The 115343-nt window shown below is 71.9% G+C and carries 93 protein-coding genes (2 of these 93 cut by a window edge); 38 read left to right on the top strand and 55 right to left on the bottom strand.

The features are described from left to right. Nucleotides 1-236, top strand: partial view of a hypothetical protein gene (locus tag BCD48_RS26220; RefSeq protein ID WP_083419207.1) — the 3' end only. It extends 535 nt beyond the left edge of the window; only the last 236 of its 771 coding nucleotides appear in the window; the start codon falls outside the window, past its left edge; its stop codon occupies nucleotides 234-236. A 147-nt stretch (nucleotides 237-383) separates the two neighbouring features. On the opposite strand, the gene BCD48_RS26215 is transcribed toward BCD48_RS26220, so the two are convergent. Then, on the bottom strand, nucleotides 384-1268 hold the full coding sequence (locus BCD48_RS26215) for a DUF1353 domain-containing protein (protein WP_198543389.1): 885 nt from the start codon (nucleotides 1266-1268) through the stop codon (nucleotides 384-386). Nucleotides 1269-1535: 267 nt separating this feature from the next. Between BCD48_RS26215 and BCD48_RS26210 the strand changes: the two genes are divergently transcribed. Then, nucleotides 1536-3113, top strand: coding sequence for a class I adenylate-forming enzyme family protein (locus BCD48_RS26210; RefSeq protein WP_071051020.1), 1578 nt, complete (start codon nucleotides 1536-1538; stop codon nucleotides 3111-3113). Nucleotides 3114-3210: 97 nt separating this feature from the next. Here BCD48_RS26210 and BCD48_RS26205 read toward each other — a convergent pair whose 3' ends face one another. From BCD48_RS26205 to BCD48_RS26195, 4 genes are all read right to left on the bottom strand, one after another. Beyond that, entirely contained in the window at nucleotides 3211-5682 is a 2472-nt protein-coding gene (locus tag BCD48_RS26205) for a protein kinase domain-containing protein (protein WP_071051019.1), read from the bottom strand. Between the two features lie 648 nt (nucleotides 5683-6330). After that, nucleotides 6331-7734, bottom strand: a complete 1404-nt coding sequence (locus tag BCD48_RS26200) for a fibronectin type III domain-containing protein (RefSeq protein WP_071051018.1) — start codon at nucleotides 7732-7734, stop codon at nucleotides 6331-6333. A 404-nt stretch (nucleotides 7735-8138) separates the two neighbouring features. Continuing rightward, on the bottom strand, nucleotides 8139-8303 hold the full coding sequence (locus BCD48_RS51560) for a hypothetical protein (protein ID WP_157910564.1): 165 nt from the start codon (nucleotides 8301-8303) through the stop codon (nucleotides 8139-8141). A 149-nt stretch (nucleotides 8304-8452) separates the two neighbouring features. Then, a complete protein-coding gene (locus BCD48_RS26195; RefSeq protein ID WP_071051017.1) occupies nucleotides 8453-11242 on the bottom strand; it encodes a helix-turn-helix transcriptional regulator in 2790 nt (929 codons plus the stop codon). 407 nt (nucleotides 11243-11649) lie between these two features. Here BCD48_RS26195 and BCD48_RS49665 point away from each other — a divergent pair, with 407 nt between their 5' ends. Both BCD48_RS49665 and purL read left to right on the top strand, forming a co-directional pair. Beyond that, nucleotides 11650-12300 (top strand): FHA domain-containing protein, encoded by a 651-nt coding sequence (locus BCD48_RS49665; protein ID WP_157910563.1) that lies wholly within the window; start codon nucleotides 11650-11652, stop codon nucleotides 12298-12300. A gap of 380 nt (nucleotides 12301-12680) precedes the next feature. Beyond that, nucleotides 12681-16592 (top strand): phosphoribosylformylglycinamidine synthase, encoded by a 3912-nt coding sequence (purL, locus tag BCD48_RS26185; protein ID WP_071051015.1) that lies wholly within the window; start codon nucleotides 12681-12683, stop codon nucleotides 16590-16592. 24 nt (nucleotides 16593-16616) lie between these two features. On the opposite strand, the gene BCD48_RS26180 is transcribed toward purL, so the two are convergent. From BCD48_RS26180 to BCD48_RS50810, 5 genes are all read right to left on the bottom strand, one after another. Then, nucleotides 16617-18962: a LuxR family transcriptional regulator gene (locus tag BCD48_RS26180; RefSeq protein WP_241841994.1), complete on the bottom strand. Its 2346-nt coding sequence runs from the start codon at nucleotides 18960-18962 to the stop codon at nucleotides 16617-16619. 126 nt (nucleotides 18963-19088) lie between these two features. Next, on the bottom strand, nucleotides 19089-20309 hold the full coding sequence (locus tag BCD48_RS26175; RefSeq protein WP_071051014.1) for an MFS transporter: 1221 nt from the start codon (nucleotides 20307-20309) through the stop codon (nucleotides 19089-19091). Continuing rightward, on the bottom strand, nucleotides 20309-20704 hold the full coding sequence (locus BCD48_RS26170) for an MAPEG family protein (protein ID WP_071051013.1): 396 nt from the start codon (nucleotides 20702-20704) through the stop codon (nucleotides 20309-20311). The genes BCD48_RS26175 and BCD48_RS26170 overlap by 1 nt, the downstream gene beginning before the upstream one ends. Then, entirely contained in the window at nucleotides 20701-21672 is a 972-nt protein-coding gene (gshB, locus tag BCD48_RS26165; protein ID WP_071051012.1) for a glutathione synthase, read from the bottom strand. The genes BCD48_RS26170 and gshB overlap by 4 nt, the downstream gene beginning before the upstream one ends. Next, nucleotides 21669-21869, bottom strand: a complete 201-nt coding sequence (locus BCD48_RS50810) for a hypothetical protein (protein WP_131804106.1) — start codon at nucleotides 21867-21869, stop codon at nucleotides 21669-21671. Before BCD48_RS50810 ends, gshB begins: the two co-directional genes overlap by 4 nt. 453 nt (nucleotides 21870-22322) lie before the next feature. Here BCD48_RS50810 and BCD48_RS26160 point away from each other — a divergent pair, with 453 nt between their 5' ends. Beyond that, entirely contained in the window at nucleotides 22323-22781 is a 459-nt protein-coding gene (locus BCD48_RS26160) for a VOC family protein (RefSeq protein WP_071051011.1), read from the top strand. Nucleotides 22782-23186: 405 nt separating this feature from the next. Then, on the top strand, nucleotides 23187-23981 hold the full coding sequence (locus tag BCD48_RS26155; protein WP_071051010.1) for a hypothetical protein: 795 nt from the start codon (nucleotides 23187-23189) through the stop codon (nucleotides 23979-23981). Between the two features lie 60 nt (nucleotides 23982-24041). Here the strand turns inward: BCD48_RS26155 and BCD48_RS54090 are convergent, their stop codons facing one another. From BCD48_RS54090 to BCD48_RS54080, 3 genes are read right to left on the bottom strand one after another with little or no spacing between them, the layout of a single operon-like run. Next, the gene (locus BCD48_RS54090; RefSeq protein WP_241841993.1) at nucleotides 24042-24866 is read right to left on the bottom strand and encodes a helix-turn-helix transcriptional regulator; all 825 of its coding nucleotides are present in this window, start codon (nucleotides 24864-24866) and stop codon (nucleotides 24042-24044) included. Next, entirely contained in the window at nucleotides 24802-25839 is a 1038-nt protein-coding gene (locus BCD48_RS54085; protein WP_241841992.1) for a hypothetical protein, read from the bottom strand. The genes BCD48_RS54090 and BCD48_RS54085 overlap by 65 nt, the downstream gene beginning before the upstream one ends. Beyond that, nucleotides 25793-26290, bottom strand: coding sequence for an ATP-binding protein (locus tag BCD48_RS54080; protein ID WP_241841991.1), 498 nt, complete (start codon nucleotides 26288-26290; stop codon nucleotides 25793-25795). The genes BCD48_RS54085 and BCD48_RS54080 overlap by 47 nt, the downstream gene beginning before the upstream one ends. A gap of 225 nt (nucleotides 26291-26515) precedes the next feature. Between BCD48_RS54080 and BCD48_RS26135 the strand changes: the two genes are divergently transcribed. Then, a complete protein-coding gene (locus BCD48_RS26135; RefSeq protein WP_071051006.1) occupies nucleotides 26516-27655 on the top strand; it encodes a hypothetical protein in 1140 nt (379 codons plus the stop codon). A gap of 40 nt (nucleotides 27656-27695) precedes the next feature. On the opposite strand, the gene BCD48_RS26130 is transcribed toward BCD48_RS26135, so the two are convergent. The 3 genes from BCD48_RS26130 to BCD48_RS26120 form a co-directional block, all read right to left on the bottom strand. After that, entirely contained in the window at nucleotides 27696-29765 is a 2070-nt protein-coding gene (locus BCD48_RS26130) for a SpoIIE family protein phosphatase (RefSeq protein ID WP_071051005.1), read from the bottom strand. A 158-nt stretch (nucleotides 29766-29923) separates the two neighbouring features. Beyond that, nucleotides 29924-31624 carry a GntT/GntP/DsdX family permease gene (locus BCD48_RS26125; RefSeq protein ID WP_241841990.1) on the bottom strand — a complete coding sequence of 567 codons (1701 nt, stop codon included), beginning with the start codon at nucleotides 31622-31624 and terminating at the stop codon, nucleotides 29924-29926. Further along, nucleotides 31621-32226: a gluconokinase gene (locus BCD48_RS26120; RefSeq protein WP_071051004.1), complete on the bottom strand. Its 606-nt coding sequence runs from the start codon at nucleotides 32224-32226 to the stop codon at nucleotides 31621-31623. The genes BCD48_RS26125 and BCD48_RS26120 overlap by 4 nt, the downstream gene beginning before the upstream one ends. 920 nt (nucleotides 32227-33146) lie before the next feature. Between BCD48_RS26120 and BCD48_RS26115 the strand changes: the two genes are divergently transcribed. Beyond that, nucleotides 33147-33845, top strand: coding sequence for a MerR family DNA-binding transcriptional regulator (locus BCD48_RS26115; RefSeq protein WP_071051003.1), 699 nt, complete (start codon nucleotides 33147-33149; stop codon nucleotides 33843-33845). Nucleotides 33846-34296: 451 nt separating this feature from the next. Here the strand turns inward: BCD48_RS26115 and BCD48_RS26110 are convergent, their stop codons facing one another. The 4 genes from BCD48_RS26110 to BCD48_RS49660 form a co-directional block, all read right to left on the bottom strand. Further along, nucleotides 34297-37248 (bottom strand): ATP-binding cassette domain-containing protein, encoded by a 2952-nt coding sequence (locus BCD48_RS26110; protein ID WP_071051002.1) that lies wholly within the window; start codon nucleotides 37246-37248, stop codon nucleotides 34297-34299. 420 nt (nucleotides 37249-37668) lie between these two features. After that, entirely contained in the window at nucleotides 37669-38532 is an 864-nt protein-coding gene (locus tag BCD48_RS26105) for an enoyl-CoA hydratase/isomerase family protein (protein WP_083419205.1), read from the bottom strand. A 215-nt stretch (nucleotides 38533-38747) separates the two neighbouring features. Further along, on the bottom strand, nucleotides 38748-40064 hold the full coding sequence (locus BCD48_RS26100; protein WP_071051001.1) for an ATP-binding protein: 1317 nt from the start codon (nucleotides 40062-40064) through the stop codon (nucleotides 38748-38750). A 331-nt stretch (nucleotides 40065-40395) separates the two neighbouring features. After that, complete coding sequence (locus BCD48_RS49660; RefSeq protein WP_071051000.1) at nucleotides 40396-40914, bottom strand: hypothetical protein; 519 nt, start codon at nucleotides 40912-40914, stop codon at nucleotides 40396-40398. Here BCD48_RS49660 and BCD48_RS49655 point away from each other — a divergent pair. Beyond that, nucleotides 40898-41452, top strand: coding sequence for a hypothetical protein (locus BCD48_RS49655; protein WP_131804105.1), 555 nt, complete (start codon nucleotides 40898-40900; stop codon nucleotides 41450-41452). The genes BCD48_RS49660 and BCD48_RS49655 overlap by 17 nt on opposite strands. A gap of 131 nt (nucleotides 41453-41583) precedes the next feature. Here the strand turns inward: BCD48_RS49655 and BCD48_RS26085 are convergent, their stop codons facing one another. The 11 genes from BCD48_RS26085 to BCD48_RS26040 all read right to left on the bottom strand — a co-directional run bounded on the left by BCD48_RS26085 (nucleotide 41584) and on the right by BCD48_RS26040 (nucleotide 55382). Continuing rightward, complete coding sequence (locus BCD48_RS26085; protein WP_491677172.1) at nucleotides 41584-44412, bottom strand: FHA domain-containing protein; 2829 nt, start codon at nucleotides 44410-44412, stop codon at nucleotides 41584-41586. A 223-nt stretch (nucleotides 44413-44635) separates the two neighbouring features. Next, nucleotides 44636-45760, bottom strand: a complete 1125-nt coding sequence (locus tag BCD48_RS26080; protein ID WP_071050997.1) for an NDMA-dependent alcohol dehydrogenase — start codon at nucleotides 45758-45760, stop codon at nucleotides 44636-44638. 51 nt (nucleotides 45761-45811) lie between these two features. Next, nucleotides 45812-46936 carry an ABC transporter substrate-binding protein gene (locus BCD48_RS26075; RefSeq protein WP_071050996.1) on the bottom strand — a complete coding sequence of 375 codons (1125 nt, stop codon included), beginning with the start codon at nucleotides 46934-46936 and terminating at the stop codon, nucleotides 45812-45814. After that, nucleotides 46933-47094 carry a hypothetical protein gene (locus BCD48_RS51555; RefSeq protein ID WP_157910562.1) on the bottom strand — a complete coding sequence of 54 codons (162 nt, stop codon included), beginning with the start codon at nucleotides 47092-47094 and terminating at the stop codon, nucleotides 46933-46935. The genes BCD48_RS26075 and BCD48_RS51555 overlap by 4 nt, the downstream gene beginning before the upstream one ends. Continuing rightward, nucleotides 47091-48104, bottom strand: coding sequence for an LLM class flavin-dependent oxidoreductase (locus BCD48_RS26070; RefSeq protein WP_116271661.1), 1014 nt, complete (start codon nucleotides 48102-48104; stop codon nucleotides 47091-47093). The genes BCD48_RS51555 and BCD48_RS26070 overlap by 4 nt, the downstream gene beginning before the upstream one ends. Nucleotides 48105-48233: 129 nt before the next feature. After that, nucleotides 48234-49601: an ABC transporter substrate-binding protein gene (locus BCD48_RS26065; RefSeq protein ID WP_071050995.1), complete on the bottom strand. Its 1368-nt coding sequence runs from the start codon at nucleotides 49599-49601 to the stop codon at nucleotides 48234-48236. Between the two features lie 313 nt (nucleotides 49602-49914). Continuing rightward, nucleotides 49915-51129, bottom strand: a complete 1215-nt coding sequence (locus BCD48_RS26060; RefSeq protein WP_071050994.1) for a CaiB/BaiF CoA transferase family protein — start codon at nucleotides 51127-51129, stop codon at nucleotides 49915-49917. Between the two features lie 145 nt (nucleotides 51130-51274). Further along, nucleotides 51275-52429, bottom strand: coding sequence for an amidohydrolase family protein (locus tag BCD48_RS26055; protein WP_071051053.1), 1155 nt, complete (start codon nucleotides 52427-52429; stop codon nucleotides 51275-51277). 37 nt (nucleotides 52430-52466) lie between these two features. Beyond that, complete coding sequence (locus BCD48_RS26050) at nucleotides 52467-53627, bottom strand: thiolase family protein (protein ID WP_071050993.1); 1161 nt, start codon at nucleotides 53625-53627, stop codon at nucleotides 52467-52469. Continuing rightward, the gene (locus BCD48_RS52525) at nucleotides 53614-54126 is read right to left on the bottom strand and encodes a Zn-ribbon domain-containing OB-fold protein (protein ID WP_071050992.1); all 513 of its coding nucleotides are present in this window, start codon (nucleotides 54124-54126) and stop codon (nucleotides 53614-53616) included. Before BCD48_RS52525 ends, BCD48_RS26050 begins: the two co-directional genes overlap by 14 nt. Further along, a complete protein-coding gene (locus BCD48_RS26040; RefSeq protein ID WP_071050991.1) occupies nucleotides 54123-55382 on the bottom strand; it encodes a cytochrome P450 in 1260 nt (419 codons plus the stop codon). The genes BCD48_RS52525 and BCD48_RS26040 overlap by 4 nt, the downstream gene beginning before the upstream one ends. A gap of 371 nt (nucleotides 55383-55753) precedes the next feature. On the opposite strand from BCD48_RS26040, the gene BCD48_RS26035 reads away from it, so the two are divergent. Beyond that, entirely contained in the window at nucleotides 55754-56434 is a 681-nt protein-coding gene (locus BCD48_RS26035; RefSeq protein ID WP_071050990.1) for a TetR/AcrR family transcriptional regulator, read from the top strand. A gap of 29 nt (nucleotides 56435-56463) precedes the next feature. Here BCD48_RS26035 and BCD48_RS26030 read toward each other — a convergent pair whose 3' ends face one another. Then, on the bottom strand, nucleotides 56464-56793 hold the full coding sequence (locus tag BCD48_RS26030; RefSeq protein ID WP_241841989.1) for a hypothetical protein: 330 nt from the start codon (nucleotides 56791-56793) through the stop codon (nucleotides 56464-56466). 89 nt (nucleotides 56794-56882) lie between these two features. After that, the gene (locus BCD48_RS26025; protein WP_071051052.1) at nucleotides 56883-57164 is read right to left on the bottom strand and encodes a CopG family transcriptional regulator; all 282 of its coding nucleotides are present in this window, start codon (nucleotides 57162-57164) and stop codon (nucleotides 56883-56885) included. 277 nt (nucleotides 57165-57441) lie between these two features. Here BCD48_RS26025 and BCD48_RS56855 point away from each other — a divergent pair, with 277 nt between their 5' ends. The 5 genes from BCD48_RS56855 to BCD48_RS26005 all read left to right on the top strand — a co-directional run bounded on the left by BCD48_RS56855 (nucleotide 57442) and on the right by BCD48_RS26005 (nucleotide 62791). Then, nucleotides 57442-57738, top strand: coding sequence for a hypothetical protein (locus BCD48_RS56855; protein WP_157910561.1), 297 nt, complete (start codon nucleotides 57442-57444; stop codon nucleotides 57736-57738). Between the two features lie 56 nt (nucleotides 57739-57794). Beyond that, nucleotides 57795-59330 carry an acyl-CoA carboxylase subunit beta gene (locus tag BCD48_RS26020; protein ID WP_071050988.1) on the top strand — a complete coding sequence of 512 codons (1536 nt, stop codon included), beginning with the start codon at nucleotides 57795-57797 and terminating at the stop codon, nucleotides 59328-59330. Nucleotides 59331-59332: 2 nt separating this feature from the next. Further along, nucleotides 59333-60451 (top strand): LLM class F420-dependent oxidoreductase, encoded by a 1119-nt coding sequence (locus BCD48_RS26015; RefSeq protein ID WP_241841999.1) that lies wholly within the window; start codon nucleotides 59333-59335, stop codon nucleotides 60449-60451. After that, the gene (locus BCD48_RS26010; RefSeq protein WP_083419200.1) at nucleotides 60448-61332 is read left to right on the top strand and encodes an enoyl-CoA hydratase-related protein; all 885 of its coding nucleotides are present in this window, start codon (nucleotides 60448-60450) and stop codon (nucleotides 61330-61332) included. Before BCD48_RS26015 ends, BCD48_RS26010 begins: the two co-directional genes overlap by 4 nt. Before the next feature lie 94 nt (nucleotides 61333-61426). Next, nucleotides 61427-62791 carry an ABC transporter substrate-binding protein gene (locus BCD48_RS26005; RefSeq protein ID WP_071050987.1) on the top strand — a complete coding sequence of 455 codons (1365 nt, stop codon included), beginning with the start codon at nucleotides 61427-61429 and terminating at the stop codon, nucleotides 62789-62791. Nucleotides 62792-62948: 157 nt separating this feature from the next. On the opposite strand, the gene BCD48_RS26000 is transcribed toward BCD48_RS26005, so the two are convergent. The 3 genes from BCD48_RS26000 to BCD48_RS25990 form a co-directional block, all read right to left on the bottom strand. After that, complete coding sequence (locus BCD48_RS26000) at nucleotides 62949-63884, bottom strand: TolB family protein (protein ID WP_071050986.1); 936 nt, start codon at nucleotides 63882-63884, stop codon at nucleotides 62949-62951. A 239-nt stretch (nucleotides 63885-64123) separates the two neighbouring features. Further along, complete coding sequence (locus BCD48_RS25995; protein ID WP_071050985.1) at nucleotides 64124-65410, bottom strand: PD40 domain-containing protein; 1287 nt, start codon at nucleotides 65408-65410, stop codon at nucleotides 64124-64126. Next, nucleotides 65407-66021 carry an RNA polymerase sigma factor gene (locus BCD48_RS25990; protein ID WP_241841988.1) on the bottom strand — a complete coding sequence of 205 codons (615 nt, stop codon included), beginning with the start codon at nucleotides 66019-66021 and terminating at the stop codon, nucleotides 65407-65409. The genes BCD48_RS25995 and BCD48_RS25990 overlap by 4 nt, the downstream gene beginning before the upstream one ends. A 319-nt stretch (nucleotides 66022-66340) precedes the next feature. Here BCD48_RS25990 and BCD48_RS25985 point away from each other — a divergent pair, with 319 nt between their 5' ends. Beyond that, nucleotides 66341-66862 (top strand): MarR family winged helix-turn-helix transcriptional regulator, encoded by a 522-nt coding sequence (locus BCD48_RS25985; RefSeq protein WP_071050984.1) that lies wholly within the window; start codon nucleotides 66341-66343, stop codon nucleotides 66860-66862. Here BCD48_RS25985 and BCD48_RS25980 read toward each other — a convergent pair whose 3' ends face one another. The 9 genes from BCD48_RS25980 to BCD48_RS25940 form a co-directional block, all read right to left on the bottom strand. Continuing rightward, on the bottom strand, nucleotides 66863-67636 hold the full coding sequence (locus tag BCD48_RS25980) for an SDR family NAD(P)-dependent oxidoreductase (RefSeq protein WP_071050983.1): 774 nt from the start codon (nucleotides 67634-67636) through the stop codon (nucleotides 66863-66865). 279 nt (nucleotides 67637-67915) lie between these two features. Then, nucleotides 67916-68449: a nuclear transport factor 2 family protein gene (locus tag BCD48_RS25975; protein WP_083419199.1), complete on the bottom strand. Its 534-nt coding sequence runs from the start codon at nucleotides 68447-68449 to the stop codon at nucleotides 67916-67918. After that, nucleotides 68440-69366: a TIGR03619 family F420-dependent LLM class oxidoreductase gene (locus BCD48_RS25970; protein ID WP_071050982.1), complete on the bottom strand. Its 927-nt coding sequence runs from the start codon at nucleotides 69364-69366 to the stop codon at nucleotides 68440-68442. The genes BCD48_RS25975 and BCD48_RS25970 overlap by 10 nt, the downstream gene beginning before the upstream one ends. A gap of 400 nt (nucleotides 69367-69766) precedes the next feature. Next, on the bottom strand, nucleotides 69767-71050 hold the full coding sequence (locus BCD48_RS25965; RefSeq protein WP_071050981.1) for an ABC transporter substrate-binding protein: 1284 nt from the start codon (nucleotides 71048-71050) through the stop codon (nucleotides 69767-69769). A 367-nt stretch (nucleotides 71051-71417) separates the two neighbouring features. Further along, complete coding sequence (locus BCD48_RS25960) at nucleotides 71418-72089, bottom strand: TetR/AcrR family transcriptional regulator (protein ID WP_071050980.1); 672 nt, start codon at nucleotides 72087-72089, stop codon at nucleotides 71418-71420. A gap of 187 nt (nucleotides 72090-72276) precedes the next feature. Beyond that, nucleotides 72277-72654: a hypothetical protein gene (locus BCD48_RS25955; protein WP_071050979.1), complete on the bottom strand. Its 378-nt coding sequence runs from the start codon at nucleotides 72652-72654 to the stop codon at nucleotides 72277-72279. Between the two features lie 413 nt (nucleotides 72655-73067). Then, the gene (locus BCD48_RS25950; RefSeq protein WP_071050978.1) at nucleotides 73068-74333 is read right to left on the bottom strand and encodes an ABC transporter substrate-binding protein; all 1266 of its coding nucleotides are present in this window, start codon (nucleotides 74331-74333) and stop codon (nucleotides 73068-73070) included. A 198-nt stretch (nucleotides 74334-74531) separates the two neighbouring features. Next, nucleotides 74532-76382, bottom strand: a complete 1851-nt coding sequence (locus BCD48_RS25945; protein WP_071050977.1) for an ATP-binding cassette domain-containing protein — start codon at nucleotides 76380-76382, stop codon at nucleotides 74532-74534. Continuing rightward, nucleotides 76379-78445 (bottom strand): ABC transporter permease subunit, encoded by a 2067-nt coding sequence (locus BCD48_RS25940; RefSeq protein WP_083419196.1) that lies wholly within the window; start codon nucleotides 78443-78445, stop codon nucleotides 76379-76381. Before BCD48_RS25940 ends, BCD48_RS25945 begins: the two co-directional genes overlap by 4 nt. Before the next feature lie 868 nt (nucleotides 78446-79313). Between BCD48_RS25940 and BCD48_RS25935 the strand changes: the two genes are divergently transcribed. From BCD48_RS25935 to BCD48_RS25920, 4 genes are all read left to right on the top strand, one after another. Continuing rightward, nucleotides 79314-80390 (top strand): beta-ketoacyl-ACP synthase 3, encoded by a 1077-nt coding sequence (locus tag BCD48_RS25935; RefSeq protein ID WP_083419195.1) that lies wholly within the window; start codon nucleotides 79314-79316, stop codon nucleotides 80388-80390. 176 nt (nucleotides 80391-80566) lie between these two features. Beyond that, nucleotides 80567-81430: a mycofactocin-coupled SDR family oxidoreductase gene (locus BCD48_RS25930; protein ID WP_071050976.1), complete on the top strand. Its 864-nt coding sequence runs from the start codon at nucleotides 80567-80569 to the stop codon at nucleotides 81428-81430. 217 nt (nucleotides 81431-81647) lie between these two features. After that, the gene (locus BCD48_RS25925; RefSeq protein ID WP_071050975.1) at nucleotides 81648-82481 is read left to right on the top strand and encodes an SDR family NAD(P)-dependent oxidoreductase; all 834 of its coding nucleotides are present in this window, start codon (nucleotides 81648-81650) and stop codon (nucleotides 82479-82481) included. Between the two features lie 62 nt (nucleotides 82482-82543). Continuing rightward, on the top strand, nucleotides 82544-83422 hold the full coding sequence (locus BCD48_RS25920) for an enoyl-CoA hydratase-related protein (protein ID WP_241841987.1): 879 nt from the start codon (nucleotides 82544-82546) through the stop codon (nucleotides 83420-83422). A 26-nt stretch (nucleotides 83423-83448) separates the two neighbouring features. Here BCD48_RS25920 and BCD48_RS25915 read toward each other — a convergent pair whose 3' ends face one another. Further along, nucleotides 83449-84555: an acyl-CoA dehydrogenase family protein gene (locus tag BCD48_RS25915; protein WP_071050974.1), complete on the bottom strand. Its 1107-nt coding sequence runs from the start codon at nucleotides 84553-84555 to the stop codon at nucleotides 83449-83451. Between the two features lie 213 nt (nucleotides 84556-84768). After that, nucleotides 84769-85533, bottom strand: a complete 765-nt coding sequence (locus tag BCD48_RS25910; protein ID WP_071050973.1) for an NIPSNAP family containing protein — start codon at nucleotides 85531-85533, stop codon at nucleotides 84769-84771. 53 nt (nucleotides 85534-85586) lie between these two features. On the opposite strand from BCD48_RS25910, the gene BCD48_RS25905 reads away from it, so the two are divergent. The 5 genes from BCD48_RS25905 to BCD48_RS25885 all read left to right on the top strand — a co-directional run bounded on the left by BCD48_RS25905 (nucleotide 85587) and on the right by BCD48_RS25885 (nucleotide 92410). Further along, on the top strand, nucleotides 85587-86948 hold the full coding sequence (locus BCD48_RS25905; protein WP_071050972.1) for a thiamine pyrophosphate-binding protein: 1362 nt from the start codon (nucleotides 85587-85589) through the stop codon (nucleotides 86946-86948). Between the two features lie 96 nt (nucleotides 86949-87044). Next, nucleotides 87045-88328 carry an amidohydrolase family protein gene (locus BCD48_RS25900; RefSeq protein ID WP_071050971.1) on the top strand — a complete coding sequence of 428 codons (1284 nt, stop codon included), beginning with the start codon at nucleotides 87045-87047 and terminating at the stop codon, nucleotides 88326-88328. 157 nt (nucleotides 88329-88485) lie between these two features. Further along, a complete protein-coding gene (locus BCD48_RS25895; protein WP_198543388.1) occupies nucleotides 88486-90165 on the top strand; it encodes an AMP-binding protein in 1680 nt (559 codons plus the stop codon). 183 nt (nucleotides 90166-90348) lie between these two features. Then, nucleotides 90349-91842: an AlkA N-terminal domain-containing protein gene (locus tag BCD48_RS25890; protein WP_274536576.1), complete on the top strand. Its 1494-nt coding sequence runs from the start codon at nucleotides 90349-90351 to the stop codon at nucleotides 91840-91842. Nucleotides 91843-91870: 28 nt separating this feature from the next. Next, complete coding sequence (locus BCD48_RS25885; protein WP_071050969.1) at nucleotides 91871-92410, top strand: methylated-DNA--[protein]-cysteine S-methyltransferase; 540 nt, start codon at nucleotides 91871-91873, stop codon at nucleotides 92408-92410. A gap of 116 nt (nucleotides 92411-92526) precedes the next feature. Here BCD48_RS25885 and cysN read toward each other — a convergent pair whose 3' ends face one another. The 4 genes from cysN to BCD48_RS25865 all read right to left on the bottom strand — a co-directional run bounded on the left by cysN (nucleotide 92527) and on the right by BCD48_RS25865 (nucleotide 97804). Beyond that, the gene (cysN, locus tag BCD48_RS25880; RefSeq protein WP_071050968.1) at nucleotides 92527-94449 is read right to left on the bottom strand and encodes a sulfate adenylyltransferase subunit CysN; all 1923 of its coding nucleotides are present in this window, start codon (nucleotides 94447-94449) and stop codon (nucleotides 92527-92529) included. 130 nt (nucleotides 94450-94579) lie between these two features. After that, nucleotides 94580-95527 (bottom strand): sulfate adenylyltransferase subunit CysD, encoded by a 948-nt coding sequence (cysD, locus tag BCD48_RS25875; RefSeq protein ID WP_071050967.1) that lies wholly within the window; start codon nucleotides 95525-95527, stop codon nucleotides 94580-94582. Beyond that, the gene (locus BCD48_RS25870; protein ID WP_071050966.1) at nucleotides 95524-96561 is read right to left on the bottom strand and encodes a DUF7064 domain-containing protein; all 1038 of its coding nucleotides are present in this window, start codon (nucleotides 96559-96561) and stop codon (nucleotides 95524-95526) included. Before BCD48_RS25870 ends, cysD begins: the two co-directional genes overlap by 4 nt. A 16-nt stretch (nucleotides 96562-96577) precedes the next feature. Further along, the gene (locus tag BCD48_RS25865) at nucleotides 96578-97804 is read right to left on the bottom strand and encodes a sulfotransferase family protein (RefSeq protein WP_071050965.1); all 1227 of its coding nucleotides are present in this window, start codon (nucleotides 97802-97804) and stop codon (nucleotides 96578-96580) included. Nucleotides 97805-97932: 128 nt separating this feature from the next. Here BCD48_RS25865 and BCD48_RS25860 point away from each other — a divergent pair, with 128 nt between their 5' ends. After that, nucleotides 97933-98730, top strand: a complete 798-nt coding sequence (locus BCD48_RS25860; RefSeq protein ID WP_083419194.1) for a TetR/AcrR family transcriptional regulator — start codon at nucleotides 97933-97935, stop codon at nucleotides 98728-98730. Nucleotides 98731-98746: 16 nt separating this feature from the next. Here BCD48_RS25860 and BCD48_RS25855 read toward each other — a convergent pair whose 3' ends face one another. Then, nucleotides 98747-99517, bottom strand: a complete 771-nt coding sequence (locus BCD48_RS25855) for an SDR family NAD(P)-dependent oxidoreductase (protein WP_071050964.1) — start codon at nucleotides 99515-99517, stop codon at nucleotides 98747-98749. A gap of 335 nt (nucleotides 99518-99852) precedes the next feature. On the opposite strand from BCD48_RS25855, the gene BCD48_RS25850 reads away from it, so the two are divergent. Together BCD48_RS25850 and BCD48_RS25845 are read left to right on the top strand one after the other, a co-directional pair. Further along, the gene (locus tag BCD48_RS25850) at nucleotides 99853-100644 is read left to right on the top strand and encodes an enoyl-CoA hydratase/isomerase family protein (protein ID WP_071050963.1); all 792 of its coding nucleotides are present in this window, start codon (nucleotides 99853-99855) and stop codon (nucleotides 100642-100644) included. 269 nt (nucleotides 100645-100913) lie between these two features. Continuing rightward, a complete protein-coding gene (locus tag BCD48_RS25845) occupies nucleotides 100914-102611 on the top strand; it encodes a FadR/GntR family transcriptional regulator (protein ID WP_071050962.1) in 1698 nt (565 codons plus the stop codon). On the opposite strand, the gene BCD48_RS25840 is transcribed toward BCD48_RS25845, so the two are convergent. Next, the gene (locus BCD48_RS25840; RefSeq protein ID WP_071050961.1) at nucleotides 102559-103170 is read right to left on the bottom strand and encodes a TetR/AcrR family transcriptional regulator; all 612 of its coding nucleotides are present in this window, start codon (nucleotides 103168-103170) and stop codon (nucleotides 102559-102561) included. The two genes, BCD48_RS25845 and BCD48_RS25840, sit on opposite strands and share 53 nt — an antisense overlap. A 226-nt stretch (nucleotides 103171-103396) precedes the next feature. Between BCD48_RS25840 and BCD48_RS25835 the strand changes: the two genes are divergently transcribed. The 9 genes from BCD48_RS25835 (at nucleotide 103397) to BCD48_RS25795 (ending at nucleotide 112981) form a co-directional block, all read left to right on the top strand. Beyond that, nucleotides 103397-105721 carry a xanthine dehydrogenase family protein molybdopterin-binding subunit gene (locus BCD48_RS25835; RefSeq protein ID WP_071050960.1) on the top strand — a complete coding sequence of 775 codons (2325 nt, stop codon included), beginning with the start codon at nucleotides 103397-103399 and terminating at the stop codon, nucleotides 105719-105721. Continuing rightward, a complete protein-coding gene (locus tag BCD48_RS25830) occupies nucleotides 105721-106695 on the top strand; it encodes an SRPBCC family protein (RefSeq protein WP_071050959.1) in 975 nt (324 codons plus the stop codon). Before BCD48_RS25835 ends, BCD48_RS25830 begins: the two co-directional genes overlap by 1 nt. 131 nt (nucleotides 106696-106826) lie before the next feature. Beyond that, nucleotides 106827-107750, top strand: coding sequence for an FAD binding domain-containing protein (locus BCD48_RS25825; protein WP_071050958.1), 924 nt, complete (start codon nucleotides 106827-106829; stop codon nucleotides 107748-107750). Beyond that, nucleotides 107743-108213 (top strand): (2Fe-2S)-binding protein, encoded by a 471-nt coding sequence (locus BCD48_RS25820; RefSeq protein ID WP_071050957.1) that lies wholly within the window; start codon nucleotides 107743-107745, stop codon nucleotides 108211-108213. The genes BCD48_RS25825 and BCD48_RS25820 overlap by 8 nt, the downstream gene beginning before the upstream one ends. 512 nt (nucleotides 108214-108725) lie before the next feature. Continuing rightward, entirely contained in the window at nucleotides 108726-110009 is a 1284-nt protein-coding gene (locus BCD48_RS25815; protein ID WP_071050956.1) for an aromatic ring-hydroxylating oxygenase subunit alpha, read from the top strand. Nucleotides 110010-110046: 37 nt separating this feature from the next. Then, on the top strand, nucleotides 110047-110373 hold the full coding sequence (locus BCD48_RS25810) for a hypothetical protein (RefSeq protein ID WP_083419193.1): 327 nt from the start codon (nucleotides 110047-110049) through the stop codon (nucleotides 110371-110373). A 285-nt stretch (nucleotides 110374-110658) separates the two neighbouring features. Further along, nucleotides 110659-111252, top strand: coding sequence for a carboxymuconolactone decarboxylase family protein (locus tag BCD48_RS25805; protein ID WP_071050954.1), 594 nt, complete (start codon nucleotides 110659-110661; stop codon nucleotides 111250-111252). Nucleotides 111253-111297: 45 nt separating this feature from the next. Next, the gene (locus BCD48_RS25800) at nucleotides 111298-112131 is read left to right on the top strand and encodes a TauD/TfdA dioxygenase family protein (protein WP_071050953.1); all 834 of its coding nucleotides are present in this window, start codon (nucleotides 111298-111300) and stop codon (nucleotides 112129-112131) included. Between the two features lie 58 nt (nucleotides 112132-112189). Further along, entirely contained in the window at nucleotides 112190-112981 is a 792-nt protein-coding gene (locus BCD48_RS25795; protein ID WP_071050952.1) for an SDR family NAD(P)-dependent oxidoreductase, read from the top strand. Nucleotides 112982-113192: 211 nt separating this feature from the next. Here the strand turns inward: BCD48_RS25795 and BCD48_RS25790 are convergent, their stop codons facing one another. Continuing rightward, on the bottom strand, nucleotides 113193-114125 hold the full coding sequence (locus BCD48_RS25790) for an NAD(P)-dependent alcohol dehydrogenase (RefSeq protein WP_274536577.1): 933 nt from the start codon (nucleotides 114123-114125) through the stop codon (nucleotides 113193-113195). A gap of 351 nt (nucleotides 114126-114476) precedes the next feature. Here BCD48_RS25790 and BCD48_RS25785 point away from each other — a divergent pair, with 351 nt between their 5' ends. Then, nucleotides 114477-115085, top strand: a complete 609-nt coding sequence (locus BCD48_RS25785; protein ID WP_083419215.1) for a TetR/AcrR family transcriptional regulator C-terminal domain-containing protein — start codon at nucleotides 114477-114479, stop codon at nucleotides 115083-115085. A gap of 58 nt (nucleotides 115086-115143) precedes the next feature. On the opposite strand, the gene BCD48_RS25780 is transcribed toward BCD48_RS25785, so the two are convergent. After that, a protein-coding gene (locus BCD48_RS25780) for an MFS transporter (protein WP_241841985.1) crosses the window boundary here: on the bottom strand, nucleotides 115144-115343 show its 3' portion. The gene runs 688 nt beyond the window's last position; the window shows 200 of its 888 coding nt (coding positions 689-888); the start codon falls outside the window, past its right edge; its stop codon occupies nucleotides 115144-115146.

Here is a 115343-nt window from a genome sequence, read left to right as displayed (position 1 = left end):
ACGAGATCGTCGCGGTCGAGACGCCCGCCCCGCCGCGTGGCGCCACGGCGTTCGTCCGGACCTCGATGGGCGTCACCGACGCGAACGGCACCTACGGCTACGTCCTGGACACGGTGTATTTCTACGCCGGCCAGGTGGCCGTGGAGCTGCAGGTCACCAACGTCCAGGACGTCCCTCCTCCCACCACCGAGCAGGGCCTGATCGACCAGATCGCCGGGAAGCTCACCGACCAGTAGCACCTCTGCCGAACCGCCAGAAGGCCCGTGGCATCGCCTCCGCCGGCGCCGCGGGCCATCTGGTGTTCGCCGTCCTCGCTCTCCTCGCCGGCCTCGCCCTCCTCGCCGGCCTCGCCGGCCGAGTGGCTGATCCCCGTCGTTGGGTCATCAGGAAGGCGACGACTCCGAGGACTCCGCCGGCCGTTCCGGCCGGGCCGAGAAGGTGAGAGCGACGTCGGTCGTGTTCGGCGGCTCACCGGCGTCGTGCGCTCCATCGGGCACGTTGGCGAGGTTCTTGGCGACGCTGGGGGCGAGGCCCTCGGGCCAGGAGACGAGCTTCTCCAGAACCCAGTAGACGCCCGAGAGCAGGATCACCGCCAGGGTCACATGCAGCAACACCGCCATCGCGATGCCGGTGATGGCCGCGGCCCGCCAGTAACGCGCCCAGAAGGCCGACAGCACCACCGGCACCGCGACCGCGGCCACCGCGCCGAACAGCAGCTCCTCCCACCACGGACGGTTTCCCATCCAGGGCAACACGTTCCAGACGTCGAACAGGTCGAGCGTCGCGAGGCTGCCGAGCGCGACCACGGCGGTGACCGTGAGCGCGGCAAGGACCCGCCACCACCAGCGGTGCCGCCGGGTGACCCACACCGTCCCCAGCTCCGCGCCCGTCCAGATCAGCCAGCGCCGGATGACCGGCGTGCCGAGCTCCTTCATGGCGCCCCGCAGGATCCGGTCCGCCTCCTCGCGGGTGACCGGCGGGCCGAGGTGGGTGGGGAGCTCGCCATCGGCGATCACCAGGCCGTCGTGCAGCAGGACGGCGGGCAGGTGGGAGCCCAGGCCGGGCACGAGCCAGGCGAACACCGAGGGAATCGAGGCCAGATCGGTCAGGAACGTCTCCGGGTCGGCGGGTACGACGAAGGGTTCGTCGTACCTCGGGTCCCAGTAGCCGAACTGGCGGATGACCTGGAACTCGTTCCCGTAGCGCCGCAGCACCAGCACCATCTCGCCGCCGGTCTCCACGTCGAAGAATCCCACCCGCCCGGCCACCTGACACTCCCCCTGACGAACCAGACGACGTTTTCCGGCTTCCTGGCGATCGTGGCACGCTCCGTCGACGCGCGCGGCCCGACCTCGGCGGCCGGCCCCAGGCGGCACGAGACCGTGCACCGGAGCCGTTCCCTGTGGTTCGCTGCTGGACGGTGTCGAGCCTCGGATCGACCGGGCGCGACGAAAGCGGGCCGGGGCCGAAGGCCGCGCGGCGACGGCGGGGCCTCGCGCCCGGAGCACTGCTCCAGACATGGGGAGAGTGGTCGCATGGTGTCATCGGGGCCGCCGCCGCGGCCGACCATTCCCGAGCTGCTCGGGCGCGCGGTGCGCGAGTTCGGCGAGACGCCGTACGTCGTCACGCCGACCGACCGCCTCACCTACGCCGAGGCGGATCGGCGTTCCGCGCTCGCCGCGCGCCGGCTGCTCGCCGCCGGGATGGGCAAGGGCTCGCGGGTCGGCCTGTTCTTCACCAACGACACCGAGTGGGTCACCTGGTGGCTCGCCGCCTCCCGCATAGGCGCGGTCGCCGTGCCGCTCAGCACGCTGTACACCCCGGCCGAGATCGGGAAGGTGCTGCGCCTGGCCGACGTCGGCCTGCTGGTCGCGCCCACCCAGGTGCTCAGGATCGACGTGGCCGAACGGCTTGAGGCGGCGCTTCCCGGCCTGTCCGGGCAGGAGCCCGGGCGCCTTCAAATGCCTTCGGCGCCCTACCTGCGCCGTATCGTGCTCACCTCGGCGTCCGACCGGCCGTGGGCAGATGCCTGGGACGCGGACTCCTGGGGTGAGGAGGGCCCGACCCTGGTCGGCCCCGAGATTCTCTCGGCTGTCGAGGCCGAGGTCACCCCGGCGGATCTGGCAATCATGATCCACACCTCGGGCTCGACCGCGGACCCGAAAGGCGTGCTGCATACCCACGGCACGGTCGTCCGCCAGACCTCCACCTGGTCCGCCGCCATCCGCGGCCTCACTGGCATCGACTGGGCGCCGAAGGTCCTCTGCGCGATGCCGTTCTTCTGGATAGGCGGCGTGCTGGCCGCGACCGGCGCGCTGCACGAGCCGGCCACCCTGCTGGTGCTCCCGCGGCTGGAAGCCGGGGCCGCGCTCGACCTGGCCGAGCGCGAACGGGCCAACGGAATCGTCGGCTGGCCGGCTTTCACCCAGCAGCTGCGTGAACACCCGACGTTCCCAGACCGGGACCTGAGCAGCGCCCCCATGCTGACGAGCGGCCCGCTGGACCTCGCGATGAACAACGTTCCGGACGGTTTCCCGACCCACCGCAGCCTCACCGAGACCGCCGGCAGCTTCGCGTTCACCGAAACCCGAATCGTCCTCGACGACGGCGGCCCGGCGCCGACAGGCACCATGGGCGAGCTGCTCATCCGTGGCATCGGTGTGATGGCCGGCTACAACAAGCGCGAACGCGCCGACGTCTTCGACGCGGACGGCTGGTACCACACCGGCGACAAGGTCTACCGCAAGAACGGCGACCCGCGCCTGTTCTACGTCGGCCGGACCAGCGAGCTCATCAAGGCCGCCGGCGCCAACGTCTCGCCGCTGGAGGTCCAGGCCGTGATCGAGACCTTCGACGACGTCGCGCAGTGCGTCGTCCTCGGCGTCGACCACCCGTCCCGCGGCGAGGAGGTGTGTGCCGTCGTCGTCTCGGCGTCCGAGGCCGTCGATGTCGACGTGGAGTCGCTCGCGGCCCGCGCCCGCGAGCAGCTCTCCAGCTACAAGGTCCCCACCCGTTGGATCCTCGCGACCAGCGCCGAGATCCCCACGCTGCCCTCCGGCAAGCTCAACCGCCGCGGCCTGCACGCCCTGATCGCCGACGGCTCCCTGAAATAGCGCCGTCGGTACCCGCGGTGCGCCATGGGATTCACGGCTCCAGACCGCGCGGTCCTCGGCGAGCAGGCCGGCCGACAGCCATTTATGGGGCTGGTCGTCAGGTCTTGGACGTCGATGGTGCTGGAGCCGACGTCGACGGGTCGGGCGGAGTAGTGCTGGGGTCTGGCGAAGGTTCCCTATAGGCGGTGACCTCCGCGCTCTGCCCGGCTGGGTTACGCGTCGCGATCGTGACCTTGTTAAGGACGTTGCCGGCGTTGTATTCAAACGTATAACTCGTCCCCGTCATGATGATTTCGCTCACCCAACTCGACATGCTGTGCGAGAGGTAGATCCGGACAACATAGTCGACGACCACCCCGGTGCCGCCGGTCCGAGCCGCCGGGCTCCATCTGGCGGTGTACGACTTGTATGAGTCGGCGCGGATCGTGACGTTACTTGGGGCGGAGGGAGTAACACATCCAAGGGCCGCGGCCGTCGCGGTGGGAGACGTGCCTGCGGCGTTGCTGGCGCGGGCGCTGACCGTGGAACGGGCGCAGCCGTCGACCTGGATGGTGACAGTTCCGGGGGAAGGCAGCGACTTGGTGCCACCCGGGTCGGCGGTGATGACGTAGGTCGTCGGCGCGCCGCCACTGGTGGGCGCCCTGATCGTCACCTGCACACCGCCGGACACCGATACGACCCGCATACCCGGCGTGCCGGGTGGTTGTAGCGTCGGTGCATCGCCTTGCGGGGCGGTGCTCGTGCCGCCCGTGTTCCCGGTGCCTCCGCCCGGCTGGACGCCATTTGACTGGCCTGAGTCGTTTGACTGGTCCGAGCCATCTGACTGGCCCGCGCTGCCGCCTGAGGACGGGGCACCGCCTCGGCCTGAGGTGGTCCCGCCGGCCGGCCGGCTCTGTCCCGTGCGTACCGGGCCCCGCCCCGCGGCGCCGATCGCGTCCACACCGCCCGGCGACGAGACGTCGCCGCCTCCGGTCGTGCCCCCGTCGCCCCCGGCGTTCCTGTCCTTGCCCGACGGCGCGTCGACGGTCGCGCCGTTGGTGACGTCCTGCCCGTCGGACGTCAGGTAGGTGTCGCGGTCGGAGGCGCGCAGGGCGAGCGGGACGGTGATGCCGGCCAGCGCCACCATCGCGACAAGCGCGACGATCGCCGGCGCGAGGCGCTTCGACCGGTCCGCCGACCTCTGGGCGGCTCCCCGGCGTGGCAGGACGCGTGACCCACGCCGTCTCGTAAGAGATGGCGGCTCCCCGCCTCCGGGCAGCGCGACGACTGGCTCCAGCCCGGACAGGTCGCCGGCCGGATCGTCGTACGGCGCCGCGGCGCCAGACGCGCCGGACGGCGCGGACCCGGCGACCAACGTCGGGTAGTCGGACAGGGTCGCGCCCGTGCCCACGCCGGCCGGCGCGTCGGCCGAGACCGCCCGTCGCGCGGTCCCCGGCCCCGTCGCGGGCTTCGTGAGCCGTATGCCCCCAGGCGCCGCCGCGGCGGAGCCGGCGCCGACCGCCATCGCGGTGTCACCAGAACCGCCCATGCTCTGGCCGACGCCGACGCCGACGCCGACGCCCGCCGCGCCGGCGTGCCAGCCGTCGAGGGCGCGAGCGACGGCCGAGCGCTGGTCGGCTATGGGTTCCGCGTCGCCGAGCAGGCGCAGCAGCAGGCCGGTCGCGGTGGGGCGTTCGTCGGGGTTCTTGCGGAACGCCTGGCGCACCAACTCGACGATGCCGTCCGGCACGCCGGTCAGGTCCGGGTCGTCATGGATGACCCGGTAGAGCAGCGCGATTGGCTCGGCCTCGCCGAACGGGGGCCGGCCGGTGGCGGCGTAGAGCATCACGCCGGCCCACGCGAAGATGTCGGCGGCCGCTCCCACCTTGCCGCCACGGATCTGCTCGGGGGCCATGTAGGCGGGGGTGCCGATCCGGGTCACGTCCTGGCTGACCATCGTCGTCGCGCCGAGCGTCGAGGCGATGCCGAAGTCGATGACCCGTGGCCCGGACGGCCCGAGTAGCACGTTCGACGGCTTCAGGTCGCGGTGCGCGATGCCGGCCGCGTGGATCGCGGTCAACGCCGCGGCCATGCTGACGCCGAGGCGCTCCAGGTCGCTCTCGGCCAGCGGGCCGTCCGCGGCGACGGCCTCCCCCAGAGTCGGCCCGGGGATGAACTCGGTGACCAGGTAGGGGAGGTTCGCGTCCGGGTCGGCGTCGACCACCTCCGCGGTGCAGAACTTGGCCACCCGCCGCACGTGCGCCGTCTCCCGGCCGAACCGCGTCCGGAACTCGGGCACCCGCGCGTAGTCGGAGCGGATCACCTTCACCGCGACCCGGCGCCCCTCGGGCGACTCGCCCAGGAACACCGACCCCATCCCGCCCTCGCCGAGCAGCCGCAGAACGCGGTACCTGCCGATCAGCTCCGGATCCCCGCCACGCAGCGAAAACCCAGGCTCGGCGGAGGTCTCGGCGTCATCTATAACAGGACCGGCGCTGTCCGCGGGGACGGGTTCCGCCTCCGCGGCGGCCGCCTTCTCGAAAACCGCGTCCGACAGGACCACGTCTGTGTCGGCGGTTTCCGCCTTCATAGAGGCGGCATCCGCCTGGTCGGAGCCCGCGCCCGTGGCGGCGACGTCCGCGGCGGCGTCCGTGCTTGTCGCGGCTTCGGACTGGATCTCGTTAATCTTGCCCCCCGTGCAACCAGACCGCCGGCTCCATGTGGCGCCTCCTGCGTGCGCCACCCACCGGCACTGGAAAAGTATGTTTACGGACGAAGAATGCGGCGTCCGGCAAACGCGACCCCCGTCGCCCCCGTTTCCAGCCAAGATGGTGTCCGCACCCCGACGCGCTCGGATCTCAGTGTGCAGCACGGAACGGCGCAGGAACGGCGCACCACGGGGCGCTCACGGCCATGTTGGCAACGCGGAAACAACAATCCAAGAAAACAGCAACTCGAGATGGGTGTTCGCCTGTGTCCAGGCCGACGGCCGCCGGTGGCCCCGGGACCGGCCGCGGGCGGCCGACAGGTGCAGCCCGGCGGGTGGCCTCCGTCCGGGGACGGCGAGGTTACTGCCGTTCGCCTGTGCGCGCAGGTCGATCCAGGGCACGGTGTTGATCGACGTCATGGCGGGCTGGTGGGCGATCCGCGCCGGGTCGTTGACAGCCGCGGTCGGCGCCGGGCTCCGCGACAGCGGCGTCGGTGCTGGGCGATCACAACGGATTGGATGTTCGGTATCTCAGGCTTCGGGTGGGCCCGGAGTCAGGGGCGTCACGCTGGTGACGTCCGTGGGGCCGCTGCCGCGGTAAACGACTACCTCAGCGCTTTCACCAGCGGGATTGCGCGCCGCGACGGTGATCTTGATGTATGGGTCGCGACCGGACGCGTTGCTCCGCAGATAGCTGGTACCCGTCACCGTATAGCTACTCACGGAGGTGACGTTTTCCGACGATATGTAGACCCGGACGATGTAGTCGACCGCCACACCCGTGCCGCCCGTCTCCGTCGGAGCGGTCCAGGACACCAGGTTGTGCCCGGTGGGATCGCTCGCCTGTGGCGGCAGCTTGGTCAGAGTGACGTTGCGAGGCACTGAGGGCGCGACGCAGCCGACGAGCGTGCGACTGGCCGCGGCCGACGTGCCGGCGGCATTGGTGGCGCGTGCGCTGACAGCCGTCTGCGCGCAGCTGTCGACCTGAATGGTGACCGTGCCCGGAGCTGACAGCGACGTGGTGCCGCCCGGGTCGGCCGTGACGACGTAGCTCGACGCGATCCCGCCACCCGTCGGCTCGGTGATCGTCACCTCGACGCCGCCCGGCACCGGGCGGGCCTGCATCCCTGGCGCACCGGGCACCTGCGGCGCCGGGGCGCCCGCGTTGCTCTGGGGGTTGGCGCCCACGCCCGAGCCGTCAGAGCCGCCGTTGCCACCGGGCTGCTGGGTACCCGGGCCGTTCGGCTGGCGCGTGCCGCCACCGGACGGCGAGGTGCCGCTTCCCCGGACGGTGGCCCCGGTGCTGGGCGGGCTCTGGCCGGACCGTGCAGAACTCTGTCCCGGGAGGGTGACCGACCCGCCGGCCGCGTCCTCGGCCCTGCCCGGCGGAGCTGCCACGGTCGCGCCGCCATCGGTGACGTCAGGTCCGCTGGATGTCAGATAGGCGTTCCGGTCGGCGGTGCGCAGGGCGAGGGGAACCGTGACGCCGGCCAGTGTCACCAGAACGACAAGCGTGATGATCGCCGGCACCGGCAGCACAGGGCGCTTCGACCGGCCAGACGCGAACCATGCCGTGCCGCGGCGCGGGCCGCGCCGTCCGGCGAAGGGTGGGGAGGAGCCACTGCCCTGCCACGCGGCGATCGGCTCCAGCCCGGACAGATCGGTGGCCAGGTCCTCGCTCGGCGCCGGTACTTCGGCGTCATCGACAACTGGGCTGGCCCCGTCCGCGAGGACAGGCTCCGCCTCAGCCACGACCGCCTTCGCGGAAACCGCTCCCGCGACGTCCGCGTCCGTCTGAGCGGACTCGCCGCCTGGAGTCACCGCCTCGGCGGCGGCAGGCTCCTCCTGAGCGGTGTCCTGGCCCGTGGAAGCGGAGTCGAGGTCCCCGGCGGCGGCGTCCGCGATCGTCGTGGCTTCGGACTGGGTCTCGCTCATGGTGCCCCCCGTGCGACGAGGCCGCCGGCTCTCGCGCGGCGTGGTCTGCGGGCGCCGCGCCCACCGGCGCCGGCGAAAGTATTCGTGCGGACGGAGAATGCGACGTCCGGTGGACGCGGTACTGCCGACCCTCGTTTCCGTCGACTCTCGCTACCGGTCAAGATGGCGTCCACCCCGACGCGCCCTGATCCTACTGTGTAGCACAGAACGGCACGCGACCGGCGAACCTCGAATCGACCGCGACCGTGCCAGCAACACGAAAACAAAATTCCAGGAACATAGCAACTCGCGGCGGCTGTCCGGCCGCCGGTGGGAAAGCAGCCACCGGTCGCTCGTGAGTCGACGTCGTGCCGCGACCGCGTCGTTCGCCGCCCGCGGCGCGACCACCGGCGCGGACCGTCCCGTCAACCGGCGGTGCCAGGGGGCGGTGCCGGCGCGGCTGCCTGCTCGAGGAGCTGGAGGAGCTCCATCCACCCGGAGAACGGGTGGGTGTCCTGGTCGCCGTCGAGCTGGACGTCGCCATGGGGGCGGCCGTCGGCGGCGCGGTGCAGCGTGACGATGACCCGCATCGTGAGGTTCCTTCTGGCAGGGCACGGAGGTCGACCTGTGCCGCGAGGCCGACGGGAAGGTCTGACGGTAGCCCCGTGGACCCGCCGCCGGCACCGGGATTTGCACGGGCTTTTCCACGGGGCCGCGCCCCGAGCACACGCCCGGACGCTCAGCCGGCCGGCGGCCGCTGCAGAAGCGCGGTGGCGAGCTGGGCGCGGCGCAGGCCGAGCTTCGCGTAGACGTTGCTGAGGTGGAACTCGATGGTGCGTACGGACAGCACCATCTGGTCGGCTATCTCGTTGTTCGACAGGCCCTCGGCGGCCAGCCGGGCGACGTTGAGCTCCTGGGCGGTGAGGCGGCTGGTCGGGAGGGTGGACCGGGCCGGCGCGGGCGCGCCGGGCGCGTCGCGGTCGGCCAGCCGGGCCTCGCAGCGCGTCAGGTGGGGAACGGCGCCGAGGCCGGCGAACCGCTCGCGGGCGGCGCGCAGCGCGGCGACGGCTTCGGCCGACCGGCCCTCGGCGAGCAGGAACGTCCCGTGGTCGTACTCCAGCAGGGCGCGTTCGAAGGGCAGCGGCAGGCCGGCGGCCAGCTCGGCGGCCTGCCGGTAGGCGCGGGCGGCGGCCGCGCGGTCGCCCCGGGCCCGCCAGACGGCGGCGCGGACCCGCAGGCCGGCGAGCCGGGCGGAGCGGTGCCGTCGGGCCGCGGCCGCGTTCTCCCACGGGACGAGGACCCGGTGGGCCTCGTCGGGGCGGCCGAGATGGGCGAGAGCCTCGGCGTACAGCGGTCGCCACGGCAGCGCGCTCGGCTCGATCGGGTCCTGGCCGCCGGCGGGCGCGCCGTCGAACCAGGCGAGGGCGGCCACCATCGCGGCATGGTCGTCGGCGGCGTGCGCGATCCGCGCCCGCGTGATCGCCAGCGTCTCCGCCGGCGCGTCGATGCTCGCCGCGAAGACGGTCTCCGCCTGCCGCAGGTAGGTGGCCGTCTCGGCGGCCCCGCGCCCCGCGAGCGGTATCACGGTCCAGCAGAGCAGCGGGCCGGCGAGCCAGCCCTGCTCGCTGTCGAGGGCGATGGACGCGCCGAGCGCGCCGTGCGCGACCGAGTCGTCCCAGTGGCCCAGCTGGTACTCCGCGATCGACAGGCTGAGCAGCGCGGACAGTCCGATGCCGAGGGTGGGCTGGCCGCGGCGCAGCAGGGCCGCGGCCGCCCGCAGCTCGCCCAGAGCCGCGACCGGCTGGTCCAGGGCCAGCAGGAGGTTGCCGCGCATCAGGCGGACCGCGCCGGCGGCCTCGCCGTCGGCCTGGCCCGGGCCGAGCCGCGCCGCGGCGGCGTCGACCAGGGCGCGGGCCTGGTCGATGCGACCGCAGCTCAGGTTGGCGGTGACGGCCAGATGGCCGAGCACGTACGGGGGGTGCAGCGCCGCGCCCTCGTCGGCGTCGGCGGCCCGCTCGGCCCAGGTGGCGGCCGCGTCGTAGCTGCCGTGCCGGATCATGGCGATCACCAGGGACTCGGCGACGAGCCGGGCCAGCGGCGCCCGCGGGGTCTGCTCGAGCTCGGCCCAGGCACGCCGCAGCGCGGCGGTGCCGCTGGGGAAGTCGCCGTGGACCAGCGCGAGCGCCCCGGACACGAAGTGCCGGCGGGCCGGGTCCGCGGGCGGGCCCGCGGCGGCGACCGCGCGGGTCACCGCCTCGACCTGCCCGCCGTAGACGCCGACCATGACCGCGTTCGTCAGGTACTCGTCGCGGCCGGCCCCGTCGGCCGTCAGCCGCGTGGCGGCGAGCCACAGCTCGGCGGCCGCCGCCCACCTGCCCGCCCGCGCCTGGCCGGCGGCCTCGGCGGCCACATCGGCGGCGAGCTCCTCGTCGGCCAGCGGCGACGCCTCGATCCGGTGGCGCAGCCGGGYCGGGGGATCCTCGACGACCCGCGCGGCCTCGCGGTGCATCGCGCCGCGCCGCGCCGGCCCGAGGTCGTGGTAGATCGCCGCACGGACCAGCGGGTGCCCGAACGTGACCCGCGTGCCCGCGCCGTCGGGCAGCTCGGTCAGCAGACCGGCGACGACCGCTGGCTCCAGGGCCGTCAGCGGGTCGTCGACCTCGCCCAGGCGGGCCGCGTCGGCGAGCTGGCAGGAACGGCCCAGCACCGCCGCGGCGACGACCAGGCGCTGTGTCTCTGGCGGGCAGCCGGCGAGCCGTCCCAGCACCACCAGGCCGAAGGAGCGCGGCGCGGGCAACCGGTCGCCGTGGCCGGCGAGCGCCTCCGCCGGCAGTTCCTCGATCAGCGTCCGGGCGTGCAGTGGGTTGCCGCCGGTGAGGTCGTGCACCCGCTCGGCCAGCCTGGCCGAGATCGGGCCGGCCCCCACCGCCGCGGCGAGCGCCCGGATCGCCTCGACCGGCAGCCCCGCCAGGCGCAGCCGCCGGCCGGCTTCGGCGGACAGCCTGCGCAGGCTGTCCGACATCACTGCCGCCACGCCGGTGGGAACCGTGCACAGGCACAGCACCGGGTCCGCGCGCAGCCGCCGCAGCGCGAACGCCAGCACCTGCTGCGACGGGGTGTCCGCCCACGGGACATCATCGACCACGACGACCGTGAGCCGCCCGGCCGCGCCCCATCGGCCGACCAGCGACACCAACGCGCTGCCGACCCGCATGGGGTCGGCCGTGTCGGTGCCCGCCCGTGCCAGCTGGTCCAGCGGCGGCGGCGCCTCGTCGGTGAGCCCCGCGACGAGCTGCCCCACCACTCCCAGCGGCACCGACTGCTCGGCTTCGTCGCCGCTGGCGTGGAGCACCCGCGGGTCTGTGTCGGCGCCGTCGCCCAGGCCGTCGAGGAAGCGTCGGACCAGGGCGGTCTTGCCGGCCCCGGGCTCGCCCTCCACCATCACCACCCGCAGCCGGCCGGGGCGGGCCCGAGCCAGCTCGCCCGCGAGAAATGCCAGCTCCGCCTCGCGCCCCACGAAGTCGTCCACCGAGCGCCGCCCGCCTTCTCACGCCGCGCGAACCCGACGGCCGCCGGTCGTGACCGCGATGTTTCTAGAACGCCGCGGCCCGAGACACGCCGCACGGCGGCGCCGGCACGACAAATGCCGCCACGGAGCCACCGTCAACCCTCACCCTGGAATACACGGTATGCGCGCGGGCGGGTCCCCGCGAGATGTTTCCGCCAGTGGACGGGGGCGTTCCGGGGCGTGCAATGCCCGTGGCCGACGGTGTGCCCGTGGAAATACCGGACCCTGAATCCCCGTGGTCGGCGCCGTCCTCGGCGGGCTTTCGTCTTCCTACCATCGTGATCGGCCGAGGTCCAGCTCGTCCGAGCATGCCGTCCGGGTCCGGTTACCGGAGGCCACCGGACCTCGCCAGCGCGGAGGGAGGACGCATGAGGGGGCGTTTGGCGCCGTCTGGCCCTACGAACGGCGCCGCCGGCCACCCGGGGCCCGGTGGGCGCGCGGCCCCCGCCGCGCGCGGTGACGCAGCCCGCGGTGACGCAGCCCGCGGTGACGTGGCCGGGGGCGACGTAGCCGGGGGCGTGGCTGTCCGCCTCGGCTGGAACACCGCCGGCTGGGACGCGCGCGGTGAGGCCGACAGTGTCTCCATGCCGCCGGGGCGGACCCTGGTCGTCGGCCGCGGCGCGGAGTGCGACCTGCGCGTGCCCGGCGGCCAGGTCTCGCGCCGTCACCTGAGGCTCGTTGCGTCGAACGAGGGCTGGACCGCCGTGGACGTCAGCCGCAACGGGACCTGGCACGCGGGCGAGCGGGTGCGCCGGGTCGAGATCCGCGCGGAGTGCCGGTTGCGGCTCGGCGCGGCCGACGGACCCGAGATCGTCGTGACTCCGCTCGCCCTGCCAGCCGCCGCTCGGCCGCCGGTGCCGCCGGTGCCGCGGGCGTCGAGCGTTGCCTCTCCCGTCCGCCTCGACCCCGGCGCCGTCTCGCCCGGGGAGCTGGCCGCCTTGACCGTGCCGGGTCTGCTCCTATGCCGTCTCGAGCCCGGGCCCGGCCGCGCGCGCCGCCGGCCTGGCCGGTCCCGCTGACCGGTCCGCAACCATCTCGGGGGACTACATGCTCATCGACCGGGCGCGGTTCGCGGCGATATGTCGTCGGGCAGCCCGCAGGGCGTGGCCAGCCTGGGTGCCCACCCGCCGTCAGCGCCGTGGATCAAGGAGGAGATGGCTCGGAGGTCGCTGGGTAGGATGGTCGGCCGCGGGGTCCTCCGCGACGCCGCGGGCGGCAGACCGGCACAGTTCGGGCAGGCACAGTTCGGGCAGGCACAGTTCGGGCAGGCAGTTCGGGCAGGCAGTTCGGGCAGGCACAGCCTGGGCAGGCACAGCCTGGGCAGGCACAGTTCGGGCAAGCAAGGTCTGGCCGGCACAGGCTGGGCACACAGGCCGGCGACCCTCGACGAACGGCGGATATGAAGACCTACGCAGACATCGCGGCGCTCACCGGCCCGGGCCGGCGGCGGCTGCTGGCCCGGCTGCGCGCGGTCGAGCCGGCCGTCACGGACGTGGCCGCGGAGTACGTCCACTTCGTGGACCTTGCCGGCTCGGCCGACGGTGTCGAAGCGGCTGGCGGCGCTGACGGGGTCGCTGGCGCGGACGGGCTCACGGCCGAGGACGAGACGCGGCTGCGGGGTCTGCTCACCTACGGCGAGCCGTTCACGGGTGAGCGTGCCGGGGCGGCCCGGGCCCTGGTCGTGCTGCCTCGCCTCGGGACGATCTCGACATGGTCGTCGAAGGCGTCGGACATCGCCGCCGCCGCGGGGCTCGCGGCGGTCCGCCGGGTCGAGCGGGGCACCGTCTACTACCTGTACGGTCCCGGCTCGCTCGACGAGAAGGCCGTCGCGCCGCTGCTGCACGACCGGATGACCGAGATCGTGGCGGGCTCCCTCGAGGCCGCCGGCGCGCTGTTCGCCGCGGGGCGGCCCCGGCCGCAGACCGAGGTCGACCTGCTCGGCGCGGGCCTCGCCGCGCTCGAGGAGGCGAACCGGGCGTTCGGCCTCGCGCTTGCCCCGGGAGACATGGCCTACCTCGCCGAGCAGTACCGCCGGCTCGGGCGCAACCCGACCGACGTCGAGCTGATGATGTTCGCGCAGGTCAACAGTGAGCACTGCCGGCACAAGGTCTTCAACGCGAGCTGGGTGATCGACGGCGAGCCGCGCCCGAAGAGCCTCTTCTCGATGATCAAGAACACGCATGAGAAGTCCGGCGAGAACGTGCTGTCGGCTTACTCCGACAACTCCGCCGTGCTGCGCGGCGCCGTCGCCCCCTGGTTCTTCCCCGACCCCGAGACGCACGAGTACCGGCGGCACGAGGAATCCGCGCACATTCTCGTGAAGGTCGAGACGCATAACCACCCCACCGCGATCGCCCCCGGCCCCGGCTCGGCGACCGGCGTCGGCGGCGAGATCCGCGACGAGGGCGCCACCGGTCGCGGCGCCACCCCCAAGATGGGCCTGGCCGGCTACACCGTCTCGAACCTGCGCATCCCCGGCGAGGAGCTGCCCTGGGAGGGCCCGGAGCGGCGCCCCGGCCGCATCTCCTCCCCCCTGGAGATCATGATCGAGGCGCCGCTCGGCGCGGCCGGCTACAACAACGAGTTCGGCCGGCCGAACCTCGTCGGCTACTTCCGCGCGTACGAGACGGACGGTGGCCCGGGTGGCCGCTGGGGCTACCACAAACCGATCATGATCGCGGGTGGCATCGGCAACGTCCGCGACGCGTTGGTCCGCAAGGACCGACTCGCGCCGGGCGACCTAGTCGTCGTCCTCGGTGGCCCGGCGATGCTCATCGGCCTCGGCGGCGGCGCCGCCTCCAGCATGCAGACCGGCGCCGGCGACGAGGATCTCGACTTCGCCTCCGTGCAGCGCGGCAACGCCGAGATGCAGCGGCGCGCCCAGGAGGTCATCAACGCCTGCTGGGCTCGCGGCGACGCCAACCCGATCGTCTCCATCCACGACGTCGGCGCCGGCGGCTGGTCGAACGCGCTGCCCGAGCTGGTCCACGACGCGGGCCGGGGTGCCGTCTTCGAGCTGCGCGACCTGCCGAACGCCGACGCCGGCATGTCGAGCCTGGAGATCTGGTGCAACGAGGCGCAGGAACGCTACGTCCTCGGGATCGCCGCGGCCGACCTGGACACGTTCCGTGAGCTCTGCGAGCGCGAGCGCTGCCCGTTCGCCGTCGTCGGCACGGTGACCGACGAGCCACGGCTCATCGTGGGCGACCAGCAGTTCGACTGCGCGCCCGTCGACGTCCCGATGTCGCTGCTGTTCGGCGAGGCGTCCCGGCAGACCCGCGAGGCGCACAGCCGCCCCGTCGCCGCGGCGCCGTTCGACGAGACCGGCATCGACGTCGCCGAGGCCGTCGACCGTGTCCTGCGGGTCCCGGCCGTTGGCAGCAAGAAGTTCCTCATCACGATCGGCGACCGGACCGTCGGCGGCCACACCGTGCGCGACCAGCTGGTCGGCCCGTGGCAGGTCCCGGTCAGCGACGTCGCCGTCACCGCCTCGGCATACGGCAGCCGTGTCGGCGAGGCGCTCGCGATGGGCGAGCGCACCCCGCTGGCGACCGTCAGCGCGCCGGCGGCCGCGCGGATGGCGGTCGGCGAGGCGGTCACCAACCTCGCCGGCGCCGCCGTCGCCGACCTCTCGGACGTGGCGCTGTCGGCCAACTGGATGGCGGCCGTCCAGGTCGACGACCAGCAGGCCGCGCTGTTCGACGCGGTCCACGCGCTGGGGGAGGAGTTCTGCCCGGCGCTCGGCGTGCCGATCCCGGTCGGCAAGGACTCGACGAGCATGCGCACCGTCTGGTCGGACGGCGGCGGCGAGGCGGCGGTCACCTCGCCGGTGTCGCTGATCGTCACCGCCGCGGCGCCGGTCGCCGACGTCTCCCGGGTGCTCACCCCGGCGCTCGCGCGGGACGAGGCCAGTTCGCTGGTGTTCGTCGACCTGTCGGCCGGCCAGGCCCGGCTCGGCGGCTCGGCGCTCGCCCTGGCCTACGGCCGGGCCGGCGACGCCGCCGTCGTCCCGGACGCGGACGCGGCCCGGCTGCGGGCCTTCTTCGCCGCCACCCGGCCGCTGGTCCACGACCCGGCCATCCTCGCCTACCACGACCGGTCCGACGGCGGCCTGCTCACGACCCTCACCGAGATGGCGCTCGCGGGCAGGGCGGGCGTCGACGTCGACCTGGCGGCGCTGCCTGGGACCCTGCTCGGCAAGCTGTTCAGCGAGGAGCTGGGCGCCGTCCTGCAGGTCGCCGACGCGGCGGTCGGGCGCGTGGTGGCGGGCCTGGCCGCGGCGGTCGGAGCCGGGAACGTGCATGTGATCGGCGGGGTGACCCGGCGTCAGCGCGTCGTCCTGCGCGACGGCGGCGCCGTCGTCCTCGACCGCGGCCGCGCCGAGCTGGAGCGCACCTGGGCGACGACCAGCTACCTGATCCAGCGCCTGCGTGACAACCCGGACGCGGCCGACCAGGAGTTCGACGCGATCCTGGACGACGACGACCCCGGCATCTCGGAGCGGTTCACCTTCACCCTCGCCCGCCAGGCACACCCGTCCAGGCCGCGGGTCGCCGTGGTGCGCGACGAGGGTGTCAACGGCCAGGTGGAGATGGCGGCGGCGTTCGACGCCGCCGGCTTCGACGCGTTCGACGTCCACATGACCGACCTGCTGGCCGGGCGGGTGACACTGGACGGCTTCTCGGTGCTCGCCGCCTGCGGCGGCTTCTCCTACGGAGACGTGCTCGGCGCGGGCGCCGGCTGGGCGAAGTCGATCCTCGCGCACGCCGAGCTCGCCGCCGCCTTCCGCGCGTTCTTCCACCGGCCGGACACGCTGACGCTCGGCATCTGCAACGGCTGCCAGATGGTCGCCTCCCTCGGTTCCCTCATCCCCGGGGCGACGGGCTGGCCGGCGCTGCTGCCGAACGCGTCCGAGCGGTTCGAGGCCCGGGTGTCGAGCGTGCTCATCGAGGACTCGCCGTCGGTGCTGCTCGCCGGCATGGCGGGCTCGGTGCTCGCCGTGCCCGTCGCGCACGCGGAGGGCCGGATGGAGTTCGGCCCGTCCGGCCCCGGCGCGGTCGTCGCCCGCTACGTCGACAACCACGGCAAGCCGACGCAGGACTACCCGGCCAACCCGAACGGCACCGCGGGCGCCGTCGCCGCCCTCACCTCCGACGACGGCCGGGTGACGCTGATGATGCCGCACCCGGAGCGCGCGTTCCTCACCCAGCAGCGTTCCTGGCTGCCCGTCGGTGCCGGCGCGGCCGGCGGCGACGGCGAGCACGGCCCGTGGCTGCGCCTCTTCCAGAACGCCCGAGCCTGGCTCGGCTGACGCACGGCCGTCCGGCCGGCCGGGTCAGGCGGGCCGCCAGCGGGCGATGAGCTCGGCGCGGTTGGCGTAACCGAGCTTGCCGAGGATCGAGCGGACGTGGCTTTCGACGGTGCGCTCGGAGAGCACCAGCCGGGACGCGATCTCGCGGTTGGACAGCGCCGCCGCGACGAGCGTGGCCACCTCACGCTCGCGGGTGGTCAGCGGGTCGCCCGCGCGGCGGGCGGCGTCGAGCTCGGCGAGCAGTCGGTCCGCGCGGGCGAGCGGGCCGGGCATGTCCAGGCGGCGAGCCTCGGCGGCCGCCTCGGCCGCGAGCGCCCTGGCCTCGGCCGCGAGCGTCCTGGCTTTGGCGGCACTGCCCGCGACGTCCGCCGCGCCCTCGACGCGTCCGGCGCCCGTCGCGTGGGCGCCGTCCGCGCGGCGGCGCAGCACACCGACGAGGGCGAGGCGGTTCAGGACGATGTGGGGGCGGGCGCCGAGCGCCAGGTCGGCCTCGATCGCGGCGTGCAGCGCCGTCTCGGCGGCGGCGAGCTCTCCCGCGCACGCCAGCGCCCGGCCGTAGTGGCCCTGGCCGCACCCGACGAAGAAGACGGTGGCGATGCCGAGGGCACCGGGGTAGGCGGCCCATGGCCGCAGGTGCTCGGCCAGCGCCGCGCCGGCTTCGGCGTCGCCGAACGCCTCGACCAGGTAGATGAACTGCGTCAGGACCCCGCCCCACCGGGCGTCGACGACCGGCCGGTCGAGCATGCGACGCAGCCGTTCGTAGCCGCCGCGTGCCTCGTCGAGCTGGCCGAGGAGCAGGTGGTTGTTCGCGCGGAACGTGTCGAGCAGCGGGTTGCGCGGGGTGGCGTCCAGGACCGTCCAGTAGTCGTCCGGCAGCTCGGCCGCGTCCCAGCGCAGCATGGCCAGGTGCTGACGGAAGGCATAGCTGAGCCCGACGCCCTGCAGGTCGCCCGAACGCCTGGCGAGCTGGTGAGCCGCGAGGTCCGCTTCCCGGGCGGCGGCGAACCGGCCCTCCAGCTCCGCGCGGGCCGCCACGGCGCGCCGCTGGTGCCAGCGCACCAGCGGCAGCTGGCAGCGGTCGGCGAGCGCGGCGGCGGCGGTCATCGCGTCGTCGACGGCGTCGAGGCGGCCCAGCTGGTAGGCCGCGCGGATCCGCCACTGCTGCCCGAGGACCGCCGCCAGCGGCTGGTTGAGCCGGTCGGCCTGCAGTGCGACGACGTCGGCCAGCCGCAGCCGTTCCTCGGAGTCATCCGGGCCGACGAGCGTCATCTCCCGGGCGCGCGCGGCGTCCAGCAGCGTCTGGCCGTCGCCGGCCTGTTCGGCCAGCGCCAGCGCCTCATCGCTGTGCTCGCGCGCCTCCGCCACGGCCCCGGTGTTGCCGACGACGGTCGCCAGCTGTGACAGCAGCTGGGAGCGGACCAGCGGAGGCTGGTCGCTGGCCAGCGCCATCCGGCACAGCCGGGTGATCACCTCGATGGCCTCGGGATAGGTGACCCAGCGCGGCAGCAACGCGGCGGCCGCGACTAGGTCCGGCCGGGCCGTCCGCGCGGCGGCGGCGGCGACCTCGTCGCACAGCCGCAACGCCTCGCTCACCTGGCCGGCGTCGTAGCGGGCCCTGGCCAGTTCGAGGGTCATCTGCGCGAACGTCGCGTCGTCCGCGCCCGCGGACACGGCCAGGTACTCCTGGGCGGCGGCGGCGCCGAGCGGGGGGAGCCCCAGCAACTGGACGGTGTCCAGGCGGGCAAGGACACCCATGGTCTCGTCGGGTACGGCGAAGGCCGCCCCCGGGGCTTCCTGCGTGCGCAGCGTCGCCACCAGCAGCAGCCGGCTGTCGCGGATCCCGCCCGCCACCTGGCGTACCAGCTCGACCGTGTGCGCGTCCGCCCACTGTAGGTCCTCGAGCACGACCACCGCCGGCGCGGCCGTCGCCGTGGCCAGCATCTTGTCCGCCACCTCGGCCAGTGTCGCGAACCGCGCGTCCGCCGCGCCGGCCGCGTGTGCCGCTTCCACCGAGGAAGCGGCGCACGTCCGCGCCGCCTCGTCGAGCAGCGCGCCGATCTCGCCAAGCCCGGCGGCCGGCAAGGCGGCGCGGGCGAGTGCCCGAAGCGCCTGCCGCCACGGCCACAGCGGAGGTGCCGCCCGCTCGGCCAGGCAGTAGCCCCGTCCGACGGGGACGCGGCCATTGTCCGTGCCGGCCGGGGCCGGTTCGGCGCGCAGCGCCTCCTCGACCAGGCGGGTCTTCCCGATCCCCGCCGGGCCGGTCACCAGGACGACGCCACCACCCTGGCCGCGCGCCGCCGCCGACGCGGCGGCGCGCAGCAGCGCCATCTCCTCCCGCCGGCCGACGAACGGCCGGACCAGATTGTGCACCCCTCCAGCATGGCCCCTGATCGTTCACGCGGGATGGCCGGCCGGCATGCGGACCTGGCTTTCCGACCGCCACCGGGCGCCGCTCGGTAGCCGGCCCGTCAACGCGCCTTTGGGGAGGGCGCGGCACTATCCGGCGTCGACGGCCGTCACGTGCCGGCTGGCGCGGTCAGCGGAGCTGGCGGCGTGTCGCCAGGAGATGGCGACGGCCACCGCCGCGGCGGTCGCTCCCAGGACGAACGGCGCACGTACTCCCGCAACCGTGGTCAGGGCTGAGGCGATCGGACCGCCGAGGGCGGTGCCCCCGAGCAGGACGAGAGCGAACAGCGACATGACCCGGCCCATCATCGCGGGTTCGGCGGTCTGCAGAATGGTGATCACAGACGTGAGGAAGAACGACCAGGCGATGCCGATGCCGGCCAGGCCGATGAGCGCGATCGGCACGGTGGGAGCCGTCGCGGTCACGGTCATCGCGGCTGCCATGGCCAGGTTCGTTCGCGCCAGGGTGTGCCGGCCGGGCATACCCCGAGCGGCCGCGACGAGCGTGCCGACGAGGCTGCCCGCGGTCACCGCCGTGAAGGCGGTGCCGATGAGGGATGCTCCCCCGTCGAAGGTCGCGCGGATGAAGATCGGCACGGCGACCTGAAAGGTGAAGGCGAAGGTCGCGACCACGGCCAGAGCGAGCAACGGCGTCCGCAGGTGCGGCGTATGCCACAGATAGCGGAACCCGTCGCGGATCTGCCGGGGTGCCCGCGCGAGCCGGGGCGAGGGCCCGACCCGGATCGTGGCGAGCAGGGCGACGTCGGCCAGGAAGGAGACGGCGTTCAGGGTGAACGTGGCCGCCACGCCGACGTGGGCCAACGCCAGCGCGCCGAGTCCTGACCCGGCCGTCATGCCGACCAACATGACGGTTCCACTCAGCGCTGAGGCGCCCGGCGCGTGGGCCGGCGGCACGAGCATCGGCACCAGGGCCCGCCGGGCCGGCGTGTCCAGCGCGTTGACCACGCCCCAGATCGCGCTGAGCAGACAGACGACGGGCAGCGTCAGAACGTCCGCAATGGACGCGGCGGCGTACGCCAGCGCCACCAGGCCGAGGCCGGCCTCGGCGGCCATCAGCAGCCGGCGGCGGTCGTACCGGTCGGCGACCGCGCCGAACCACGGTCCGAGGAGCAGGCTGGGCAGAAACTGCAGGGTCACCACCCATCCCATGGCCGCCGGGGCGAGATCCACCACCACCCAGGCGAGCGCGACGACCTGCGCCCAGGAACAGGGCACCGACGCCAGCTGGCCGAGCAGGTAGCGCCGGAACGCGGACGAGCGCAGCGGGAGCAGCGCGGACGGTCCGCCCATCAGAGGGTGAAGAGGGCCGCGACGGCGAGGGCGACGCCGAAGACATAGGTACCGATCGCGGAAGCCAGGTGAAGCGGCGTGAGGCGCCCGGTGCCCTTGGCCGTCAGCATGTTGTAGGCATGCAGCACTCGCACGACGGTGGCGCCGATGATCAGTGGAACGGCCACGGCGGCCGAGCCGCGGGCGCCGACGAGCAGAAACAACACGATCAGGGTCGGTACGTACTCGGCCTGGTTGGCGTGCGACCGGACCGCGATGAAGAGCGGGTTCGCCGGGTCGCTTGGCCACTGTGAGCCGCCGGCCTTCCCGGTCGCGCCCCGCAGGCGGGAGACGTTGAATCCGAGGACGAACACCATCGCGCCCAGGATCGCCGTACAGATGATTGCGGTGGTCATGCGACTCCCCTTTGCTTGCGCGTGCCCAGCACGCTGTCGACGAGGTCGGCGCAGAGGCTCCAGCCGAGCAGGGTGTCGGCCTTGCGCAGCGCGCCTACGCTGGTGACGTTCACCTCGATGAGGTGCGGTCCGATCACGTCCAGGCCAGCGAGATGAATGCCGTGTCGCCGCAGGTCCGGCGCGAGCCGGGCGCAGATCTCCCGGTCGCGGTCGGTGACCGGCGCTTCGGCGGTCGGATCGCCGATCCGGAAGTCGCCGGATGCCGGGTAGCGGTAGACCGCGCCGACGGGTTCCCCCGCCACCACGAAGATCCGCTTGTTGCCGGCCGAGACCCCGGGGAGAAACCGCTGCGCGATGACGGCCCGGCGGCCGTCCTGGGTGGACGTCTCCAGCAGGGAGGCGAGATTGGGATCATGGCGGTGCAGTCGCAGGACGCCGCGGCCGCCGAAGCCGTCCACCGGCTTGACCACGACGGCGTCGTGGTCGGCGAGGAACGACCGGATGGCGCGCGGGTCGGCGGTGATGATCGTCGGCGGGACCAGGTCCGGGAAGTGCAACGGCAGGACGTGCTCGCCGCAGGCCCGCAGTCCGCGAGGATCGTTGACCATGACGGTCCCGGCCGGATCGACGAGGTCCAGGATGAGGGTCGCGGTGAGGTATGTCTGGTCGAGCGGCGGCTCGGTGCGCATGAAGACAGCAGCCATGTCGTCGAGCCAGACGCGCCGCGGCTCGCCGGCTGTGTACCAGGTGCTCGCGACCGTCGATGGATGACCATTGCGTGGTTGGGACGCAGGGAGCCGAAGCCGGCGGGCCAGCGCCCGAGCCCGACCGTTCTCGGCCTCGAGCAGGTGCGCCTCGGTGACCCACACCTCCGCATCTCTGTCCTGCACTGCCTGCATCAGGCCGATGCTGGTGTCCGTGGGCACGCCGAGGGATTCGAGCGGATCGGTGACGAACGCGACCTTCACGGCGCCCCTCCGGCGAAAGCGGCCACTGCGTTCACAAACGATGGCGCGGCCGTGTGAGCGATCGAGAACAATGCCTCGGATTCGGGTGAGTGGCCGATAGCTGCCTCGTTCCATGCCCGTTCCTGATCCCCTATCCGGGGCAGGAGCAGGTCGCCTGCCGGGGCGAACACTGCCTCGACGGCTGCCTTCAGATCCATGCCGTCACGCTCGCGCGGCCGCGGCTCCGCGGCATCAGTACGAGTACGTAGTCGAAGTACTGGAATCCGCGGCGAAAGACGGCGACGACGGATCGGCGCCCCGGTGGCCCTGGCCAACCGCACCCAGGCCGCGGTCTGGGCACTGAGAACCGGTTAGGTACCGATCTCCGTACAAGTACTGATGTGCCGGTGGCCCGCATGGCCGATCGTCTCCATGACGACCACTCACCGCAATCGGGGGGGTGGGGGTGGCGAGGGCACCTCGCCACCCCCACAGAGCCGCGGCGACCGTGGCCGGCCGTTCGATCTGGCGGTCTGCTCGCGATGCCCATCTCCGCCGGGCAGTTTCCGGGTCGCCCCCGCCTCACCACGCCTTGTTTCACTCCAAGCCCTCGATGGAGGTCTGACAATGAAGTTCGAGGAGCACCCGGAAAAGTCGACGGAAGGCCGGGGATGTTGCTGAACGGCGTGAACCATGTGGCACTCCTTACGGGTGACGGTGAGCGGCTGCACGCCTTCTACCACGAGGTGTTCGACGCCACCGTCGCCGGGGAGGTGCCAGGACCCGGCGGAGGTCGACTGTCCTTTGTCCAGATCGGCCTGGCCACCGAACTCAATGTCTTCGAGATTCCCGGCAACACCGAAGCGCGGCGTCAGACGCCGATGTTCGGCCGGGGCCGTATCGATCACCTGGGTTTGCAGGCCGCCTCCCTGGAGGCGTTCGACCTGATTAGGGAACGGCTCGTCGCTCGCGGCGCGTCCGACGGCTTCGTCACCGATTTCGGTCCGACCCTCAGCCTGTTCTTCCGTGACCCAGACGGGCTGGAGGGAGAGATCTGTGTCCCAAACCCGGCAGGTCGGCCGGGCGTCTACAACCCTCCCGGCACACCAGCACCGGGCTACCAGACGTAAGCCGGGAAAGGTCTGCCTACGTCGTTCGGCGCGAGTAACCGAGATCACCTGACCAGGGTGCCCGCGCGGTCGTCACCCAGAACCAGCGCCCCACCACCCGCCGACCGCGGACCTTACCACCCCTGAATCTGAATCCGCGGCATACAGATTGCAGATCGTCGCGGGCCGGACGGAATCGAAATACACCTCGCAGCAACGAAGCGCGCGGCATCGGATCGGACCGGTCGACGCGGTTATGGCCGACCAGTCCAACCGGTACCGACGCGGCGGCGAGCGAGCGTTGGTGTCGCGGTCGAGACGACATCAACCGTTGACCTGCCGCGACGGGAAAGAGCGAGAACCACCGCCGCGAAGCATCTCCAGATCCGACACGCCCACCGTCCCACCATTCCCAGGAGTGAACCCGTGCTGTCACCCTCCGCCGGCCGTCGTGGCGCGGCTGCCGTGCTCGCCGCCGCGACCCTCGCCGCGGCCACCGCCTGCTCCTCGTCCTCCGACGGGGCGAATGCCACCGCGACCGCCAGCTCGGCCGCCGCGGCGGCGACCGGGGGCGACGTGCAGGCCGCCTGCACCGCCGAACTCGCGATCAACGGCCTCGACCTCCCGGGGTTCGACCCCGACGCACCGACCCCGACCGCCCAGGAGCTGCAGGCCTTCGCGGCGACCGCCGAACCGCTGGCCACGACGCTGCGCGCGAACATCCCCGCCGAACTGACAAGCAAGGTCGACGTCCTGGTCTCGGTAGTGAACACTGCCAAGCAGGGCAAGCCCATCGACTACGAGGGCAGCGGGCTGATCGCCGCGGGCCAGGCCGTCGACGCCTGGATGGTCGACAACTGCGGCTACCCCAAGCTCGCCGTGACCAACAACGCCGGGACACTCACCGGCCTGCCGGCGTCCGTTCCCGCCGGACCGGTCGCCATCACGTTCACCAACGCCGGCGACCCGGCGAAGGCCGGCTTCGTCCTGCTGCTCGCCAAGGTCAAGGACGGGGCGACCGCGACCGCGGCCGGCGTCGCGGCCGGAACGACCGACCTGGACACGACCACCGACATCATCGCCGGGGTTCAACCGCAGCCTGGCACGCCTGGCTATGGCGTGGCGAAGCTGCCCACCGGTCACTACATCGTCGCCAGCCCACTCGGCACCCCGCCGCAGTTCGCCGGCGGCGTCGTCGCCATCGAGTTCGACGTCCAATAACGCGACGCCCCTTCCCGCCCGCACATGCGCATGGTGCTGGGCGGCCGCCTCGACTCCTGTTTACGACCGCCAGCGTGCGACCAGCTCGGTTCGGTTGGTGCAGCCGAACTTGGCGAGGATAGAGCGGACGTGGTTTTCGATGGTGCGCTCGCTGAGTACCAGCCGCGCCGCGATCTCCCGGTTGGACATGGCCTGGACGACGAGCGCGGCCACCTCGTGTTCGCGGGGGGTCAATGGGTCGGTCTCCCGCCGGACGGAGGCCAGGTCGGCGAGCAGCCGGTCGGTGCGGGCCAGCGACCCGGGCATGTCCAGCCGGCGAGCCTCGGCCGCCGCCGCGGCTGCGAGGGTCGCCGCGGCGTCAGGATCGTCGAGGCGGCGCAGCACCTCGGCAAGGGCCAGCCTGCCCAGCACGATGTGGGGGCGCGCGCCGAGCGCGGTGTCATGCATGATCGCCGCCCGCAGCGCTGCCTCGGCATCGCGCAGCTGCCCCGCGTGGCCCAGCGCGCGTCCGTACGGGCCCTGCATGGAGCCAGCGAAGAAGGCCGTCGGTGTTCCGACCGCCCCGGGGTAGGCGGCGTAGGGCTTCAGCTGGGTGGCGAGGGCCTCCCCGGCCCGCGGGTCCCCGAATGCCTCGACCAGGTCGATCAGCAGCATCAGTACCCCGAGCCACCGGATATCCACCACCGGGTCGTCGAGCATCGAGCGCAGTCGCTCGTACCAGACCCTGGCTTCCTCACGGCGCCCCTCGAGTAGAAGGGTGTTGGCCCGGAACACCGTCATCAGCGGTGACGGCGGGAATGCTTCCAACGCCGGCCAGTAGTCATCCGGGAGCTCGACGGCGTCCCCTCGCAGCATGGCCAGGTGGGCGGCGAAGGCGTAGCTCATGCCGGCTGACTGCGCGTCTCCGGCACGCGAGCCCAGCCGGTGGGCCTCGAGGTTGGCCGACCGCGCGGCGGCGAACCTGCCTTCCAACGCGGCCTGGGCTGCCACACCGCGCAACCGATGCCAGCTCGCCAGCGGGAGGCCGCTGCGGTCCGCCAGCGTCGCGACGGCGGCCATCGCCTCGTCCACGACGTCGAGCCGACCGAGCTGATAGGCGGCTCTGATCCGCCACTGCTGCCCCAGGACGGCGGACAGCCGCCGGCCCGGCGCCAGTGACCAGCGACCTCGGCGGCGAGCCCGGGAACCGTCGCCGGTCGCGCCTGCAACGTGACGGCGGCCCGCCGGTGGATCTCGCGCCGCTCGACCGGGTCGAGAAGGCCCCCAGCCCTTCGGCCAGCAGGCCGTGGGTGAACTCGAGCCCCTGTCCCTCGATGCCGGTCCATGAGGTCGTCCGGGTCAGCAGGCCGGCACGGCACGCGGCGTCCAGCGCCAGCCCGGCCGTCGACCCGTCGACCTCCGCAACCTGGCCGACGAGTTCGGTGTCCACCGGCGGGCGCAGCAGCGCGGCGACCTGGACGACGCGCCGTGCCGGCTTCGGAAGCTGAGCCAGCAGCGCTTCGACGAGATCGCGTACCGCGACCGTCCCAGGGGTGCCGGTGTCGGAGGCCGCGGCGTCGAGCAGGAGGGGCAGCCCGCCGCTGCGCCGCGCCACCTCCTCGGCACGCGCGGCGGAGGAGCCTGCCGGGTCGAGCGCGGTGAGGTACTCCCGGATCGCGTCGGCCGTCAGTGGTCGCAACGGCATGGCGTGGACGCTGTCCAGCCGGGAGAACTCACGCACGGCATCGCCAGGCTCGCCCGGCAGGGCGCGCAGCGTCGCGATCAGCAGCAGGTGGCTGTCGACGATCCCGCCGGCGACCTGCCGCAGCAGTTCAACGCTGTTCGTGTCGGCCCAGTGCAGGTCCTCCAGCACGATCACCAGCGGGTTCGGCGGCGGCGGTCAGCACCGCATCGGCGACCCCGGCCAGGGCGGCGAACCGCGCCGCGGCGGCACTCGCCGCGTCGCCAGGCGCATGGCGGATTCGGGCCCCCTCGAGCAAGTCGAGCGTCGAGGCGATTCCCGCCGGTCGCCCGCTGTGCCGGGCGAGGGCGCGCAGCGCCTGCTGCCAGGGCCACAGCGCCGGCGCGGCATGGTCGGCGAGGCAGTAGCCACGGCCAACCGGCACCCGTGCCGACGCGCCCGCCGGCAGGCTGGCCGGGGACCTCGCGCCCGGCCTCAACGCCTCCTCGACCAGCCGGGTCTTGCCGATCCCCGCGGGGCCGGTCACCAGCACGACACCGCCCCGGCCTTCCGCCGCCGTCCGCGAACGCGAACGCAGCAGCACCATCTCCTCCTGCCGCCCGACAAACGGGCGGTCCTGATTCCGCACAGCCCAAGGATGAAGCAACGCCGGCCGGTTCAGTGCCGCGCCCACGAGAGCCGTCGGCCACGGCTGGCCATGTTCACCCGTTCCGGGGCCGTTGTCCGTGGACGATGCGGCCGTTGTTCGCTATACAGCAGGTCACGACAAAGCGTCGCTTCCATGCCAGGAGGTCGGCCTGATGCATTGCCCCGCGCTGTCATCCGTCGCGCCACCGTTCGTCGGAGCCCGGTCATGACGGCCGTGACGACCGCGCGGGTCGCTCCCCAACTGCCCGCCTCCCGCCGCCCGCGCTGGATCCGGTCGGCTGGCTACGACCTGACCGTCGCGGCCCTGTGGGTGCCGTTCGCGCTCGCCGCGTGGGCGGTCTCCGGCAACGCGCCGGCCGTGCGCTGGCTGGTCGCGGCGACGCTGATGTTCTCGGTCATGCACCAGCCGCTGACGCTCCTGCTGGTCTACGGAGACCGCCGGCAGTTCGCCACCCGGAGGGCCGTGTTCGTCGTCAGCCCGTTCGTCCTCGCCGGGCTGGTGCTGTTCGGGCTGTATGTCAGCCTGGCGCTCCTCGCCGTCATCGCGGCGACGTGGAACGCCGTGCACACCCTGCAGCAGCGCTACGGCCTCACCCGGATCTACGGCCGCAAGGCTGGCGACAGCCACGGCAACCTCGAGCGCATGGTGCTCTACGGCGCCCTGGTGACCGCCGTCCTCGCCGCGGCCGCCGCCGACGGGACCGCGGACAAGATCGCCGCCGCCGACCTCGGCGGCGCCAACCGGCGCGCCCTGGACCTGCTCACCGACGCGGCGCCCGTCGCCCGGGTCCTGCTGCCGTTCGCCGCGCTGTTCGCGCTGGTCGCGCTCGCGCGCTGGGTGCTCGCCGAGCGCCGCCACGCCACCGCCAACCCGGCAAAGTGGATCTATGTCGGCTCCACCCTCGCGCTGATCGCGCTGATCGCCGTCAACCCGCTGCTCGGCTTCGTCGCCTACGTCGGCGCACACGCCGCCGAGTACTTCCTGATCGTCCACCACCATCTGGAGGGCCGTTACCGGCCGCGGGCCAAGCCCGGCGCGCCCGCCCCCGACACCGCGGACCTGCGCACGGGGCCTGTCTCGGCGGTGGTGCGCTCCAGGGCCGGCCGCACCGGCTTCCTGGCCGCCTACCTGGCGGGCATCGGCGCGGTCCTGGCCGGCCTGACCTCGGTCGGCTATCCGTACTTCACGCTGTTCGTGCTCATCGCCGGCGGGCTGCACCTGTTCTACGACGGCCTGATCTGGAAGCTGCGCCGCCCCGACGTCGGCCGCGGCTTCGGCCTGCCCGGCGGCACGGCTGGGGCCACACCCGCCCCCACGGCCGCTCCCGGCGCCGGCCCCGCCTGATCTGCCCGGCACGCTGAGCCACCGGAGCCCGCCGGTGGCGTCAGCTCGTGGCGACGACGAGCAGGCACAGGTCGTCCTCACGCTCCCGCGGGGCGACCGCGCGCAGGATGTGGTCGCAGAGGGCGCCGGGATCCTCAGGGGGCCGCAGCGCGGCCGCCGCGGCCGCGGCGAGCGCCGCGAGCTGATCTGTCAGCGATCGGCCCCGGCGCTCGACCAGGCCGTCGCTGTAAAGCAGGAGCCCCGCTCCCGGCGGGAGCTGCACGCTGCTCTGGCCGTAGGTGGCCGAGGTGTCGACGCCGAGGATCGGGCCGTGCACGTCCTCCAGGTACCGCGTCGCCCCGACTCCTCCCGCCTCGCCCGCTTCGGGTTCGGCGGCCAGGAGAAGCGGTGGCGGGTGCCCGGCGCATGACCAGGTCAGCCAGCCCGTCTCGGGATCCAGATGGGCGACCACGGCGGTCGCGAGCGCCTCGTCCGTCCGTTCGCCGAGGTTGGCCGACAGCTGGGTGGTGATGTCCGCCGGCGGCTGCAGCTGCAGCGCATAGGCCCGGGCGGCGTGCCGCAGCTCGGCCATGGTCGAGACCGCCAGCAGGCCGTGGCCGCCGACGTCGCCGACCACGAGGCTCACCGTTCCGTCGGAGAGCACCGTCGCGTCGTACCAGTCGCCGCCGATCCCGATGTCGCGGGCGGCCGGCAGGTAGCGGGCGGCCAGCCGTACGTGGTCGAGGTCGGGAAGCGTCCGAGGCAGGACGGCGCGCTGCAGCGTCTCGACGGTGGACATCTGCCGTTCGTAGAGGCGGGCCCGTTCGATCGCCTGGGCGAACGGGCCGACGAGGGTGAGCAGGAAACGGCGCTCGTCCTCGTCGAAGACCCGCGGGGTCGGCCAGCCCAGCAGCATCACGCCGATCGGGCGCCCTGACACGATCAACGGCAGGCTGGCCATCGCGTCGATGCTCATCGCGTCAAGGTTCGGCGCCCGGTCCGGGAAGTCGCGCAGGTAGCCCGCCCGGCTCTCGTCGAACCGGGGCTGACCGGTATGTAGCAGCTGGGCGGTGACGGCCGGGCCGAAATCGGGCATCCGCGCCCAGGCTCGGGTGAGGAAGTCCGAGTGCGGCCGGGTGATGACCCGCGGCGGGCCGTCATCCTCCAGCAGCACGACGCCGGTGAAGTGCACGCCGAGGTTGGATGTGCTCGTCCGGGTGGCGACGTCACACAGCTCGTCCACCGTCAGGGCCTGGCCGAGCTCGACCGTGACGTCGAGCAACTGCCGGGAGCGGCGCAGAGCCGACGACAGCGACCCGATCAGCTCCGCCCGCTCCGCGTCGGCGCGGTGGCGCGCGTCGGCGTTGCGCATCGTGACGACCAGGCCGTCGGGGATCGTGAACATGCGGACCGCCCACCACACGCCGGCCGCGTCGGTCTCCTCGACCTCGAGCACCGTGGCCGAGTTCGACTCCCCTGGCGCGACCGGGTCGGCGCGTCGGCGGCGCAGCTCCGCTACGTGGTCGCGGACCGGGGAGAGGGGCAGGTCCGCGGCCGCCCGGCCCACGATGTCCTGGCGAGCCATGCCGAACTGCCGCACCGCCTCGATGTTCGCGTAGACGATCGTGTCGTCCTCGTCGAGCACGAGCACGATGTCGCTCACGTGGTCGAGCGCCCGGGCGACCCGTTCCCGCACCGTGCGGGCCGAGGTCCGGTCGGTCGTGAAGCCGATGACGCGCAGCGTGTCGTCCGCCGCGTCGACGAGCACCCCGGCGCGTGTCTGCACCCAGGTCACCGCGCCGTCCGGGTGTATCACCCGGTACTCCTCCAGGAAGGTGCTTCTCGCGCGCAGTGCCACATCCCGGGCACGCAGGAACGTCGCCCGCTCGTCGGGATGCACCCTCGCCAGGACGTCGTCTATCGACACCGGCCCCGCGTCCTTACCCAGGCCGAGCAGCCGGGCGGCGGCACAGTCGGCGAGCACCCGCCCGCTGCCGACATCCCAGTCCCACAGCCCGATGCCGACACCCGAGACGGCCCGGTGCAGGCGGGCCGCATCGAGGTCGGCCGGGTCCCAGCCGACGGCACCCTGGCCCGCCTGGAACGTCCGCGTGTCCGGCCCTTCGTCCATCGCAGCCCATGTACCCGGCGTATCGCCACGCAAGCGGTTGGTAGCCACCGATCGTGGTCCCGCGCGGCGATGCCGCCGGGCCGACATTGGCTGCGGCGGCACCACCACTAGGTGCGGATGAGGCGACGGGGGCCGGAGCGGTCCCAGCCAAGCGCGCGTCAGGTGATCGCGTAGAGGAGGGCGACGAAGCCGAAGCCGACGGCGGAGACCAGGGTCTCCATGACGGACCAGGTCTTGATGGTCTGCTGGACGGTGAGGCCGAACAGCTCCTTGACGAGCCAGAAGCCGGCGTCGTTGACGTGGGAGAAGAACAGCGAGCCGGTGCCGATCGCGAGGGCGAGCAGGGCGGCGTGGGTGGGGCTCAGGCCGGCGGCCAGCGGCGCGACGATGCCCGCGGCGGTGACCGTGGCGACGGTCGCCGAACCGGTCGCCAGCCGCAGTGCGACCGCGACCAGGTAGCCCAGGACCAGTACCGAGATGTGCGCGCTGTTCGCCCACGTGGCCACCGAGTCGCCGACGCCGGCGCCGATGAGCGACTGCTTGAACCCGCCGCCCGCACCGACGATGAGGATCACCGCCGCGACCGGACCCACGCTGGCACCGATCTTGGATGACACGTCCTTGCCGCTGAACCCGACCGCGTACCCGAAGGTCACCATCGCGAGCAGCACGGCGAGCGTCAGCGCGGCCAGCGGCTCGCCGATGAAGTCGAATACCACCCGCGCCTGGGACGGGTTCTTGACGTCCGTGTCGATGATGTCCGCGAGCGCCTTGCCCAGCATTAGCGCGACGGGGAACAAGATCGTCGCGAGCGTCACCCCGAAGGACGGCTGGCGACGGGTCTCGACGGCCGAGCCCGCGGTCCCGGTCTCAGTCCCGCTCTCTGTCCGGGTCTCAGCCCCAGCCCGGGTTCCCGTCTCAGCACGGGTCGCGATTTCAGTCCGGATCCCGGTTTCTGCCTCGCTCTTGGTCTCGGCCGCATTCTTGGGTGGCGCTGTCAGCGTGGTGGTCGGCGCGGCGACGACCCCGGCGGCCGGCTCTTCGGCCGCTTCGGCGGGCGCGCTCCCGGCCGTCCCAGCTGGGGCCGTCGCGAGCCGGGTCGACCGTGACCGGCTGGTCGTGGCCGCGTCAGCGGTGTCGACGCCGCCGGCGACGGCGGGCGGCCCGACCGGCACCCAGCGGGCCGCGAGGAGCGAGAACAGCGGGCCGCAGATCACGACGGTCGGCACGGCGACCGCGACGCCGAGCGCGAGCGTGGTACCGAGCTGCGCGTTCACGGCCGAGATCGCCAGCAGCGGCCCCGGATGCGGCGGGACCAGCCCGTGCAGGGCGGACAGGCCGGCGAGCGCCGGGATCGCCACCCGCATCAGCCGCAGCCCGGATCGCTGGGTGACCAGCACGATGACGGGCAGCAGAAGCACGAGCCCGATCTCGAAGAACATCGGCAAACCGATGATCACCGCGACCAGCGCCATCATCCAGGGGATCGCGCGCCCGGACGCGCGGGCCAGCAGCGTGTCGATCACACGATTGGCGCCGCCGGAGTCGGCGAGCAGCTTGCCGAGCATCGCGCCCAGCGCGATGAGCAGCCCGACCTCCTGCAGGGTGCTGCCGACACCCGTCTCGAAATTCTTGATCACGCTGCTGAGGCCGACGCCGGCGGCGAGGCTGACGAAGGCCGAGCCGAGGACGAGCGCCAGGAACGGGTGCAGCTTCGCCCAGACGATCAGGGCGACGATCAGGCCGATCCCGACGAGGGCGACGATGATCAGACGGGTGTCATGGCTGTCCCAGCTGCCCGCCTCGGCCGCCTGCCCGGCGGCGGTCACGGCGGTGGCGGTCACGGCGGTGGCGTTCACCGGCCCACCGCCGGCCGCCAGGAGCCCCCGTCGGCGAGGCCGAGCTTGTCGACGATCGTCTGGGCGGTGGCCGCCGGCGCCGGGCCGACGTCCACGGTGAGCGCGTTCTCGTCCGGGTCGGGCTCCTCGAGGGCGGCGAACTGCGAGTCGAGCAGGCCGGTCGGCATGAAGTGCCCGTGGCGGGCCGTGAGCCGCTGCGCGATGACATCCCGCGAGCCGCGCAGGTACACGAACACCTCGGCGCCGGCGCGCGCACCGCCGGCGACGTCCGCGTCGGCGGCCAGACCCGATCCCGCGACGGTGTCGCCGCGCAGCGTGTCGCGGTAGGCGCGACGCAGCGCCGAGCAGGTGATGACGCCAGGCTCGCCGGCGTCGATCCGCTGGTGGATCCATGACCGCACCGCCGCGAGCCACGGCCAGCGGTCCGTGTCGGTCAGGGGGTGCCCGGATGCCATTTTCTCGATGTTTGCAGGTGGATGCAGGTCGTCGCCCTCCTCGAATGGCCAGCCGAGGCCGGCCGCCAGCAGCGCGGCGACCGTGGACTTGCCGCTTCCTGATACACCCATCAGCACAAGGACTGGGGGCCGCGATTTCGCGGTCATGACGCCTCCGAACGCGACGACTCTGAACCTGGGGGCCGACGAACAGCTGGGCCGGCGGCGCCGGCGCCGCGGTGGCCGTGGCCGCACCGCGACCACGCGTACCCCGCTGACCGCCCGCACCCCTGGACCGGACCGGCGCATCCAGCACGTGACCGGCCAGGCAGCTGGCGCTGTGTGTGAGCAAGTGGCCACCAGGTGACGTGGACGGATCTCGACGGTGGATACATGGCTTGACAAATGGCGTTTTTAGTGGCCTTGCCACGATTTCCGGACAGGCCCGCGCTCAAACCGTTCCGGTCGATCGGCGTCGAGAAACGGTCGACGTACCGCGCCCTGGCTTCTCACGGTGACAGCCAGCTGACCCTGGGCGCCCACCCGCGGGCGACAACCGGCTCGGCGCCGCCCAGGGGGAATCAGCGCGACCGCTGCGCGAGGCCGCGCTGAACATCCCACCAGATCATGGCCGGGCTCATGATCCGGTGGGATATTTGGCGCTCTGACACGCAAGAACGCAATCACCCTGGGGAGCGTCCTGGCGATCGCAGCGTCGACCTCGCGTGGAGCCCAGGCCGGGCTCAGTCGGGGCGCCGCCCGAGCGCTCGTGCGGACCCGCGCTCATCTTGTCCGACGTCAGAGTCACAACCAGCGTCGTTTCATGCCCCGGGCGTCTGACACGACGACCGGGATCCCGCGGGCGTCTGACACGACGCGGGAGAGGAGCATCATTCGCTCGGCGCGCTGGACACCTCCGCCCATCCCGAACCACCGGTTCGCGCCCGGGAACTGGCCAGGCTGAGATCCACACGCGGTGCCCGGCAGTCTCTGGCTGTCGGAGCACCCCTCGGCACAGTCAAGATCAACGCTTTGCCCGGGCCGCGTGCCCTTGATCCTGCCCCTGTGTCAGGCCCTAGCGTCGAAGCATGAAGCCGCCCGCCGAGACGTTGACCATCGGCCAGGTTGCCCGTGCCGCCGGGGTGAGCGTGCGTGTGTTACGGCACTACGACCGCGTCGGGCTGGTGCCGGCAGCGACCCGCACGGTAAGCGGGCACCGCCGGTATTGGCCCGACGTCGTCAGCCGCGTCCGGCACGTCCTCGCTCTGCGGCTGGTCGGGCTGTCGCTGGCCGAGATCGGCGAAGTCATCGACGGAGACGAGGCGCTGCTCGCGGCGCTCATTCGCGCCCGGCGCCGCGAACTGGACACCAGGCTCGCCGACCTGGAGCTGACCCGTCGCCAGCTCCGCGGCGCTGAGCGGGACGCGGGCGACAGCATCCTGACCGCACTGGAGGAGATCATGACCGGTTCTACCTTCACGGCCGAACAGCTCCGCCAGCTTAAGGCGCGGCACTCGAGCACCGCGCTGGCCGACTGGACAGCCCGATCCCGCGAGCTCGACGCCGCGGTGCGCGCCCTCCAGGAATCGGATACCGCACCCACCAGCGACAGCGCCCAAGCGGCAGTGCGGCAATGGCACGCGATCCTGTCCGAGATGTCAGCGGGCGACCCGGATATCGCGGCCGCGATCGTCGCCAAGCTCGACCGCCGCGGCGCCGCGGCCGCCACCGCCGGCGTGATCAGCGAGCAGACCTGGTCCTACCTCCGCCGCGTTCCGACGGGGTGACCGAATGGCGTTTGACCGGCCATGGCCTCAGCCGCGCGCCGTCCTGACCTACCGAGGGCAGTGCGCCGAGCGCGATCTTGCCTAGACCCGTCGAGGCCGTGACGACGCCATCCGTGAAGTCGGGGCATCCGGTGGACACACCCTCCCGGAGATCACCAAGGCCGCCAGCCTCTCGCTCGCAAGCCTCAAGATCTTCCTGTGCGGGACAGGCTGACCGGCGGACCCTTACGTACCTGGCGCCACATGCCTCATAAGCGAAAACTTGAGTAACTTCGTTCCCTCGCCCTGTCGCCGACGATCCCACCACCGCGCGGTCTCTGGTGTTGCCGGCCGCCGGTGGCTTTCCGCTGCCCCACCTGGCCGGGGCAAGCCGGCCCCGCTCGATGCTGACGCGAACGCCGTGCCCCGACGTCGCCGCCGTCCGGGGTGGCCGGCTCGCCGGGCCGTGGCCTCAGCGGCGGCGGCGGGCGACGCGGGGATCGAGGCGGCGCAGGAGGAGACCGGTGACGATGATGCTCAGCACGGCGATGCCGGCCATGCCCGCGAGGTCGGTGAAGTAGACCGAGGAGCTGTGCCGCCAGATCGGGTCCGCGACGGTGCCGGGGTTGACCTTGGGGTCGCCGATCATCTGAATGCGGATGATGTCGACGACCGAGCCGACCGCGGCGTAGCCCCACCGGGCGGGCGTGAGGTCGCTGACCTGCTCGAGCCCGATCTTGCCGTCCACGGGCAGGAACGCGCCGGTGAACACCAGCTGCGACATCGTCAGCAGCACCAGCAGCGGCATCGTCTTGTCGGCGTTGTCGACCAGCGCCGAGACCACCAGACCCATCATCGCCGACGTGACCGCCGCGACGGCGACCACCAGCATCATCTCCAGCAGCGGGAAGTCCGAGAACACGCCCGTGGACGGGGTGCGCCAGGCGACGCCCGCCACGGTGAACGCGATGCTCTGCGCCGTGATGACGACCGTGAGCACGCAGACCTTGGAGCCGAGGTACGCGACGGTGGACAGGCCGATGGCGCGTTCTCGGCGGTAGATCTCGCGTTCCTTGACGATTTCGCGTACCGAGCTGGACGCGCCCATGAAGATCCCGCACAGGATAAGTACCAGCAGCACGAGCGGGGCGTTCCGGTTCGGCTCGCCCGGGTGCAGCATGACGAGTTTTCGCGGAAAGTCGATGATCCGCGGGATCAGGCCGAGCACGAACGGGTAGGCGATGAGCAGCCGCAGGTAGGACCGGTCGGAGACGATGACCCGCAGGTAGCGCCGGGACAGCGTGAGCATCTGTGACAGCACGGACTGCTGGCGAATGCCGGGCAGCGGCGGTGGCGCCGGCCTCGCGGTCGGCACCCTGGCCGCCTTGACGTGATACTCCGACTCGCGGTAGCGACGCGCGAGCACGGCGGCACCGCGATCGGACCGCAGGACGCGGAAGGCCTGCGACCAGCTGGCCGCGCCCAGGAATGACAGGGCGTGTTGTGGTGGGCCGAAGTAGGCGACGTGGCCGCCTTTGGCGAGGACGAGGACGTAGTCGCACAGTTCGAGTTGGGCGACGCTGTGGGTGACGACGACGACGGTTCGGCCGCCGTCGGCGAGCCGGCGCAGCGACTCCATCACCTCCTTGTCCAGGCCGGGGTCGAGGCCGGAGGTTGGTTCGTCGAGGTAGAGCAGGGTCGGCTGGGTGAGCAGCTCGAGGGCGACGCTGGTGCGCTTGCGCTGCCCGCCCGACAGCGTCGAGACCTGCCGGTCGACGAGGTCGACGGCGTGCCCCTTGGCCCGGCCGCCGTTGCCGTTCCCGCCGTCGGCGCCGGCGCCGTTTCCGTTGACGGCCACCGGGCCGCCTGGCTGCCCGTCGGCGAACTCCGGGCCGAGGAACAGGTCGAGGCCGAGGTCGCCGCTGCCGGTGAGGCCGAGCTCGTTGAGAACCGCGTCGACGCGTGCCCGGCGTTCCTCTCTGGTGGTCTCGGCGGGGAAACGCAGCTCGGCGCCGTACTCGAGGGCCTGCCGGACGGTGAGGGCGGTGTGCAGGATGTCGTCCTGCGGTACGTAGCCGATCCGGCGGCGCAGCTCGTCGTACTCGTCGTACAGGTCCCGGCCGGTGTAGCGGACGCTGCCGACGTCCGCCGGGCGGAAGCCGGTGAGCGCGTTCAGCAGCGTCGACTTGCCCGCGCCGCTGGGACCGATGACGGCGAGCAGCGCGCGACCGGGCAGCTGAAAGGTCACGTCGTGCAGCAGCCGGGTGCCGCCGATGTCGACCGAGAGGCCCTCGACCTCGAAGGTGACGTCGCCCGAGTCGAGGTACTCGACGAGCTGCGTCTCGGTGACGCGGAAGAGGTGATGCCCGATCCCGACCGTGTCGCCGAGGGCCAGCACCCGGCGGTCGATCCGCTGGCCGTTGACGAACGTGCCGTTCGCCGAGCCGAGGTCGACGATCTGCAGGCCGCTGCGGCCGACGAACAGCTCGGCGTGCTCCCGGGAGGCCAGCAGGTCGCCGACGACGATGTCGTTGGTCAGCGCCCGACCGATTCCCATCCGCCCCGGGCGCAGCGGGTGGGCGCGCCCGTCGGCGCCCGGCGCCGTCGGCGGGTGGCCCGGCGAGCCCTCCTGGGCGCCGGGCGGAAGCAGCGGGCCGATCCCCGGCCAGCGGTCTCCCATGTTCAGGGTCGGCATCTGGTAGTGCTCGTCGGTCCCGAGCACATCGGCGCTGCCCGCTGCCTCACCGGGAGCGGCGGCCTCCTCGGGCGCCCACGCGAAGTGGGGTGCCTGGGCGGCGCTGGGCGCCTGAGGCGCCTGAGGCGCTTGGACGGCGGTCGGTGGAGCGGCGCCCGGGAAGGGGGTGGGCTGGATCCCGCCACCAGGCGCGGCCGGCCGCGCCTCGGCGGCCGGGCGGACGGGCGCCGGCGCGCCCGGCACGGGCTGCTGCTGGCTCGGCGTCTGCTGGACCGGTGCCGGTGCCGGTGCCGGTGCCGATGGCGGCGCGCTCGGCGCGGCCTGGGCTTGCGCGGCCTGGGCGGGCGCCGGCTGGGCGGGCGCTGACTGGTCCGCTGGCCGGCGGGCGGCTGGCTGGCCGGGAGCGGCGGCGTGAGCCGGCGCCGTCCCGGTCGCCCCGTCGTGCACCAGCGTGATCCGCGGGCCGTCCGACGCGCCGAGGTTGAGCTCGACCGTCCGCGGCAGCTGGACGCGGCGGGGCATCCGGTGGCCCTCGGACCAGGAGCCGTTGGTGCTGATGTCCACCGCGGCCCAGCCGCCCTCGGACGGCTCGATCATCAGGTGCCGCCGCGACACCCGCCCGTCGCGCACCGTCAGGTCGGACTCGTTGGACCGACCGATCACGAACGGCCGGTCCGGGGGCACATTGACGACGCCCGTGCCGTAGTGAACTTTCAGCCCAGCAGCCACGCCCCGCCTTTCCCGCCGCGCCAGGAAGGTTATCGGTTACGAAGGCTATTCGGAGAGGGAGAGTCGCGGACAGGGCTGGACGAAATGAGCTGCGAGTTGTCGGATATGTGACGAGCGTCCGCCGGCGCCACCGCCGCCGCGCCGGCCAGCCACGGCGACCAGCGGCACCGTGGCGTATGACCCCACTCTGGTGAGCCGCCCACGCAACCCGGCTACCGGATGGTGACGGCGCTCCGGCGCAGCGCCAACTTGGCCACCTCCTCGATCCCGGACCAGACCGACCCCGTCATATGCCTGAACCCGGAGCCACGTAGGGAGCAGGGTCCCTGCCGGATCGGCGAAGCCGATCTGGGAGGTCAGGCTCAGCGCCCGACGGGCCGCGCCCGGTGCCGGGCGCGGAGCGTCCGGCACGGGACGGCCTCAGCGCTCCCACGACGGGACGGCGTACCTCGGCTTGAAGCCGAACTTGGCGGCGCGGTTCAGGAAGTCGGGCGAGTACGACAGGCTCGTGACCGCCAGGCGGTCGATGTGGCGCTGGACCGTGCGGTCGTGCACGTCGGCGTACATGTCGACGACCAGCTTGGCCACCCCGAGGACCTCGGCCGGGATCGTCGTCAGCTCTCGACAGAACGCGTAGACGTCCTCCATGAACGTCTCGGCAGGGAAGACGTCGTGCACCAGACCGATCTGCTTGGCCTGCTCGGCGCCGACCCGCTTGCCGGCCATCGCCATCCACTTTCCCCATCCCGGGCCGACCAGCCTGGTTAGCCGGCTGGTGCCGCCACTGCCGGCGATGGTCCCGATGTGCACCTCGGGGACGCCGAACTCGGCCTGCGGCGTGCAGAACCGGAAGTCGCAGGACACCGCCATCTCCACGCCGGCGCCGAGGCAGATCCCGTTCGCGGCGATGATGATGGGCTTCTCGATCGCCTCGAACTCGTCGTAGAGCAGGTGGTGACTGCGGTAGTCGCGCCGGAGGTTCCAGCCCGGGTGCAGGTGCTGGGTCTCCGGATTTCCCGGCCGGTTGCCCACCGGTTGGGACAGGTCCATGCCGGCGGTGAAGTACGGGCCGACCCCGGTGATCACCAGGCAGCGCAGGTCGTCGCGGTCCGCGAGCATGTCCCCGGCCTGCCACAGCAGCTCGGTGACCTGGGTGCTGATCGCGTTGCGCTTGCGCTGCCGGTCGATGGTCAGGGTGAGAATGCCGTCCTGCTCCGTCAGGCGAGCGTCCTCCTCCGCGTCGGGCGTGGGCTGGTCCTGGGTCTGGCTGTCCTGGCGGCTCACGGTTCTCCCTGACGGCACTCGGTGATGACGGGCTGGACGCCTCTTGGTGTTCGTAGCGCGCCGACCTGCATCGCATCAAGTATTCGGTATACAAAATAACCCGACGTCGCGCTCTCCTGAGCCTGCCTACCGCTCCCGTGCCCGGTCGCGCATCTGATGGCCGCGTCGTGACGGCCCCGTCGGCGGGACCGGAGGCGGTCCCGGCCGCCCGGCGGTCAGTCGCTGTTGAGAGTTCGGCGGACCGTCTCGAGCAGGACGCCTTCGGTGAAAGGTTTCTTCAGCAGGATGACGTCCGCGTCGAGCCGCCCGCGCGCGGCCAGCACGGGGTGGGCGTAGCCGGACATGTAGGCGACGCGGACCGTCGGCAGCAGCGCGCGGATGAGGCCGGCGAGCTCGCCGCCGTGCATGCCCGGCATGATCACATCGGTGATCAGCAGGTCGATGTCATCCCGCGCCTCGTGCCGGCCGCCGACCAGAGCGATCGCCTCGGCGGCGCCGGCGGCGGTCAGCACCTGGTACCCGTTGCGGGCCAGGATGCGCTGCGTCACCTCGCGTATCGCGTCCTCGTCCTCGACGAGCAGGATCGTCTCGCCACCACCCGCGTGGTCGTCCGTGCTGCCCGGCACCGGCACCGTGCTCCGCGGCACCGTCACGAGCGGGCCGGTCTCGGCCGCCTCGGGTAGCAGGCAGGTGACGGTCGTCCCGGCGCCCTCCTCGGAGGCGATCTCGGTGTGCCCGCCGAACTGGCTGATGACGCCGTAGACGGTCGCGAGCCCGAGGCCGGAGCCCTCGCCTTTCACCTTGGTGGTGAAGAACGGCTCGAAGACCAGGCCGAGAAGATCTGCGGGGATGCCGACGCCGTTGTCGCTGACCCGCAGCCGTGCGTGCGGGCCCGGCCGCAGACCGACCCGGGCGGCCACGGTGTCCTCGTCGAGGTCCACGTTCGCCGTGTCGATGCTCAGCACCCCGCCGTCGGGCATCGCCTCGCGCGCGTTCGCCACCAGGTTGACGAGCACCTGCTCCAGCTGGTCATGGTCGGCGAAGACCGATCCCGCGTCGGGATGCAGCGAGATCGTCAGCCGCACCTCCTCGCCGACCAGGTCGCGCAGCGCCTGCTCCAGGTCGGCGACCACCCGGTTGAGGCTCAGCACCCGCGGCTGTATGGCCTCGCGGCGGCCGAACGCGAGCAACTGACGAGTGAGGGCGGTCGCGCGCTCGGCCGCGTGCTGGATCTGCCCGACGTCGTTGAGGACGGCCTTCCACCGGTCATCGCCGGATTCGGCGGCCACCGCGGCGATCTCTTCGGTGACGAAGGAGGCGTAGTTCGTGACAACGGCGAGGAGGTTGTTGAAGTCGTGCGCTATTCCGCCGGCGAGCTTGCCGAGGCTTTCCAGCCGCCGCGCCTCGAGCCGCCGCGCCTCGAGCCGCCGCGCCTCGAGCCGATGCCGCTCCGCGTCGGCCGATAACCGCTCGCCCTCGGCCTGTGCGGCGAGCGGGTCCTGCGCCTGAGTAAGGCGTCTTCGCTGGGCCACGCTACGCATTTCTCCCGCCGTCGGTTGTGCCGCCCCCGGCCTCCTGGCTGGGAACCAGGCGGCCGCGACAACGAGGGGCTGCGAAGTATCCACCGAACCCGCGCGAAACCGGCGCGGATCGGCCCGATCATAGTTGGGCGCTTCGGATGGCACCGAGGTGCCCACCGCCAGTGACGCCGGCCACGCCGCCCGTCCCGCTCCGGCGCCGCCGGCCCGCCGGATCGGGATGGTTCGTCGCCGTTTCGGCATTTCCCTGGACTGCCCGCGAGGCCGATGATGGACTTGCCGAGACGTCGATCGACAGGTGCGCCGTGTCCGAGCCCAACTGGCCTCACTCTGAGTCACACCCGCAGCCCCCGGAGCAGCCGGGCTGGCCGCGGTCATCTCCGCCGCCCGCCGCGGATGACGAGTTCGACGACGACGTGACTGTCGTGCTGCCACCGCCTGCTGCGCCGCCAGCCCTGCCGCCAGCCCCGCCGCCTGCCCCGGCCGCGCCGCCGGCGACCCAGCCGCCGCTGACGCCGTGGCCCGCGGCGGCGGTCGCCCCGGCGACGCCGTGGCCGGCACCGGCACCGACACCGGCGCCGGCTGCGGTGGCTCCGGCGACGCCGTGGCCGGCGCCGGCGGCCTGGCCGCCACCCGTGGCGGCGCCAGCGCCCGCGACGCCGCCTCCGTTCCAGCCGTGGGCACAGCCACCCGTGCCCCCGATGACGCCCGGGCCACCGACCGGGCCGGTGCCCGTCGCCGGGCCACCGCCGATGGCGCCGAGCCCGGGCTTCGCCTCGGCGCCGGGGCCCGGGCCGGGGCGCGGCCGGGGAGTCCAGACGCTGCCCGTGCTCGACCAGATCATCGTCGGTGTGTCCTGCGTGCTGATCCTCACCGCGGTCGTCCTGACGGCGCTCGCGCCGATCTACCCCAGCCGCGGGCAGACGGCCAAGGAGTTCGCCAGCCGGTACCCCGTTCCGGCCGGTGCCTCCGGCTCGCCTGCGCCGTCGGCGCCGGCGCCGGGAACGCCCACTCCGAGCGCCGTGCCGTCGGCGAGCGCGGGGCAGCTTCCGGCGGTCATGCGGGGCACCTGGTCCGGCACGGTGGTGCAGCAGTACACCCGGGACAACAGCAGTAACTACAGCGTCACCATCACGTTGACGGGCGGAACTGTCGGCAGCGTCGTCGGCACGTCGAGCTACCCGACGAGTCCCTGTTCCGGTGACCTGCAGCTCAGGGCCGTCGGGACGACGGTGGAGGTGTTCGAGCACATCACCATCGGAGCGAGCAAGTGCTTCGACACGACGCTGTTCCTGACACTCAACGGGAACGACGGCCTGACCTACCACTTCGACGACGTGGGCTACGGCACCGGCGACGCGGAGCTCACCCGGCAGGGGTGACGCGCCGACCCCTCGGGCGGTCAGGGCCGGCGGTGACCTGGGGCGCGGGAGCGAAGTGGTGGGAGAGGTCGCCGACGAGGTGCTGGCGGTCGCGGCGTTCGACGAAGCGCCAGGCTCCGGTGGTGCGTCGGCTAGCGCCGTCGGGCGGCGCGCGGCGCGGCGCGGCGCAGGATGCGGGGGTCCAGGCGCCGAAGCAGTAGGGCGGTGATGACCGCGTAGATGACGCCTAGGGCGACGGTGCCGCCGAGAGCGACCAGGAACGTCGTGGGCGTGTGGTGCCACAGCGGGTCGAGGACAAATTCCGGGTTGAACCGCGGGTCGTCCAGCTTCTCGACGTCGACGAGGTTCGTCGCCGACGCGAGCCCCGCGAAGCCCCAGCGGGCGGGGAACACGTAGCTGACCTGCTCCAACCCGATCCGGCCGGTGACGCGCATCAGGACGCCGGCGAAGACGATCTGCGCCATCGACACCAGCACCAGCAACGGCATGGTCTTGTCGGCGTCGTCGACGAGCGCCGAGATCATCAGGCCGAGCATCGTCGACGCGAGCGCGGTCGCCGTCACCACCGCGAGCAGCTCCAGCAACGGGTAGCTGGACACCACCCCGACCGCCGACGTGCGGCCGGCCAGACCGATCGCCGTCACGATGGCGCTCTGCACGGCGGTGACGAGCGCCAGCACGCAGATCTTGGAGCCGAGATAGGCGGTGGTCGACAGGCCGATCCCGCGTTCTCGGCGGTAGATCTCGCGTTCCTTGACGATTTCGCGGACGGCGTTGGCGGCGCCCATGAAGCAGATACACAGGACGAGGACCAGCAGGATCGGCTCTACCTGCCGGTTCGGCATGCCGGTCGGCCTTGCCGTGAGCCCAAACGGCGCGTCCATCACCCGCGGGATCAGGCCGAGCACGAAGGGGTAGGCGATGACGAGCCGCAGGTAGGACCGGTCGGAGACGATGACCCGCAGGTAGCGGCGCGACAGCGTGCCCAGCTGGGCGAACACCGACTGCTGTCGGATGCTCGGCAGCGCGACGGGTCGTGGCCGCGCGGTCGGCACGACCGTCGCGCCCTGGATGAAATGGCTGGACGCGCGGTAGCGGCGCACGACGTCCGTCGAGCCCTCGGTCGTCTGCAGGGCGCGGAAGGCGTCCGCCCAGTCCGCCTCTCCGAGGAACGGCAGGGCGTGTTGTGGTGGGCCGAAGTAGGCGACGTGGCCGCCTTTGGCGAGGACGAGGACGTAGTCGCACAGTTCGAGTTGGGCGACGCTGTGGGTGACGACGACGACGGTTCGGCCGCCGTCGGCGAGCCGGCGCAGCGACTCCATCACCTCCTTGTCCAGGCCGGGGTCGAGGCCGGAGGTTGGTTCGTCGAGGTAGAGCAGGGTCGGCTGGGTGAGCAGCTCGAGGGCGACGCTGGTGCGCTTGCGCTGCCCGCCCGACAGCTTGGCCACCTGCCGGTCGGCGGGCCCGCCCGCCAGGCCGAGTTCGGCCAGCACCGCGTCGACCCGTGCGCCGCGTTCCTGTCTCGTGGTCTCGGCGGGGAAACGCAGCTGCGCGCCGTACTCGAGGGCCTGGCGGACCGTCAGCGAGGTGTGCAGGATGTCGTCCTGCGGTACGTAGCCGATCCGGCGGCGCAGCTCGTCGTACTCGGCGTACAGATCGCGACCGCCATAGCGCACCGCGCCGACGTTCGCCGGGCGGAACCCCGTGAGCGCGCCGAGCAGCGTCGACTTCCCGGCGCCGCTGGGCCCGATGACGGCGAGCAGTGACCGGCCCGGCAGCCGGAACGAGACGTCATGCAGCAGCCGCGTGTCACCGACGTCGACGCACAGGCCGTCGACCTCGAACGCCACATCGCCGGTGTCGAGGTACTCGACGAGCTCACCGTCGCCGGCGCGCAGGATGTGGTGGCCGATGGCGACGACGTCGCCGACGGCGAGCAGCCTGCGCTCGACCCGCTGGCCGTTGACGAACGTGCCGTTCGCCGAGCCGAGGTCGACCACCTCGACGCCGCTGCGGCCGACGAGCACCTCCGCGTGCTGCCGGGAGGCCAGCAGGTCACCGACCACGATGTCGTTGTCCAGGGCACGCCCGATCGACGTCGCGCCCTGGGTGAGCCGGTGGACGCGCCCCTCGCCCGGCCCGGCGGCGTCGGGCCCGCCTCGGCCGGCGCGCGGCAGCAGCGGGCCGGACAGCTGGTCCAGGTCGTCGCGCATCATGGTCCGCAGCTCGTGGTGGCCGTCCGCGGGATCGTCGGGCTCGTCGAAGTCCGCCTCGGCGGCGGCCTTGGCGTCCGCCTCGATCAGTGCCTCGATGGCGTCCCCTTCGAGGCTGTCATCGGCATCGACGAGGTTCAGCCCCGCGTCGGCGCCCTGGTCCGCGCCGTCGCCGGTGTTGGCGCCGCCGCCAGCACCGGCGACGGCGACATCCTGGCCGGGCTCGGCGACGGCCGGAGCGGGCGAGGCGGCCCTCCGGACGGCCGCGGCCGGCGGGATCGAGGTGATGGGCACCCGCTCGGTGGCCGGAGTGGGGACGGTGGCTCCCGGCCCGGCGGTCAGTCCGCCGATGCCGACGCGCGGCGGAGGGCCGGCCCGAGGCCTGGCCTGAGGCCTGGTCCGCGGCGCCGTCGCGGGCGAGGGGCTCGCGACGGGTGGCGCCTCGGGGACCTGGGGGAGCGGCAGGTCTGGTGGCTCCACCGTGAGATACGCCGCGGGTGATCTCGTCCCGACCCGCGGCCGCTCCCGGCCGGGGGCCGGGGCCGGGAGCAGGGTGACCTCCGGCCCGTCCGCCGTGCCGAGCCGCAGGCTCACCTCGCCCCGCAGCTCGACCCTGCGCACCCGCTTCCCGTCGTGCCAGGTGCCGTTGCTGCTGAGGTCGACGACAGCCCAGCCGTCGTGCGCCGGCTCGATCAGCAGGTGGCGCCGCGACACGCGGCTGTCGGCCAGGACCAGGTCCGACGCCACGGAGCGGCCTACCACGAACGGTCGGCCGGGAGGCAATACCACCACGTTCGGTCCGCTACGGATACTGAGCGTGGTTGACATCGCGCCCCTATCGAGAAACGCCCGCCAGCGGCCGCACTGGTGGGTTCGCCTGGTCGATGGGATGGTAGAGACGCGACCTTCCCCCAAGTTTCCACGCGGGTGTCGCCCGCGGGACAGGGGTCCTGTCCGGGCCTGGCCGAAGTCAGTCGCCGAAGGTGATCACCCCCCGCAGGTTGCGGCCCGCGCGCAGGTCGGCGTAGCCATCGTTGATGGTTTCCAGGGTGTAGCGGTTGGTGATGAGCTCGTCGAGCTTGAGCCGGCCCTGCCGGTAGAGGGCAAGCATCGCCGGGATGTCCTTCGACGGGCTGGAGGCGCCGAACAGCGAGCCCTGGATCCGCTTCTGGTAGAGCACGACGTTCCGAACCGACACCGGCAGACCGACGTCGTCGGCGTCGCGGCCCAAGCCGACCAGCACGCACGTCCCGGCCTTCCGGATCGCCTCCACGCCCTCGGCGATGTGCTCTGGCTTGGTGACGCCCACGCAGAGGATGGCGGAGTCGGCGCCCTGCCCGTTCGTGAAGCCACGCGCGAGGTCGGTCGCCTCGGCCATGGTGGCGACCGCGTGCGTCGCCCCGAGGGCGAGCGCCGCCGTCCGCTTCATCTCGACCGGATCGACGGCGATGACGACCGAGGCCCCCGCGTGCGCCGCGCCCTGCACCGCGTTGATGCCGATTCCGCCGACGCCCATCACGATGACGACGTCACCGGGCTTCACCTCGGCGGAGCGGACGGCCGCGCCCCATCCCGTGCTCACGCCGCAGCTGGTCAGGCACGCGGCCTCCAGCGGAATGTCGTCCGGGCAGTGCACCGCCGACTGCACCGAGACCGTGGTGAGCTCGCTGAACGTCGCGACGCCGGCCGCCTGGCTCACGGCTCGGCCGTCGAGCCGCATGCGACGGCTGCCGTCGGCGCGGCCCCCGGACAGCACCCGGGCGCCGTTGTCGCAGAGGTTCTGCAGCCCGGAGGCACACCACCGGCACAGCCCGCACATCGGCAGGAAGGACAGGACGACCCGGTCACCGACCTTCCACCCGGGCGTGTTCGGGCCGACCGCCTCGACGAAGCCGGCCCCTTCATGACCGCCCGCCATCGGCAGCGACCCCTCCGGCAGTGGCAGGTCGCCGGTCGCCGCGTGGTCGTCCGAGTGGCACAGGCCCGCGGCCGCCATCCGGATCAGCAGCTCGTCCTGCCGCGGCGGTTCGAGCTCCACCTCGGTGGTCTCCCACTTGCCTGGTTGTTCGAACAGCACAGCCGCCCTCGTCAGCACGATGCTTCCATCCCTTTCCGTTGGTTCCCTGGTCGTGCTCGACCTGGCCGCTCAGTAGTCGTCGGAGGGCTCGTAGAGTCCGGCGAACTCGAGCCGGCCGTCGCGGACCCGGCCGTAGTGCAGCCAGTCGCCCTTGAACAGCTGGTGGTCGTGGGGACCGCCGGCGATGTGGGTGTTCGGGCCGCCGGTGACCGCCGGCATGAACCGGATCCGTTCGATGCCTTCCTTCACACCCCGGCCGGTGAGAACGGGGGCGCGGTGCAGAGCCTCGACGACGGTGGCGGCCATGTCGTAGGCAAGGCCCGGAATGGCGTTCGGCCACATCCACGGGTCCTCGCCGTAGCGGGCGACGAACCGCTCGTGGAACTTGTGCATCCGTGGGTTCTCCGGGCACCACTGGTCGATGCCGACCCAGCCCTCGAGCTGCTCGAAACCCCAGATGTACTGCATGAAGGCCGTCGTCATGATCCGCGGCGGGTCCCAGCCGGTCTTCTCCAGCGCGGCCCGTACCGCTCCGGAGACGACCAGGCCGCCGTAGCCCAGCCAGGCCAGGGCGTCGGCGTTCGCCGCGCGGAGCGTCTCGAACACCGCCGCCAGGTCGTCGACGGTCGTGGTGTTGGTGATGTTCTCGACGGCGGCGATCGAGACCCCCAGCCGTCGGCATTCCTGCCGGAAGAAGCGGAAGTACTCCTCGGAGATCGGCGACCAGGGGGCTACCACCGCGACCCGCCGATGACCGTGGCGCTTCAGCCAGCTCACCATGAGCGCCGGATCGCCGCCGACATCACCGTTGCCCAGCCGGAAGCAGTACTCGCCGTGGAACACGTCGGTCCCGCACATGCTGACCAGCGGCACCTGGGCGGCGTTCGCGTGCTCGGCGAGCGCCATCGCCGAGTCGGTGTAGTTGGCGCCGACGACGGCCAGGCAGCCGGCGTCGACAAGCCGGTGGAACGCGTCGACACCGCCCTTCGCGGTCCCCTGGGGCAGACCGGCGTCCTCCTCGAACAGGAACTCGTAGCGGCGGTCGAGCACACCGCGCTCGATCCCTTCGTCAAATGCCATCCGGATCTCGCGCTCGAAGCGAGCCCATTCCATGCCCAACCAGCCGACCCTGATCGGAGCGAGGCGCAGCCAGCGGTCCTCGATCGACGTCCCCGCCGAACTCCCGGTAGTCATCGCCGCTCCTTCTCGTCCTCGTTCATCACGGCGGTGAGGGCGTCGAGGTCGGCGGCCGCGGTCCCGAGGCGCGACAGCAGCGTGCTGGTGATCGCCGGGTCGACCTTCAGCGTGACGGCGGGCGCGGCGTCGGTGATGTGGTCCCCGGTGGGGGTCATAACGCGGCTCCGGGGCCGGCGGGTAACGACGCGGCGCCGGACGCGGGCCGTGGGCTGCCTGCGCGCAACTGGGGCGCGATATCGGTCAGGACCTGCAGGAGCATGTCGTGTCCTCCCTCGCGGGTGGCGGGCATCAGGGCGAGATGCCGTGCCCCCGCCTCGACGTAGTCGGCCAGGCGTCGCGCGACCTGTGCCGAGGTTCCTGTGACGGCGACCCGGTCGATCATTGCGGCGAAGTCCTGGCGGTAGGTGCCGCCGAGGAAGTCGGCGGCCCGGCGGCGGGCGCGGGTGGCGTCGTCGTCGATGACAAACGGGATGTAGGCCGCCCAGATGAATCCGTCCATTGGCCGGCCGGTCGCCGCGGCCTCGGCCCGCACGGTGGCGACCGACCGGGCATAGCGCTCGGGGGAGTACAGGTACGGCATCCAGCCGTCGCCGAGCAATGCGGCGCGCCGCATCGCGGCGGGCTGCCGCCCCGCGACGATGACCGGCGGCCCTCCGGGCTGGCGCGGCGCCGGTTGCACCCGTACCCCCGCCATGGGGAACAGCGGCCCGGGCCAGGTGACGGGCTGCGCGCTCCACAGCTCTCGGAGGAGGCCGATCGCTTCGTCGGTGCGACGGCCCCTGCCTGCCAGTGGGACCTGGCAGGCCTCGAACTCGACGGGATACTCGCCCCCCACCCCGATACCGAGGGCGATGCGGCCGTCGGTGGCCACGTCGAGGTCGGCGAGCTGCTTCGCGACGATCGCCGGCTGGTAGAGCGGCAGCAGTAGCACGGCCGATCCGAGCACCGCCCGCCGGGCCTGGGCCGACAGCCTCGCCAGCCACACCATCGCCTCGGAGCTGCCGTTCGGCGAGGCCACATGCCCGCCGACCCACAGCGCCTCGGCGCCGGCCTCCTCCAGCGCGGCCACCCCGTCGCCCGTGCCCGGGGCGAGGCATCCGATCGTCACGTGGTCGGCCGCGAGGACGGACCGCGCCGACCCAGTTGCCGGGTGCACGTGCGTCATCTGGCGCCCTCCATTCGCTCCCGATCCGGGCGGCGGGCGGCCGCGGCTTGTTCGGTCCTGGCGGGCCGTGAGGCCGGCGGACGCCGCGCTGCCCGGATCGGGAGTGGGTTCGCTAGTTGAGTGGGTTCACTAGTTGTTCGGGAAGAGGGGCGTGCAGGCGAGCTTCACGGCCTGGACGTACTTGCCGCCGGAAAGCTGGACGACAGAGGCGCACGGGGCGGCCGCGATGTGGTTGACCGGCCACTGGGTCTCGCCGATGGCGCCCGGGACGTGGTAGCTGTAGCCGCCTCCGTTCAGTGTCTTGAGCAGGTTGGCCACCGTGAGGTCACGCCCGGTCTTCTGGACCGCGGCAAGGAAGAAGTCCGCCGACCAGTAGCCCGCCATCGCGGTGAGGCTGACCGGCTGGTTGGGGGCGTACTTGGCGAAGTCCGCCTTGAGCTGCTCGTCGGCGGCCGAGCCGCTCTCCGCGGGCGCCCACTGGATCAGCGTGTAGGTTCCGTCCAGGTCCTTGAGACCGGTCAGTCGTGGGTCGTAGCCGAGCGGCGTCAGGATCTTGCCCGGGTAGCCCGCCGCGCGCAGCGCGCCGATGAGCTTGAGGGCCGGAGCGAAGTCGGCGATTGTTACGATCAGGTCCGGCGGGGCGCCCTTATCGGCGTGCATCAGGTCGTTGACGATTGCCGTCGGGTCGTTGAGTCCGGCCGCTGGTATGGGGGTCTTGGCATAGGGGACGGAGAACCCGGCGGCCTTGAGGCCCTTCGCGGCGAGATTCATGCCGTTGACCGCGGCGTCGATGTCGACGCCGACAAAGGCCACGCTCTTGTCCGTGCTGCCGCCGAGAATGCCGCTGGCCGCCATCGCCCACGTCGTCGAGATCGTCGGGCCGTCCGGATCGGCCACCAGACATCCGGTTACGCCGAAACCGATGGTGCTGTTGCAGTAGGGCGCGCTCGTTCCCCAGCCGAAGTACGGCGTCCCGGTCTTGCAGAACGTGTCGAGGAAGTTGCCGGTGCGGACGACGGCGGGCACGGCCGCGAAGACGCCGTCAGCGGCCAGGGACTGGGCCTGGGTGGCGGTCCGGGCGGAGTCGGAGCCGTCGTCGCGCGTGCCGATGTAGTTGATCTTGCGGCCGTTGACGCCGCCCCCGTCGTTCGCGCGGCTGAACCGGACCTTGGCGCCGACGTCCATCCCGGCGTTCACGGGCCCGCTCGTGCTGGACTGGCTGATCAGGCCGCCGACCTTGATCTCGGTGTCGGTCACGCCGCGAGCCTGCTCGCCTCCCGGGGAGGCGCAGGCGAGCTTGGCCGGGTCGACGGTGATGCCGCTGTCGCTCCAGCCCGAGTCCGGCCCCGCCTTGAACGCCTCGGGGCCGGCCGTCCGCGCCGACGCCGTGGGCTTCGCGCCGCCGCCGCCGTTGTCGCCGTCGCCGCCGCCGCACGCGGCGACGGATAAGAGCGCCGCGATGGCGGCCGTGGCGGCGAGTCTTCGGGTGGTATGCATGCTGAACCTCCGTTGTCCTACTGGCTGCGGCGGACAAGACGCCGCGTGAAGAGTGGTGCTTTTCCACCCCGTGGGTCCGGCTGGGGAAAAGCGTTTCCTGGGGAGGCGATGGAAAGGCCCGCGGGCACGGATCTCCGTTTTTGCGAGTCTTCCCGGATGGAGATGAGGCGTGGTCGGGTCAGGGTGTTGTCGGGTCGAGGGATCGCGAGGGCGAACCCTTCCGGCCAGGCGGGTCCGCGGGTCTGTCGAGACGCGGTGCCTGAAGATGGCGATGGAGAATGCTTGACGTGCTCGCCGACGGCCGGCGCCGTTCTCATAGCACGGCGCCGGACTCCTTGAGGCTAAGGATCTCGTCCCAGGTGAAGCCGTGCTCGAACAGCACCTCGTCGGTGTGCTCGCCGTGCGCGGGGGCCGGTGCCAGGACCGGTGGCGTGTCGTCGAACTGCGCGGGGCTCGGCACGAGTGGGTACTCCTGGGAACCCTTCTGGACGGTCGTCACGAAGTTGTTCGACCGGGCCTGCGGGTCGTTCGCCGCCTCCCGGGCGGTCTGCACCAGCGACCACGGCGTCGTGAGCCGCCCGAGCAGCTCGGCCCAGTCGACCAGGTCGCGGCCCGCGAAGATCTCGTCGAGCACCGTGATACAGGCGCCCGCGTTCTCGGCGCGAACCGCGGCGGTCGCGAACAGCGGATCGGCTAGCAGGTCCGCCCGCCCCACCGCGTGGAAGAACTCCTCGACGTGCTTCTCCGTCTGGATACCCGACAGGTAGACGAGCCTGCTGTCACGCGTCAGGTACGCGGCGACGAAAGGGTTCGGCAGGTGGCGGTGCCGGTTGCGTGGGATCGCGTCGATGTCATAGAGCTGGCTCGCGACGACGCCGGGCGAGAACATCCACATCCCCGACGACAGGAGCGAGACGTCGACCACCGCGCCCTGACCGGTCCGTTCCCGGCGGAACAGCGCCGCCGCGATGCCGCCGGCGAGGAACGCGCCCGAGGCGAGGTCGCCGAGCGCGGGGCCCGGCTGCGGCACGAACTCGTCGCAGACCTGGCTTGCCGCGTGCCCCATCCCGGTGCGCGCCCAGAAGTCGGTGTGGTCGAAACCGCCGGCGTCGCTTTCCGGCCCGCGCGGGCCGTGGCCGCTGGCTCGGGCATAGATGAGATCCGGCTTGACGGTGGTGAGGTCGTCGACGTCGACCTGGAAGCGGCGCCGGGCGCCCGGCAGCAGGTTGGTGATGAAGACGTCGGCCGAGCCGACCAGCGCGGCCATCACCCGCTGGCCCCCGTCGGTGCGCTGGTCGATGCCGACACACCGTTTCCCCCGGTTGGTGATCTCCCACATGAACGCGACGCCGACCTCACGGTCGGGCAGCCCCGCGACGGGGTTGCCGTTCATTGGGTCCAGGGTCCCGGGCGGCACGACCTTGATCACGTCGGCGCCCCAGTCGGCAAGCACTGCCCCGGCTGACGGCGCGAAGGCATACATGGACGCCTCGACGACGCGTACTCCAGCGAGCAGGTTGTAGGGCATGACACTCCGGAAGGTTCGGGTCGGGGTCTGGTGAGCTAGGCATAGCCCCCGACGCATCTGACTCACGGGGACCCGACGTCCAGGCAAACGGTGGTCGGGTTCCGTTGGTATGAGGTCTGGCGGTTGCCGCGTGGCGGGATGGTGGTCAGGCGCGTAGCAGGGCACGGAGGTTCGTTTCGGCGATCTTCACGGCGTCGCTGTCCGGGACGTCGGCGAGTGTCTTCTCGAGGTAGGCGCGGTTGTTCGGCCACAGGCCGTCGCCGTGCGGGTAGTCACCCTCGAAGAGCAGGTTGTCGACGGGCACGTCGCCGAGGCTGCGCAGCGCGAACCGCTCGTCGACGAGACAGGCGTACATGTGCTGGGCGAAGACCTCGCGCGGCGGTCGGGAGTCCCTGACGCCGGCCTGTCCGATCGCGAGGTCGGTGCCGATCCGGTTGTCATGGAACGCCTTCTCGGCGCGCTCCAGGATGTAGGGCACCCAGCCGGCGCCACCCTCGGAGAGAATCACCTGCAGCCGGGCGAAGCGTTCCAGGATCCCGCTGAAAAGCCAGTCGACGCAGGTCATCATCGAGTTCACGCCGATGAGCGCGACCAACACCGGCGGCGGAGCGTCCGCCGACGTCGTCATCAGCCGCGACGAGCTGCCGATGTGCATGCAGACCGGGATCTGCGCGTCGTTCGCCACCGCCCACAGCGGGTCCCAGTGGTCGGTGTGCACCGACGGCAGGCCGAGCACGGTGGGGTTCTCGGAGAAGGCGATCGCCCGGGCACCCTTCGCGAGCACCCGCTTCAGCTCGGCGACCGCCGCGTCGAGGTCGTGCAGCGGCAGGATCGCCGCGCCGAAGAGCCGGTCGCGGTCGGTCGCGCACCATTCGTCGAGCAGGTAGTCGTTGTAGGTGCGCAGGCAGGCGAGCGCCAGCTCGGGGTCGGTCACGTTCAGGAAGAACCGGTGGCCGGCGAAACGGGCGTAGTTCGGGAAGCACAGCTGCCCCCACACGCCGTCGATATCCATGTCCTTCAGCCGCTCGTCCGGGTCGTAGCAGCCAGGCCGGATCTCGTCGAAGCGGGCAGTACCCGGAGCGGGCGGGTAGCCAGCTTCGGAGAAACCTGGCAGTGGCCGGCAGGAGCCCATCGGAATGTAGGTGAGCTCACCCTCGTAGAGCCAGGCCTGACGGCCGTCGACCTCGACGATGCGCGGACAGCCGTCGCGGAACCGCGCCGGCACCCGCTCGACCCACAGGTGCGCCGGCTCGATCAGATGATCGTCGGCCGACATGATCCTGGCGGACTCGGGCAACATCAGCATTCCTCCAGTCGAGCGAAGGTTCGGGTGGCGGTCACCGGGGCGCGCCGAGGAGCAGCGAGGATGTGAACTGTTCGGCGCCGCTCGTCACGACGGCCACTTGGGGATCGGAATCCAGTTGATGGGCGCCAGCCTCGCCGCGTAACTGCAGACACGCCTCGAGCAGGCCGCCGTACCCGTGCATTCGGCCGCCCGAGAGCTGCCCGCCGCCGGTGTTCAGTGGCAGCTCGCCGCCCGGCGTGATCCGCGTGCCGCCGTCGACGAAGTCCGTGCCCTCGTAGGCGCCGCAGAAGCCCAACGCCTCCAGCCATCGGATCGCGTACACCGAGAACCCGTCGTAGACCTGCGCGAGGTCGACGTCGGCCGGTTTGAGGTCGGTGCGCGCCCACATCATCGCCGCGGCCTCGTCGAAGCCGGAGGCGCTGCCCAGCCCCTCGAAGGTGACCGCGCGGGCCGGGTCGGGCGTTTCCTCGGCGCGGGAGACGACGAACGCGACCGAGCCGTCCACCGGGACGTCGCAGTCGTACATACAGACCGGATCGGAGATCATCCGAGCGTTCAGGTAGGTCTCGAGAGAGAGCGGCTCGCGGTAGACCGCGGACTCGTTGCGCGCGGCGTTACGCCGGCTGACGAGCGCGACCTGGGCGAACTGCTCCCGCGTCGCCCCGGCGAGCTCCATGCGTCGCCGCATGTCCAGCGCGGCATGGCACGGGTAGCCGATCCCGAACGGGGTGGTCCACTGCGTGAGCTCCCGCCCGAACCGGACTGGCCGGCCGTCCGCGCCCCCACCGTCCAGCAAGGTCGCGGCCCTGCCTCCGAAGCCCTGCTGCGCGGTGGACTCCCACACCGTCCGGAAACACAGGACATGGGTCGCGAACCCGGCGGCGACGGCCAGGACCGCGTTGACCACCGTCCCCAGCTGGCCGGCGATCTCGCCGCCGCCGGTGTGCCAGCGCAACCGGAGCCCGAGCATCCCCCGCACGTCGTCGACACCGGCGCCGGTGATCCCCGGCGTCGACCAGAACGCGCCCGGATAGGTCGACACCCCGTCGATGTCGTCGGCCGTCAGCCCGGCGTCGGCGATCGCGGCGAGCGCCGCGTCCGCGGTCAGCACCCAGGGGTCGACCCCGAGCCGGCGCCCGATCCGTGACCGCCCCGCCCCGCTGATGACCGCCCGGCTCTCAGCCCGCTCCATCGCCGGCCTCCGGCCAACCGCGCAAATTTTCGGCCTCTGGCCTACCGCGCCCATCTCCGGCCTCCGGCCGGAAGAGCGGTATGAACGCGTCGCCGACCTTGCTGAAGCAGACCCGCACCGGCAGGCCGACGCGCATCGCCTCGGGCGGGCAGTCGAGGACGTTGGTGAGCAGCCGCAGACCGGGCTGCTCGACGAGCTCGACGTCGGCGACCACGTACGGCGGCGGCATCGAGGGCACCCAGCCGTAGCGGTTCAGCGTCCACGACCACACCGTGCCGCGGCCCGAGACCGGCGCGAACCCGACGTCGCGCCCCCGGCAGGCCGGGCAGGTCGGCCGCGGCGGGTGCAGGTAGCGCCCGCAGTCGTGGCAGCGGGCGATCCGCAGCACGCCGTCCGCGCCGGAGGTCCAGAACGCGGCGGTCCGCTCGGTCAGCGGCGGCGCCACCCGCTCGAACGCCTCGACGACCAGCGCCGACCCGTTCGACGTCTCCTCGGTCATGGGGTCTCCCACACCACCGGCACCGACGTCGGGCCCCGCTCGTACATCCCGACGATCCGTGGCGGGTCGGCGTCCTCGTCGAGGCGCAGGCCGGGCAGGCGGTCGAGCAGCGCGTCGATGGCTGTCTGGAGCTCTGCCCGGGCGACGTGCATGCCCAGGCAGATGTGCGGGCCGCCGCCGAAGCCGAGGTGGGCGCCCGGCGGGCGGGACGGGTCGAACTCGTCCGGGCGCTCCCAGCGCGCCGGGTCGCGGTTGGCCGCCGCGAAGCACAGGTGCACCACCGAGCCGGCCGGGATCGCGACCCCGCCGAGCTCCGTGTCCCGGATGGCATAGCGGGCGAACATCGGGTCGGTCGGCAGCCAGCGCAGGGATTCCTCGATCGCCGGGCGCAGCAGCGCCCGGTCCGTCCGGATGGCCTCCAGCCAGTGCGGGTGGGTCAGCAGCGCGAGCAGCGTGATGCCCATCTGCTTCCAGGTCGTGCCCGAGCCCGCGGCCAGCAGGAGGAGGGCGAAGCCAAGGATGTCGGTGTCGGACAGGGCCTGGCGGGTGCCGTCCTCGTCGGTGATCTCGGCCTGGACGAGCACGCTGATGATGTCGTCCCGCGGCTCCCGCCGCCGCGCCCTGACGATGGGCAGGAGGATCTCGGCGAGCACGGCCCGGTCGCGGCCGTCGGAGGTCGCTGCCTCGCGGATGCGCAGTGCGTCCGCGGCACCCACGCCGAAACTGCCGCAGATCGTCAGCAGGGGGATCGCCGCGCAGAACTCGATGTTGAGGTCGGCCCGCCCGTTGCCCTCGAACGTGTCGATGAGGGCGTGCACCGTTCCCCGGATCCAGCGCTCGGCCCACCAGGCGCCGCGCTTGGGGACGAACGACGACTGGACGAGCGCGCGGTAGCGGCGGTGCCGGTCGCCGTCGAAATAGAGCATGACGCTGTCGCTCATGTCGAGCTCGGGGCCGGGGGCGGTCGGCTTGGAGACAAACGTGTCGCCGTCGCGCAGGACGTCCTGGCAGGTGGTGTAGTCGAAGACCGAGAAATGCGGCAGCTCGGGGTACGGGAGCCCTTGGAAGAACGCCACTCCGTGGTAGCCGACGAGCGGCCCGACAATACCGGGGTGCACCGGGCCCGTCTCCCGCAGCCGGTGAAAGTCCGGGTACGGGTCCTTCTCGAAGGAGCCGCCGCGGGTCGCGTACACGTCGCTGCGCAGGTCGAACAGCTCGCGGAGCCGCCGTGGGTCCAGCGTCACGGTATCGCTCATCTCATGCCAGCCCTTGTCGTGTCCGAAGTCCCGGTCCTGTCACGCCGAGCGGCTCGGATGCCCCGCCGACGGGTAATCCATCGATATAGAGCTGCGCAAAAATGAGATGGTCGGCCAATGGGTGGACTCCGGTCCCTGGGGCGTGGATCTGCCGCGAAAACGCGCCGGCGCGGAGCGACCGGCATGACGGATCGACCGCACGTCGCGCGCATTCTGGCGCGCGTTTCGGGACGTGCCGAAGAAGGCTGGTTCTGGGGTCGCCGACGGGTCATTGTCGGCTAGTCAGATGACTATAGCCATGTGACTAGAGCCACGCAAGGGGTCGCCGCGGACGGCGGTCGAGCGGTCGAGGGGCGGCTTACGATCCACACGTGGGAGTCGCCGGCAACACCTCAGAGCCCGTGGACGCGGCTGCGCCGGAGGCGTCCGAGGCGGGCGCCCCCGCGCGGCGACCGCGTGGCCGCCAGGAGGTGCGGGAGGCACTGCTCGAGGCGGCGCAGCGGCTGATCGCCCAGCAGGGGCCGGCCAACGTGCGGCTGCGCGAGATCGCGGACGCCGCGGGGGTGAACTTCGGCCTCGTCTACCAGTACCTCGGCACCAGGGAGGACCTGCTGCACGAGGTTTACCAGCGGGTCGCCGCCCGGTCGGCGACCCGTTTCGAGCACATCGAGGCGCTCGCCGACGTCGTCGATATCTTCCTGACGACCGCGGACGGCAGCATCGGCCGCATCATGGGCTGGGCGGCGCTCGAGGGCGGCTATTCCGCCGATGTTTTCGGCCCTTCACCCGCGCTCGAACAGGTCGCCGGGATCATTTCCCGCGAGGCCCGCCAGCACGAACGCGAGGTGCCGGACGAGGAGGCACGGGTCTTCGCGGCCTTCCTGCTGGTGGTGTCCCTCGGCTGGCGGCTGTTCCGCCCGATCGGCCTCGCCACCGCGGGCGTCGACCCAACCATGGTCGACGCCGACGCGATGGTGACGAAATGGCTCCACCTGCTGTCCGAAGCCTTCGTGCTCGGCCAGCCGGCCGCCAGCCCCGCCCCGCCCGCCTGACGGGCGTCCTCGGAACGTGAGTGTCGAGATCAGACTTTCTGGATCACGATGTGGTCGGGGAGAAGCTGGCAGAAGTCGTCCATGTCCGAGGTGAAGACAGTGACATCACCGCGTTGCCGCCGCGCCACGACAGCGACGACGGCGTCGATGGCGTACTTGTGGCCGTGAAGCCCTGCGATGGCAAGCAGACGCCTGGCCTCGCGAGCCTGGTCCTTGTCGAGCGGTGGCACGTCGACCCTGGAGAGTGCCCAGTCCCAGCGCTTTTCGATCGCGCGGCTGTCGAATGCCTCAATGAGGGTCATCGGTGAAGCGACGACCTCGATGTCATTTTCGTGCGCAAGGTCTAGGCGCTTGGTCATGGTTCGGTCCCCGCGTACAGCCAGCGAGAGCGCCTCGGAATCGAGTACGAACACCTTGGGCCGCCGGGCGATGGCGGATCCGGACCCGCTCAAGACGCTGTTCCGGCCTGGTCGCCATCGCGCTTCGCGCGGCGGCGCGCGTGCTCCGCGTCGATCTCTTCCATTTCCCTACGGGCGTCGGCCCGCTCCTCGTCGGTAATCGGGCCGTACTCCTCTTCCAGCCAAGCGACAAGCTCGCCCAGTCGGTCGCGCGCAAGTTTGCGGCGCAGAACTTCGGCGATGTAGGAGGAGATGTCCTGCTCGCCGGTCTCGGCGCGGATTTCTTCCAGTAGTTCCTCGGGAACAGTGATCATGATCGTCTTGGTTCCCACGCTCGTGACCATAACCGCCGTATGCGGGGTTGGCGAGGGGTGCTCTCGGTGGCGGACTTCGGCCGGGGCCTGGGTCGCGAGTGGGGTCATGCACGCCTCCTGGCTGATGGCTACGACACTGTCGACTACGACAGTAGTTGCGTCAACCGAAAAGGTCAATTCGGGGCAAGTCGGCAAGTCGGCAAGTCGGCGTGTCGCGTGAGGGGGCGTGAACGTTGCCTCCGGTCTCCCGGCAGGAAAGTCGGCGCCTCGACGATCCGGAAGGGAGCACTGGGGCGTGCGGGCGCCCGTCCTACTTGGGCTGGAGGCGGGCGCCGGCGTCGATGCGGATGACCTGGGCGTTCAGGTAGCTGTTGGTGAGCAGCTCGACGGCCAGGGAGGCGAACTCGTCCGCGGTGCCGAGGCGGTGCGGGAAGAGGACGTCGCGCTTCAGCTTGTCCTTGAACGCAGCGGAGCCCGGGCCTTCGCCGTAGATCGGGGTGTCGATGAGCCCGGGGGCGATGCACTCCTGGCGGCCTGGCGACGATGGAACGAAATTCTAACGACGGTGCTGCCGACGCAAACACCTGCATAAGTGGTCATCGGCCCGAACCCTTGCGGCAGAGAAACAAGGTTCCATATTGTGGTCGGGTGGGCGGCGATGACTCGGACGGGGCGGACGGCTTAGGGGGATGGGGTCCGGCGCTCGCCGAGATCGGACGCCGCAAGGCGGTGGCGCTCGGGATGGGCGGCGAGGCCCGGCTCGTCCGGCAGGCCCAGCGCGGCCGGCTTAACGCCCGGCAGCGGCTCGCCGCGCTGTTCGACCCGGGCACGTTCTACGAGATCGGTGCCCTGGTCGGGGGAACCGAGGACCCGCCGGTCCCCGCCGACGCGTTCGTCGCCGGCTCCGGGCGGATCGACGGACGCCCCGCGCTCGCCGGCGCCGAGGACGTCACCGTGCTCGGCGGCTCGATCGGCACCGGCGCGGCCGACAAGCGTTACCGGCTGACCCAGCTCGCCCGCCAGGAGCGGGTGCCACTGGTGATGATGCTCGAGGGCGCTGGCCACCGGGTCACCGAGGGCGCGACCGGCCGCCGGCCCGGCGACCTTGGTGGCTTGGTCGAGCTTTCGGGTCTGGTGCCGATGGTGTGCCTGGTGCTGGGCGCTTCGGCCGGCCATGGCGCGCTCACGGCGCCGCTGTGCGACTTCGTCGTCATGACGGAGACCGCGTCGATCTTCTCGGCTGGCCCGCCGCTCGTGCGTTCGGCCACCGGCGAGGTGATCACCAAAGAGGACCTCGGCGGCCCGGACGTCGCCGTCACCACCAGCGGCGTCGTCCACAACGTCGTCGCGGACGACCGCGCGGCCATCGCGCTGGCCCGCCGCTATCTGTCCTACTTCCCGCTTAACGTCGCCGAGCCGCCGCCGCGCCGCCTGGACGGCCCCGATGCCGGACCGCGCCGCGTCGATGAGCTGCTCGAGCTGATCCCGCCCGATCCGCGGCGCCCGTACGCGATTCGGCCGGTGCTCGAGGCGATTGTCGACGACGGCGAGCTGCTCGAGGTGCAGCCCGATTTCGGCCGATCCATCGTCACGACCCTCGCTCATCTGGGTGGCCACGCCGTGGCGGTCGTCGCCAACGACCCGAGCGTGCTTGCCGGCGCGATCGACAGCGACGCGGCCGACAAGGTGGCCCACTTCCTCCAGGTGGCCGGCGTCTTCGGCCTGCCCTGCGTCTTTCTCGCCGACAATCCCGGTGTTCTCGCCGGCAGCGCCGCCGAACGCGCCGGCATCCTGCGCCACGCGGCCCGGATGTACGCCGTGCAGCATCGCCTCACGGTGCCGAAGCTGCACGTGACGTTGCGCAAGGCGTTCGGCTTCGGCTCCTCGATCATGGCGATGAACCCGTTCGACGGCCAGACCCTCACGCTCGCCTTCCCGTCCATCACGCTGGGCGCATTGCCCGCTTCCTCCACGGCGAGCAAGATCGAGGATCCCGAGGAGCGGGCCCGGGTCGCGGCCGAGCAGGCCAAGTCATCCATCACCGGAGGCGCCCGGCTGTCCTATGACGACGTCATCGACCCGCGCGAGCTGCGCAACGCACTGCTCGTCGGCCTCGCGCTGAGCGAGGGCCGCGAGTGGGCGGGCGTGAACCGCCCGCCCCAGCCGGGAGGGATCCTGCCTTGACCGTGCTCAAACTTGGCCTGCGCCTCAGCCTTTACCGGGCCGCCCGGCTCGCGGTGCCCGTCGACGAGGTCCGCCACGCGGAACGCCTCGGTTATCACTCCGTCTGGACCGCCGAGGCGTACGGAAGCGACGCACTCACGCCGTTGGCCTTTCTCGCGGCCCAGACCGAGCGGATCCGGCTGGGGACCGCCGTCGTTCAACTCGCCGCCCGACCGCCGGCCACGCTCGCGATGCAGGCGATGACGATCGACGCTCTGGCCGGCGGCAACCGGCTGATCCTTGGGATCGGGCTTTCCGGGCCGCAGATCGTCGAGGGTTGGTACGGCCAGCCATGGGGACGGCCGAACGCCCGGCTTCGCGACTACGTGACGATCGTGCGCAAGGTGCTGGCCCGCGAGGAGCCGCTCCGTCATGACGGCGAGGAGATCCAGCTGCCCTATGCCGGCCCCGGCGCGCTCGGCCAGGGCAAGCCACTGAAGTCGATCATGCATCCGGTGGCGCCGGTCCCGATCTGGCTCGGCGCCGGCGGCCCGCGCAACACCGCGCTCGCCGCCGACCTGTGCGACGGCTGGCTGCCGATGGGGCTCGGCCCGGACGGCGTGCCCCCGGCGGTCCAGGAACGGGCCGCGCGCGGCGGGTTCGACGTGTTCACCGGCTCGTCCGTGCGGATCACCGACGACGTACGCGGCGCGCTCGACGCGATGCGCCCGCTGACCGCCATGTACGTCGGCGGGATGGGCAGCGCGACGCACAACTACCACCGCGACGCGATGGCCCGCCGCGGCTTCGCCGCGGCCGCCGACCGCATCGGCGAACTCTGGCGCGCCGGGCGCAAGGAGGAAGCGATGGCGGCCGTTCCGGACGAGTACCTGGAGCAGACCGCCCTGCTCGGCTCGCCGGCCCGGATCCGGACGCGCTGGGAGACCGACTACGTCTCGCCCGGCATCACCGGGGTCATCATCGATGCCCACCAGCCCGAGGCGCTGGAGCTGATGGCCGACCTCGCCGGCACGAGAGACCTGGTGAGCGACCTAGAGGGCCAAAGGGCGCGCGAAAATAATCTTCCTTCGCACCTCCGGAGGACGTTGTCCCCAGGATCACCGGCGGGAGACGGCCGGTGACCGCCGACTACGAGTTTCTGCTGGTCGACACCCCGGCGGACGGCGTCCGCCGGATCACGCTGAACAGGCCGGAGAAACGCAACGCCATCTCGACCCCGTTGCGCACCGAGCTGCTCGACGCGTTGCGGGCGCATGACAACGACCCGGGCGTGCGGGTCAGCATCGTCCGTGGCGCGGGCCCGTGTTTCTCCGCCGGCTACGACCTTGGATCCCCGCTCATGGCCGACCCACCGTTCTACTCGGCGCCGGGCGATGGCCAGTGGGCGCGGCAGGCGGGCGAGACCTGGTTCAGCCTCTGGGACCTGGCCAAGCCGGTGATCGCCCAGATCCACGGCTACGCGATCGCCGGCGCGACGGAGCTTGCCTCCGCCTGCGACCTGGTCTATGTGGCCGAGGACGCGCGCATCAGCTACCCGGTGGTCCGGGTGGCGAGCCCGCCGGACTGGCAGTACCACACGGTGCTGCTCGGCCTGCGCCGCGCGATGGAGCTGATGCTCACCGGCGATGCCGTCGACGGCATCGAGGCCGCCCGCATCGGCTTCGCCAACCGCGCCTACCCGGCCGACCGGCTGGCGGAAGAGGTGCTCGCGATCGCGGTCCGCGTCGCCGGCATCCCCAGCGAGCTGACCCAGATCAACAAGCGTTCCGTCCACCGGGCCTTCGACGTCTGGGGCGCCCGCGCCGCCATCCGCGCCGGCACCGAGCTCACCGCCCTGGCCGCCCACACCGAGGCCGCAACCCGTTTCCGCCGCGACGCCCTGGCCGCTGTGAAGGCCGCCGTGACCGACAGTTCCAGCGGTTCCGCCCAAACCGCTGGCCCAGCCGGACCCGATGGTTCCGTTGGTTCCGGAAAAACGGGGAAGACGTCAGAAGCGGACTGACTTGCTAAGCAATGTGAGCCGTGTCACCCTCGGATGAGGAAATGCGTACGCGATGTGGGCGTGCGTTTCTTTGTCGTGAGGGTGAGGTATTCCTATGCGATTATCTGGTATTGCCGCGGTGGCGGCGGCCGGCCTGTTATGCGTTACCGCCTGTGGCGGTGGCGGTGGTGGCGGTGGCGGTGGCGCCGCGGCGTCCGCGGCGCCGACGGTCGACCCGAAGGCCTTCCAACCGGGTGCCACGACGGGCTGGAACGACGGCGGAGTGAAGGTCGACGCGGCCGGCCTGCGCTGCGCGGACGCCTCTCCCGACCCGAACCGCGGCATCACCGCCACCGAGATCAAGGTGGGTGGGCTGGTGAGCCTCACCGCCCCCGGCGGCACGGCCCTGGGCGGCGCCGAGGTCGGCGCCGAGGTCCGCTTCAAACGGGCGAACGACGAGGGTGGCGTCAACGGTCGCAAGATCAATTATATTGGCACCAAGGACGACGGGACCGACCCGGGCCGCTCGGTGCAGCTCGCGCAGAGCCTCGCCGAGCGTGACCAGGTCTTCGCCGTCGTCCCGACCATTTCGACGTTCCCGAACTTCCTCGACCCGCTGTGCAAGGCCGCGATCCCGTTCTTCGGCTGGGGCACTAACACGGCGATGTGCGACTCCGCGCTCGGTTTCGCCTTCACCGGCTGCCTGCTGCAGACCGACCGTAAGTCCGTCCCGAGCGTGACCGGAATGCTCACCAGCGCGGTCCTCGGCGGCAGCCCGGCGGGCAGAACCGCCGCGGTGCTCGGTTCCGACAACGACTCCGCCCGCGAGGGCGTCGAGGTCTACAAGCGCACGCTGGGGCTCGCCGGCCTGAAGGTGACCTATGCCGAGGCCTCGGCGCCGACCAGCGGCGTGAACGACGCGACCCCGATCGTCAGCGCCATCATGACGTCCAACAAGGGCGCCCCGCCGGACATCATGGTTCTGAGCCTGTCCTTCCCGTCCACCCTGAAACTCACCGAGGCGCTGCGCGCCGCCGGCTTCACCGGTGAGATCGTCAACCAGGTCGGCTACGACCCGCGCCTGGCCGGCTTCGCGTCCTTCAAGGATTCGCTCACCTACCTGCAGTGGGCGCCGCTGGAGTCGTCGACCTCCTCGCCTGGCCTCGACCAGCTGAAGAAGGACTTCGCCAGGTACGCCCCGAACCAGAAGATCAGCCTAACGGCGATGGCCGGCTACTGGTCGGCCGACTTCTTCCTGACCGCGGCCGAGAAGGCCGGCCCGAACCTCACCGCCACCTCGTTGCTCAAGCTGCTCAACGGCGGCGGCTACACCTACGAGGTCCCCGGCGCGGTCGCCGAGAGCCGCTGGCCGCTCAACCACAACGTCCCGACCCCCTGCGGCTCCGCCGTCCGCCTCGTCGCCGGCCACTACGAGGTCGTCCAGCCGCTGGCCTGCGGCGCCACCGTCCCCATCCGCTGACCCTGGGCCGGGCCGCTGGGCAGGCCCGGCACGTCGTCCCGTGACGTGCCGGGCCTGCCGAGATGGGCCGGTGCCCCCCGGCCGCGCCGGGCCGGCCGCCCGCGGGAGGGCCGATGAGAGTCGGCCAGCTGCTGGCCCGCCGGCAAGGAGGTGCTGCCTACCAGGCCAGGATGGCGGGGTGGCCGCGACTCAGGGGAATGCGCGCGGCGTTGCCGGTGGCGAGGTCGATGCGGTACACAGCGAGGCCGGCATCGTTCAGCATCAGCATCGTCCCGCTCGGGTCGAGCGCGAGCGTGCTGCCGTCCCCGGATCCATCGAGGGCCGAGTACTCGTGGTGCCCCTCCCACAGAACGCGTAGCTGCCTGCCCGTGGCCACGTCGAACTCGAGAAGGCGCTTTTCCACACCCCCATGATCGGGCCGGGACGTGGGAACGTAGAACCTGTCACCGTCCGCGCTCAGCAGCGGCGTCTGGTAACGCTCGTCGTCTTGCTGATGATCGAGGTTGACTTGGCGCGAGCCGGCCAACAGGTCGCCTCCGGCGCGGGTCGTGTCAAGAATCCATAGCCCAGCCTGGTCCAACGATGTCGCGGCGCCCACGACGTTGAGCTGGAAGGCGAGCGAGCGGCCGTCGGCGGACCAGCTGAAGCTATTGACGATGCCTCTGTCCGTCGTGAAGGTCGTGACGCTTCCGTCGCCGACGTCGATGACGTCGACGCCGGCACCGGTGGGAGTGCCGGTCGAGCTCGCGGCCTCCCGTTGGAATGCGATCCGGCCACCGTCCGGCGATACGGCGAACACCGAGATGCCTCGGTCTCTGACGGTATCGATGGGGATCAGCGACGCCACCGCGCCGTCGGTGTCGACGGTCAGCCGGAAGACATGTGCCTTCCAGGCGGAGTCCGTAGCGAGGAGGAAGAACGTCCGCGGGTTGGCCGCGGCGGCCGACACCCCCCACCAGGAGTCGTTGGCGGGTGGTGGCACCGTCGCCGTCACCTCCCCCGACAGGGAGTCGCGGACCGCGACCTCCTCAAACGCCTTGTCCTGGTCGCTTCCACCCCTATTGAGGGTTACGAAGGAGCGCGCCGGCGACACGGCGGGTGAAACCGAGGCGGTGAGTTCCTTCCCGCGCTGGAGCCCGTTTGCCAGTGGTCCGGCACCGGCGGCGAGCAGAAGCGACGCCGCGATGGCTACGGGTATGAGCCAACACGCGCGTCCTTTCCGGCCCGGGCGATGGGCAGGCGATCGCATGGGAAGGTGTCCCTCCCGGCGATCCGCGGCGTCTCCCGGCGAGATGTTTCCGGTGACCGGCATTTCCACGGCTCTCTCCCTCGTTACCAGGTGACCAGGGCGCCATAGCCGGCCAGGCTCAGGCGCGCGAATCGAGTGGTGTGTCCGGTCGCGGCGTCCACGACGGTGAGGCCTTGGTCGCCGCCGCCCCAGGCGACCAGCCAGCGCCCGCTGGGGTCCAGCGCGAGCTCCGAGATCATCCAGGTCGTCGCCGGGACCGGGTGGGTGAGCAGGACGCGCAGCTGACGACCCGTGGCCGCGTCCAGCTCGACGACACGGGTCGGCGCCAGTCCACCGTCGGCGACCGCGTGCCTGCTGATCACGAAGATCCGGGTGCCGTCCGGGCTGAGGACCGGGCTGATGTAGCCCTCGTCGTGGGCCTGCTGGCCGGTGACCGGCTGCCTGGAGCCCTCGAACAGGGTGCTGTGGGTACTCGTGTCGAGGATCCACAGCCCGGCCCGCGACGACGGGTTCGCCGGTACCGGCTGCTCCGGATGCAGGAGCGCGTCGATCTGGAAGGCAAGATGGCGCCCGTCGTCCGCCCAGCTAAGATCGGTCAGATACCCGCGGACGCTGTTGGGGAACTCTCTCTCGACCCCCCCGATCGCGACGTCGACGATCTGGATGCCCATGGCGGGCGGCGCGTCCAGGCTCGCCGGGGCGTACTCGGCCGGGAGTGCGAGGCGGCGGCCGTCCGGTGAGACGGCGAGCCAGGGTTCGGGAACCACCGGGACGTGCACGGCGTCCAGCCGGTTGATCGACGCGACGCGGCCAGCCGGGCCGAGCACCAACCGGTACAGCCACCAGGACGGATGCGCGCGCAGGTCGTCGCCGAGCAGGTAGAACGTCCCGGGCTGCGCAGCCGCGACGGCCTTCCACTCGATCCCGTCCGGCGGTGCCGGCGTCGCGGTGACCGAGCGGCTCCGCGCGTCGCGGACGGTCAGCTGGGGGCTCCGGACGCCGGTGTCGCCCAACTCCAGGGCGACGAGGTACCGGTCGGGGAGCACGTCCGCACCGGTGGCGGAGACCGAAGGGCCGGGGGAGGCGGACGGCGCCACGGTGACGGTGACCCCAGCCGGGGTGACGGACGTGTGCCGCGCCAACCGCGGCAGCAGCACCACGCCGACGACGACGAGCAGGATGACCCCCACGACCAGCGCCGGCGCGATCCGCCGCTTCGGCCCGGCGCCGTCGCCGGCCCGTTCGCCCGGGCGCGCGTGGGCCCGACGGCCGGGCAGCGCCCGGTCCGGCTCGAAGGCCAGGTCGTCGGCAGTCACGATCTCGGCGACGGCGGCGAAGGCGTTGCGCAGGCGGTCCTCCAGGGCGGTCATGCTTCCTCCTCGCCGAGCAGGTCGCCGAGCGCGCGCAGTGCCCTGGTGGCGGTGGACCGGACGGTGGCGGGTGCGATGCCGAGCGTCTCGGCGATCTCGTCGTCGCCGAGGTCGAGGTAGTAGCGCAGGACGAGGACGATCTGGCGGCGCGGCGGCAGCCGGCGCACCGCGGCAAGCACCGCCCGCCGGTCCTCACCGAGCAGCACGGCCGACTCCGCCGACCAGACCGGTGGCTCGTAGCGCACCCCGACGCGGCGCGCCACCGCCCGGCGGCGCAGCTGGCTGCGCCCGCGGTTGACGACGCTCGCGCGCAGGTACGCCACCGCTCGCTCCGGGTCGCGCAGCCGCGGCCAGTGCCGCAGCAGCCCGATGAACGCGTCCTGGACGACGTCCTCGGCCGCGCGCTGGTCACCGAGCAGCAGCACCCCGAGCCGCAACAGCCCGAGCCGGTGCTCGGCGAACAGCAGACCGACCGCGTCGCGGGAACCATGGCCGGGGGCTGTGTCCGGGAACCGGGCGGTCATGCGGCCAGGATCTCGGCGCCCGCTGAGCCCGGCCGCGGTCGCCGCGTCCGCCGCGTCCGCCGCGTCCGCCGCGGTCCCGGCGGGCATGGTGGCCCCGGCGGGCACGGCTGGCGCGGCGGCGGCCTCGGCTCGTGGGCGGGGGGTGGATGGTCGCACGTGTAGATGACGCGCGACTCGGCCATCCGCTGCTCGTCCCGGCGAGTTTTCTCCGACCAGGCCGGCGGAGCTGCCTGCCCGACGGAACGTTCTGGTCGTGGCGGAGGCGGCGGGGAGGTCCGGGTGGCCGAGGGGCGCACGCTGGTTTGCTCGATACCGCGCCGTTTATATGTACCGTGCATACAGTGTGTACCGCGCACATCGAGAGTAGGCTCGGTTCCAGCGCGGATGCGAGGGGAGAGGGGTCGCGATGGAGCCCGAGACGACGGCGGATGCGGCCGGCCTGGCTGAAGTCGCCGACATCGAGCGCGAGCTGATGTTAATCAGCCGGTACATGGTCATGACTGCCACCGCCCGGGCGGAGGCGGCCAAGGCCGAGCAGCGGTTGGAACGTAGCGCCTACCTGTTGCTCAGCCGGATCGAGGCCGAGGGCCCGATGTCCATCGGCCAGCTCGCCGAGGCCTTCGGACTGGACGCGTCGACGATCAACCGGCAGACCGCCGCGATGCTGCGCGCCGGCTTGGTCGAGCGAATCCCGGACCCGGAGGGCGGGGTTGCCCGCAAGCTGCGCATCACCGATCATGGCCTCGCCCGGCTGTACGCCGACCGCGCCTGGGCGGTGGGTGGCATCGCCAGGATGGTCCGCGACTGGGACCCGGCGGATCTGGCGACCCTGGCCCACCTGCTCGCCCGCTTCAACCTCGCCATGGAGCGGGGCCAGGGGCGTCCCTGGCCCCGCCAGGACCGTTCGGAACTCCACCCCGCCCACTGATCAGCGGGCGACGACGAGGCCGCCGTCCACGAGAAGCACCTGGCCGGTGAGGAAGCTGCCGGCGTCGGCGGCCAGGAGGAGGGCCGGGCCGACCATCTCGTCGGGGTGGGCGAGCCGGGCCTGGTGGCTGGCCTTGGTCATCCGTTCCCGCGAGTCGGGGGTGGTGGCGCGGACCATGTCGGTGTCGACGGCGCCGGGGGCCAGCGCGTTGACCCGGACACCGCGCGGCGCGAACTCGGCGGCCATGGAACGGGTGAACGCGACCATCGCCGCCTTGGCGGCGGCGTACATCGACACCCCGGGGGAGTGCAGGAAGGCGCCGGCTGAGACGACGTTGATGACCGAGGCGGACGGGCTCGCGGTCAGGTAGGGCAGCGCCTCCTGCACGAGGAAGACCGGGCCGCGCAGGTTGACGTCGAACGACTTGCCCCATGCATCGGGGGTCATCGCGCCCAGTGGCTGAGCGAGGCCGGTCGCGGCGTCGTTGACGACGATGTCGATGCGGCCGAAGGTCGCGGCGGTCCGCTCGACGAGCGTGCGCAGGGCGGCCAGGTCGCCGACATGAGTGGGGACGCCGAGGGCCTGTCCACCCATCGCCTTCAGGTGGGTCTCGGTCTCGGCGCAGGCGTCGGCCTTGCGGCTGGCGACGACGACGGCCGCGCCGGCGGCGACGAAGCCCTCGGCGATCGCGCGGCCGATGCCGCGGGTGCCCCCGGTGATGACCGCGACCCGGCCGGTCAGGTCGAAGAGGGCCCGTAACTTCTCAGCGTCCATACCCGCATGGTGTGGTCTCCTAGAACCAGGAGTCAATCACTAGCCCCCAGAAGGAAGATGGAGGCCAGATATCGTGCTTTTAACTGGCCTCGCGGTCGGCAGGCGGCATTAGAACCTGGTTCTCGGGAGACGGGGTCGTGGCGCGGCTGGGCGGCCGGGCCGGTCAGCCGCCCGAGCCGAGGATGACGGCGCTGCGACCGATGGCGGCCAGCGCGCGGTGGACGTTCTTCACCTGGTTGGCGGCCGTGCCGCGGGGACGGTCACCCCGATGTCGAGATGTCAGGAGCGGTGCAGCGCGCTGGCGGAGACCGGTCCGACGTGCTGCCACAGCACGTTCACGGTCCGCCGGGCGAAGCGCCACGCGCCGTCGGCGCCCCTGCCGTAGGCGTCCGCGTAGCGGATCACCATGCGCAGGTCGGCGGGCTCTCCGTCCGCGCCGGTGTGCAGGTGGTGCGCGTCGCAGTACGTCTCGCCGACGGCGCTGTCCCCGTCGACCTGGCAGCGGTGGTTGCCGACGAGGTGGAACGTCTCCGGGAAGCGGGCGCCGAGCGCCCTCGGGATCGAGGCCATCGCGGCGGCTCCGGTGACCGTGGTCGCGGGATCCTCCAGGTTCGCGTAGCGCACCTGGAGCACAGCGTCGTCGGCGAACAGCGAGACGAACAACTGCTCGTCCCTGGCGTCGGCCGCCGCGGCGTAGCTGTCGACCAGGTCGCGCAGCGCGAGCCGGTCGGCCGGGTCGCCGGCCGAGCGGCCGGCGGGGAGCAGCCCGGCGGGGCGTGTCCTTCCGGCCGCGTTCAGCTCGTTCAGCTCCACAGCTTCTCCCAGCGCTGGCCTAGGTCGCCGACCCAGGCGGCCGCCTCGGCGTGGTCGCGGACGAACGCCGCGGCCGGCAGCGAGACCTCGGTGACACCGATCTCGGCCATCGCCGCCGCGCCGGCCAGCGTCCGGTCCAGGTCGAGCGCGCGGCCCTCGCCGCGGACCAGTGGCAGGGTGTGGCGCACGCGCGGGACGGCGTCGCCGCGGCCCGCGGCGGCCCAGGCCTCGCGGATCTTCCCGACCCCGGCCGCCACGCCCTCGGGCGACTCGCCCATGATCGGAATCCAGCCGTCGCCCAGCTCGGTGATACGGCGCAGGTTGCGCCTGGTCAGCGGGCCGCTGAACAGGACCGCCGGCCCGTTCCGCTGGACCGGCTTCGGGTCGCACCAGATCTTCTCGAAGCTGACCGTCGGCAGGTCCACGGCGGTGCCGCCGCCGGGAGCCCACAGTGCCCGGCAGGCGGCGATCGTGTCGTCGAGGATCTGCGCCCGGTTGTCGAAGTCGAGGTCGAGGGTCTCGTACTCCTCGGGCTGCCAGCCGGTACCGACGCCGATCTCGAGGCGGCCCAGGCTGAGCGCGTCCAGCGTCGCGCAGATCTTGGCGAGCATCGGGGCGCGGCGCAGCCCCGCGATGAGGACGCCGGTCGACAGCCGCACCCGCGACGTCGCCCCAGCGACGACCGACAACAGCGTGAGCGGCTCCAGCCAGGGCGAGCCGTTCGGGAAGTTGAACGTCCCGAACGGGTACCGGTCCGTTCGTTCGCCCATGATCACGTGGTCGCTCTGCACGAGAGTGTCGACGCCGGCGTCGTCGGCGGCGCGGCACAGATCGATGACCTTGTGTTGCTCGTCGGCCTTGAACATCGACTCCCCGACGGGCAGGCCGATCGCGAGCCGAGGACGCGACGTCGCCATCGCTCGGGCCTCCTTTGTGTGTCGCCGTCATGAGCTGCTGTGTGTCGCCGTCATGAGCTGCACCAAGATTATGTATATTGTCTACAATCATATCTTCCCTGAGTCGCGGGCGCGCGGGTTACGTGGAGGCCCCGGGTGTCAGAGGCGCGTGGCCGGCTGGCGCAGGCTCGCCGCCCAGGCCACGACGCGGTCCACAAGGCGACGCGGGTCGGGGGCCACATTGCTGTTGTGGTGGGCGTCCGGGAGGACGAAGAGCATCACGTCCGGGCAGGCCGTCAGCCAGCCGGGGCGTACTTCATGAAGTGACGACCGGGACGGCCACGAAGATCGTCGGCGGTGGCCGGCCGCCCGGCGGGGTCGGGCGGCCGGCCAGCCGCGGTTGGTCACTGGACGCGACAGTTCACTTGCGGGCGCCGCCCGAGCCCAGCGCGGTGCCGCACCAGAACCCCGCGGGGCCGTTGCCGCCGGGCGCCACCTCGAAGGCGTCGCCCGCCGCGTTCACCCGCAGGAAGTTGAAGCACTTGGCCGGTGCCTCCGGCTCGTTGAGGTCCACGGGCGCGATCAGCCCGCCGGCGGAGTAGTCGTGCACCTGGCGCAGGTTCTGGATGAACGCCTCGCGGGTGGGGCACTGCCCGGCGCGGTCGAGGCCGAGCAGCATCTCGTCGGCCGTCACGTAGGAGGCGAGCGCGACCTCCTCGTCCGGGTCGGGGAGCTCCGGGGCGTAGGCGGCCATGGCGTCGTGGTAGGCGCGCATCGTGGGGGAGTTCTGCTGGAACGACTGGTAGCCAGTGATGACCGACATGCCGGCCATATCCCGGCCCCTGGTGGAGAGCAACTGGGTGCCGTAGCCGGCGCTGACCAGCGCCACCTTGAGCCTGATGCCGGCCGCCTTCGCCGCCGCGAGGATGTCGATGTAGGGTTCCGGCTGCATCGTGCCGATCAGCGCGTCGGCGCCGGTTCTCCTGAGGCCGTCGACCACCTTGGCGGGGCTGGAGACGGACTCGCTGTAGTCGCTCGTGCCGACGACGCTCACGCCCTGGGACGTGAGGCTGGGGGCGAACTGCACCGCCAGGCTGTGTGACGCCGGCGAGGACTGGTCGACGACGAGGTAGGCCTTCGTCCCGCCCTGCTTCTTCACGTACTCGCCGAACGTCGAGACCGGTTTTCCCTCGTTGAACAGCGAGCCGAAGTTGAACATGTTGTCGTGGCCTTCGGTCCAGGACTTGTCGGCGGCCACGCCGACCACCGGCACGCCGGCCTTGTCCATCCATTCAGCCGACGGCCCGATGACGATGGACTGCGCGATGAGGCCGAAGACGTGCTCGTTGTCGAGGAGGTCGTGCGCCGCCCGCGAGAACGCCTCGGGGGTCGACTCGTCGTCGCGCCACTCGAGGACGACCTGCCGTCCATGTACACCGCCCTTCGCGTTCTGCAGGTCCACCCGCGCCTCGATGGCGCTGCGCGCCGAATGGAACGCGGCGGAGACCACGCCGCCGGTGTCCGGGTAGATGAGTCCGAGCTTTATGGTCTTGCTGGTCACACCCGGCGACGGGCAGGAGCTGTCAGCGGCGTCCGTCGAGCCGGGTGAGGACGAGGCGGATGCGCAGCCCGCCGCGGCGGACAGCCCGAGCAGTGTGGCGGCCGCCGCGGCGACCGTCCGCCCGCGTAAGTGCTGACCTTTCATGACGTCTTCGTCTCCTGTCCGAACCAGAGCGGAGTGGGGTCACATAGCGATCGTGATGTTGCGCACGCTACCGTTCCTGTTCCGGCCCTTTTCGGTGGGGTGGGGTGTCCCGGCCGTGGGCGGCTATTCGGGAATGTCCCGGCCACACAAAAATGATTTCGACGTCGCCGTCAAATATATGGGCGGCAAATTCGGATGTCGGCTGGCCCGCGGCGTTCCGGGTCATTCGTCAGGCCGGGGCGGGTCACGGCGTCGCGTGCGCCGCCCCGATGTCGGGACGGTGCGGAACGCCTCCGCGGTGAGCTGGGCGCTGTTGCCGACGTCGCGCGGCCGGTGACCGGGCGGCGGCTGGTGGTACCGCTGTGGCCTAGTGGGTGCGCCGCTCCGCGGCGACGATGCTCGCGAGGAAGATCTTGCGGACCACGTCGTCGTGCCGGCCCTGCTCCGGGTCGACGGACTCGGAGAGCTGCCGGCTGAGCACGAAGCCGCGGATGGCGTGGAAGAGGGCGCTGCCCTGGGCCCGGTCGGAGCCGGGCCCGAGCGTCTCCTCGACAAGCCGCCGGATCTGATCGGCGACCCGCCCCGAGATGTCGGTCAGGGCCGCCGTCGCGGCGGCCGAGGTGTCCGGGTCGCTCTGCAGGTTCAGCATGATCTGTAGCCGGGCCAGGTAGCTCGGCGCGCCGTAGTACTGCGCGAGAAGCTCGTAGAGCGACTCGATGCGCTCCTCGAGCGTGTCGCCCTCGATGTGGCGCTGGGCTATCGAGGCGATGAACCGGCGGTTGAGCTCGTCGACGGCGGCGAGCATCAGCGACTCGCGCGAGCCGAAGTAGTACTGGATCGCCCCCCAGCTCAGGTTCGCGCGCCGGGCGATCTCGTTGGTGCTCGCCCGGTAGAAGCCCAGCTCGAGGATGCACGCGACGGCCGCGTCGAGGATCTGGGTGCGCCCGGCCGGGTCGCGTCCCGACCGGCGACGTCGTGACCGGTCGCGCGGTGGCTGACCGGTCGCGTTCTCCATGAGGTTCTCGGCCGTCTCGGACACGTCGCTCCTTGTGCGTACCACTTGGGCCGGGGCGACGGAGCTCTTCCGTGCGCCCGCCGCGGCCACCAGCGATGCGGTCGACCAGATCCTTTCACGGCGCGGACGTGCCCCGGAGGTCGTCATGCCTGGCGGGCGGCCCCGCGACCGTGGCCGCCGCCGCATTCCCACGGCCGCCGGGTCTCGCGGGTCAGCTCAGGTCGAGGTCGCGGGCCCCGCCGCTTGCCCACCAGTAGAGCCGCGTCTCGTCGTAGGTGACGACGAGCAGGGTCCGCACCGCGCCGGGCGGCCAGTTCCGCGCGCGTACCTCGTTCTCCCAGGCGTCCTTCAGCCAGCCCGGCTCGCCCTCGTCACCGCCGCGCAGGGCCACCGAGCCCGCGCCCCGGCTGCCGAGCCGCCAGCCGCCCGCCCGCAGCCAGGTGTCGACGGCCCCGGCGAACACCCGTGCCGGCTCCGTCGAGTGCGCGGCCCGCATGGCCGACACCGGCGGCAGCGCCAGCGGCAACGCGACCACCTCGACGAGGTGCCCGGCGCGCACGCCGTGCTCGTCGCCGTCCCATCTCGCCACGCGATTGCCCACCTGTGCAGGATAAACAATTCCGAGATCAGGGCAAGGCGCCGCCAGGGTTTTCCGCGGGTATGCCCGCCGACTTTCCGGCATCCGCCCGCGACCCCGCTGGCTTTTCTTTTGTATAGCGCTTTTCTAGCGCTTGCGACTGCCTTTTTGGCGGTGCATACCGCCGACAGGACCGGCGGCCGGCGCAGGAAATACCAAGACGCCGTCGCCATCGCTGAACGCTGTTGTCCTCGTCATCCCCCGGAACGCCGCGGCAAGCCGGCTCGACATTGCCGCCGTCCCGCGGTTCGCCAGTCCCGGGTCGCACGTCCCGAGGGATGGCGTCTCGGCACACAGATCGGGCTCGGCCCCCCCGGCGGCCGAGCCCGACTGTCCCGGGTCCTGTTACCGGGCCCGTCCGCGGATCAGGACTGCGGCGCCACGGTGACGCCCGGGATGACGTCGCCGCAGATCGGGTCGGCGCCCTTGACGGGGGTGAACTTGTCGCCCTCGAGCTTCGTGATCCAGGTGCAGTTGCCCGCCCCGCCCACGATGTTCTCGCGGTCGTTGATGTCGACCTTGCGCCCGCCGAACAGGCCCAGGCCGTCCCAGTCGTGGATGCCCGACAGCGAGGTGATGACCGAAGCCTGGGTCGGGTTGGCGCCGGCCCCCTTGAGCCCGCGGACGAGCAGGCCGATGGCCGCGTACCCGTTGTACGTGGCGTAGGAGGGCACGACGGTGACGCCGGCGGCCTTGAGGTCGCTCTGGAACTGCTTGGTGGCGGCCGTCTGCAGCTCGACGGGCTCGTAGCCGAGGGAGAAGTAGACGTTCTGGGCGGCGTTGAGCGCGCCGGGGCCGGCCTGTTCCAGGTCGCCGCCGTATCCGGCGGGCAGCAGCGCGACCTTGATGTCGACGCCCTGCTGGCGCAGCCCGGTGATCAGGGCGAAGGAGGTGTTCGGGTCGACCGACGCGGTGAACGCGTCGATCCCGGCCTGCTTCATGGCCAGCACGGTCGGGCCGACGTCGGTGCTGCCGAACGGGAACTTGGCGTTGAGGTAGCCGACCTTGACGCCCGCGGCCTTGGCCGACTCCCCGGCCGAGAGGGCGGCCTCCGAGGACAGCGGCGAGACCGAGTAGCCAATCGACGCGAGGTTGGTGACGCCCTGCAGCTTGAAGAACTTGCCGATGGTCGTCGCGACCTTGGTCTGCTGCAGCGCCCCGACGACGGAGAACATGTTCTTCGCCGTGATCCACTCGGGGCCGTCCTCGGCCATGCCGACCACCGGGACCTTGTGGGCGGTCAGGTAGTTCGCCGCCGTGAAGGCCAGGGCCGAGTGTGCGATCACGACCAGCACGTGGTCCTGGGTGACCATCTTCTGCGCGGCCGAGAGCGCGCCGTCCGGCGTGGTCATCGTGTCGCCCACGACGTACTTGATGGTGTAGCCGTTCCGCGCCGCGTACACCACCCCGGCCTTGACGCCGTCGACACTGGTCTTGTTGCCAGAGGCGGCCGCGCCGGTGACGTCGGTTAATATTCCGACCGTAATTGTCTTGTTGCCGGCTGGGGCGTTCGCGTTCCCGCCGCCGCCCCCGTCCGACCCGGACGAGCCGCCGCAGCCGGCCGCCGCGACGAGCAGGGCGGTGGCACCGGCCACCGCGACGCCGAGAATTCGCTTTCTCCCGCGGATCATTTTTGCTCCCCGTGCATCGGTGGTGGGTCGCGGATGCGTTCTGGCTTGTCGTTTGGAGGAGAAGGATCCGGGACACCCGTCCGGCGCCGCCGTGCACCGGCGCTGTCGGCGCTGTCTGCGCTGTCGGCGTTGTCGGCGTCCGGCGTGGCCGGGCGGAGCGGCCGGTCGAGGCCACGGGGGCGCGGCCGCCGTTCCGATCTAGGTGTCGGCGGCCGTCGCGTCGCCGAGGTAGTGGCGCAGGACCTCGCCGCGGGCGTCGGTGGTGGGTCCCTGCCAGGCCACCGTGCCGCGTTGCAGGACCAGGCACTCGTCGGCGAAGTCCAGCGCGCGGTGGACGTACTGCTCGATCATGATCACGGTGACGCCGGCCTGGCGGGCCCGGGCGAGGCCGTCGAAGACCTGGTCGACCATTTTCGGGGCGAGTCCCAGCGACATCTCGTCGGCGATCACCAGTTTCGGTGAGGTGGCCAGGGCCCGGGCGAGGGAGAGCATCTGCTGCTCTCCGCCGGAGAGCAGCCCCGCGACCTGGCGGCGCCGGGACGCGAAGATCGGGAAGATCTCCAGCGCCAGGTCCACCGCCTCACGCCGGGCCCGCCGCCCACCGGACGCCCCGGCGGCCATCCGCAGGTTGTCGATGACCGTGAGGCCGCGAAAGACTCCCCGTCCTTCGGGCAGGTGGACCAGGGCGGCGCGGCGGATGCGGTGGGGCCGCCAGGCGCTGATGTCCTGGCCGTCGAAGACGACCCGGCCGGCGGACGGAGGGACCAGCCCCGAGACGGCGCGGGCCAGGCTGCTCTTCCCCGCGCCGTTCGCGCCCAGGATGGCCAGCGCCGTGCCGGTGCCCATGGTGAAGGAGACGCCGCCGAGCGCGAGCGCCTCGCCGTAGCGCACCGCCAGCCCGTCGACGGTCAGCAGCGCGCCACCCGCCGGGCCGGCGCCCAGGGCCGCGTCGCGGTCGCCAGCATCGGGACGGGCCGTGGCCAGGGCCGGCCCCGGGGCGCTCGCCTGGGCGACGGCGGCCGGACCGGCCGGGCCGTCGCCGTCCGCTGCACGCTCCCGAGACGCGTCGACCGCGTCCCCGGCCTCCGCCGCGTCGGCTTCGTCCGCGGCCTCCCCAGCACCCACGGCACTCGTGGTGTCCGTGGTGTCCGTGGTGTCCCGGGTGTCTGCCAGCTCCTCGCCGAGATAGGCGGCCTGGACCGTGGGGTCCGCCCGGACTTGTTCGGGGGTGCCGCTGGCGATCAGCTTCCCGAAGTCGAGGACGTAGATGGTGCTGGACAGGCGCATCACGAGTTCGACGTCGTGCTCCACCAGCAGGGCGGAGATGCCGCGCTCGCGGGTGGCGCGCCGCAGCACGCGTTCGAGCTGCTCGGTCTCCGCCGAGTCCAGTCCGGAGGAGGGCTCGTCCAGCAGGAGCACGGTCGGGGACGTCGCGAGCGCGCGGCCCAGCTCGACGAGCCGGGCGGTTCCCAGCGGCAGCCCCATGGCCGGGTGGTGGGCGACGTCGGTGAGCCCGAGCAGCTCCAGCAGGCCGTCGACGTCGTCGGTCTCGGCCGCCCGCGGCCGGTGCAGGCTGCCGACGGTGAACAGGTCGGACCAGACCCGTCGCCTGGCGTTGCGGACCCGGTGGGCGAGCACGAGATGGTCGCGGACGGTGAGGCTGGTGAACAGCTCGGGGTGCTGGAACGTGCGCGCCAGCCCCCGGGCAGCCCGCGCCTGCGCGCTGGCGCCGGTGACGTCCACGCCGTCGAGCAGTACCTGCCCGCGGGTCGGGCGCAGCAGCCCGGACACCACCGCGAACAGGGTGCTCTTCCCCGCGCCGTTCGGCCCGACCAGCCCGACGATCTGACCGGGTGGGACGGAAAGGCCGACGTCGTCGACGGCGACGAGACCGCCGAACCGCATCGTGACGCCGACGCAGGCCAGCCGTGGCGCCTCCGACGGGCCAGCGGGTAAAGGCGCCACGGCGCCCCGCGCCAGCTGCGCGGCCTCGGCGTCGGTCTGGGTCTGGGTCGTCGTGCCGTCCGTCGTCACCGGGCCGCCGGTCATGGTTCCGCCTTCGTCGTCGCGGCGGCCGCTTCCCGAGCCGGGCCGCCGACGTGGGCAACGGATGCTTCGGCCACGACCGGCGGGGGCGCGCCGGTCCCAACGTCCATCCCGGCCAGCGCGGGCGTGGCGGGCGACGACGGCTTCGCGATGCGTGACAGCGCCCCGGTCAGCAGCCCGCGCAGCTGGCGTCCGGCCTGCGGGACCGCGCCTTCGGGGTTGCGCGCGACCCCGATCGCGCCGAGGCCGAACAGGATCGGCAGCAGCGAGGTCAGCCGGGCCGGGGCGTAGCTCTGCAGCACTCCCTGCATCAGGGTGAACGACAGCCCGGCGAGCAGGGCGGCGGAGATCGACCGGACCCCGAGGGTCACCACCACCGCGAGCCACACCAGGCCGGCGTACGTCGCCCAGGACGTCGGCTGGGCCGTCATCTGGTACATCGCGACGAACGCACCACCCACCGCGGCGACGAACGCCGCCAGCGCGCCGACGATGACCTTCACCTGCACCACGGACAGGCCCAGCGTCCGCGCCGCCGGCGCGCTGTCCCGCACCCCGCGCAGCGCGAGTCCACTCGTCGAGCGGCGCAGGTTCAGGGTCAACGCCGCCAGGACCGCGAACACCCCCAACGCCAGGTAGGCGAACGTCAGGTCGTCGACGGCCCAGCTGGGGCGTTCGATGATGACCCCGAGCCCGCCCTGCAGGAAACGGCCGCGGGTGAAGACCAGCGTCTCGACCAGCAGGCCGAACGTCAGCGTCGCCAGACCCACATAGAGATCACCGAGCCGGATTGTGAGCAGCCCGAGGACCGCGCCGGCGGCGGCCGCGATGAGCCCCGCCAGGACGATCGCCAACAGCACGGGCAGGTGGGCGTTCGTCGCGAACTGGGCGGCGCCGAGCGCTCCCGCACCGGCGAAGACGATCTGCGAGAGCCACAGCATCCCGCCTTCTCCGGTGGCGACGGTGAACGTCAGATAGGTGATGCCGTAACACAGCCCGAGCGCCGTCAGCCCCAGCCAGTACGGCGAGCCCCTGAACATCAGCGGCACGAACGCCACGACGACCAAAGGGACCAGCCCGAGCCACTTCTCCCAGGGGGCGGCGTAGGCGGCCGCCGCGGTGACCGCCGAATCCGCCGACGCGGGCCGGATCGCCTGGTCGAGCGGGCCGCCCGCGCCGGCGTCCTCGTCGACCGACCCCGACCGGACAACGTAGAAGATCAGGAAGACCACCATGAACGCGAACGGGACGCTGGGCACGATCGCCGCGGTCAGCGAGCTGTTCGTGGGCAGGTACTTCTGGATCACGTCGGTGATGACGCCCATCGCCAGCGCCGCGACCACCGCGCCAGGCAGCGAACGCAGCCGCGCGGCCACCACCGCGGCGATCGCCGCCGACATCAGCGCCGTCATCCCACCCGGAGACAGGCCGTCCGTCGGAGCGACCAGAACACCGGCGAGCCCGGCCAGCGTCGAACTGACCGCCCACACCCCCAGCGAGACCCGGCCCGGGTGGGTGCCCGACAGCGAGGACATCGCCTCCGAGTCGACCATCGCCCGCACCTTCAGGCCCACGTCCGTCAGCCGCAGCACCACCGTGCCCGCGGCGACCACGAAGAGGAGGAACCCGTAGGTGATCACCTGGTCGGTGGTCACCACCGTCCCAAGAATGTGGAAGGGCTCGTCGTTCAGTGACGCCAGGCCCGGCGCGGACGTGATCGCCTGGTTGCCGAAAATCAGGTCGCTGATCGGGGGCAACGCCACCGACAGGCCGATCGTCGCGACAATCTTGACGAGCGTCGAGGAGTTCCGGATGAACCGGAACAGCACGGCGTAGAGCACGACGCCTAGCAGCGGTGCCAGCACGAGGATCGCCAGCAGGCCGGCCGACACCGTCGACATTCCATGCTGAGAGTTGAGCCAGTAGTAGAACCGGGCGACGACGTAGGCCATCGAGCCGAAGGCGAAGTTGAAGACGCCAGCCGAGACGTAGGTGACCACCAGCGCCGCGGACGCGATGGCATAGATGGAGCCGAGCGCCAAGCCAGCCAAGATGTACTGAAGCACGCTAATTCCTCCGCGCCAGCCTCATCGGCCGACCGTTAACGTAAGAACGCGACAGTACTTTCGGGAAGTTCGGAATGGGTCCAGGTCGCGCGCCTTCTCACCGACATTGCTCCTTAGTCGAGCCGGTTGCCGGGGTCAGTGGCATGCCGCCTGCTTCACGTCGGCCGACGGGGTGTGACGAAGGTTACATTCTTCGATGTCGGAGTCAAGCTTTGCCGAGCTCCGCGACTCCCCGGAAGGATGCACTCACAGAGTGTGCGTTCACTCGCATGGCTGTGGTCGGCGTGGAGGCCGCGCAGCCGCATGACCGCGGCGTGGAACAGGCCGCATGACGTCCGGGTCCCGCCAGCCCGTAGCGACTTCCATTACGGCCACGCGGGGCGCTCGACCACGATCCACGCCACGCCTGGCGGGAGGGCTCGGCCGCCCGGTCCACCCAGCCGGTATCGCGCGGTGCCGCCAGCCGATCGTTCTCCTTGCCGGCTGCCGGCTGCCGGCAGCCGGCAGCCGGCAGCCGGTGCGGGGACCGTTTCGGCGGATCCGGAGGGTCGAACGCCTCGGCCTCGACCCGCCCTGGCGGCATCGCCCGCCGCGCCGGTACGCTATCCATCCGCGATTTATTTTGTGTTTTCGCTGGCGTCACCGAAGGCGGGCTGGACGCGTACCGGCCGCACCTTTAAGGCGCGCCACGAGGCCGTGCGGACCAGTCCGTGGGGATTGGTATCGCCCATCGATCCATTGCTAACGAGACGTTGGTTCCTGCTATGTCGAAAAACAGTTCGACGCTGTTCATGGCACCCCTTGGCCGCATGACGTGCGCGGCCACTGGCGGATGTCGTCGAAGGTCGGCGTGAGGAGTACGGAGTCCATGACAGTCGTCGAAACCCCAGTGCTCAGCGGCTTCTCTCCCATTGCGGGCGCGGCCACCGCGGCGGGAGTGTCCGTGCCGGTCCCGAGGTCCGTGGGTTCGCGCGGCGCCCGGCCGGCGGTCGGCGGGGCGCGGTTGCTGGGTACCGGCGCCTACCGGCCCGCGGGCCGGCTGACCAGCGACGAGGTGGGCGGAAGGTTCGGCCGTACCGCGCAGTGGGTCGAGGCGCGGACCGGCTTCGCGGCCCGGGGGGTCGCCGCCGCGGACGAGACCGTGGGCGCGATGGCGCTCGCCGCGGCGCGCGACGCCCTCGACGACAGTGGGCTGCCCGCCGGAGCGGTCGACCTGGTGATGGTCGCGACCTGCAGCTCCCCGCCGCGCACCGGCGTTGTCGCCGCCGACGTCGCGAGCGGCCTTGGCGTGCCCGGCGCGGCGACCGTCGATCTCAACGCGGTCTGCGCCGGTTTCTGCTACGCCGTCGCGGCGGCGTCCGACTCGGTGCGCGCCGGCACCGCCCGCCACGCCGTCGTCGTCGGCGCCGAGCGGATGACCGACTACGTCGACCCGGCCGACTTGGGCACTTCGATCATCTTCGGGGATGGCGCCGGCGCGGTCGTCATCGGGCCGGCCGCCGCGGGCGCGGCCGGGGAGCCGGCCGCGATCGGCCCGGTGACGTGGGGGAGCGACGGCTCCCGCGCTTCGCTCATCCGGGTCGAGCCGGAGAACCAATGGATGCGGATGGAAGGACCCGCTGTCTTCCGCTGGGCCATCGAGACCGTCCACAAGATCGCGCTCGACGCCTGCGAGCGTGCGGGTGTCGCTCCGGCCGACCTGGCGGCCGTCGTGCCGCACCAGGCCAACCTCCGTATTGTCGACACCGTCGCCGAGAAGCTCGGCGCGGTCAGGGCCGTGGTCGCGCGTGACGGTGCCGGGGCGGGCAACACCTCGGCCGCCTCCATCCCGTTGGCCCTGCACCGGCTGCGCCGCGCCAGGGCGGTGCGGGCCGGTGACCTGGCGCTGCTCGTCGGTTACGGCGCCGGCCTCACCTGGGCGGCACAGGTGGTCCGCATCCCGTAGCACAGGTTGCTTGGCCGCGTCTGGCAGGTCTTTCATCTTCGTGTATCGGACTGCTACGGAATGCGTCTCTCCCCGCCAGAGAACTACGATGACGACCGGCGTCGTAGGCGCAGCCGCCACGATCGCGTCCCAGGCCACGATCGCGACGTAGATCGCGATTGAGGAGGAAGAGATACATGGGCAAGCTGGACGGCAAGGTCGCCTTCATCACCGGCGCCGGGCGGGGGCAGGGGCGTAGTCACGCCATCAAGCTCGCCAGCGAGGGTGCGGACATCATCGCGGTCGACATCTGCGAGGACATCCCGTCCGTCAACTACGAGATGGCGAGCGCCGAGGATCTGGCGCAGACCGTCAAGGAGGTCGAGGCGCTCGGCCGCGGCATCGTCGCCGTCAAGGCCGACGTGCGGATCAAGGAGCAGCTGAAGGCCGCGCTCGACCAGGGCATCGCCCGCTTCGGCAGGGTCGACATCGTCTGCGCGAACGCCGGCATCCTGCCGATGAACGACAACACCCTCATCGAGGGCTTCATCGACGGCATGGACGTCGACTTCGTCGGTGCGCACAACACGGTCGCCGTCGTCGCCCCGCACCTGCAGGCCGGTGCCTCCATCATCATCACCGGCTCCACCGCCGGGCTGATGAAGAACACCACCGAGGCAATGGGCAAGACGGGCGGCGTGGCGTACTCGTTCGCCAAGCGGCTGGTTTTCCAGTACGTCGAGACGCTCGCGCTGCAGCTGGCGCCGCACAACATCCGGCTGAACGCGGTTCACCCGACCAACGTCAACACCCGCCTGCTGCAGAACGACGACATCTACCGCTCGTTCCGTCCCGACCTCGTCGCCCAGGGCAAGACCCCGACCCGCGAGGACGCGGAGGCGGTCTTCCCCGGGATGCAGCCGATGCCGATCCCGTACATCGAGCCGGGAGACGTGTCGGCCCTGGTGCTGTTCCTGGCCAGCGAGGACTCCCGCTACATGACCGGCATCAACCTCCGGCTCGACGCCGGCTCGATGCTCAAGGGCGAACGCGCGATCTGACGGCGCGCGGGCAGTACGGCCCGGGGCGGTGCCCGGCACGGTAGAACGAACCGACCGTGCCGGGCACCGCCCCGCGTCGTTGCGACGGCCGGATGTCGTGACGACACGGGTCGGTGCGACGGCTGGATGGCTGGATATCTGGATGGACAGGCAAGATCGTGGTTGGATATAGTATCCGATCTGACGCCGTCGTCCGCCAGCTCAGGGAGCGCGCCGCATGGGTATCGAGATCGATCTGAAGGGCCGTCGGATCCTGGTCGTCGGGGCTTCGTCCGGTGTCGGCCGTTCGACCGCTCTCGCGATCGCCGCGCGCGGCGGTGAGATCGCCGTCGTCGGCCGGCGCGCCGCCCAGCTCGACGAGGTTGTCTCCACGGCCGGCGGCGGTGTCGCGATCCCCGCGGATCTGCACCGCGAGGACGACTGCGCCCGGATCGTCGAGACCGCGACGGCGACACTCGGCGGCTTGGACGCGGTGCTCTTCCCGGTAGGTGTCTCCCCGTTGGAGCTGATGGCCAGGCTGACCGCCGAGTCCTGGGGGAGCGCGTTCGCCACCAACGTCGTCGGCCCGGCACTGGTCACCGCCGCGGCCGTGAAGGCGCGGACCGAGCCCGGCCTGTTCCTCTATGTCTCCTCGGCCAACGTCGCCCAGCCGCTGCAGGGCCTCGGCGCCTACGGTGCCACCAAGGCCGCCCTGGAGCACACGGTCCGCACCTGGCGGCTGGAACACCCCGAGCACCGCTTCCTCCGGCTGACCATCGGCGCGACCACGCCGACCGACATCCACCGCGACTTCTCCGGTGACGTACTCAGCGAGGTCCTGCCGAAGTGGGCCGGCACCGGCGTCGTCACCGCCGAATTCATGCACGTCGACGACGTGGGGGTCGCCGTCGCCGAGCTGACCGCGTTCGCGCTCGCGCACCCGAAGATCGCCGTCGACGACGTCACCTTCAACCCGGCGAGCGCGCCGCTGGACGCCTCGACCCTGGGCCACCTGGGCCAGCGCGCCGCCGAAGGCGACCTGCTCGACGCGGAAGGGAAACTGCCGCTCTGACCGCCGGGGCCCCGCCGGCCCCGCGCCGATGCCCCACCCGACCGAGCTCGTCGGAGGTTGCCGTGACGGCAGGAACCCAGCACGCCCCGGATCCGGCGGCGCACGAACCGGCGGTGCACGACTCTGCGGCGCACGACCCGGCGGTACAGCGGCCGCTGGTCGCGACCGAGCTCCGGGACGGCTATGCGGTGCTGACGCTCGACGACCCGGCGCACCGCAACGCGCTGTCGCTGGAACTCTCCGACGCCCTTGCCGCCGCGGTCGCGGCGGTGCTGGGGGCGGGCGTGGGTGCGATCGTGCTGGCCGCGAGCCCGCCGGTGTTCTCCGCGGGCGGGAGCCTGGACGATCTGATCACCCCGAAGGCGCCGCTGCGCGACGTGTACGCCGGGATGCTCGCCATCGCGAACGCCTCGGTGCCGACGGTCGCGGCCGTCGGCGGCCCGGCCATCGGCGCCGGGGTGAACCTGCCGCTGGCCTGCGACGTCGTGCTGGCGTCGCCGTCGGCGACGTTCGACCCCCGCTTCCTCGACGTCGGTATTCACCCCGGCGGCGGCCATCTGTGGCGGCTGGCTCATCGGGTCGGGCCGCAGGGCGCCGCGGCGCTGGTGCTGTGCGGCGACCGGCTCACCGGCGAGGAGGCGGCGGCCGCCGGGCTCGCCTGGCGCTGCGTGCCGGACGGCGAGCTGATGGACCGGGCGTGCGCGCTGGCCGCCCGCGCCGGGGGCCGCCAGCGTGACCTGGTGGCGCGTACGAAGGAGACGCTGCGGGCGAGCCTCGCGGTCACGTCGTCTGACGACGCGGTCGAGCTGGAGCTGGCCGCTCAGGAGTGGTCGGTCGGCCGGCCCGGTTTCGCCGACCACGTCCGCGCCCTGCGCGACAGCCTGCGCGCGGCGAAGGCCGCCAGGACCGCCGAGGCGGACCGCCAGCGTCAGGGCGGCTGAGGCGGCACGCGAGGCCCGCCCGTCGGCTACAGCTGACGGGCCAGCAGCTCCCGGTGGTGCACCGGGTCGCCGAACAGCACCCGCGAGCTCTTCGCCCGTTTGAAATAGAGGTGGGCCGGGTGCTCCCAGGTGAAGCCGATGCCGCCGTGGATCTGGATGTTCTCGGCGGCGGCGTGCACATACGCGTCGGAGCAGTAGGCCTTGGCCAGGCTCGAGACCAGCGCGAGCTCCGGGTCGTCGGGCCGCTGCGCCGCCGCGGCGGCGGCGTAGGCCGCCGAGCGGGCCGACTCGACCTCGACGAGGACGTCCGCGCACTTGTGCTTGATCGCCTGGAACGATCCGATCGGCCGGCCGAACTGGACGCGGGTCTTGGCGTACTCGACGGCCATGTCCAGCGTCCGGCTCGCGCCGCCGACCTGCTCGGCGGCCAGCGCCACGATCGCCAGCCGCAGCGCCCGCTCGATGGCGGGCCAGGCGGCCCCCTCCGCGCCGACGAGCCGCCCGGGCACGCCGGCGAGGTCGAGGCGCGCCTGCCGGCGGGTCTGGTCCAGGGTCGCGAGGCCGGTGCGGCGCAGGCCGTCCGCGGCGCCGTCGACCGCGAAGAGGCTCACCCCGCCGCCGGTGCGGGCGGCGACCAGCACCAGCTCGGCGGTGGCGCCGTCCAGCACGAACATCTTGGTGCCCGTCAGCCGCCAGCCGTCGGCGCCGTGCTCGGCCGTCGCCGTCACCGACGACTCCTCCCAGCGGCCGTCGGCCTCGGTGACCGCGAGTGTCGCGACGGTCCCGGACGCGACCCGCGGCAGCAGGTCGGCCGCCGCGGCGTCGTCGCCGGTGGCGAGCAGCGCCTGCGCGGCGGCGACCGTGGCCAGGTGGGGCGCGCAGAGCAGCGCGGCGCCGCTCTCCTCGAAGACGACGCCGATCTCGGCGAAGCCATAGCCGACGCCGCCGAGCTCCTCCGGTATGCCCAGGCCCAGTACGCCGAGGTCCTCGGCCAGGCCGCGCCACACGGCCGGGTCCCAGCCGGCGGGCGTGGCCATGGCCGCGCGCACCGCCTCCTCGCCCGCGACGTCCGCGAGGAACTCGCGCACCACCCCACGCAACTGCTCGCGTTCCTCGCTGAATGGCACGCTCACTGCGTCTCGAGTTCGCTCCGTTGCCGCACTCGCTTCGCGGCCATCCTCGTCCCTCGGACGACCACTCCGCTCGCTTGCTCCTGCGCTCACATAGACCTCCCGAACGCCTTCCTCGACGCCTACGGATCCCGCGACGCCTACGGATCCCGCGACGTTCGCGGGATCCGTGCCTACAGCCTGCTTGCGCTGCCCGTGCTGTTCGCGGACCGGTGCCTACAGGTCCGTCCAGCCCTCGTGACGGTCGGCGCGGCTGGGCTGGCGCCCGATGCGCATCGGCGACAGCGGCGCGTCGCGCATCAGGAAACGGCCGGACGACTCGCTGACCTCGCGCAGCCGCTTGCTCCAGCGGTTCACCGCCTCGCCACCGAAGGTGGCCGCCTTCTCGAGTTCCGCCCAGGCCTGCATGCTCTCGATGGCCCACAGCAGCAGGCACTCGGAGTCGTCGGCCAGCGCGGTGCGGAACGCGCCGACGAGCTTCCATCCGAACGACGCGTACACCGGCGCCGCCTCGTCGGCGGCGATCTCCAGGAAGTCGCTGGCGGTTCCGCGCGGGACCTTGACCAGCTCGTGCGCGTACACGTCGCCGCGCACGCCGTCGGCGCACAGCTGCTCGATGGTCGGTGCCCAGGGCGCCGGGACGACGATCCGGTCAAGGCCGCCGCTGCGGTAGCCGGACGCCTCCTGCCACCACTTCGCGAGCTTCGGGTCCTGGAAGGCGGCGGACTTCGTCTCGTGCTCGAGACCGGCGGCGAGACCGTCGAAGCCGTCCTCCTCCCACATGTTGATCACCTGCGGCCAGCGCCCCGTCGTGCCGATCACGCCCCAGACGCCGTAGCAGAGCTGGTTGCGCTCCTCCTGGGCGATCGGGCTCCAGTTCGCGGTCATGTGGTGGATGTAGTTCGCCCGGTTTGTACCCAGGATGTCGATGAACTCGTGGGTGTAGACCTTGGTGTTCGCCGTGGTGGTGTTCGCCGTCACACGCAGATTGTATATAACATACCTTTCATCATCGGAAGGGCTGAGGAGGGGGCATGACGGTCGGTGACTGGCTGCGCCGCCAGGGCCTCCGGCACGTGGTCGAGATGCCCGGCGGCCCGCGCGGCGGCGGCGCCGGGCGCGTGGTTCCCGGCATCCGGGCCGTGCCCGCGCCGGACCTCGACTGCGCGCTCGCGCTCGCCGAGGCCGAGGGAACGATGGGCGCGGGTCTCGGCGCCCTGTGGGACGGCGACGTGCTGACCCTGTTCTCGCGGCGGGTGGACCCCGGCGAGCCGGCGACCGCCCGCTCGGCGCCGGAGCTCGCGGCCGCCGTGTCGCGGGCAAGGAAGGCGGGCGCCGGCGCGGTGGCGGTCCACCTCGACTTCGACCTGACGGCCGACCCGGAGCCGCCCGTGGCCGGCACCCCCGCGACGGCGCTCATGGACCGGGGCCTCGCCCCGAGGCTGCCGGGCGCGGCTTGCCGGCCGGGCGCCGCGGGGCCGCTGGAAGTAGACCTGGTGCTCGCCGGGCACGGCGTCGTCCGGGCGGGCGCGGCGCGGGCCCTAGCGGAGCTCGCCGCGCGCGGCGGCCTCGGCGTCCTCAACGTCTTCACCGCCAAGGGCGTGTTCCGCTGGGACAGCCCGCATCACCTCGGCACCGGGTTCCTGCAGGAGCGCGACCTCGCGCTCGCCGGCGCGTACCCGGACGCGGTGGTCGTCACCGTCGGGCTGGACGCCGACGAGTGCGCGCCCGCGCTGTTCGCCGCCGCCGGCGTCGACCCCGCGCGGCTGGTCATCGTCGACCCCGCCGACCTGCCGGCCGCCGCGGCGACGATGCGGGCGCGGGTTCCCGTCACCGAGGGCGGCCCGCGTCCCGCGCTCTACCGGGAGCTCGCCGCCGTCGCCGGCCCTCTGTACGCGGCCACCGGCGCGCCGTTGAACCCGGCGTGCGCGGCGGCCGACCTCGCCGCGGTCCTGCCCGAGGGCGGCTCCGTGTGGACCGAGCCGGGCCCGGCGGCGCACTGGATCGGCCGGACGTTCTCGACGGTCCGGCTCGGCAGCGTCCGGGTGCCGGCGGCTGGGCGGGACGGCGTGGCGATCGCCGGCGCGCTGTCCGCCGCCCTCGCCGGTGACGGCATCGGCGTGGCCGTGGTCGACCACCCGCCTCACGCTGGTGTCGCGGCCGCCTGCCTGGACTGGGCCGGGCGCCTCGGCATCCGGCTCGTCGTCGAGGTCTGGGGCGAGCGCGGCGTGCCCCGATCGTCCGCCCAGCACCGGGAATGGCTCGTCGACGCGCTCGCCACCCCGGGTGTGCGCGTCCTTGAGTTACCGGTCGACTACACCGCCACCCAGGAACTGGTCGCCGCCGCCGGCCCGTTGGTCGCCTGGACTGTCAGCCCGTCGGCTGGTCCCATGTGATGCGGACTACTTGCCGATGGGCGGCATATTGGATGCAATCAGTTGTCAAGAGGACACGTTGCCTCTGACGTACTTGCTTGTGAGCGGAGGCTCGGCATGAACGCGGAAGACCTCATCCTGATCAGCGTCGACGACCATCTTGTCGAACCGCCGGACATGTTCCAGGGGCGCCTGCCGGCGAGGTTCGCCGACGCGGCGCCGAAGGTCCTCCACCGCGAGGACGGCTCCGATGTGTGGACGTTCAACGGTTCGATCATCCCGAACGTCGGGCTGAACGCGGTGGCCGGCCGGCCGAAGGAGGAGTACGGCGTCGAGCCGACAGCCTTCGACGAGATGCGTCCCGGCTGTTTTGACATCCACGAGCGCGTCAAGGACATGAGCGCCGCCGGCGTGCTCGGTTCCATGTGCTTCCCCTCGTTCCCAGGCTTCTCCGCCCGGCTGTTCTCCGCGGCGGACGACAAGGACCTGGCGCTGTCGGTCGTCCAGGCCTACAACGACTGGCACGTCGACGAGTGGTGCGGCGCCTACCCCGGCCGGTTCATCCCGATGGGCCTGCCGGTCCTGTGGGACCCGGAGCTCGCCGCCAAGGAGGTCCACCGGCTCGCGGCCAAGGGCTGCCACTCGATCACCTTCACCGAGAACCCGGCGACCCTGGGCCTCCCCAGCTTCCACGACGCGTACTGGGACCCGCTGTGGAAGGCGCTGGTCGACACCGACACGGTGCTCTCGATCCACCTCGGCTCGTCCGGCAAGCTCACGTTCACAGCGCCTGACGCCCCGATGGACGTCCTGATCACCCTGCAGCCGATGAACATCTGCAGCGCCGCGGCCGACCTGCTCTGGTCCCGGGTGCTCAAGGAGTTCCCGACGATCAAGATCGCCCTGTCCGAGGGCGGCACCGGGTGGATCCCGTACTTCCTCGAGCGCCTCGACCGGACCTACGACATGCACCACCTGTGGACCGGCCAGAACTTCGGCGGGAAGCTGCCGAGCGAGGTCTTCCGGGAACACTTCCTCACCTGCTTCATCGAGGACCCGGTCGGCGTCGAGCTGCGCCACAAGATCGGTATCGACAACATCGCGTGGGAGTGCGACTACCCGCACTCGGACTCCAGCTGGCCGTGGCCGGGCGAGGAACTGCTCAAGTCCGCACCGGGCGTGCCGGTCGACGACATCAACAAGATGTCCTACGAGAACGCGATGCGGTGGTACTCCTTCGATCCGTTCGCGCACCGGCCGAAGGAGGCCTCCACTGTCGGCGCGCTGCGCGCCGAGGTCGCCGGGCACGATGTGGAGATCCGCCCGTTCGACAAGGGCCGCTTCGAGATCAAGCACGAGGGCATCTCCCTCGCCGAGATGGCCTCGAAGGCCACTGCCTGACGCTGTTTCATCCCGGCCGCCGACGGTCGTCCGCCTCGCGCGGGCGGCCGTCGTCGGCGGCATCCTGACCCCTGGCATGGGCACCGGGCGTACGAGGCTTCCCGTCGTCGCGGGTCCTTCGCCTGGGCTGACCCGCGAGAAGAAAGCGGTTGATCGGGTGAGCGGCACGGCGGAAAGCCCGCGGACCGATGGCGTGTACGCGGGTCCGCCCGCGGCCGACTGGGACGCGCGCACCTTCTGGGAGCTGGTCGAGCGCCGGGCGGCGGCCACGCCCGACACCGAGCTGCTCCTCGACGACCTCGGCCGCAGCCTGACCGCCGCGCAGTACAGGCGCGCCGCCGAGCGGGTCGCGGCGGCGCTCGCGGCCCGCGGGATCGGCGTCGGCACCGTGGTGAGCTGGCAGCTGCCGACGACCCTGGAGTCGGCGGTGCTCATGGCCGCGCTCGCCCGCGTCGGCGCCACCCAGAACCCGATCATCCCGACGCTGCGCGAACGCGAGGTCGCCTACGTCACCGCGAAGGCGGCGACCTCGCTGTTTGTCACCGTGCCGCGCTGGCGTGGCTGCGACCACGAGGCGATGATCTCCTCGATCAGCGCCGCGCGCGCCGGCACCGGCGCGCCCGCCATCGACGTGCTGCTCGTCGACCACCGCGCGGCCGCGGCCGGCGCGCCCGGCGCCACGGCGGCGGGCGACCGCCTTGCCCTGCCGATGGTCGACGACTCCGAGCCGATCCCACCCCCGGCGCCGCCGGCCGGGCCGGGGGAGGCCCGCTGGATCTACACCACCTCGGGTACCACCGCGGACCCGAAGGGTGTGCTGCACACAGACGTCTCAGTGTCGGTCGCGGCGCGCGGCAGCGTCTCCGGCGTCGCCTCGACGCCCGCCGACCTCTACCCGATCGCGTTCCCCATCGCCCACATCGGCGGCGCCGTCATGCTCTCCGCGTCGCTGCTGTCCGGGATGAGGCTGCTGCTGCTCGACAGCTTCGACCCCGAGGCGTCCCCGCGGACGATGGCGGCGCTCGGGGCGACCTTCCTCGGCTCGGCCCTGCCGTTCCTGCGGGCGTACATCGCCGCCCAGTCCGCCGACCGCACGAAGGACCCGGACGCGGTGCTCTTCCCGAAGCTGCGGGCGGCGTTCAGCGGCGGCGCGCCCAAGCCCCCCGGACTGCATGCCGAGGTCGCCCGTGAGCTCGGCGGCCGTGGTGTGCTCTCCAGCTGGGGCATGACCGAGTTCCCGCTGGCGACGCACGCGCGCCTCGACGACACCGACGACGAGCTCACCGTCACCGAGGGCCGCCCCGCCCCGGGCGTCGAGCTGCGGGTGATCGCGTTCGACGGCACCCCGTGCCCGCCCGGCGAGGAGGGCGAGCTGCTGGTCCGAGGCGCACAGCTCTTCTCCGGCTACCTCGGCGTCCCCGCCGCCGAGACCGCCGGCCTCTTCGACGCCGACGGCTTCTTCCGCACCGGCGACCTCGGCGTCGTCGGCCCGCGCGGCCACGTCCGCATCACCGGCCGCCGCAAGGACGTCATCATCCGCAACGCGGAGAACATCGCGGCGCCCGAGGTCGAGGACATCCTCGCCACCCACCCGTCCGTCGCCGAGGTCGCCGTCATCGGCCTCCCCGACGACCGCACCGGCGAACGCTGCTGCGCCGTCATCCGCCTGGCCGAGGGCGCCGCGCCCGTCACCCTCGCAGACCTGGCCACCCATGCCTCGGCCGCGGGCCTGGCGAAGTTCAAGCTCCCCGAGCAGCTCGAGATCGTCGACGACCTCCCCCGCACCGACATGGGCAAGGTAGCCAAGAACGCCCTCCGCCGGCGCTACGTGCCCTGACCCTTCGCCTGTCGATGTGCGCGTCCGTGCACATCAGCCGCTCTGTGCGCGTACGTGCGCAGAGCCCGGTTGGGTGGCCTGCCGCCCGGGACCGTGTGGCCGCACCGCCATGTCGTATTTCCGCGAGACCTGGCGCCGGGCGGCGGGCACGCTGGACGGGTGGACATGGACGTTGAGCGGTGTGTGCGAGCTGTTCAGGCGCGGGACGAGCGCTTCGACGGCTGGTTCTTCACCGCCGTGCTCACCACCGGGATCTACTGCCGCCCCAGCTGCCCGGCGACGCCGCCGAAGCCCGAGAACATGCGGTTCTTCCCGAGCGCCGCGGCGGCGCAGCAGGCGGGCTTCCGGGCCTGCAAGCGCTGCCGGCCGGGCGCCGTGCCGGGCTCGCCGCAGTGGAACGAGCGCGCCGACCTCGTCGCCCGCGCGATGCGGCTGATCGCGGACGGGCTGGTCGACCGCGAGGGTGTGCCGGGGCTCGCCGCCCGGCTCGGTTACAGCGTTCGCCAGCTCGAACGGCAGCTGATGGCCGAGCTGGGCGCGGGGCCGCTCGCCCTGGCCCGCGCGCAGCGCGCGCAGACCGCGCGCCTGCTGATCGAGACCACGAAACTGCCGATGGCCGACCTGGCGTACGCGGCGGGCTTCGCCAGCGTGCGCGCCTTCAACGAGACGGTCCAGGAGGTCTTCGCGGTCTCGCCGAGCGAGCTGCGGACGCGGGCGAAGGCCGTCGACGAGCCAGGAGCACCGGGCACCAGAACAGCCGGCACCAGAACGGCCGGAACCAGAACGGCCGGCACCATCGTCGTGCGGCTCCCGTTCCGGCGGCCGCTGTGCCCGGACAACCTGTTCGGCCACCTCGCGGCCACGGCGGTGCCGGGGATCGAGGAATGGCGCGACGGTGCGTACCGCCGGACGCTGCGGCTCCCACACGGACACGCCGTCGCGGCGCTGCGCCCGGCGCCGGAGCACATCGAGTGCCGGCTGGCCCTGTCCGACCTGCGCGACCTGACGACCGCGATCAACCGGTGCCGGTGGCTGCTGGACCTGGACGCGGACCCGGTCGCGATCGACGCCCAGCTCGGCGCCGACGAGGTACTGGCTCCGCTGGTCGCGAAGAACCCAGGCCGGCGGGTCCCGCGTACCACCGACCCGGCGGAGCTCGCGATCCGCGCGGTGCTTGGCCAGCAGGTGTCGACGGCCGCCGCGCGAACGCTCGCCGCGCGGCTGGTGACCGCGCACGGCGAGCCCGCCCGGGACGCCGACGGCGGGCTGACCCACCTGTTCCCGACCACGTCGGCGCTGGCCGAGCTGGATCCGGAGACGCTGGCGATGCCCCGGTCCCGGCGGGCGAGCGTGCGCGCGCTGGTCACCGCCCTCGCGACGGGGGACCTGGAGCTGGACGTCGGCGGCGACTGGGAGCGGGCCAGGGCCCAGCTCGCGGCGGTGCCGGGCGTCGGGCCCTGGACGGTCGACCTGGTCGCCATGCGCGCGCTCGGCGATCCCGACGCGTTCGTCGCCACGGATCTCGGCGTGCGGCGCGCGGCGGCCGATCTCGGCCTGCCGTCGACGCCCGCGGCGCTGACGAAGCGCGCGGCGCCCTGGCGGCCGTGGCGCGCCTACGCGGTCCAGTACCTCTGGGCGACCAGCGACCACCCCATCAACCGGCTTCCATCCGACTGACCCATCCGACTGACCCACAGGAGAGAAGATGCGTGCCCAGCAGTCAGAACACGTGACCCACACGGTGATCGACAGCCCGGTCGGGGATCTCACCCTGGTCGCCGTCGACGGCGTGCTCGCCGGCCTGTACATGGAGCAGCAGCGGCACCGTCCCGGGCCGGAGACGTTCGGCGATCGCGACCCGGCCGCGTTCGGCGACGTCGTCGCCCAGCTGCGGGCGTACTTCGACGGGGCGCTGACGGCCTTCGACCTGCCACTGGCCCCGCGAGGGACCGAGTTCCAGCGCGCAGTGTGGGCCGGGCTGCGCGAGATCCCCTACGGGCGGACCATCTCGTACGGCGAGCTGGCCGACCGCGTCGGCCGGCCGGGCGCGGCGCGCGCCGTCGGCCTCGCGAACGGCCGCAACCCGATCGGCATCATCGTGCCGTGCCACCGCGTCGTCGGGTCCGCCGGCGACCTCACCGGCTACGGCGGCGGCCTAGACCGCAAGCGGCACCTGCTGGCGCTCGAGGCGAGCCGCGCCCCGGCCGCGGTTGGGGCAGGAGACGTGCGCCGCACGTTGTGGTGAGTCCTCGCCGAACGGGTCAACCGACCGGGTGAGGCGGGTCCGGGGCGACCGAACGGCCGCCCCGGACCCGGGTGAGCTGATTGCCTACTCTGCCGGTTGCCTACTCTGCCGGTTGCCTACTCCGCCGGCGGTGGAGTGAGGAGGCCGGCCTCATGGAGATAGGCGACGACCTGGTTGGCACTGGTCTCGGCGGAGACCGCGCCGGAGGCATCGAGGTGGAGCTCGGGGTGGATGGGGGGTTCGTAGGGGGAGTCGATGCCGGTGAAGTTGGTGAGCTCGCCGCGGCGGGCCTTGGCGTAGAGGCCCTTGCGGTCGCGGGTTTCGGCGACGTCGAGGGGGGTGTCGACGAAGACCTCGATGAACTCGCCGTCGGCGAGCAGGTCGCGGGCGAGCTGCCGTTCGGCGCGGAACGGGGAGATGAACGACGTCAGGACGATGAGGCCGGCGTCGACCATCAGTCTGGCGACCTCGCCGATGCGGCGGATGTTCTCCACCCGGTCGGCTTCGGTGAAGCCGAGGTCCTTGTTCAGGCCGTGGCGGACGTTGTCGCCGTCGAGGAGATAAGTGTGGTGGCCCTGGTCGTGGAGTTTCTTCTCGACGAGGTTGGCGATGGTGGACTTGCCGGCGCCGGACAGGCCGGTGAACCAGACGACCGCCGGGCGCTGGCCCTTGGCCGCGGCCCGCGCTGCCTTGTTGACCTCGACGGCCTGCCAGTGGATGTTGTCGGACCGGCGTAGGGCGAAGTGCAACAGGCCGGCGGCGACGGTGGCGTTGGTGAACCGGTCGATGAGGATGAACCCGCCCATGTCGCGGTTCACCGTGTAGGGGTCGAACGCGATCCGCCGGTCCAGGTTGAGATTGGCGACGCCGATCTCGTTGAGTTCGAGGGTGCGGGCGGCGGTGTGTTCGAGGGTGTTGACGTTGACCTTGTACTTCGGCTGGGCGACGGTCGCGCCGACGGTGCGGGTGCCGAGTTTGAGCAGGTAGGGCCGGCCGGGCAGCATCGGCTCGTCGCTCATCCAGACGAGGTGGCACTCGAACTGGTCGGCGACGGCCGGCGGGTCGCCCGCGGCGGCGAGCACGTCGCCACGGGAGACGTCCACCTCGTCGGCGAGGGTGATCGTGACGGACTGGCCGGCGATGGCCTCGGGCAGGTCGCCGTCGGCGGTGACGATCCGCTCGACGGTGCTCTCGGTGCCCGACGGGACGATGCGGACCCGGTCGCCGGGGCGGACCGTGCCGCCGGTGACCTGGCCGGAGAAGCCGCGGAAGTCCAGGTCGGGCCGGTTGACCCACTGGACCGGCAGGCGGAACGGGCCGGTGTCCAGGTCGTCGGTGACCTGCACGGTCTCCAGGTGCCCGACCAGGGTCGGGCCGGTGTACCACGAGATGTTCGGACTCGGCTCGGTGATGTTGTCGCCGCGCAGCGCCGACAGCGGTATGCAGACGATGTCGGTCAGCCCGATCTGCTCCGCGAACGCGCGGTAGTCGGCCTCGATGGCGTCGAAGACGTCCTTCGAGTAGTCGACGAGGTCGAGCTTGTTCACGGCGAGCACGACGTGGCGGATGCCGAGCAGGGAGACCAGGTAGCTGTGGCGGCGGGTCTGGGTGAGCACGCCCTTGCGGGCGTCGATCAAAATCACCGCGAGGTCGGCGGTGGAGGCGCCGGTGACCATGTTGCGGGTGTACTGCTCGTGGCCCGGGGTGTCGGCGACGATGAACTTACGGTGCTCGGTGGAGAAGAACCGGTAGGCGACGTCGATCGTGATGCCCTGCTCGCGCTCGGCCGCCAGGCCGTCGACGAGCAGCGCGAAGTCGAGCTCACCGCCCTGCGTGCCGACCTTCTTCGAGTCGGACTCCAGCGCGGCGAGGTGGTCGGAGAACACCAGTTTCGCGTCGTACAGCAGCCGGCCGATCAGCGTGCTCTTGCCGTCATCCACGCTGCCGCAGGTGATGAACCGCAGCATCGACTTGTTCTCGTGCTGGCGTAGGTACTCGTCGATGTCGGTGGCGACGAGGTCGCCCGCCGCGTGCGCCATGCTGCCTCCTGCTGGAAGGCCTCCGAGCGTGCGAAGGAAAAGCATTTTCGCACGCTCTTCGGCCGGGCTCCCTGTTGAAATGCCTCCGGGCATGCGAAGGAAAAGCATTTTCGCATGCCCTTTGGCGGGGTCAGAAGTACCCCTCCTGCTTCTTCTTCTCCATCGACCCGGACGAGTCGTGGTCGATGACCCGGCCCTGGCGTTCCGAGCTGGTCGTGAGCAGCATCTCCTGGATGATCTCGGGCAGCGTCGTCGCCGAGCTCTCCACCGCCCCGGTCAGCGGGTAGCAGCCGAGCGTGCGGAACCGGACCTCGCGCTGCTCGGGCACCTCGCCCGGTGCCAGCCGCATCCGCTCGTCATCCACCATGATCAGTGCGCCGTCGCGCTCGACGACCGGTCGCGGCGCGGCGTAGTACAGCGGGACGATCGGGATGTTCTCGTGATGGATGTAAAGCCAGATATCCAGCTCGGTCCAGTTCGACAGCGGGAACACCCGCACGCTCTGCCCCGGCGCCTTGCGGGCGTTGTAGAGCCGCCACAGCTCGGGGCGCTGCTGCTTGGGGTCCCAGCGATGCGCCGTGGAGCGGATCGAGAAGACCCGTTCCTTCGCCCGGGACTTCTCCTCGTCGCGGCGCGCCCCACCGAACGCCAGGTCGAAGCCGTACTTGTCCAGCGCCTGCTTCAACCCCTCGGTCTTCCACACATCGGTATGCACCGCCGAGCCGTGGTCGAACGGGTTGATGCCCTGCGCGAGCGCGTCGGGGTTCTGGTGGACCAGCAGATCCAGACCCAGGTCCGCGACCAGTCCGTCCCGGAAGGCGTACATGGCGTTGAACTTCCACGTCGTGTCGACGTGCAGCAGCGGGAACGGCGGTTTCGACGGGTAGAACGCCTTCATCGCCAGGTGCAGCATCACCGAGCTGTCCTTGCCCGCCGAGTACAGCATCACCGGCCGCTCGCTCTCCGAGACGGCCTCCCGGAAGATCTGGATGCTTTCCGCCTCCAGACGCTGCAGGTGGCTGAGGCGGGTGGTGCCTGGGAGCAGGTCCCGGGCACCGCCGCCGGTCGGCGCGCTCATGACCACTCGATCTGGTCGCGTACGGTAGACCGCTCGAGCATGCCGTAGGTCTCCTCTCCGTCCCACGTATACCTGCACTCGCCCTGGAACAGCACCGGGAAGTTGGGCAGTTCCGGCCGATGGACCGTGTCGTGGGTGGTGTTCACGGTCACGCCTTCGATACGGGTGATGCCGAGTTCGGACTCGAACACGACGGGGACGGGATCGCCCGACGGTACCAGCCGGCGCAGCCAGGGGGCCTCGACAACGCGGGCCGGAATGAGCTTCTCCTCACCCAGGAACAGGTAGCCCTCGTTGAACACCTCGCGGCCGTCCGGACGCGGTGGGTAGGTGATGTAGCCGAAGGCCTTGCCGCTGGGGAACACCGCGGACTGCCAGGTGTGGCCGCGGAACCCCTCCAGATGACGGACGCCCTGTCGCTTGATGCGCAGGCCGCTGCCGGTAAAGGTCTTCTCCTCGCCCGGTACCCGGACGACACCGGTCGCGGCGAACAACTGCTCGATGCGCGGCCCGTGGCCCATCATGTCGCCGTCGGAGGTGTTCGCGAGGCGCTCGGCCGCGTCGGGCAGCAGCGCTCCCTGCTCCCACGGCGGCGCGGCCATCGTCGTCTCGACCTCGACGCGCAGGTTCACCGTCGGGCCGTCCTGCCTGCCCTCGACGAGTGCCTGGGAGGTCGTCTCGACGGCCGGGCCGTCGTAGGTCATCCGCCACGTCCGGTAGGGCTCGAGGACCTCGAACGCGAGCCCGCCCGCGCCGAGGATCGCCGGCTGGCCGGCCGCGTTGAACGGTGAGTGCGCCGGGCCGGCGCCGCGCAGCCGATACACCCGGCCGTCGGCGAACACCACGTTGAACGTGACGAGGTGCGTGTCCCAGTTGGCCGCGACGGCCTCGATCCCGAACCGGGGCAGGCCGATCTCGCCCTTGTCGTCGGTGACCCAGAAGCTGGCCGAGTCCCGCATGTCGGGGTTGTCCGGCCGGGAGGGAAAGAAGTACTCCCGATCGATGGGCAGGCCACCGGAGAGGTCGATCGCCATGGAGATCGTGTCCTTCCTAACTTGCGTCGTGAGGCCGGAGGCCCCCGCCGGCGGGACTGGTGGCGCTGGCTGGCGCGTCGGTGGGATGGGTGGGGACGGTGCCCGGGCGGGAGGTCCAACGCGCCGCCCGGTCGATGTACTCCGCGAACCGTGGCCGGATCGCGTCGAGGTCGAGGCCGTAGTCGGCCGGGTCGGCGTGCTTGACGCGCACGCGGTCCTCCGAGTTCTCCTTCCACCACCGGCGCATGTTCTCCTCGAACGCCGGGGTGGCGGGCGCACCCAGCCAGTCGTAGAGGCCACGGATCTCGCCGATCGGGTCGCGCTGCATGGCGCGGAAGTCGATGTCGTAGAACCGGTGGGAGTTGCCGTTGTCGCGGAACGCCAGCGTCCGGGCCATCCCGGTGGCGAGCACCGTGGTGTTGATCGCGCCGATGTAGTGCTTGTCGACGGTGTCGTTGAACCGCAGCGCGACGTTGGAGTAGACGTCGCAGACCGAGACCAGGACCTCGGTCGGGTCGCGGTGGGTCATCACGAACCTCGCGTCGGGGAAGGCCTTGTCGATGTCGACCAGGTGGGCGAGGTGGTTGGGGTTCTTCAGCCGCCAGGGCTTCGCGGGCCGGCCCCACTGCAGGTACTTCAGCGCCCGGCGCATGTACTGGAACGTCTCGGTGAGGTCCGCGTCGAGCAGCCACTCGGCGTACGAGGGGACGCGGGCGAAGCACTCGAAGTAGTGCACCTTGAAGTCCAGGAGCATCAGCTCGTGGCATTCCTGCGGGCCGTCGGGGAAGGATGGGACGAGAGCCTTGTCGAGCTCGGTGCGCCGGGACTGGATCTCGATCTGGCGCAGCAGCCGCGGGTCCGGGGACTCCGTCACCGACGCCGGCGGTGGCACGAGCTCGGCGGCTTCCCAGCGGTGCAGGTAACGGATGTCCGGGTCCTCGGCGAGCAGCCCCGCCAGCGCGGTCGAGCCGGTCCGGGGCAGGCCGAGGGCGATGAGCGGCCCGATGATCGGCGCGTCGTCGGTCTCGGGGTGGTCCTTGTACCATTGCTCGATATACAGACGGGTCCTGAGGGCCCCGACCATCAGGCGGCTCAGCGCGGCCTGGCCGGTCGCGCTGAGCTGTGCCTCGGTCTCCAACGCGTGGGTGACCCGCTCCAGGCCCTCGCGGAACGAATCACCGCCGAAATCGTCGAGGCCGGTCGAGGCACGCGCCTCGTCGATGAGGCTGTCAGCTAATCGCACGTGAGCGCTCCCTTCTCGCGACCCACACCCCCGGGTAGGTGGCCGGTGCCGCGAGGGTGGGTGGGGACCGTGTATGGGTGAGAACAGTCGGCCGGCTGGCCCGGCCTATTTCATGACAGTAGAGTGCCATGAATACCGGCGTCCCGGCAACACCCGATGAGGAGGCGAGCGGGCAGGTGGGTGAGCACCGTCTCGATGGGCCACCGGAGACGACGCCCGACACGGAGCCCCACGACGTCGGCGACGACGCGGCGGGGGACAACGCGGCGTTCGATGACGCGGCGGCCGAGGACGCGGGCGACGCGGCGGGCCACGGACGCCGTCGCTATGACAGCCCGCTGCGGCGCGAGCGCGCGGCGCGGACCCGGGAGCGCATTCTCGCCGCGGGGTCCGAGCTGGTGCACGAGTTCACCACGTGGGACTGGAAGGGCCTCACCTTCCGCGCCGTCGCGGAGCGCGCCGGCGTGGGGGAGCGCACCGTCTACCGGTACTTCGCCACCGAGCGGGAGCTGCACGACGCCGTCATGCGCAGCCTCGGCGAGGAGTCCGGGATCAGCTACGAGGGGCTCAGCCTCGATCGGATGGGCCCGATCAGCGCGCGGCTGTTCGCGACCCTGCCGTCATACGCGGTCGCGCGCTGGGGCGACGAGACACCGTCCCAGCCGACACTGGTGGAAGCGGACGTGGTCCGCCGTGAGGCCGTGATCGGCGCGGTCGCGGGGCCGGCCGCCGACTGGACCGACGAGGAACGGCGGATGGCCGCGGCCATGCTCGACGTGCTGTGGAGCGTGCAGTCCTACCAGCGGCTGCTCGCCGCCTGGCAGCTCGACGGCGAGCAGGCGACCAGGGCGATCACCTGGGCGATCGGGGTGCTGGCCGACGCGATCCGCGAGGGCCGCAGACCGCCGCCGCCCACCGCGGTGTGAGCGAATCCGAACGGTCCTACAGCGTGCGGAACAGTCCGCCGTCGGCGAGGATCTGGGCGCCGTTGATGTAGCCGGACGCGTCGCTCGCCAGGAAGACGCAGACGCCGACCAGATCCTCCGGGACGCCGATGCGCCCCATCGGGTTCATCTCAGCCGCGCGGCGCTGCGCCTCGGCGCCCCACGCCTTGGAGATGTCGGTGTCGAACGCGCCCGGCAGCACCAGGTTCGCGCGCACCTTCGGCGCCCACTGGCCGGCCAGCCCCAGCGTGAGCGCGTTCAGCCCGGCTTTCGCCATGGCGTAGGGAAGGTCCTCCGGGCCTGGCCGCAGCGAGCCGGCGGTGGTGACGTTGATGATCGATCCACCGTCGCCGGCCGCCATCCGCTCGCCGACGAGCGCGGACAGCCGGAACGGCCCGCTCGCGTTGACGGCGTGCACCTTGTCGTAGAGCTCGCGGGTGACCGTGGAGAGCTTCTCGTACAGCGGTGACATGCCGGCGTTGTTGACCAGCACGTCGACCTTGCCGAACTCGGCGTAGACGGTCTCGACGAGCCGGTCGCAGTCGTCCCAGCTGCCGACGTGGCAGGCGACGGGAAGCGCGCGTCGGCCGGTGGCGGCCTCGATCTCCTTGGCCGCCTTCTCGCACGCCTCGAGCTTGCGGCTGGCGATGACGATGTCCGCGCCGGCGGCCGCCAGGCCCTCGGCCACCGCCCGGCCGATGCCCCGGCTGCCGCCGGTGACGATCGCGACCCGGCCGGTCAGGTCGAAAAGCTCCGCGGGAGTCTTCATCAGGCGCCCTCCGTCCGAATCGTTGTCAACGTCGAAGTCAATCCTTGTCTCACCGGCCGTTCGGGCGCCATGCCACGAGGCGGCGACGTGGCGTGACCCGGGCCACTTTCGGGCCGCCCACGAAAATATAGTTGACCTGGTCCGCCGTCCACGGTGAGTCGGGCCAGAGCGGACCTACCGATGGCGTGTAGGGCGCGAGTAGGTAAGGCTGGGTGTGGGGTCGCTGGCCTGGGTCGGTGATCCGCGAAGCCGGGCTGAGGGGAGCCCGTCTCGCTATACAGTTGACCCGGTCACGGCGGTGCGGTGTCCGGGCTGTCGACACCTCAGGAGGACCAGTGGCGGACGAGCTTGGCGCGGGCGGTCTGCGGTTCGAGCGGGACGGCGCCCTCGCGTGGCTGTACATCGACCGGCCGCACGCGCGTAACGCCTTCACCCCGGCCATGTACTTCGGCATCAAGAAGGCCGTGCACCTGGTCAACTCCGACCCGGATCTGGCCGCCCTCATCATCACGGGCACCGGCGACGTCTTCGCCCCCGGCGGTGACCTGGCCGGCCGCAGCGACCCGGGCGACGAGCCGACCCCGAACATCGGCGCCCACATGCTGCCGTTCCTGACCATCCGCGACAGCACCGCGCCGGTGATCGCGGCCGTCAACGGCATCTGCCAGGCCGGCGGGCTGCTGATCGCGATGATGTCCGACATCTGCGTGGCCAGCGACCGCGCGACCTTCCGGGTGCCCGAGCTGCTGCGCGGTATCCCGGACGCGACCTACGCCGCCACCCTGCCGGCGCACGTCGGCATCGCGGTCGCCCGTGACCTGCTCCTCTCGGCCCGCAAGTTCGACGCGGCCGAGGCCCAGCGGATCGGCCTGATCTCCCGGGTCGTCCCGCACGAGCAGCTGCGCGACGAGGCGGTCGACGCGGCCAAGCAGGTGCTGCGGACACCGCCGATGGCCCGCATGCACGTCAAGCGGATGCTCAACGAGCGCTACGGTTTCATCGACTACCAGACGATGTTCTGGGCGCTGGAGAACTCGCCGGAGCCGCGCGAGGGCATGCGCGCGTTCATGGAGAAGCGCTCGCCGGAATGGGTCCCGAAGCAGTTCGCGGAAGACGGGCCCCTATGAGGCTGGCGCTGCGCGCCAGCCTTCGGGCGCTGGGCCTAACCTCCCAGATCGGCTACGCAAGCTCCGCCAATCCGGCAGGGACCCTGCTCCCAACGTGGTTCTGGGGCCGAAGCATATGACGGTGGTCGGTCTGGGCCCGAGGCTGGCGAGGTTGCTGAGTTGGCACAGCGCTGGGGCGCTGTCACCATCAGTGGCCGGGTTGGCGGGGTGCCGTCACCAGATGCGGCGCAGGCGAGGAGCGCTGTGAGGGTCGTAGGCGTGAAGGCGCGATGACGCCGTCGGCGGCGGCGGTCACGGGTCGTGTCCCCGCCGCCGGGACGTTGCGGCCGCCGGTCCGGCGCAGCCCACAGAAGATCGGGCATGTGCTGGCGGCCGACCTGCGCCGCCAGATCCTGCGCGGAACGCTGGCCGCCGACGCGCGGCTGCCGCCCGAGACCGAGCTCATGGCGGCCTTCGGCGTCTCCCGCGACACGCTGCGCGAGGCGCTGCGGATTCTCGAGGCCCAGTCGCTGCTCGACGTCCGCAGGGGCCGCGGCGGCGGGGCCGTCGTGCGCCGCCCCGGCCTCACCTCGGCGGCGAGCTACGTCGCCCTCCTGCTGCAGCTGCGCGGTACCACGCTGGAGCACCTGGAGGAGGCCCGCTCGGTGCTCGAGCCGCCCGCGGCGGGGCAGCTCGTCCTGCGCCCCGGCGACGACGCGCTCGACCACCTCGCCACCCTGCACGACAACGAGCGCGCCGCGGGCGACCTGCTCGCGTTCGTCACCGCGGTCTCGACCTTCGACCAGGCCGTCACCGACCTCTCCGGGAACCGCTCCATCGCGGTGATCGCCGGCATCCTGCGGGTGATTCACGCCGGTCAGGTGTACACCGCGCTGGACGCCGCCGACCCGAGGTCCTCCGAGCGGATCGGCCGGCGGATCGTCGCCGCGCACGGCGCGTTCCTCGCGGCGGCCCGCCAGCGGGAGGCCGCCGCGGCGAGCCGGGCCTGGAGCGGCTACCTGCTGTCCACCGGCCGGCTGCTGGTTCCCCGTGGCCGCGGCCGGGCGCCGATCGACGTCGTGCCGCTGTGGCGCGCCCACACCGACGGCGCGTCCACTGCCGGGGCGTCCACAGGCGGGACCTCCGCTGGCGGGGCGTTCGCCGGTGCCGCGGCGCCGCCGCGGCGGATGGCCGCCGTCGTCGCCAATGAGATCCGGGCCCGCATCGCCGAGGGCCGCCTCGCCGACGGCGACCGGCTGCCTTCACTCGCGGGTCTCGCCGCCGAGTTCGGCATCTCCCGGCCGACGCTGCGCGAGGCGCTGCGGATCCTGGAGATGGAGTCGCTACTGACGCTGCGGGCCGGCGATCGCGCCGGCGCCCAGGTTCACCACCCGTCCACGCTGGTCGCCGCCCAGCTCGCGGGCACGGTGCTCGAAGCCCGCCAGGTCACCCTCGCCGACTACTTCCACGCCGTCCGCCTCATCGAGCCCGCGATGATGGAGCTCGCGGCCACCCGGATCGACGACAGGTCGCTCGCGGCGCTGCGGGCGCTCGTGGCGGAGATGGCGACCGCGGCCGATGACGTCTCCCGCTTCTCCGACGCGTGGCGGCGCGCCGCCGCCGTCGTCTTCGGCACGACGGGCAACCCTGCCCTCGCCGTCGTCGCCGAGATCCTCCAGTGGGTGCGCCTGGGTACGAGGCCGGCGGTCAACGCACCGGCCGACGACTCGTGGGCCGCCGCCGCCACCAGCTGCCTCGTCCCGCTGTTCGCCGAGCTGGTCGACGCCTTGGCCGCCCGAGACCCCGGCCGGGCCCGCGGGTGCTGGGCGGCCCTCCTCGACGTCAACGTCCCCTTCGCCGAGTCCCACGACTACGCCCACCGCCTCATGGTCGACGTCATTGATGAGCCCGTCGGCGTCGTCCGGCCGGTGACTCCTACGGAACCGCCTTCTCGCCCGCGCCCGCCGCGGCGGATTCGAGCTGGGTGAGGTGTCGCTCGATGAGCGCGAGGGTCTCCGAGTGGCCGGTGGTAACGCCGAGAATGTCCTCCGAGATGAGGATCCGGGCGATGCCGACGACGACGAGGGCGACCACCGTCGGCGGGACGTCGTCGATGTTGACGCCGGCGTCGGCGAGAAGGCCGGTGAGGGCCTTCACCTGGAGCGCGCGGAAGCGTTCCGCGTAGTCGGCGATCTCGGTGCGGATGGCCTTGCGGTGGTTTGCCAGCGCCTGGAACTCCGACAGCAGGACGGTGCCCACCGGCTCGCTGGAGAGCTCCCAGAGCGCACGTAGCGGCTTTTCCGAGGCAAGCGCCTGCTCGTAGCGTCTCAGATTTACCTCGGCGCCTTTCTGGAAGAGCGCCAGGAAAAGGTCGTCCATCGTGCGGAAGTAGTAATGCACGAGCGCGGGCTTGACGCCGGCCTTCGCCGCGACCCGCCGCGAGGTCGCCGCGGCGTAGCCTTCCTCGATCATGATCTGGGCGGTGACGTCGAGCAGCGCGGCCCTGGTCTTCGAGTCCGGCGCGCCCATCCGGCGGGGAGTGGTCACGGCGCGGCGCTCCGTACCGCCGGCCGCGGCGCACGTGCCGCGGCCCGTGCTGGCGCCTGTGCCCCTACCAGCCCGGACGCCGTACCCCTTGACGTGTGAGGCGATGGGAAGGTAGGCATGCGCCCAGCATAACGATTGGGCGAGCGCTCAGCACCTGGCTCGCCCATGGGCCCCGCGCCCGCCGCCAACGCACCGCCAGCACGCCGCGACGCGAGGAGCCAGATCCATGACCGAGACGGCCACGGCCCCAACCCCGCCGACCCGCTACACGGGCAGCCGGGTGCCGCGGGTCGAGGACGGCCGGCTGCTCACCGGGCACGGGACCTTCGTCGACGACATCCAGCGGCCCGGAATGCTGCACGCCTGTTTTGTGCGCAGCCCGTTCGCCCGTGCGCTGATCAACGAGATCGACGCGTCGGCCGCGCTCGCGCTTCCCGGGGTGCACGCCGTTTTCACGGCCGCCGACCTGAACCCGGATGTGCACGAGCAGTGGTACTCCTCCTACGGCCCGAAGGTACCGGACACGCCGCGCCCGCCGCTGGCCTCGGGCGAGGTCCGGTTCGTCGGTGACCCGGTCGCGCTGGTGGTAGCCGAAAACCGCTACATAGCCGAGGACGCGGTCGAGCTGGTCGAGGTCGACTACGAGCCGTTAACCGCCGTGGCCGACTATCGCGATGCCCAGACCTCGGGCATCCTCGTCCACCCGAAATACCCGAACAACGTCGCCGGCGGCCTTGCCGGCCCGCCGCCGCAGGTCGTCGAGGCGGCCTTCGCCTCGGCCGCGCACATCGCCGACGAGACCTTCTACCAGCAGGCCTACGCCCCCGTCCCCATGGAGACCCGGGGCATGGTCGTCGAATGGTCCGCCGACACCGACGAGCTGACGATCTGGGCGGCGACGCAGACCCCGCACGAGGTGCGCGCCTTCGGCGCCCGGTTGCTGGGGCTCGAGCCTGAGCGCGTCCGCGTCCTCATGCGCGACACCGGCGGCGGCTTCGGCCAGAAGGTCGTGCCGATGCGCGAGGACATGTGCGTCATGCTCGCCGCGCGCAAGGTCCCGGCCGCCCTCAAGTGGATCGAGGACCGGCGGGAGAACCTGATGGCCGCGGGCCAGGCCCGCCACGAGCACGGCCACGCCAGGATCGCCTTCGCCGCCGACGGCACGATCCTCGCCGCCGGCATCGAGCACACCCAGGACATCGGCGCCTACCCGACGCCATGGCCGGTCGGCGCCGCCGCCGCCGTGGGACTGCTGTTCCCCGGCCCGTACAAGGTGCCGCTCGCGTCCTGGTCGACGACGTCGCTCTTCTCGAACACCGCCGGGCGCCACGCCTACCGCGGGCCGTGGCAGTTCGAGTCGGTCGCCCGCGAGCTGCTGCTCGACATCGCCGCCCGCGACATGGGCCTCGACCCGGTGGAGCTGCGCCGCCGCAACATGATCAGCCGCGACGAGCTGCCCTACCCGAACCCGGCCGGCATGCCTCCGTACGACCACTCGTCGCCGCTGGAGACCTTCGAGCTCGCGCTGAAGATGCTCGACTACGACGCCTTCCGCGCCGAGCAGGCCGCCGCCCGCGCGGCCGGGCGCTACCTGGGGGTCGGCACCTCCACCTACATCGAGCCGACGGCCACCGGCCAGGAGTACTACGCCTGCGAGGGCGCGGTGCTCCGGGTCGCCCCCGACGGCCGAATGACGGTCATTGTCAACGGCGGCTCGTCGGGCAACAGCCTGGAGACGACCGTCATCCAGCTGACCGCCGACGCGCTCGGCGTCCCCTTCGACAACGTTGACACCATCCAGGGCGACACGGCGGTGACGCCGTTCGGTTCCGGCACCGCCGGCAGCCGCAGCGGCTCGGCGACGGCCGGCGCGGTCGGCGAGGCGGCCGCGGCCCTGCGGGCGAAGCTCGCCGAGCTCGCCTCCCCGCGCCTGGGCGTGCCCCCCGAGGACATCGAGGTCGCCGACGGGCGGGCCCAGGTGCGCGGGTCGGGGCAGTCGTCGGGGCAGTCGTCGGGGCAGTCACTGACCTACGCGGACCTCGCGGGGCCGGACGGGGTCGAGGCCAGCGCCACCTACACCGCGAAGGCCCCGATGCTGTGGTCGAACGCGACCCACGTCTGCACCTGCGAGGTCGACGTCGTCACGGGCAAGGTGACCCTGCTGCGCTACATCGTCGGCGAGGACGTCGGCCCGATGATCAATCCGAACATCGTCGAGGGGCAGATCGCCGGCGGCACGGTCCAGGGCATCGGCGGCGCGCTGCTCGAGCACATGGTCTACGACGAGGACGGCAACCCGCTGGCCAGCACGTTCGTCGACTACCTGCTGCCGACGACGACCGAGGTGCCGCACATCGAGTACGGCCACATGGAGACGCCGGCGCCCGGGCCGGGCGGCCACAAGGGCGCCGGTGAGGGCGGGGCGATCGGCGCGCCGCCGGCCGTCATCAACGCCGTCGCCGACGCGCTGTCGCCGTTCGGCGTGAAGATCACAAATTTGCCGGCGAGCCCGGCCGCACTTGTTGCTCTACTGACCGAGGCGGGGCACTGATGGAGCTGGTGAACGAATTCCGGGTCGCGCTGCCGGTCGAGGCCGCCTGGGCGCTGCTGACCGACCCGGAGCGGATCGCGCCCTGCATGCCGGGCGCTCAGCTGTTGTCGGTCGACGGCGTGGACTTCCACGGCGCCGTCAAGGTCAAGGTCGGCCCGATCGTCGCCCAGTACAAGGGAAAGGCCACCTTCCGGGAGAAGAACGCCGAGACCCACCGCGCCGTCATCAAGGCCGACGGTAAGGAGTCCCGCGGCCAGGGCAACGCGAGCGCCGTCGTCACCATGGGGCTCACCCCCGACGGCGACGGCACCGCCGTCCACCTCGTCACCGACCTCACCATCTCCGGCAAGGCCGCGCAGTTCGGCCGCGGCGTGCTGGCCGACGTCAGCGGGAAGCTGGTCACCCAGTTCGTCCGCAACCTGGAGGCCGACGTGGTGGCGGCCGGCGCGGCGGACCCGGCCGCCGCCGGTCCCGCGGAGCCTGCCAGCCCCGTCAGCCCCGTCAGCCCCACAGGCCCCGCCGCCTCGGCCGGCCCCGCGGTTTCGGCCAGCCCCGCCGAAGCATCGGGGCCGGCTGGGGCGGACGGCTCCGCCGGTCCCGCCAACCACTCCGTCGCCTCGCCGGCCGCCGGCAGCGAGGCGACGACGCCGGCCCAGACCGTCGCGTCGGCGACCGCGCCGGCACCGGCAGGGCTGGCCGCCGCCCCGCTGCCGGCGGCCGGCGCCGGCGCGACCGCGCCAGCACCCGCACCACCGGACGCGCCCGCGGCGGGATTGGCCGCACCGGCACCGACACCGGCACCGGCACCAGCACCGGCAGCGACGGCGCCGGCCGCACCGGTGCGGACCGCCGAGTCCGAGCCGGTGAGCCTGCTCGGCGTGGTCGCCTGGCCGCTGGCCAGGCGGGCGCTGCCGGTGCTCGTCGGCGCGGCCGTCGTCGGGCTGGTCATCTGGCTGATCGTGCGCAACGCCTGACCGTGCCCAGGGCCGCGGGGCGAGTGCGGCTCCGCCACCATCGCGCGCCCCGCGGCCCTGCACCACAACCCATCCTTGGGAGTCCTCATGACCCAGTCCACGCGGCTGGCCCGGTCCACGCGGCGGGCTGGATGAAGCCCGCGCGGTTCGAATACCACCGTCCCGGCAGCGTGGACGAGGCGGCGGCGCTGCTCGCCGAGCTGGGGGACGAGGCCAAGGTTCTCGCCGGCGGCCAGAGCCTGGTGCCGATGCTGTCGCTGCGCCTGGCCTACTTCGACCATCTGATCGACGTGTCCCGGCTGGACGGTCTGCGCGGCCTCACGGTCGACGGCGCGAGCCTCCGCTTGGGCGCCGGCATGACCGAGGCCGCTGTCGGGGCGGACGTGGGCGTTGCCCGCGCGGTACCGCTGCTCGCGCGGGCAACACCCCTGATCGGGCATTTCCAGATCCGCAACCGGGGCACCCTCGGCGGCTCGATCGCGCACGCCGACCCGGCGGCCGAGTACCCGGCCGTCGCGCTCGCGCTCGACGCCGAGCTGGAGGCCTTCTCAGCCTCGGCCGGCCGGCGGGTCATCCCCGCCGCCGAGTTCTTCACCGGCCTGTGGAGCACGGCGCTGGAGCCGGACGAGCTGCTCGTCGGGGTTCGCTTCCCGGTGTGGACGGGCCGGTGCGGGTTCGCGGTCGAGGAGTTCGCCCGCCGGGCCGGCGACTTCGCGATCGCCGGCGTGGTCGTCGCCCTCGAGCTGAACGGCGACGACCGGGTCGCCCGCGCCGCGATCGGGATGCTGGGCCTCGGCTCGACGCCGCTGCGCGCGCCGGCGGCGGAGGCGGCCGCCGTCGGCCAGCGAGCCGGCGAGCTGGACGGGGCCGAGCTCGGCCGGCTGGCCATGAGCGGCCTGGAGGACATCCCCGCGGACCTGCAGGGTTCGGCGGACTACCGCGTCCGGGTCGGCGCCGAGCTGGTCGCGCGGGCGTGGGCGGCGGCGAGCGCGGAAGCGGCCGGCTCCGACGGGGTTGGCGTCACGGCGGCGAGTGCGGGAGCGATCGATGGCTGAGCTACCGGTCCGGCTGACGGTGAACGGCGAGACGGTCGAGAAGACGGCCGAGCCGCGGATGACGTTGGCTGATTTCCTGCGGGAACGCTGCGGCCTCACGGGCACGCATCTCGGCTGCGAGCACGGCGCCTGCGGCGCCTGCACCCTGCTGGTCGAGGGCGCCGCCGTCCGCTCCTGCCTGATGTTCGCCGTGCAGGCCGACGGCCTGGACGTCACGACCGTCGAGGGCATCGCGGCCCCTGACGGCACGCTCTCCCCGGTCCAGGCCGCGATGCGTGACTGCCACGGCCTGCAGTGCGGCTTCTGCACGCCCGGCTTCGTCATGTCGATCACGGCGCTGCTGCGCGACAACCCGAAGCCGACGGACGAGGAGATCCGCGAGGGCCTGTCCGGCAACTTCTGCCGCTGCACCGGCTACCAGGGCATCCTCGCCGCCGTCCACCAGGCAGCCGAGACGGCCTGACGGCGCTCGGCGGCCCCGCGAGGGGCACCGCCGCGCCAGGACCGCCATCCATATCCAGATCGTGTCGGATGGGCAGGTCCATAGGCAGGCTGAGCTGACACAGTTCGCACCCGATGGTTCGGAGTGCGTCGGATGGGCCTGCCTATAGACAGGCCCATCCGACACAGTCGGAGCTGCGCGGCGCCGCTGTGGCACCAGACACCGGCGAGGACCGCGGCGCGCGGCCTATCTGGGCCTGGATCCGGTCCATCGCGGGCCGCTACGGCCCGCTCAGCCGTGCGGGGATTGACGCTCTCCGTGACCGGCGCGGTGGCGTGCCGGCCAGCGGCGCAGTCGCCGGTACATGGTGGCCAGGAAGCGCCGGAATTCTCGTCGCTGCGCCGCCAGCGGCGTGAGGACATTGGCGCATCCGGTGGGGGTCAACACTCGCGGGATGAGAACGTCCTTCTCAACACCAGAGAGGACTGCTACCATGGCCTCCAGTCCGGGGTACGGAAAGGAACCGCGCGAACATGGCTCACTTCCCGAAGCCAGCTGAGGGCAGCTGGACCCAGCACTATCCCGACCTGAGCACGGCGGATGCCTCGTACGAGGACTCGATCTCGCCCGAGCACTACGAGCTCGAGCGCAAGGCGATCTTCGGCAAGACGTGGCTCAACGTCGGCCGGGTCGAGCAGCTTCCGAAGGTGGGCAGCTACTTCACCAAGGAGATCGACGCCGCTCGCTCCTCGGTGATCATTGTGCGGAACGCCGAAGGCATCCAGGCGTTCCACAACGTCTGCCGCCACCGCGGCAACAAGCTGGTCTGGCAGGACTTTCCGCGTGAGGAGACGTCCGGCACGGCGCGGCAGTTCATCTGCAAGTACCACGCCTGGCGGTACGACCTCGGCGGCGCCTGCACCTTCGTGCAGCAGGAGTCCGAGTTCTTCGACCTCGACAAGGCGAAGTACAGCCTCGCGGACGTGCGCTGCGAGATCTGGCAGGGCTTCATCTTCATCAACTTCGACAAGGACGGCACCCAGTCCCTCGTCGAGTACCTCGGCCCGCTCGCGGCCGGCCTCGAGGGTTACCCCTGGGGCGAGATGACCGCGGTGTACAAGTACAAGTCGGACATCGGCGCCAACTGGAAGCTGTTCATCGACGCGTTCGCGGAGTTCTACCACGCGCCGGTGCTGCACAGCCGCCAGGCAACCGCGGAGGAGTCCCGCAAGCTGCAGCAGTACGGCTTCGAGGCGCTGTCGTACCAGATCGAGGGCCCGCACTCGATGGTCTCCAGCTGGGGCGGCATGTCCCCGCCGAAGGACCCGAGGATGGTCAAGCCGATCGAGCGGGAGCTGCGCACCGGCCTGTTCGGCCCGTGGGACAAGCCGTTCGACATCGAGCTGCCGCCCGCGCTCAACCCGGCCCGGCACAAGGCCTGGGGTGTCGACTCGTTCGTGTTCTTCCCGAACTTCATGATCCTGGTCTGGGAGCCGGGCTGGTACCTCACGTACCACTACTGGCCGACCGCGGTGAACCGCCACACCTTCGAGGCGGCGCTGTACTTCGCGCCGGCGAAGAACGCGACGGACCGGCTGCGCCAGGAGCTGGCGGCGGCGACGTTCAAGGAGTACGGCCTGCAGGACGCCAACACCCTCGAGGCGACCCAGAGCATGCTCGAGTCCCGGGCGGTCAGCGAGTTCCCGCTGAACGACCAGGAGATCCTCCTGCGCCACCTGCACCAGACCGCCCGCGCGTTCTGCGCCGAGTACGTCAAGACCACCCCGGGCGCCAAGCCGTCCCCGGCGCTGGTCTGACCGCCCGGTCGATCGAGAAATCGAGAAGGAGCCACCCGTGGCCAAGCTGCCCGCGGACTTCGCGGACCTGGAGCCGTTCACCGACTGGTGCCTCGCGGCCGAGGACGACCGGTTCGCCAAGCGGTACGGCTCGAACATGGACGAGATGCAGACGTTCTACGACGCGGTCTTCCCCCGCATGCAGGACGCGCTGGCCTATCTCGACAAGTTCGACCTGGACGACCTCCCCGAGGACGCCTACAACCTGCTGCTTCTGTACTACTCGCTGTGCACGATCTCGTTCCCGGTCGAGGCGTGGCGCCAGCCGCGCGTGCCGGACGCGGGCGCCGCACACATCTCGAACGTTCTCGCCCCCGCGGTCTGACCGGTCCTCGACGGACCAGAAGATCCCTCGGGCGGACGGATTCGGGATAACTGCCACCGGCTCCTCGTGGGCCGGCGCGGCCCTGGCCGGGGCCGACGAAGCCATGTTGACCAGCCCCGTTGACATGGCGACGCCGGCACCGGCCGGGTCTGTCTACCTCCCCTACCCCCCGATGACCATGGCTCCTGTCGGCTCGGCTTCGGTCGACGCGGCGACCCGCTCCGCGAAAGACTGGGAGCGTCGCCCACACCGGCAGGCGATCTTGACGTAGGGGACTCACCTGACATGGCTCGAATCGATCCGCTCCCGCTGAAGCAGTGGCCCAAGGAGATGCGGCAGGTGCTGGCCGCGCTCGAGCCACCGGGCGTGCCCGCGAAGCTGTCCCCCGAGGGCCGTTCCAAGGCCCTGAACACCCTGGGTGTCTACGCGTACCACACGACGCTGGCGCAGGCGTTCTTCACCTTCAACGGCCACATCCTGTCGACGAGCACCCTCACGCCGCGCCAGCGCGAGCTGCTGGTGCTGCGGGTCGCCGCGGCCCGCGGGGCGGGCTACGAGTGGCTGCAGCACACCTTCCTCGGGCGGGACGCTGGCCTGTCCGACGAGGAGATCCAGCGGATCGCGCTCGGCCCGGACGCGCCGCTGTGGGACCCGCTGGACGCGGCGCTGCTGCGCGCCGTCGACGAGCTGGTCGACGACGGCAAGATCGGCGACGAGACCTGGGCCGTCCTCGCGGACAAGTTCGAGGTCAAGCAGATCCTGGACGTGATCTTCACGGTCGGCGCGTACGAGACGCTCGCCTACCTGCTGCGTTCCTTCGAGGTCGACATCGACGACGACATGCTGGCGGCCGTCCGCCGCCAGTCGACCACCGCATAGACGGGCGCGCGCCCCGCGCCGCGTTCTGACCAGACGGGAGAGACCATGTCCGTCACCGTCAGCCCGATCAGTCCGGGAATCGGCGTCGAGATCGTGGGCCGTACCGGGCCGGAGCTCGCCACTTCCGAGGTCGCCGCCGAGCTGCGCAAGTACCTCGACGAGCATGGCGTTGTCATCTACCGCGAGGCGCACATCAACGACGCCGACCTGGTGACGCTGTCCCGGATGCTCGGCGAGGTGGTCGTCGCGCCGATGGGCGGGGAGAAGGACCACCCCGAGGTCTCGGCGATCACCCTCGACCCGGCGCAGAGCACCCTCGCGGCCTACCGGGCGGGCACGTTCTTCTGGCACATCGACGGCGCCAACGACCTGGTCCCGCAGAAGGCCACGCTGCTGACCGCGCTCGAGGTCGCCACCGAGGGCGGCGACACCGAGTTCGCCAACCTCTACGCCGCCTATGAGGCGCTCGCAGGCGAGGAGAAGGCGCGGTTCGCCGAGCTTCGGGTGGTGCACAGCTTCGCGGCGACGCAACGGCTGGCCCAGCCGGACGCGTCGCCGAAGATGCGCGCCTCGTGGGACAAGGTGCGCTCCGGGGAACACCCGCTGGTGTGGACCCGGCGCAGCGGGCGCAAGTCGCTGCTCGTCGGTGCCACCGCCGACCACGTCGTCGGCCTGGCCGAGGACGAGAGCCGCGCCCTGCTCGACCGGCTGCTCGACTGGGCGACCCAGCCCGACTTCTCGCTGCGCCACCACTGGCACCGCGGCGACCTGGTCATCTGGGACAACACCGGAATCCTGCACCGCGCCCAGCCATACACGGCCGCGTCCCGCCGCCTGATGCACCGAACCACCCTCGTCGGCGAGGAAGCCGTGGCCTGACAGCCCGGCGCAGCAGTCACCGACACAGGCGTCACCGACTGAAGGGAACCACGCGCAGATGACCGCGGCACCCAGCGACAGCCTGGCCGGCAAGGTCGCCATCGTCACCGGCGGCGGATCGGGCATCGGGCGCGGCTGCGCGCTGCGCCTGGCCGTCGACGGTGCCAAGATCGGCGTCTTCGATCTGGACCCCGGCAACGCCAAGGCGGTCGCCGACGAGATCGCCGCCGCTGGCGGCGAGGCGCACCCCGTCACCGTCGACGTGACCAGCCGCGAGCAGATCGACGCCGGCGTCGCGGAGATCAAGTCGCTGTACGGCCCCGCCACGATCCTGGTGACGTCGGCCGGCCGAGAGGGCTTCCGCCGGTTCCTCGACATCACCGCCGACCAGTGGAACGCGCTGGTGAACGTGAACCTCACCGGCACGTTCCACAGCTGCCAGGCCGTGGTCCGCGACATGATCGAGGCGCACTGGGGCCGGATCGTGACCATCTCGTCGTCCAGCGCCCAGGGCGGCCAGCCGCTCATGACGCACTACTCGGCGTCCAAGGGCGGCGTCATCACCTTCACCAAGTCGCTGGCCCTGGAGCTCGGCGAGTTCGGCATCACCGTGAACACGATCCCGCCCGGCTTCATCATCACCCCGATGACCGAGCGGAACGCCGCCAAGGGTCGCCTCGGTCCCGGTGGCCTCGACGCCGTCGTCGCTCGCACCCCGGTGCGCCGCGGCGGCCAGTCCGAGGACATCGCCGCCGCCTGCTCCTTCCTCTGCCGCGACGAGGCCAGCTACGTCACCGGCCAGATCATCGGCGTCAACGGCGGCCGCAACACCACCTCCACCGTCTTCTAACCCGAGGCCGGCGAAATCGTCCGAAGCCGGCTGCTCGCCTCGGCCGGAGCCGGCTTCGGACGAGGTCTGGAAGGTGTGGATGACGCCGGACGGCGTCCCACCTCGACGCATTCCAGGGTGACCACGCGGCGGCCGCGTTCCGGCCGGACGGCAGAGTCCTCGCGCTGTCCAATGCGCGCCAGGTGGTCCGGCGCCAGCCCGGCTCGCGCCGTTATGCGGCAACGACAATCTTGCCGTTGGCGTGATGTTGCAGCATGTGCGTGACGGCGCTCGCCGCCTGGTCGAGTGGGTAGATCTTGTCGATGACCACCCTGATCTTGCCGGATTCGAGGAGCTGGAGGAGTGCGTCGAGATTTTCGTGATTCACGGCAGGGGTCACCAGTCTTACATTGATGGAACCCAATCCCCGCAGAACTGCCCGCGCCGTCCTGGGCAGGCCAGCGAGCAGGCCGCCGGTGTACCCGATGCTGTTCGGGATGAGAACTCCTCCGGGTGCCAGCAGGCGCGCGAGTGCTTTCGACGGATGGTTCAGCACATTGTCGAGGATGACGTCGAATAGCTGTTGGCTCTGGGTGACGTCCTCGGTCGTGTAGTCGATGAGGTGGTCTGCCCCAAGCGACCGGACCAGTTCGACGTTGCGGGAACCGCATACGCCGGTTACGTTCGCGCCCAACACCTTGGCTATCTGGACCGCCATGGTTCCGACGCCGCCCGAGGCGCCGTTGATCAGAACGCGCGTGCCAGCACCGACCTGTGCCATGTCTCGGATGGCGACCAGGGCGGCGAGCCCGGTCGTGACCGACGCCGCGGCGTCGGTGAACGCGAGTCCGGCTGGTTTCTTGACGAGTTGGGCAGCTGGCGCGACCACATACTCGGCAAAGGCGCCGGCCCGCGCTCTGGTGGAGCCGACCACCTCGTCTCCGGGTGACAGGTCGGTGACTCGCGGGCCGACGGCCTCCACCACGCCAGCGACGTCGCTGCCTCGGATCGGGCGCTTCGGTCGGCGTAGTCCGGCACTCAGGCGGAGGATGTATGGCACTCCGGTGACGGCGGCCCAGTCCGGTGTGTTGACGCTGGTGGCCCGCATCCGTATCAGGACGTCGTCAGCGCCGATCGACGGCACAGGGATCTCCTGGAGCCGCATCACCCGCTCCGGCACCCCATAGCCCTCCTGAACGACGGCGCGCATGGTCGGTGAATCGGCATGCATGGTAGAGCTTCTCCCGCTGGACGGAGCTCGTCGGAAGGCGGTGCTCGCGTCTTGATCCATACCGCGTCCTCCCAGGTCAAGGTGGTAAGATCGCCCGTCCTCACGGAGTAGGGCTTACGGTGTAAGGGTAAGGCTTACGGTGTAAGGCAGTCAAGGGGGTCCCCCGCGGTCAAGGGAGTCTCTTGAGGGCGCGATCCAGGGCTGTAGAGGGAAGGTGACGTGAGGATCTCCGCGCCGGGCGGGACGGGCCCCGAACGCCGCCCGCAGCTGACGAGGGAGCGGGTGATGGCGGCCGCCATCGAGCTCGCCGACAGGGACGGCGTTGACGCCATCAGCATGCGTAAGCTCGCGCAGCATCTGGGCGTCGAGGCGATGTCCCTCTACACGCACGTACGCAACAAGAGCGACCTTCTGAGCGGCATGACCGAAGCCGTGATCAGTCAGATTCCTATCAGCATCGATGATGCCGACTGGAAGACCTCGCTGCGCCAGATGGCGCTTGCCGCCCGCAGCATAATTCTGCGTCATCCGTGGGTGCCCACCACGGTGGAGATGCAGGCGGCGCCCGGGCCCGCCATGTTGACATATGCCAACGCGGTGATCGGCATCCTCCGCGAAGGTGGCTTCTCGGTCGCGCAGGCGCATCACGCCCTGCATATCCTTGGTAGTCGCGTTCTCGGGTTCACGAGGGATCTCTTCGACGATTCCGGTGATCTTGATCCTGAGACGGCCGCCGGTCTCGCCAGGGAACTCGGCGCGAGCCACCCCTACGCGGTGGAGATGGCGCTCGCGGTGACCCACGGCGGCGCGCTCGGCCGGTGCGATGACGACGCCGAATTCGAATTCGCGCTCGACTTCATCCTCGACGGCCTTGCCCGACTCCAGAGCTCCTGATGCCGACACCGCTCACAGGCGAGTCGGGTCTCGTCTGGGGACCGCTCCAGGTGGTCCCTCAGCCCGCTCCGTGGTCTCGGCAAGGCCGCAGCCGGCCGGTCAGCACTCCGCCGACCGGGGAGAGCACCGACAGCGACGCGAAGACCAGCGCCACGACGAAGGTGTTGTCGGTGCCGAGCCGGTCCGCGGTCAGGCCGGGCGCGAACGCCTGGAAGAAGCCTCCCAGCGACCAGGTCGCGAGCGCCACCGTGCCGGCGA

It is taken from the genome of Pseudofrankia coriaricola (genome assembly GCF_001854805.1).
Taxonomy (GTDB): domain Bacteria; phylum Actinomycetota; class Actinomycetes; order Frankiales; family Frankiaceae; genus Pseudofrankia.
Note: the sequence above shows the minus strand (reverse complement) of the source record. Positions and strands in the feature narration are given on the sequence as shown.

What these genes read in the sequence shown, in the direction of transcription:
- BCD48_RS26210 (WP_071051020.1), top strand. Translation starts at nt 1,536, where the DNA reads ATGGTGTCATCGGGGCCGCCGCCGCGGCCGACCATTCCCGAGCTGCTC.
- BCD48_RS26205 (WP_071051019.1), bottom strand. Translation starts at nt 5,682, where the DNA reads ATGAAGGCGGAAACCGCCGACACAGACGTGGTCCTGTCGGACGCGGTT.
- BCD48_RS26200 (WP_071051018.1), bottom strand. Translation starts at nt 7,734, where the DNA reads ATGAGCGAGACCCAGTCCGAAGCCACGACGATCGCGGACGCCGCCGCC.
- BCD48_RS51560 (WP_157910564.1), bottom strand. Translation starts at nt 8,303, where the DNA reads ATGCGGGTCATCGTCACGCTGCACCGCGCCGCCGACGGCCGCCCCCAT.
- BCD48_RS49665 (WP_157910563.1), top strand. Translation starts at nt 11,650, where the DNA reads ATGAGGGGGCGTTTGGCGCCGTCTGGCCCTACGAACGGCGCCGCCGGC.
- purL (WP_071051015.1), top strand. Translation starts at nt 12,681, where the DNA reads ATGAAGACCTACGCAGACATCGCGGCGCTCACCGGCCCGGGCCGGCGG.
- BCD48_RS26175 (WP_071051014.1), bottom strand. Translation starts at nt 20,309, where the DNA reads ATGGGCGGACCGTCCGCGCTGCTCCCGCTGCGCTCGTCCGCGTTCCGG.
- BCD48_RS26170 (WP_071051013.1), bottom strand. Translation starts at nt 20,704, where the DNA reads ATGACCACCGCAATCATCTGTACGGCGATCCTGGGCGCGATGGTGTTC.
- BCD48_RS50810 (WP_131804106.1), bottom strand. Translation starts at nt 21,869, where the DNA reads ATGGATCTGAAGGCAGCCGTCGAGGCAGTGTTCGCCCCGGCAGGCGAC.
- BCD48_RS26160 (WP_071051011.1), top strand. Translation starts at nt 22,323, where the DNA reads ATGTTGCTGAACGGCGTGAACCATGTGGCACTCCTTACGGGTGACGGT.
- BCD48_RS54090 (WP_241841993.1), bottom strand. Translation starts at nt 24,866, where the DNA reads ATGAGCTACGCCTTCGCCGCCCACCTGGCCATGCTGCGAGGGGACGCC.
- BCD48_RS26135 (WP_071051006.1), top strand. Translation starts at nt 26,516, where the DNA reads ATGACGGCCGTGACGACCGCGCGGGTCGCTCCCCAACTGCCCGCCTCC.
- BCD48_RS26130 (WP_071051005.1), bottom strand. Translation starts at nt 29,765, where the DNA reads ATGGACGAAGGGCCGGACACGCGGACGTTCCAGGCGGGCCAGGGTGCC.
- BCD48_RS26120 (WP_071051004.1), bottom strand. Translation starts at nt 32,226, where the DNA reads ATGACCGCGAAATCGCGGCCCCCAGTCCTTGTGCTGATGGGTGTATCA.
- BCD48_RS26115 (WP_071051003.1), top strand. Translation starts at nt 33,147, where the DNA reads ATGAAGCCGCCCGCCGAGACGTTGACCATCGGCCAGGTTGCCCGTGCC.
- BCD48_RS49660 (WP_071051000.1), bottom strand. Translation starts at nt 40,914, where the DNA reads ATGATCTGGTCGAGCACGGGCAGCGTCTGGACTCCCCGGCCGCGCCCC.
- BCD48_RS26075 (WP_071050996.1), bottom strand. Translation starts at nt 46,936, where the DNA reads ATGACTACCGGGAGTTCGGCGGGGACGTCGATCGAGGACCGCTGGCTG.
- BCD48_RS51555 (WP_157910562.1), bottom strand. Translation starts at nt 47,094, where the DNA reads ATGACCCCCACCGGGGACCACATCACCGACGCCGCGCCCGCCGTCACG.
- BCD48_RS26070 (WP_116271661.1), bottom strand. Translation starts at nt 48,104, where the DNA reads ATGACGCACGTGCACCCGGCAACTGGGTCGGCGCGGTCCGTCCTCGCG.
- BCD48_RS26065 (WP_071050995.1), bottom strand. Translation starts at nt 49,601, where the DNA reads ATGCATACCACCCGAAGACTCGCCGCCACGGCCGCCATCGCGGCGCTC.
- BCD48_RS26060 (WP_071050994.1), bottom strand. Translation starts at nt 51,129, where the DNA reads ATGCCCTACAACCTGCTCGCTGGAGTACGCGTCGTCGAGGCGTCCATG.
- BCD48_RS26055 (WP_071051053.1), bottom strand. Translation starts at nt 52,429, where the DNA reads ATGTTGCCCGAGTCCGCCAGGATCATGTCGGCCGACGATCATCTGATC.
- BCD48_RS26050 (WP_071050993.1), bottom strand. Translation starts at nt 53,627, where the DNA reads ATGGAGCGGGCTGAGAGCCGGGCGGTCATCAGCGGGGCGGGGCGGTCA.
- BCD48_RS52525 (WP_071050992.1), bottom strand. Translation starts at nt 54,126, where the DNA reads ATGACCGAGGAGACGTCGAACGGGTCGGCGCTGGTCGTCGAGGCGTTC.
- BCD48_RS26040 (WP_071050991.1), bottom strand. Translation starts at nt 55,382, where the DNA reads ATGAGCGATACCGTGACGCTGGACCCACGGCGGCTCCGCGAGCTGTTC.
- BCD48_RS26030 (WP_241841989.1), bottom strand. Translation starts at nt 56,793, where the DNA reads ATGACCAAGCGCCTAGACCTTGCGCACGAAAATGACATCGAGGTCGTC.
- BCD48_RS26005 (WP_071050987.1), top strand. Translation starts at nt 61,427, where the DNA reads ATGCGATTATCTGGTATTGCCGCGGTGGCGGCGGCCGGCCTGTTATGC.
- BCD48_RS25995 (WP_071050985.1), bottom strand. Translation starts at nt 65,410, where the DNA reads ATGACCGCCCTGGAGGACCGCCTGCGCAACGCCTTCGCCGCCGTCGCC.
- BCD48_RS25990 (WP_241841988.1), bottom strand. Translation starts at nt 66,021, where the DNA reads ATGCCCGCCGGGACCGCGGCGGACGCGGCGGACGCGGCGGACGCGGCG.
- BCD48_RS25985 (WP_071050984.1), top strand. Translation starts at nt 66,341, where the DNA reads ATGGAGCCCGAGACGACGGCGGATGCGGCCGGCCTGGCTGAAGTCGCC.
- BCD48_RS25980 (WP_071050983.1), bottom strand. Translation starts at nt 67,636, where the DNA reads ATGGACGCTGAGAAGTTACGGGCCCTCTTCGACCTGACCGGCCGGGTC.
- BCD48_RS25970 (WP_071050982.1), bottom strand. Translation starts at nt 69,366, where the DNA reads ATGGCGACGTCGCGTCCTCGGCTCGCGATCGGCCTGCCCGTCGGGGAG.
- BCD48_RS25965 (WP_071050981.1), bottom strand. Translation starts at nt 71,050, where the DNA reads ATGAAAGGTCAGCACTTACGCGGGCGGACGGTCGCCGCGGCGGCCGCC.
- BCD48_RS25950 (WP_071050978.1), bottom strand. Translation starts at nt 74,333, where the DNA reads ATGATCCGCGGGAGAAAGCGAATTCTCGGCGTCGCGGTGGCCGGTGCC.
- BCD48_RS25945 (WP_071050977.1), bottom strand. Translation starts at nt 76,382, where the DNA reads ATGACCGGCGGCCCGGTGACGACGGACGGCACGACGACCCAGACCCAG.
- BCD48_RS25935 (WP_083419195.1), top strand. Translation starts at nt 79,314, where the DNA reads ATGACAGTCGTCGAAACCCCAGTGCTCAGCGGCTTCTCTCCCATTGCG.
- BCD48_RS25930 (WP_071050976.1), top strand. Translation starts at nt 80,567, where the DNA reads ATGGGCAAGCTGGACGGCAAGGTCGCCTTCATCACCGGCGCCGGGCGG.
- BCD48_RS25925 (WP_071050975.1), top strand. Translation starts at nt 81,648, where the DNA reads ATGGGTATCGAGATCGATCTGAAGGGCCGTCGGATCCTGGTCGTCGGG.
- BCD48_RS25905 (WP_071050972.1), top strand. Translation starts at nt 85,587, where the DNA reads ATGACGGTCGGTGACTGGCTGCGCCGCCAGGGCCTCCGGCACGTGGTC.
- BCD48_RS25900 (WP_071050971.1), top strand. Translation starts at nt 87,045, where the DNA reads ATGAACGCGGAAGACCTCATCCTGATCAGCGTCGACGACCATCTTGTC.
- BCD48_RS25885 (WP_071050969.1), top strand. Translation starts at nt 91,871, where the DNA reads ATGCGTGCCCAGCAGTCAGAACACGTGACCCACACGGTGATCGACAGC.
- cysN (WP_071050968.1), bottom strand. Translation starts at nt 94,449, where the DNA reads ATGGCGCACGCGGCGGGCGACCTCGTCGCCACCGACATCGACGAGTAC.
- cysD (WP_071050967.1), bottom strand. Translation starts at nt 95,527, where the DNA reads ATGAGCGCGCCGACCGGCGGCGGTGCCCGGGACCTGCTCCCAGGCACC.
- BCD48_RS25870 (WP_071050966.1), bottom strand. Translation starts at nt 96,561, where the DNA reads ATGGCGATCGACCTCTCCGGTGGCCTGCCCATCGATCGGGAGTACTTC.
- BCD48_RS25860 (WP_083419194.1), top strand. Translation starts at nt 97,933, where the DNA reads ATGAATACCGGCGTCCCGGCAACACCCGATGAGGAGGCGAGCGGGCAG.
- BCD48_RS25855 (WP_071050964.1), bottom strand. Translation starts at nt 99,517, where the DNA reads ATGAAGACTCCCGCGGAGCTTTTCGACCTGACCGGCCGGGTCGCGATC.
- BCD48_RS25845 (WP_071050962.1), top strand. Translation starts at nt 100,914, where the DNA reads ATGACGCCGTCGGCGGCGGCGGTCACGGGTCGTGTCCCCGCCGCCGGG.
- BCD48_RS25835 (WP_071050960.1), top strand. Translation starts at nt 103,397, where the DNA reads ATGACCGAGACGGCCACGGCCCCAACCCCGCCGACCCGCTACACGGGC.
- BCD48_RS25830 (WP_071050959.1), top strand. Translation starts at nt 105,721, where the DNA reads ATGGAGCTGGTGAACGAATTCCGGGTCGCGCTGCCGGTCGAGGCCGCC.
- BCD48_RS25825 (WP_071050958.1), top strand. Translation starts at nt 106,827, where the DNA reads ATGAAGCCCGCGCGGTTCGAATACCACCGTCCCGGCAGCGTGGACGAG.
- BCD48_RS25820 (WP_071050957.1), top strand. Translation starts at nt 107,743, where the DNA reads ATGGCTGAGCTACCGGTCCGGCTGACGGTGAACGGCGAGACGGTCGAG.
- BCD48_RS25815 (WP_071050956.1), top strand. Translation starts at nt 108,726, where the DNA reads ATGGCTCACTTCCCGAAGCCAGCTGAGGGCAGCTGGACCCAGCACTAT.
- BCD48_RS25805 (WP_071050954.1), top strand. Translation starts at nt 110,659, where the DNA reads ATGGCTCGAATCGATCCGCTCCCGCTGAAGCAGTGGCCCAAGGAGATG.
- BCD48_RS25800 (WP_071050953.1), top strand. Translation starts at nt 111,298, where the DNA reads ATGTCCGTCACCGTCAGCCCGATCAGTCCGGGAATCGGCGTCGAGATC.
- BCD48_RS25795 (WP_071050952.1), top strand. Translation starts at nt 112,190, where the DNA reads ATGACCGCGGCACCCAGCGACAGCCTGGCCGGCAAGGTCGCCATCGTC.
- BCD48_RS25790 (WP_274536577.1), bottom strand. Translation starts at nt 114,125, where the DNA reads ATGCGGCTCCAGGAGATCCCTGTGCCGTCGATCGGCGCTGACGACGTC.
- BCD48_RS25785 (WP_083419215.1), top strand. Translation starts at nt 114,477, where the DNA reads ATGGCGGCCGCCATCGAGCTCGCCGACAGGGACGGCGTTGACGCCATC.